The sequence below is a fragment of the Pseudomonas sp. sp1636 genome (assembly GCF_030376615.1).
Classification (GTDB): Bacteria; Pseudomonadota; Gammaproteobacteria; order Pseudomonadales; family Pseudomonadaceae; genus Aquipseudomonas.
This window is the reverse complement of sequence record NZ_JARRAB010000018.1, coordinates 1-109,046: the sequence shown is the minus strand read 5'-3', so window position 1 is coordinate 109,046 and position 109,046 is coordinate 1. Positions and strand designations below refer to the sequence as shown.

The following is a 109,046-nucleotide window of genomic DNA, read 5'->3' as shown; positions in this document are numbered from 1 at the left end:
ACACTTATTTGCCAGTCCGGTGTCAACCGGCACTTTCCCCAAACTACGCGAAGAACCTTTTTTCTGGAAAATAAAAAACCCGGCCGAGGCCGGGTTCTTCTAGCCGCTTAAGACCCGTTACTGGACTTGAGCTTCTACTTGAGCTTCAACACGGCGGTTGATGGCACGACCCGAGTCAGTGGCGTTATCGGCAACCGGTTGAGTTTCGCCGTAACCAGCGGCATTTACGCGCTGACCTTCAACACCGTACTGGTTGACCAGGACTTCACGCACAGCGCTAGCGCGCTTTTCGGACAGCTTCTGGTTGTAGCTATCAGTACCGACGGAGTCAGTGTGACCTTCGACAGTGGTGCTGGTCTGCGGGTACTGCTTCATGAAATCAGCCAGGTTTTTGATATCGCCGTAGCTTCCTTCTTTGACTTGAGCCTTGTCGAAGTCGAATTTCACGTCCAGTTCAACGCGCACGACTTGGGCTGGCTCTTCAACCGGGGTCGGCTCAGGCATTGGCTCTGGAGCGGCTTGTGCAACCTGGGCAACCGGCTTGCTGCCACCACCGAAGTTCATGCCAACGCCGACGCTTGGAGCCCACTCGGTGTCGCCCTGGTCGATGTTGTACTGAGCTTCGACGCCAGCACGGGCATAGAGGTTCTCGGTGATGAAGTACTTGGCACCGCCGCCGATGTTGGCAAAGGTGGAGCCGTTACGACCGCCGCGACCGGTTTGACCGATGCTCTGATCCGAGAAGCCTGCCGAGACGTAAGGACGCAGCGCGTCGCCTGCATTGTTGAAGTGGTACAGAGCATCGAGGGCGGTATTCGAGCCCTTGATGTTACGACCGTCTTCGCCACGAGCGTTATGCACTTCGTCGTAGCCCAGACGCAATTCAACGTCATCGGTCAGGTAGTAACCGATGCTGCCACCGAACAGATTGCCGTTGTTCTTGAAGTCACGAGCGCTGTCGAAGATTTCCTTCTTGGCAAAACCCTCCACTTCAACCGCGCCTTGACCCTGCGCCAGCGCGCTGAGGGAAGAACCAGCGAGCATCGAGCCGATGACAACGCCTAAAGTGTTTTTAAATTTCATCCGTAAATCCCCATCATTGGTGGCCAGTAAGTTGTCTGACAAACAAGACAACCAAGGAGCGATTCTAACAGAATTGCTCCGAGCCTTAGAGGCTCTCTATATAATTAAGTTTCAAGATTGCCTGAAAATTTTTCGCGCAACCGGTCGAGCGCACGCTTATAACGCATTTTCGTGGCGCTCAGGCCCATGTGCATGATGTCGGCAATCTCTTGAAACTCCAGCTCGGCGACAAAACGCAGTACCAGAATTTCTCGATCGATGGGGTTGACATGCACCAACCATCGATCCAGCCCACCACGCTCCTCAACTTTAGGCATCTTTTCGTCAGACGCCTCCTCCAATGGATCCAAACTTAATGCATCCATCAAACGGCGCTTGCGCCGTTCTTTTCGGTATTGGGTAATACATTCGTTATAGGTAATGCTGTATAGCCAAGTTTTAAACTTCGATTTGCCTTCGAAGTTCTTCAAGCCATAAAGAACTTTGAGCATAACCTCTTGACACACATCATCCGCATCACGTTCGCTTCCCAAATAGCGCGCGCACACATTGAATAATGTGCGTTGGTAACGACGCATCAGCTCTTCGTAAGCACGCGTGACGTGAAACAGCTCGCCATGCGCACGCGCCACCAGCTCTTCATCCGAGAGTTCGCGGGGGTCATAGCGCAAGGGCATCGGTTGGGCTTTATTCAAAACGAGTCAGACCGACAGTCGGGACGGGGGCTGCCAAGGCCTGACTCATCAGGCCGTTGGGTTGGCGGCATACATTAGCAGGATTGGCGCGTCAGCGACTGCTCACCCGTTGTTCGAGCAGGGTGCGATTTGCCACCGAGACCAATTCGCCGGCATCGGTTAGCAGGATGGTCTTGACCGTGCCTATTTCCTCGATCTGTCCTTCGACCTCGCCGATCTGCACTTGTTGCCCAACCTGGTACAACTCGCGCACATAGATTCCGGCCAGAATCTGCCCGGCGATGTCCCGGCTACCCAAGCCCAGCGCCAGTGCGGCAGCCAGTCCCACCGAAATCAACACGATGGCGATGACGTTGTTCAGCAGGTCGGTCTTGACCTCCAGCTGGCCGATAGCCACCGAGATACTGATGATGATCACCAACCCCTGGGCGATACGGGCCAGGCCATGGGCATAATCCAGGCCTACGCCCTCGGCGGCACCGCGCACCACGCCGCTGACCAATTGCGCCAGCAGTACCCCGGCGACCAGCACCAGTGCGGCACCAAATACTTTGGGCAGATAGGACGCCAGCACATCGAGCGTGGCCGAGACCCGCTCCAGACCCAGCGATTCCGCCGCCGAGACGAGAAAAATCAGCAGCACGAACCAGTAGATGATCTTGCCGATCAAGGTCGAAACCGGCACCTGGATGCCGGCGCGGCTCAACAGTTTGGTCAGCCCGGTTCCCGCCATCAGACGATCCAGACCGATCTTGCCGAGCAGCTTCGACAGCAAGGTGTCGAGCAGCTTGGCCACGACAAAGCCGAGCAGCACCAGGATCAAGGCCACGAACAGGTTCGGGATAAAAACGGCGACCTTGGTCCAGAGCGCAGTCATCGCGGCTATCAGGCTTTGAGTCCAGGGATCGAGTTCCATTTCAGTCAGCCTTATTAGTAGAAGCGGAATTAGTAGACGCGTTAGAGTCGCGACGGGTGACCGGCGCGACATGAGCCGAGCCGCTATTCAGGGCGATCATCAACGCTCCCAGCCAATGGCCCATGAGCGCGAACAGATCGCCGGCGCCGACTTGGCGGTTGGCGGTCTTCAATACGCGGTGCAGACAGGCATCGTCGTCATGGTCGGACGCGCCGGACTTGAGCATGTCGCGCAGGGATTCTTCAAAGGGATCGTGCATGACGCACCTCACTGGACGTCTCGGCTAGACGAGACCAACTCGGGGCAAGTCACATCAGGCCCAGCGTAAGCGGCGTAGCAACCACCACTGGCCAAGAGCGACCACCAGCATGATCAAGCAGGCGATGAGGAAGCCGTAGGGGTTCTCCGCGCCAGGAATGCCGCCGACATTGATGCCCAGCAGACCGGTGAGGAAACTCATCGGCAAGAAAACCCCGGTAATGATGGCGAAGCGGTACATGATGCGGTTCATGCGCTGATCCATGCGGCGATTTTCCGCTTCCAGCAGCAGGCTGACCCGTTCGCGACTGAGTTCCAATTCTTCCAGGTAGCGGGTCAGACGATTGTGCAGCTCGTTCCAGTAGCCCGGCTCATCGGCGAGGAACCCGAACTGCTGCTTGCGCGCCAGCTGCGCGTAGATCTCACTCTGCGGCGCGAGAAAACGGCGCAGGCTGGCAGCGCGCCGTCGCACTTGCAGCAACTGGGCATGATCCGGCACCGCGTGCTCATCGGCATCAACCCGCTCTTCCTGCTCGTCGACCCGCTCGGATAAGTCGGCAACCAACGCGTCGACCTTGTCGGTCAAGTAACCCGCCAGGGTCAGGATCAGTTCTGACGAAGTTTTCGGCCCCCGTCCAGCGGCGAGGTCGGCGATCAGATCCTCGGTCGCACGCAGCGAGCGCAGGCGCAGGGAAATGATCCGCCGGGCATCCGCGAAGATACGCACCGACACCATGTCCTCCGGCTCCGCACCCGGATTGAGATTGATCCCGCGGAGAAACAGCAGCAACGCGTCATCGGGCTGCGTCAGCAGACGCGGCCGGGTGTTCTCCTCCAGCAGCAAATTGCAGGCGAACTCGCTCAGGCCGCTTTCGTGGCGCAGCCAGTGCTGGGTCTGCGGATGACTGCGATCCCAGTGCAACCACAGACTTTCCTGCTCGAGCAGTTCTAGGCCGCTCAGCTGCCCCTGGGCGATCGAGCGCGCACCGCCGGCGCCATCCAGGACAAACGCATGCACCAGCCCCCACTGCGTACTGTCGTCCTCGCGCATTGCTATCCCCGGGTTCCTGGCACTGTTTACTCCGGCATCTTCAGCGCAGTAGGCGCGATGATGATGCCGTTGTTGTCGGCATACAGATACTCGCCGGGACGGAAGGTCACACCGCCGAAGGTCACGGCTACATTGCGGTCGCCGATACCGCGCTTGTCGGTTTTCATCGGATGACTGGCCAACGCCTGTACTCCGAGGTTGGTCTGTGCCAGAACGTCGACATCGCGTACGCAGCCATAGATCACCAGGCCTTCCCAACCATTCTTCGCCGCTTTTTCCGCGAGCATGTCGCCGAGCAGGGCGCGGCGCATGGAGGCACCGCCGTCGACCACCATCACCTTGCCCTTACCGGGTTGTTCGACCAGCTCCTTGACCAGCGAATTGTCTTCGAAGCACTTGATGGTGACGATTTCGCCGCCAAAGGAATCGCGTCCGCCAAAATTGCTGAACATCGGCTCGACGACCTGAACCAGTTCCGGGTAGGCGTCACACAAATCAGGCGTGATGTAATGCATGGGAAAGCTCCTGGTTAACTAGACATTGAAAAATCAGTTTTCGCCGCTCGATGCCGGCACGATCAGCGCTGCAGGTCACCGAAAGCGGCATAAGGCCCACGCAAGGGAGACTCAGCGCCCGCCCACTGGACAGTTCGAACTCAAAGCCGCGACCCGCGCAACGCAACAGCTGGCCTATGCCGGTGACGTTGTGCAAGGCGCTCCCGGCTGCAGGCAACGGTTCTCCAGAACCAGCGCACACCCCTCGACCACCATAGCAGCAGGTTGCGGCCCTGCACCTGAAAAGCCTGACGAGCCCCTCACGCCACTTTAATGATCGCTCCAGAACAACGAACATCGCACGGCCGCCAAGTGCAGAAAATGACCGAGCACACGTCTATCGCACATATTAGCGGGATCAATGCCCTGGCGGAACGCCCTCCCCCCGCTCAAGCACGGTTCTTTCGACTGCACTGGCGATATCCTGGGCCTTGCCCAGCCAGCGCGCTACCAGCGGCCACACCTCGCGTTGCGCCTCGTTGCTGACCAGCATCTGCACATGGTCGAAATCGCTGGCGAAGCCGTTTGCCTTGCTCAGACAGAGAAATTCGCTGACGGGCGAGCCAAACTGCTCGAGCAACTTGCGGCACGCCCATGGCGGATCCTGCCGGTCACCCGCTGCGGCCACCGCCAACAGCGGTACCCGCACCTCGGCCAAACCGGCCCACCAATCGCGCTCGGCATCGCCAAAGCGGCCAAACAGGCCATGCCAACGCAGGCCCTCCAGGGCCAGGCCAATCGGCTCGTCCTCCGGCCCGCGCTTGAGCCGGCTGCCGGACAATACGGAAAAGCGCTTGAGCAACAAGCGCCCGCCCCACTCCACCGGCGGCACTTTCAGCGGCCAGTAGGTGCGACTGATCTGGCTGCCGAACAACGCCGCCGACGCCACCCGGTTCTGATCAAGATAATGCCCACCAAGCGCACCGGCCAGGGTGATCCCACCCAGCGAATGCCCCAGCCAGTGAGCCGGTTGCCGGTTCTGCTCGAAGACGAAGTCGGCAATCGCCGGCAAGTCGTAGCGCACGTAGTCACTGACGCGATTGTGCCGGTACGCCTTGTTGCGCGGCGACAACCCATGCCCGCGCATTTCGGCGATCCACACGTCGAAGCCGGCACGCGCCAGGTAAGGGCCAAGACCGATGCCCTTGGGCGAATACCAAAAACGCCGATTGGAGAAACTGCCGGGCAACAAGATCAGCGGCACGCCCCGCGCCCCGTGATGATCCGCCATGCCTAGCCGGGTCAGCGCCAGCTCGACCGTATAATCCGGGCTGTTGCCGGGTTTGAGGCGATAGACATCCTCGCTCAGATCGCCACGAAACTCCGCGCCGATCAAGGCGACGGGGAAAAGCTCACTGCTGCTTTGCATCTTTTGCGCTCTGGTACAAAGAGTTGCTGGGGACAATTTTTCACGCCGCTCTACGGTGACGGCTACGGATGACAGCCATAAAAAATTGCCGGGAGCAATTTTTCACATCGCAAGCGACGGCCCGAAGGGTGGTCGCCAGGGATGGCAGGCCACAAAAACGCCAGGAGCATTTTTGCGCGCAAGCCCCGGAGGGGGTGAGGCACATGGATGTGCTGAACACAAAAATGCCGGGAGCATTTTTGCGCGCAAGCCCCGAAGGGGTGAAGCACATGGATGTGCTAAACACAAAAAAGGGCAGGATCAACCTGCCCTTGCATCAAAAGGTCAACCCTAAATCAGGCTGGCTGAGCTTCCGCCAGGAAGAACCAGGTGTCCAATACCGAATCGGGGTTCAGCGACACGCTTTCGATGCCTTGCTCCATCAGCCAGCGGGCCAAGTCCGGGTGATCGGACGGACCCTGGCCACAGATGCCGATGTACTTGCCGGCCTTGTTGCAGGCCTGAATGGCATTGGACAACAGCTTCTTGACCGCCGGATTACGCTCATCGAACAGGTGCGCAACGATACCGGAATCGCGATCCAGGCCCAGGGTCAGCTGGGTCAGGTCGTTGGAACCGATCGAGAAACCGTCGAAGAACTCGAGGAACTCCTCGGCCAGAATCGCGTTGGACGGCAGTTCGCACATCATGATGATGCGCAGCCCGTTCTCGCCGCGCTTGAGGCCATTGCTGGCCAGCAGATCGACCACCTGACTGGCTTCGCCGAGGGTGCGCACGAAAGGCACCATGATCTCGACGTTGGTCAGGCCCATCTCGTTGCGCACCTTCTTCATCGCCCGGCATTCCAGCTCGAAGCAATCGCGGAAGGACTCGCTGATGTAGCGCGAGGCGCCACGGAAGCCGAGCATCGGGTTCTCTTCTTCCGGCTCGTAGAGCTTGCCGCCGATCAGGTTGGCGTATTCGTTGGACTTGAAGTCGGACAGACGCACGATGACCTTCTTCGGCCAGAACGCCGCGGCCAGGGTGCTGATGCCCTCGACCAGCTTCTCGACGTAGAAATTGACAGGGTCGGCATAACCGGCGATGCGTTTCTCGACGCTGTCCTTAATTTCCGGCGGCAAGCCGGCGAAATTCAGCAGCGCCTTGGGGTGCACGCCGATCATCCGGTTGATGATGAATTCCAGGCGAGCCAGGCCCACCCCGGCATTCGGCAGCTGGGCGAAGTCGAAGGCGCGATCCGGGTTGCCGACGTTCATCATGATCTTGAACGGCAGATCGGGCATGGCGTCGACCGAGTTCTTGCGGATGTCGAAGCCCAGCTCGCCCTCGAAGATGAAACCGGTGTCGCCCTCGGCGCAGGACACGGTGACGCCCTGGCCGTCTTTCAGTACGTGGGTGGCATTGCCGCAACCGACCACCGCCGGGATCCCCAGCTCGCGAGCGATAATCGCCGCGTGGCAAGTGCGTCCGCCACGGTTGGTGACGATGGCGCTGGCGCGCTTCATGACCGGCTCCCAGTCCGGATCGGTCATGTCGGAAACCAGTACGTCGCCGGCCTGCACCTTGTCCATCTCGGCGATGTCGTTGATCACCCGCACCTTGCCGGCGCCGATTTTCTGGCCGATGGCGCGCCCCTCGACCAGCACGGTGCCGGTTTCCTTGAGCAGGTAACGTTCCATCACATTGATATTGGAGCGGCTTTTCACCGTCTCGGGACGGGCCTGGACGATATACAGCTTGCCGTCATCGCCGTCTTTGGCCCACTCGATGTCCATCGGCCGGCCGTAGTGCTTCTCGATGATCATGGCCTGCTTGGCCAGTTCGCTGACCTCGGCATCGGTCAGACAGAAGCGTGCGCGCTCGGCCCGCTCGACATCGACCACCTTGACCGACTTGCCGGCCTTGGCTTCGTCGCCGTAGATCATCTTGATCGCCTTGCTGCCCAGATTACGCCGCAGGATCGCCGGGCGCCCGGCCTCGAGGGTCTGCTTGTGCACGTAGAACTCGTCGGGGTTGACCGCTCCCTGCACCACGGTTTCGCCGAGGCCATAGGCACCGGTGATGAACACCACATCGCGAAAGCCCGACTCGGTATCCAGGGTGAACATCACCCCGGCGGTGCCGGTTTCCGAACGCACCATGCGCTGCACGCCGGCAGACAGGGCCACCAGTTTGTGGTCGAAGCCTTGGTGTACGCGGTAGGAGATGGCGCGGTCGTTGAACAACGAGGCGAACACCTCCTTGGCCGCGCGGATCACGTTGTCGACGCCGCGGATGTTCAGGAAGGTTTCCTGCTGGCCGGCGAAGGAGGCGTCCGGCAGGTCTTCGGCGGTGGCCGAGGAACGCACGGCGACGGCCATATGCTCGTTGCCGTCGGCCATGGCGGCGAAGGCGGTGCGAATCTGCGCATCGAGTTCGGGCGGGAAAGGCGCGTCCATCACCCACTGGCGGATCTGCGCACCGGTCTTGGCCAGGGCATTGACATCGTCGACGTCGAGGGCATCCAGCGCCGCATGGATCTGCGCATTCAGGCCGCTCTGCTCGAGAAAGTCGCGGTAGGCCTGAGCGGTAGTGGCGAAACCACCGGGCACCGAGACACCGGCACCGGCAAGGTTGCTGATCATCTCGCCCAGGGAGGCGTTCTTGCCCCCTACGTGCTCAACATCGTGATTGCCGAGCTTATCGAGGGAAACTACGTACTCTACCAAGGTGATCTCTCCACTAAGGTGTTGGAAAAGCTCAAGGGGCTGGGGGAAGCTCGGCGGAGCATGTCCGCACGATTGTGGCCTGGCCCTGGAAAATAAGTAACAATGCCGACCAGTTCGGGCCTGCAGAAGCGGGCCTATGATAGCCAAGAATCGTCCTCAGCTTAAGGCCCATGGCGCAAATGAAACGAACCGCTTTCTTCATCTCCGACGGCACCGGCATCACGGCCGAAGCTTTGGGCCAGAGCCTGTTGGCACAGTTCGAAACCACCGCATTCACCAAACTCACGCGACCGTACATCGATAGCGTGGAAAAAGCGCGCGCAATGGTACAACAAATCAATGCCGCTGCCGAGAAAGACGGCGTCCGACCGATCATCTTCGACACCATCGTCAACCAGGAAATCCGCGACATCCTGGCCCAATCCGACGGTTTCATGATCGATATTTTCTCAACCTTCCTCGCCCCCTTGGAACAAGAGCTGAGCTCGCATTCGTCCTACTCGGTGGGCAAATCCCACTCCATCGGGCACAACTCCAACTACATGGAGCGGATCGAGGCGGTCAACTTCGCCCTGGACAACGACGACGGCGCCCGCACCCATTACTACGACACGGCCGACCTGATCCTGGTCGGCGTCTCGCGCTGCGGCAAAACCCCCACCTGCCTGTATATGGCCATGCAATACGGCATCCGCGCCGCCAACTACCCGCTGACCGAAGACGACATGGAGCGCTTGCAACTCCCGGCTGCGCTGAAGCAGTACAAGGACAAGCTGTTCGGCCTGACCATCGACCCGGATCGCCTTACCGCCATTCGCCATGAACGCAAGCCCAACAGCCGCTACGCCAGCTACGCCCAGTGCGAATTCGAGGTACGCGAGGTGGAAAACCTGTTCCGTCGCGAGAACATCAACTTCATCAACTCCACGCATTTTTCCGTGGAAGAAATCTCCGCCAAGATCCTGGTGGAAAAAGGCGTCGAGCGCCGCCTGCAGTAGGACGCATGACAACCCATCGTGTCCGGCGATGGGTTGTCACCCGCATCACTCGACCCGTTCCGGATGCCGACCGCTCAAATCATCCACATATCCATGAAGCGCTGCACCGGCGTGGCCTCCAGTGCTGCCTGATCCTTGCACAGGGCGAAAATCTGCGCGCTGCGCTGAGTGGTGAAGCGGGTCGCCAGGCTGGCCTTGAACTTGTCCTCCAGCAGCGGGATGCCCTCGGCGCGACGACGACGGTGTCCGAGCGGATACTCGACCGCGACCTGCGAGGTCGCTGAACCATCCTTGAAGAACACCTGGATAGCGTTGGCAATCGAACGCTTGTCGGCTTCCAGGTACTCGCGGCTATAGCGCTCGTCCTCGACGACTTCCATTTTCTCGCGAAGCTCGTCGATGATCGGATTGGCGGCATGAAAATCATCTTCGTAGTGCTCGGCCACCAGGTTACCGAACACCAGCGGCACGGCGGTCATGTACTGGATGCAGTGGTCGCGGTCGGCCGGATTGGCCAAGGGGCCAACCTTGGAGATGATGCGGATCGCCGACTCGTGGGTGGTGATGACGATCCTGGCGATCTCGTGCAGGCGATCCTTGACCTGCGGGTGCAGAACCACCGCCGCTTCGCAGGCGGTCTGCGCGTGGAACTCGGCCGGGAAACTGATTTTGAACAGCACCTGTTCCATCACGTAACTGCCGAAACCCTGCGGGAAGCTGAACTGGCGCGCCTCGAGCGGCTTCAGCGCCAGATCCTTGTTGGTGTGGCTGAACAGCACGTCGTAGAACCCCCACTGCGACGCGCTGAGCGCGCCGGGGATGCCCATCTCGCCGCGCATGGCGATGTCGGCCAGGCGCACACCACGGCTGCTGGCGTCGCCCGCCGCCCAGGACTTGCGCGAACCGGCGTTCGGTGCGTGACGGTAGGTGCGCAGCGCCTGGCCGTCGACGAAGACATGGGAAATAGCCGACAACAGCTGCTCGCGGCTGGCGCCCATCAGCTTGGCGGTAACTGCGCAGGAGGCCAGCTTGACCAACAGCACATGATCCAGGCCGACCCGATTGAAGGAGTTGTCCAGGGCAAACACGCCCTGGATCTCGTGGGCCATGATCATCGCGTCCAATACCGCACGCATGTTCAGCTGCGTTTCGCCCCGGACCACGCGCTGCTGCGACAGGTGATCGGCCACCGCGAGGATGGCGCCGAGGTTGTCGGACGGATGCCCCCACTCGGCGGCCAGCCAGGTGTCGTTGTAGTCCAGCCAACGCACCAGGCAGCCGATGTCCCAGGCGGCCTTGAGCGGATCCAGGCGCAGACTGGTGCCCGGTACGCGCGCCCCGTTCGGCACCGACGTGCCCTCGACGATCGGGCCGAGGTGCTTGGTGCATTCGGGAAAACGCAGCGCCAGCAAACCGCAACCGAGGCTGTCCATCAGGCAGTTGCGCGCGGTATCCAGAGCCTCGGCGGACTCAACCTTGTAGGTCAAGACATAATCGGCGACATCCTGGATCACCTGGTCGTAGTCGGGGCGTTCACTCAGATCAAAGGTGACTGTCATCTTCGTGCCTCCTCCTGCTGCGGAGTGGAGAGAAGTCCAGACCTTCTGTCGATGCTTCCAGCCCCTTCTCTCGCTTAGGCGGATCGCCCCAGCAGGCGGGGCGATTCAGGTTTCACAGGCAGTGTCCCTTAAAATGCATCGCCAGGCACGCGCACCCAGCCCTCCATCAACACCCGGGCACTGCGGCTCATAATCGCCTTGGTCACCGCCCATTCGCCGTTAACCTGGACGGCTTCTGCGCCAACCTGCAGGGTGCCGGAGGGGTGACCGAAGCGCACCGCGCTGCGCGCACCGCCGCCCGCGGCGAGGTTCACCAGGGTGCCGGGAATGGCCGCGGCAGTGCCGATGGCCACCGCGCAGGTGCCCATCATGGCGTGGTGCAGCTTGCCCATCGACAGCGCGCGCACCAACAGGTCGACCTCACCAGCCTCGATCTGCTTGCCACTGGAAGCCTTGTAGCTCTTCGGTTTGGCCACAAAGGCGATCTTGGGCGTGTGCTGACGGGTAAGCGCCTCCTCAGCGGTTTTGATCAGCCCCATGCGCAACGCACCAGCCACGCGGATGGCCTCGAAGCGCGCCAGTTGCGCAGGATCGCCATTGATCTCCTCGCGCAGCTCGGTGCCCTGGTAACCGATGTCCTCGGCGTTGACGAATACGGTCGGGATACCGGCACTGATCATGGTCGCCTTAAGGGTGCCGAAGCCTGGAACCTCCAGATCGTCGACCAACTGGCCAGTGGGGAACATCGAGCCGCCCTCCTCGCCGTCATCGGACGGATCGAGGAACTCCAGCACGATTTCTGCGGCCGGGAAGGTCACGCCGTCCAGCTCGAAATCGCCGGTTTCCTGTACCTGGCCATGGGTGACCGGCACGTGGGCGATGATGGTTTTCTGAATATTGGCCTGCCAGATGCGCACCACGCACACGCCGTTGTCCGGAATGCGCGCCGGATCGACCAAGCCCGCATGCAGGGCGAAAGCACCAGCGGCGGTGGACAGGTTGCCGCAATTGCCGCTCCAGTCGACGAAGGCTTTGTCGATGGACACCTGGCCGTACAGGTAATCCACATCGTGATTGGGCTGGCTGCTTTTCGACAGGATTACGCATTTGCTGGTGCTGGACGTAGCGCCACCCATGCCGTCGATATGCGCGGCATAAGGGTCGGGACTGCCGATCACGCGCATAAACAGCCTGTCCCGGGCCTCACCCGGCACCTGGCAACTTTGCGGCAGGTCTTGTAAGCGAAAGAACACGCCTTTACTGGTACCGCCACGAATATAGGTAGCGGGAACTTTGATCTGGGCTGCATGAGCCATGAAGCATCCTCCTGAAAGAAGACCGGGGCGTTGCCGCCCCGGTGGTACGTCAGCCCTTGGTGGATTCAAGGAAGTCCTGGGCGAAGCGCTGCAGCACGCCGCCGGCTTCGTAGATCAGCACTTCTTCGTCGCTGTCCAGACGGCAGGTCATCGGCACTTCGACGCGTTCGCCATTGCGGCGATTGATGACCAGCGTCAGCGTGGCACGCGGGGTTCGCTCACCGATCACGTCATAGCTCTCCGTGCCGTCGATGCCCAGGGTCAGGCGCGTGGTGCCCGATTTGAACTCCAGCGGCAGCACGCCCATGCCGACCAGGTTGGTGCGGTGGATGCGCTCGAAGCCTTCTGCGGCGATTACCTCGACACCGGCCAGGCGCACGCCCTTGGCGGCCCAGTCACGCGAGCTGCCCTGACCGTAGTCGGCACCGGCGACGATGATCAGGTTCTGCTTGCGCTGCATGTAGGTTTCGATAGCCTCCCACATGCGCATCACCTGGCCTTCTGGCTCAACGCGAGCCAGCGAACCCTTCTTGACCCGACCATCGACCACCGCCATCTCGTTGACCAACTGCGGGTTGGCGAAGGTGGCGCGCTGCGCAGTCAAGTGGTCGCCGCGGTGGGTGGCGTAGGAGTTGAAGTCCTCCTCCGGCAAGCCCATTTTGTGCAGGTAGGCACCGGCTGCCGAATCCAGCAGGATGGCGTTGGACGGCGACAGATGGTCGGTGGTGATGTTGTCCGGTAGCACCGCCAACGGCAGCATGCCCTTGAGCGTGCGCTCACCGGCCAATGCACCTTCCCAGTACGGCGGACGGCGAATATAGGTGCTCATCGGGCGCCAGTCGTACAGCGGGCTCTCGGCTTCGGTCACGGTGCCCAGATCGAACATCGGGATGTAAACCTGGCGGAACTGTTCCGGCTTGACGCTGGAAGCGACGATGGCGTCGATCTCCTCGTCGCTCGGCCACAGATCCTTGAGCGTCACCGGGTCACCGTTCCGGTCATGGCCCAGCACGTCCTGCTCGATGTCGAAGCGCATGGTACCGGCGATGGCATACGCCACCACCAGCGGCGGCGAAGCGAGGAAAGCCTGCTTGGCATAGGGGTGGATACGGCCGTCGAAGTTGCGGTTGCCGGACAACACAGCGGTGGCGTACAGGTCGCGGTCGATGATTTCCTGTTGGATCACCGGATCCAGCGCGCCGGACATACCGTTGCAGGTGGTGCAGGCGTAGCCGACGATGCCGAAGCCGAGCTGCTCCAACTCGGCCAGCAGGCCGGCCTCCTCCAGATACAATTTGGCAACCTTGGAACCCGGCGCGAACGAGGTCTTGACCCAGGGCTTGCGCAGCAGACCCAGTGCGTTGGCCTTCTTCGCCAGCAGGCCGGCCGCCACCACGTTGCGCGGGTTGGAGGTGTTGGTGCAGCTGGTAATGGCGGCGATGATCACCGCGCCGTCGGGCATCAGGCCTTCTGCCTCTTCAGCTTTGCCGGCTTGCAGCTTGGCTTCGTCGGCAATACCGCGCTCGTGCAGTGCCGAAGTCGGCAGACGCTTATGCGGGTTGGACGGACCGGCCATGTTGCGCACCACGGTGGACAGGTCGAAGCTCAGCACCCGCTCGTATTCGGCGGCCACCAGGGCATCGGCCCACAGACCGGTGGTCTTGGCGTACTGCTCGACCAGCGCCACCTGCTCCGGCTCGCGACCGGTGAGCTTGAGGTAGTCGATGGTTTGCCGGTCGATGTAGAACATCGAGGCGGTGGCGCCGTATTCCGGGCACATGTTGGAGATGGTCGCGCGGTCGCCGATGGTCAGGCTGTTGGCGCCCTCGCCGAAGAACTCGACCCAGGCGCCGACCACGCGCTGCTGGCGCAGAAACTCGGTCAGGGCCAGGACGATATCGGTGGCGGTGATGCCGGGCTGGCGCTTGCCGGTCAGCTCGACGCCGACGATGTCGGGCAGGCGCATCATCGAGGCGCGGCCGAGCATCACGGTTTCCGCTTCCAGGCCACCGACGCCGATGGCGATCACGCCCAAGGCATCCACGTGCGGGGTGTGGCTGTCGGTGCCGACGCAGGTATCCGGGAAGGCCACGCCGCCACGCGCCTGGATCACCGGGCTCATTTTCTCCAGGTTGATCTGGTGCATGATGCCGTTGCCGGCCGGAATCACGTCGACGTTCTTGAACGCGGTCTTGGTCCACTCGATAAAGTGGAAACGGTCTTCGTTGCGCCGGTCTTCGATGGCGCGGTTCTTGGCGAAGGCATCCGGATCGAAACCCGGCGCTTCCACGGCCAGCGAGTGGTCGACGATCAGCTGGGTCGGCACCACCGGGTTGACCTTGGCCGGGTCGCCGCCTTGCTCGGCGATGGCATCACGCAGCCCGGCCAGGTCAACCAGCGCGGTCTGACCGAGAATGTCGTGGCACACCACGCGGGCCGGGTACCAAGGGAAGTCGAGGTCACGCTTGCGCTCGATCAGCTGCTTAAGCGAAGCGGTCAACAGCGCCGGATCACAACGGCGTACCAGTTGCTCGGCCAGTACTCGGGAGACGTACGGCAGCTTGGCGTAGGCGCCAGGGGCGATGGCATCCACCGCCTCGCGGGTATCGAAGTAGTCCAGCTGGGTGCCGGGCAGCGGCTTACGATGTTGGCTGTTCATCATGCTGTTCATGGTCATGGGCGCTCCGCGAGCGGCACGAAGGCCAGGTCTTCCGGGCCCACGTAGTTGGCGCTCGGGCGAATGATCTTGCCGTCGATACGCTGTTCGATGACGTGGCTCGACCAGCCGGAGGTGCGGGCGATGACGAACAGCGGAGTGAACATGGCGGTGGGCACGCCCATCATGTGGTAGCTCACGGCGCTGAACCAATCGAGGTTGGGGAACATCTTCTTGATGTCCCACATGGTCGACTCCAGACGCTCGGCGATGTCGAACATCTTAGTGTTGCCCTGCTCGGTGCTGAGTTCGCGGGCCACTTCCTTGATTACCTTGTTGCGCGGATCGCTGACGGTGTAGACCGGATGACCGAAGCCGATCACCACTTCCTTCTTCTCGACCCGAGCGCGGATATCGGCCTCGGCCTCCTCCGGATTGTCGTAGCGCTTCTGGATCTCGAAGGCCACTTCGTTGGCGCCGCCGTGCTTGGGCCCGCGCAGCGCGCCGATGCCCGCGGCAATCGCGGAAAACATGTCGGAGCCGGTGCCGGCCACCACGCGCGAGGCAAAGGTGGACGCATTGAACTCGTGCTCGGCGTAGAGAATCAGCGAGCAGTGCATGGCGCGTACCCAGCTGTCGCGCGGCTTCTCGCCGTGCAGCAGGTGGAGGAAGTGGCCGCCGATGGAGTCGTCGTCGGTGTCCACCTCGATGCGCTTGCCGTTGTGGCTGAAGTGGTACCAGTACAGCAGCATGGAGCCCAGCGAGGCCATCAGCTTGTCGGCAATGTCGCGGGCGCCCGGGTGGTTGTGGTCGTCCTTCTCGGGCGACAGGCAACCCAGCACGGAGACCCCGGTGCGCATCACGTCCATCGGGTGGGCGGACGGCGGCAGCTGTTCCAGGGCGGTCTTCAGCGCCGCGGGCAGGCCGCGCAGCGCCTTCAGTTTGGCCTTGTAGCCGGCCAGTTCGGCCACATTGGGCAGCTTGCCATGCACCAGCAGGTGAGCGATCTCTTCAAACTCACAGCTGTTGGCGAAGTCGAGAATGTCATAACCGCGGTAGTGCAGGTCGTTGCCCGTGCGGCCGACGGTGCACAGCGCAGTGTTGCCGGCAGTGGTGCCACTCAGGGCCACCGACTTCTTCGGCTTGAAGCCCGGGGTGCTGGTTTCTGGGGTAGCGCTCATCGGGTCTGTCTCCTCATGCAATCCGGTTCGGTAATGCTTGTTGTTTTGCGCAGGCCTCGCCGGCCTGGGCGGCGTTACTTCTTCTGGGCGAACAATGCGTCGAGATGCTGCTCGAAGGCGTGGTAGTTGATGCGATCGTAGAGCTCCATGCGGGTCTGCATGGTGTCGATCACGTTCTTCTGGCTGCCGTCGCGGCGCAGCGCGGTGTAGACGTTCTCGGCCGCCTTGTTCATGGCGCGGAAGGCCGACAGCGGGTAGAGCACCAGGGACACGTCGACACTGGCCAGCTCTTCGGTGGTGTACAGCGGAGTGGCACCAAATTCGGTGATGTTGGCCAGGATCGGCGCCTTGATCCGATCGGCGAAGGTCTTGTACATCGCCAGTTCGGTGATCGCCTCGGGGAAGATCATGTCGGCGCCGGCCTCGATGCAGGCCTCGGCACGATCCAGCGCGGAGTTCAGGCCTTCGACGGCCAGGGCATCGGTACGCGCCATGATCACGAAGCTGTCGTCAGTGCGCGCATCCACCGCCGCTTTGATCCGGTCGACCATCTCCTGCAGGGTGACGATCTCCTTGTTGGGCCGATGACCGCAGCGCTTGGCGCCGACCTGGTCTTCGATATGAATCGCCGCGGCGCCGAATTTGATCATCGACTTGACCGTACGCGCCACGTTGAACGCCGAACTGCCGAAGCCGGTATCGACATCCACCAGCAGCGGCAGGTCGCACACATCGGTGATCCGGCGCACGTCGGTCAGCACATCGTCCAGCCCGGTGATGCCCAGATCCGGCAAACCCAGGGAACCCGCCGCCACACCGCCACCGGACAGGTAGATGGCCTTGAACCCGGCACGCTGGGCCAACAAGGCATGGTTGGCGTTGATCGCGCCTACCACCTGCAGGGGATGTTCTTCGGCAACGGCATCGCGGAAGCGCTGGCCGGGACTGCGCGGAATTGAAAGCTGGCTCATGACTCACCTCTGGGTTTGGCTGTCTTGGTTGGCACGCCCTGCCCCATGTTCATGGTGTAGTGGCGCTCGATATTGCGTTTAGATGCGCCGATGTGACGGCGCATAAGCAATTCAGCGAGTTCGCCATCGCGTTCGGCAATGGCATCGAGAATGCGGTGGTGCTCGGCAAAGGCCTGGCGCGGCCGGTTCGGCGTGACCGAGAACTGCAGGCGATACATGCGCACCAGCTGATACAACTCACCGCAGAGCATCTGCACTAAGGTGCGGTTGCCGCTGCCCTGGATGATCCGGTAGTGGAAATCGAAATCTCCCTCCTGCTGGTAGTAGCCGACGCCCGCCTTGAAGGCCGCATCCTGCTCATGCAGGTCGAGCACCCGGCGCAGGTCGTCGATTTCCGCCTGGCTCATACGCTCGGCGGCCAGGCGACAGGCCATGCCCTCCAGCGATTCGCGAATTTCATACAACTCGATCAGCTCGGCATGATCGAGCGACACCACCCGCGCCCCCACATGGGGCACGCGCACCAACAGACGCTGGCCCTCCAGGCGGTGAATCGCCTCGCGCAACGGCCCGCGGCTGATGCCATAGGTACGCGCCAGCTCCGGCTCGGAGATCTTGCTGCCAGGAGCAATCTCACCCTTGACGATAGCTGCTTGGATGCGGCGGAACACGTGCTCGGATAAGGTTTCCGAGTCATCTTGAACAATACGGGGCAACTCAAGGGTATCGGACATATTGTCGACACATCCTGCTAGATTTGCCTAAAAAGTACTCCTGCAAAGCAATTATGTCAAACAATCAGCCGATACTGTCGACAGTTTTCCCGATAACAAAAAGTTCTGATCGCCCATCTCTTCTTGCGTAAACGCCTATAAGCGTCTGTCGCAGCAGCAAAAACCCCGTGATAGAATGCCGGCACTTGCGCCTGGCCGAGCTTTGCCGCCATGCCCGCCAGAGTTCAACCCAGGCGTAGCGGCTCTACCGCCTCGCCCGCAGTCTTGTTATCCGACGACCGCGCTATAACCAATAGGACTTATGAGACTCAAGCCCTTCGCCCTGCTGATTTGCCTGCTGCTACCTGGTCTGGGGCTCGCCGCTGCAGAAAAGGCCGTGTACGGCCTGAATGAATACGCAATGCTGTTCAACCTCGGCCTGCAAGTACCGGCCAAACTGGATACTGGCGCCAAGACCGCATCCTTGAGCGCGCGCGACATCAAGCGTTTCAAGCGTGAGGGTGAGTCCTGGGTGAGCTTCTACCTGGCTATTGACGATGCCCACGCCCATCCGATCGAGCGTCCGCTGGCGCGAATCAGCAAGATCAAACGCCGCGCAGGCGACTATGATCCCGAGGAAGAAAAAACTTATACCGCACGTCCGGTAATCGAATTGGATGTCTGCATGGGCCAAGCCTTGCGCACGATCGAAGTGAACTTGACCGACCGCAGCGCCTTCCAATACCCGTTATTGATCGGCTCCGAAGCGCTCAAACGCTTCAGCGCACTGGTCGATCCAAGCCAAAAATACGCAGCAGGGAAACCTGCCTGCCTCCCTGACACACACATTGGCGCCACCCCTAATGAGTAATACCCATGCGCTCTCTTAACCTGCATCTGAAAATCCTGATCACGCTGTTGGTTGGCTTGGGCATTCTGATTACGGCCTACCAGATCTTCATTCTCGGCATTCCATTGACCGAAGACGAGACCGACGACCTGTGGAATATCGACGCCAGGGTCGAGTTCCAGGCCAGCCCGCGTGAGCCGGTCAAGCTGCAGATGTTCGTGCCGCCCCTGCACCAGGACTATGTCAGCCTCAACGAGAGCTTCATCTCCAACAACTACGGCGTGAGCATCAACCGCGCCGACGGCAATCGCAAAGTCACCTGGTCCGCCCGGCGCGCCAGCGGCAAGCAAACCCTGTACTACCGCCTGGTATTGACCAAGCGCTACAGCGGCGAACAGACCAAGGCCAAGGGCCCCATTTTCCGCGACAGCATCCCGGTAGAAGGCGCCGAGAAAATTGCCGCCGACGCCCTGCTCGCACCGATCCGGCAACACTCGGCAGACGTCGAAACCTTTATTAGCGAGACCATCAAACGGGTCAACAACGTCAATGACGACAACATCAAGCTGTTGTTGGGCGGCGATGCCTCGACGCCGAATAAAGCCAACGCCATCGAGCTGTTGCTGTCCATTGCCCACGTACCGATGGAGCGTGTGCACACGGTTCGCCTGACTGCCGATGCGCCGCAAAGCCCGGAGCTGTGGCTACGCAGCTTCAATGGCGAAAAATGGCTGTACTTCAGCCCGGAGACGGGCCAACAAGGCTTGCCGAGCGACCGCCTGATCTGGTGGATCGGCGACGACAACCTGGTCAGCCTCGAAGGCGGCAAACAAGCGCAAGTCAGCTTCAGCCTGAGCAACAGCGAAATGAACGCTATTCGTCTGGCCAAACTGACCGACGAAAATACCGACGCCGACTTCCTCGAATACTCGCTGTATGGCCTGCCACTGCAGACCCAGCAAACCTTCATGATCATGGTGATGATCCCGATTGGCGTGCTGGTGATTCTGATCCTGCGCAACCTCGGCGGCTTGCAGACCCTCGGCACCTTTACCCCCGTGTTGATCGCCCTGGCCTTCCGCGAAACCCAGCTGGGCTTCGGCATCATCCTGTTCACGGTGATCACGGCCCTGGGCCTGTCGCTGCGCTCTTATCTCGAGCATTTGAAACTGCAGATGCTGCCACGCCTGTCGGTGGTACTGACCTTCGTGGTGGTGCTGATCGCGGTGATCAGCCTGTTCAGCCACAAGCTCGGACTGGAGCGCGGCTTGTCGGTGGCCCTGTTCCCGATGGTGATCCTGACCATGACCATCGAGCGCCTGTCGATCACCTGGGAAGAGCGCGGCGGCGGCCATGCCTTCAAGGTCGCCATCGGCACCCTGGTAGCCGCGACGCTGGCGCACTTGTTGATGAGCATTCCAGAACTGAGCTACTTCGTCTTCACCTTCCCGGCGGTGCTGATGATCATGGTGGGTTTCATGCTGGCGATGGGTCGCTACCGCGGCTACCGCCTGACCGAACTCTTCCGCTTCAAAGCCTTCCTGAAGGATTAGGAACCTGCCCTGCTGATTAATCATGGCTGCGCCATAGGCCATTTTTTCGCAGGGCAAGGCAGGAGGAGAGAAGATTGGTCATTCCAAAAGAACGACGACTAACGCAGCCATGCGGAAAAATGGCCATGTCCCTTCGGGTTGCGTCGCAAAACACGCCATGCGGTGTTGTGGGACTTGACAAGGGATCACCATTGCCTGCGTCCCACGCCTTGCCTGGCGTGTTTTGCGACAGCAACGCAGCCATGATTAATCTGCAGGGCAGGTTCTAAAATGCTAGGTCTCTGGAAAACATGGAAGGCCCTTGAAGCCAAAGGCATCATGGGCATCAACAGACGCAATGCGGACTACGTGCTGAAGTACAACAAGCGCAATCTCTACCCGATTGTCGATGACAAGATCATCACCAAGGAACGCGCCATCGCAGCCGGCATCGATGTGCCGGAGATGTATGGCGTGATCGAGACCGAAAAGGGCATCGACAAACTGCGCGAAATCATTGGCGAGCGGCCGGACTTCGTGATCAAACCGGCCCAGGGCGCTGGCGGTGACGGCATCCTGGTGATCGCCGACCGCTTCGAAGACAAGTACAGAACCGTCTCCGGGAAAATCATCAGCCATGAAGAAATCGAACACCAGATTTCCAGCATCCTCACCGGGCTGTACTCCCTGGGCGGCCACCGCGACCGCGCCCTGATCGAATACCGCGTCACCCCCGACCCCATCTTCAAGAGCATCAGCTACGAGGGTGTACCGGATATCCGCATCATCGTGCTGATGGGCTACCCGGTGATGGCCATGCTGCGCTTGCCGACCCGCCAGTCCGGCGGCAAGGCCAACCTGCACCAGGGTGCCATCGGCGTAGGCGTCGACCTGGCCACCGGCGTGACCCTGCGCGGCACCTGGCTGAACAACAAGATCCGCAAACACCCGGACACCACCAATTCGGTGGACGGCGTCCAGCTGCCTAACTGGGACGGCTTCATGAAGCTTGCCGCTGGCTGCCATGAACTGTGCGGCCTTGGCTATATCGGCGTGGACATGGTGCTCGACCAGGAGAAAGGCCCGCTGATTCTCGAGCTCAACGCGCGCCCCGGCCTGAACATCCAAATCGCCAACGACTGCGGCCTCACCCACCGCACCCATGCAGTGGAAGCGCGCCTGGCCGAACTGGCGAAAAAAGGCATCACGGAGACCCCGGAGGAACGCGTACGTTTCGCCCAAGGGCTGTTTGGCCACGCCCCCCAAGCACAGGCCTGAACTGTCTCGCCACAGTTCCCCAGACAGACGACCAGCCGAATGGCCAGAAAGCCCGAAAATGATTCGGGCTTTCTGGTCGCGGCCCCCTTCATCGCCGCGTGCATGCCCATGGACAGGATCGCCAATCGACCTCCAGGTAACGCCCAGACGGAAGCCCTAGGATGAATGCTTCCGGCGTTCTACAATCGCCTGCCGCGCGCCTCTGAAAGCCTCGCATGCCTACTTGCCTTGTACACGCCCTGCCCTACCGTGCCGACCCGGCCATCTACTTCAGCGCCGTCTGTCGCGCCCCTGGGGCAGTGCTGTTGGATGCTGGCCGCCCGGCCGCCCAACGCGGACGCTATGACCTGATCAGCGCCTGGCCAACGGCAATCCTGACACCCATGCCTGACGAACCGGCCCACGACTTTCTCCAGCGCCTGCGTGCAAGCCTGGCGGCGCTGGGCGAAGCCAAAGCCCCCGAGGACTGCCCGCTGCCCTTCGTCGGCGGCCTGATTGGCTACCTGGGCTATGACTTCGGCCGTCGCCTGGAAAGCCTGCCCGAACAGGCAATCGACGACCTCGGCCTGGCCGATGCGCAACTCGGCCTGTATGCCTGGGCCTTGATCACCGACCATCAGCTGGGAACCAGCCAGTTGATGTTTCATCCCGCGCTGGCCAAGCAACAACAGCGGCGCTTGATCGAGCTGTTCGAGGCGACGCCAGCGCCCGCGCCCGCGCCGTTCAGCCTGACCGAGACGTTCCGGGCGGATATCGATGAAAGCGGCTATCGCCATGCCATCGAACGCATCCAGGCGTATATCCAGGCCGGCGACTGCTACCAGGTAAACTTCGCCCAGCGCTTTCGCACCCGCTACCGGGGCGATCCTTGGACGGCTTACTGCGCCTTGCGCGCCGCCTGCCCGACGCCCTTCGCCGGTTACCTGGCGCTGGCGGATAACGGCGCGATCATCAGCCTGTCGCCCGAACGCTTCCTGCGCGTCAGCCAAGGGCATGTGGAAACCCGCCCGATCAAGGGCACCCGGCCACGCGATTGCGATCCCGAGCAGGATGCCGCGCAAGCCGCAATCTTATTGGCCAGCCTGAAGGATCGTGCCGAGAACCTGATGATCGTCGATCTGCTGCGCAACGACCTCGGCCGCAGTTGCACAATCGGCTCGGTGCGCGTGCCGGAGCTGTTCGCCCTGGAGAGCTACCCCAACGTGCACCACTTGGTCAGCGCGGTGACGGGTGAACTGGCACAGGACAAAGATGCCCTGGATCTGATTGCCGGCAGTTTTCCCGGCGGTTCGATAACCGGCGCGCCGAAAATTCGTGCCATGCAGATCATCGACGAACTGGAACCGACACGCCGCGCGCTCTATTGCGGCTCGTTGCTCTATCTGGACGTGCGCGGCGAGCTGGACAGCTCGATTGCCATCCGCAGCCTGCTGGCCAAGGACGGGCAGATCAGTTGCTGGGGCGGCGGCGGGATAGTCGCCGACTCCAGCTGGCAGGCGGAATACCAGGAGTCCATCACCAAGGTGAAAGTCTTGCTGGAAACGCTGGAACAGTTCTGCGCCCCTGGTAACAAACCTGCCTGAACTCATCGCGCAACTACAAGCCTTGATAGGCACGGGATCAGCCTGCCGCCACCGCGAACCAGGCAGCGCCCATGCTGGGCGCATATAAAAAAACGCGGCCGAAGCCGCGTTGCGAGTGGGATTTGCTGCCGTAAAAGTCAGGCCACTGCAGCCTGCTGCAAATCTCGCCCTAGGGCATATCGCAGGAAAACCCGGCGCACGGGAGCACGCACGCCGAGGTACCGCAGGTGAATCAGAAGAAGCCCAACGGGTTGATGTCGTAGCTGATCAACAGGTTCTTGGTCTGCTGGTAGTGGTCGAGCATCATCTTGTGGGTCTCGCGGCCGACGCCGGACTTCTTGTAGCCGCCGAAGGCGGCGTGCGCCGGGTACAGGTGGTAGCAGTTGGTCCACACGCGACCGGCCTTGATCGCCCGGCCCATGCGGTAGGCGCGGTTGATGTCGCGGGTCCACAGGCCGGCACCCAGGCCGAACTCGGTGTCGTTGGCAATCGCCAGGGCTTCGGCTTCGTCCTTGAAGGTGGTGATGCCCACCACCGGGCCGAAGATCTCTTCCTGGAACACGCGCATCTGGTTGTTGCCCTTGAGCAGGGTCGGCTGGATGTAGTAGCCGCTGGCCAGGTCGCCTTGCAGGCGCTCGGCGGCGCCGCCGGTGAGCAGTTCGGCGCCTTCCTCCTGGGCGATCTGCAGGTAGCTCAAGATCTTGTCGTACTGCTGCTCGGAGGCCTGGGCGCCGACCATGGTCTCGGTGTCCAGCGGGTTGCCACGCTTGATCACCTGGATCTTCTTCATCACTTCGACCATGAAGGCGTCGTAGATCGACTCCTGCACCAGCGCCCGCGACGGGCAGGTGCACACCTCGCCCTGGTTGAAGAACGCCAGCACCAGACCTTCGGCGGCTTTTTCGATAAAGGCCGGCTCGGCGTTCATGATGTCTTCGAAGAAGATGTTCGGCGACTTGCCGCCCAGCTCCACGGTCGAGGGAATGATGTTCTCGGCGGCGCACTTGAGGATGTGCGAACCCACCGGAGTGGAGCCGGTGAAGGCGATCTTGGCGATGCGCTTGCTGGTGGCCAGGGCCTCACCGGCTTCGCGGCCGAAACCCTGCACCACGTTGAGCACGCCCGGCGGCAGCAGGTCGCCGATCAGCTCCATCAGCACGCTGATCGACAGCGGCGTCTGCTCGGCCGGCTTGAGCACGATGCAGTTGCCGGCGGCCAGGGCCGGCGCCAGTTTCCAGGCGGCCATCAGCAGCGGGAAGTTCCACGGAATGATCTGCCCGACCACGCCCAGCGGCTCGTGGAAGTGATAGGCGGCGGTGTGTTCGTCGATCTCGGCGGCGCTGCCTTCCTGGGCGCGGATGCAACCGGCGTAGTAACGGAAGTGGTCGGCGGCCAGCGGCACGTCGGCGTTGAGGGTTTCGCGCACGGCCTTGCCGTTGTCCCAGGTTTCGGCCACGGCCAGCAGTTCGAGGTTCTGTTCAATACGATCGGCGATTTTCAGCAGCACCAGCGCGCGGTTCTGCACCGAGGTCTTGCCCCAGGCATCGGCGGCGGCATGGGCGGCGTCGAGGGCGCGCTCGATGTCTTCGCTGCCGGAGCGGGGGAATTCGCCGATCACCGAGGCATCCACCGGGCTGGTGTTGGTGAAGTACTGGCCATTGACCGGGGCAACGAATTCGCCACCGATAAAGTTGCCGTAGCGCGGCTTGAGGTTGATAACTGCGCCTGGAGTGCCGGGTTTAGCGTAAATCATGATGATGACCTCTGTTGTTTTGTCGGAGCCTGCCCCGGGGAACGTGGAACAGGTCATGGTTCGATATTAGGAAGCTGCCGACTCGGCCGGTATGCACCCATGGCACAGAACCTCTCGTCATTTGGTAGTAGATGCGCAGGTTGTCTATGCCGGGCGTTTGCTCACCCGACTGGCGCTGCCGCCGGACGATTCAGCGTAGCTGTTTGTACGACTGCCTGCCGGCGACATCTGCGTTATCGCCGCGGGCTGGCCTGCCCTGGGGGCATCCGACATGCATGTCGGCAACGATCAATTCAAAGAACCAACACAAAACATGCCGCTGAAATTAGAAGGCAAAAGGCATTTACCTTATCGGCCAATAGCGCGCCGATTCTTGATCGAGATCAACAACCAGGCAGTCTATTTTAATTATTTAAATCACGCCGCCAACTTACGACCAACTACCCAGCCAACCGACTCCAAAGTCTTATTAATATTCTCCAGCACTTGCCTGTAGCCTCGATTTGCACCACCGCGAAACATTGAACTTACCCATAACAGGAGATAGGCCATGCAGTGGATCGATCCGGACTTTTGCGACCTGCGTCTGGGCTTCGAAGTCACCGCGTACGTTTACGTGCGCTAAGCCGTTAACCCGACGGAGCGCCTGAGAAGGCGCCCCGCCGCACCCGCCGCGAGGCAGCCCCATGACAACTGCGCCGATAGACCCGGCAGACTGCTTCGAAATCCGCCCGCCGTTCATGTTCCGCTGGGAACAGTCGCAGCAAGCCCATGTTCTTCTGTATCCGGAAGGCATCGTCAAATTGAATAAAACCGGCGGCGACATTCTCAACTGCTGCGATGGCAAGACTAACGTAGCCGAATTGATCGAAAAACTTGGCGCACTGTATGAAGTAGCCGACGCGGATGTGATTCGCAATGGCGTCTTGCGCTTCCTGGAGGTGTCCCGTGGCAAAGGCTGGATCCGAATTAAGACTTGATGGCAATGGCAACCCGGTCTGGTTGTTGTTGGAATTAACCTACCAGTGCCCGTTGCAGTGCGTGTTCTGCAGCAACCCGCGCAACTTTGCCGACTACCGGCGCGATGAGTTGAGCACGGCCGAATGGATCGACGTGATGCGCCAGGCCCGCGAACTCGGCGCCATGCAGATCGGTTTTTCCGGCGGCGAACCGACGCTGCGCAAGGATCTGGAAATCCTGGTGGCCGAGGCCGACCGCCTGGGCTACTACACCAACCTGATCACCTCCGGCATCGGCCTCACCGAAGCCCGCCTGCAGGCACTCAAGGACGCCGGCCTGCGGCATATCCAGCTCGGCTTCCAGTCCACCGACCGAGCCACCGCGCAACAACTGGCCGGCGTCGATTGCCTGGAGCGCAAGCTCGGCATGGCCCGGGCGATCAAGGCGCAGGGCTTCCCCATGGTGCTCAACGTACCCATCACCCGGCAGAACATCGGCCAGATTCCGCAGATCATCGAATTCGCCGTCGAACTCGGGGTGGAATACATGGAGCTGGCCAACGTGCAGTACTACAACTGGGCGCTGCTCAATCGCGAGCAACTGATGCCGACTCGCGAGGAGCTGTTGCGCGCCGAAGCCCAGGTGCAAGAGGCTCGCGAGCGGTTGGGCGAGCGGCTGACCATCTTCTTCGTCATCCCCGACTATTACGAAGGCCGCCCCAAGGCCTGCATGAACGGCTGGGGCGCCATCCACCTGACCATCGCGCCCAACGGCAACGTGCTGCCCTGCTCCCAGGCCAGCAGTTTCAAGGATCTGGAGTTCCCCAACGTGCGCCAGCAACCCCTGGGCGAGATCTGGCACGACTCGCCGGTGTTCAACCTGTACCGCGGCGATGCCTGGATGCCGCAGCCGTGCCGCAGCTGCGACGAAAAAGAGAAGGACTTCGGCGGTTGCCGCTGCCAGGCGCTGCTGCTCACCGGCTCCGGCGACAACACCGATCCGGCGTGCAGCAAGTCGCCGCATCACCACCTGATCAAGCAGGCGGTGGCACTGGCGCAGCAGCCGCCACAGCCGACGGGCACGCTGATTGCGCGCCACGCCAGCCAGGGGGTGAACCTTGAAACTACCCCATGACTCCTTCGCCGGCACCCTAGGTGCCGGCTTCGCGCTGACCCTGGGCTGCTACCTGCTGCTCAGGTTCTGGCTGGTCGTCTAGGAGTTAACCATGAGCGTCATCGATCTGCTGGCCCGCTACGCCCACCTGCTGTTCGCCCTGGTCTGGGTCGGCCACAACTACGCCAACTTCATCCAGAACCCCAGGTTCGTGGCGCTACAGAACGGCATCGACACCGCCACCCTCAATCGCGACCTGGAAAGCCGCATGAAGCGCGAACACGGGATCTTCCGCTACGCCTCGCTGGTGGTCTGGATCTCCGGCATGCTGATGCTCTGGCAGCGTGGCTGGCTGGCGGACGCCCTGCTGCTGCAAGGCTCATTGGCGGTGATCGGCCTGGGTGCCTGGATCGGCACGCTGATGTTGCTCAACCTGTGGTTGGTGCTCTGGCCGCACCAGAAAAAGCTCCTGGGTTTCGTCCCCGCCAGCCTGGAGGAACGGGTGCGCTGCTCGCGGATTACCTTCCTCTCCTCGCGCAGCAACACCATCCTCTCCATCCCCTTGCTGTTCCTGATGGCGGCTGGCGGTCATGGCCTGCAACTTTTCTCCTGAGCACGCGCCCGCAGCCGGCCGCGACGAGCACTACAACTTCGCCGCCGGGCCGGCGATGCTGCCGCCGGCGCTGCTCGCGCAAATTCAGGACGAACTGCCCGACTGGCGCGGCAGCGGCCTGTCCCTGCTGGAACACTCGTTCACCGGCGCCCCCTTCAAACAGTTGATGCAGGAAGTCGAGCAAGACCTGCGCGAACTGCTGACGATCCCCTCGAACTACCACGTATTGTTCATGCACGGCGGCGCTTGCTGCCAGTTCGGCTTGCTGCCGATGAACCTGCTCGCTCCCGGCCAGTCGGCCGATTACCTGGAAAGCGGCTATTGGGCGGCCAAGGCGATCGCCGAGGCCCGTCGCCATGCGCCGGTGAATATAGTCGCCAGCGGCCAGCGCGACAGCTTCACCGCGCTTCCCGAACCCAGCGAGTGGCGCCTGGATCCGCGCGCCGGCTACTGCCACATCACCAGCAACGAGACGGCCAACGGCCTACAGCTCCAGCATTTTCCCGAACTCTCGGTGCCGTTGGTGGCCGACATGAGTTCGGACTTGCTCACCCGTCCGTTGCCGCTCGAGCGCTTCGGCCTGATCTACGCCAGCGCCCAGAAGAATCTTGGCATCGCCGGCCTGTGCCTGCTGATCGTGCGCGACGATCTGCTCAAAGCGCCGCGCGCCGGATTGCCGTCGCCGTTCAGCTATGCCCTGCAGGCCGAACAGCAGAGTCGCCTGTGCACCCCGCCGAGCTTCGCGCTCTATTGCGCCGCCTTGATGCTGCGCTGGATTCGCCAGCAGGGCGGACTCGCGGCCATGGCCAGCGCCAGCCGGCGCAAGAGCGAAAAGCTGTACCGCTGCATCGACGCCAGCGATCTTTATCAGTGCCCCCAGCGGCCGTCGGATCGGTCGGCGATCAATGTCTGTTTTCAACTGCGCGACAACCGTTTGCTGACGAGCTTTCTCCAGCAGGCCGCACAAGCCGGCCTGCTCAACCTGCCGGGTCACGCGGCCATCGGCGGGATCCGCGTCAGTCTGTATAACGCCATGCCGCAGGCAGGGGTCGACCGGCTGGTGGCATTCATGCACCGCTTCGAATGCCGGCATGGCTGATGCCTTGCGCCGCGACAGCCATGACCTGGCCCTGCGCCTAGCCTGCCTCACCGCCCGCGGCCCGACGCCCGCCCCCATCGAACGGCCGGTCAGGGCGATGGGCCTGCGGTTCCCCTCGCCCCTGGGCATCGCCGCCGGCTTCGACCGCCATGGCCGCCTCGGACGGTGCGCCGGGGCACTCGGTTTCGGCTGCAACGAAATCGGCAGTATCGATCTCGCCACAACCTCGGAGCTGGCGTTTCCGCCCCAACAAGCAGGATCGGCGCGGCTCGGACTCAATCTGAACATCGACCCCGCTTGCTCCCTGGCGGCGCTCTGCAGCGGTCTGAACCGCGCCTGGCCACTGGCCGACTACCTGATGCTCAACCTGATCAACCCGGCCAGCGCAGCCTTGCTCGACGAAGAACAGCGCCCGCTACTGCGCCAGATCCTGGCCGGCTTACGCGCGCAGCAACGCCTGCTCGACCAGCAGGGTCGCCGCGTGCCGCTAGCGGTCAAGCTGCGCTGCCTGGCCGGTCAGGTACCGCTGGCACTGGCGGAGCTGTTGCTCGAGTTGGGCTATGACGGCCTGCTCGCCGCCCATGATCCCGGCCCACCGGCGACCGCCCAGCGTTATCGCGCCTGGCAGAACGCCACCCAGCAGGAACAGGCCTGCGCGCAGATCGAGCAGCTACGGCGACTGTGCGGCGGGCAACTGGCGCTGCTGTCGGTCGGCGGCATCCAGAGCGCCGAACACCTCGACGCCCGGCTCGCTGCCGGCGCCGAGCTGGTGCAGGTGCACAGCGTCCTGCTGCATGGCGGCCCCTGGCAGGCGCCGCACCTGCTCGCCGGCTGAAAGTCGCAGTCGTCGGGTGGATGACGCTCTACCCATCCACCAACAAATACCGATGGTGGATGAAAAAGGCGCCATCCAGCCTACCCCGCTGTTGTAGCCCGGATGCAATCCGGGAGCGGTTTGTGAGACGCCAGAAAGCACAAGGCCGGCTAAAGAGCCGGCCTTGTGCTTCAGAGGTGACCGATCAGCGCTTGGCGACCAGATCCTTCGGCAGTTTGAAGGTCCAGAGCATGCCGCCCTGGTTGAAGTTCTTCACCCGTTTGGCCACTTCGCCGCCCCACAGCGGCACCGCGCCGCCCCAGCCGGACAGTACGGAGACATATTGTTCGCCGTCCATTTCCCAGGTGACCGGCGAGCCGAGCACGCCGGAACCGGTCTGGAATTCCCAGACATTCTCGCCGGTCTTGGCGTTGAAGGCCTTGAGGAAGCCCTCAGGCGTACCGGTGAACACCAGATTGCCCTTGGTGGTCATCACCCCGCCCCACAGTGGCGCATAGTTCTTCTGGCGCCAGACTTCCTTGCCGGTTTTCGGGTCGATGGCGCGCAATACGCCGATGTAATCCTCGTTCAGCGGACGGATGGTGAAGCCGGCGCCGAGGTAGGCCGCGCCTTTCTTGTAGGCGATGTCCTCGTTCCAGATGTCCATACCCCACTCGTTGGACGGCACGTAGAACAGCCCGGTGTCCTGGCTGTAGGCCATCGGCATCCAGTTCTTCGCACCGAGGAAGGCCGGTGCGGAGAATACGCTCTTGCCTTTCTCTGCCGCGCTCGGCGAGCCCGGACGGTTGTCGTCGATGTAGATCGGCCGGCCGTTCTTGTCCAGCCCCTTGGCCCAGGTGATTTTGTCGACGAAGGGGAAGCCGCGGATGAACTTGCCGTTGGTGCGGTCGAGCACGTAGAAGAAGCCGTTACGGTCGGCAGTGGCCGCGGCCTGGACGGTCTTGCCGCCGTCCTGGTAGTTGAAGGACACCAGCTCGTTGACCCCGTCGAAGTCCCAGCCGTCGTGCGGGGTGGTCTGGAAGTGCCACTGAATGCTGCCGTCGTCCGGGTTCAGCGCCAGGCGCGAGGACGAAAAGAGGTTGTCGCCAGGACGCAGGTGCGAGTTCCAGGGTGCCGGGTTACCGGTACCGAACAGCAACAGGTTGGTTTCCGGATCGTAATAGCCGCCCAGCCAGGGCGCCGCGCCGCCGGTCTTCCACAGGTCGCCCGGCCAGGTCTTGCCGGCTTCGCCGCCGGAGATGCCGTTCTCGATCTTCTTGCCGTCCTTGTAGACGTAGCCCATGTGGCCTTCCACGGTCGGCCGGGTCCACAGCAGCGCGCCGTTCTTCGGGTCGTAGGCTTCGATCTTGCCCACCACGCCGAATTCGCCACCGGAAACCCCGGTGATCAGCTTGCCATTGATCACCAGCGGTGCGGCGGTGATCGAGTAACCGGCCTTGTGGTCGGCGACGCTCTTGCGCCACACCACTTTGCCGGTGTCCTTGTTCAAGGCCACCAGCTTGGCATCCAGGGTGCCGAAGATCACCAGGTCGCCGTACAACGCCACGCCACGGTTGATCACGTCGCAGCACGGACGGATGTCATCCGGCAGGCGCGCATCGTATTGCCAGAGTTCCTTGCCGGTGCGCGCATCCACGGCGAAAACCCGCGAGTAGGAGGCGGTGACGTACATCACGCCGTCCTTGATCATCGGCTGGGCCTGCTGGCCGCGTTGCTTCTCACCACCGAAAGACATCGCCCAGACCGGACGCAGATCCTTGATATTGTCGGTATTGAGAATATCCAGGGTGCTGTAACGCTGACCTTGCAAGCCCATGCCGTTGGTCACGATCTGGTTGGTGGATTTCACATCGTCCAGGATTTCCTGGTCGGTGACCGCCCAAGCCGAGACAGCGGGCATGAGCATGGCGGCACACAGTGCACTCAGCACGAAAGGCTTGCGTAGACCGGAGTGTTTCATTGCGGTTACCTCTGCGGGTTAATTGTTATCCCCGGGAAATTTTCCCGGTCTGCAGTTAATTCTTCGCCGCAGGGCCTCACACAACAATTGCACGCAGTACCGATTTCACTACTCCCTTGGTAGCAATACTCGCCTACCGTCCGGCCATTAGCATCGCTGCAGCGGTGCCCGCCAGCACAACCTTCCAGCCGGGAGCGATCCCTTTCCGGCGCGCCGATCTTGTTGTCGGCAACCCAGCGTTCGCAACCGCAGCGCTACAACCGCCGCAAACACTCGCTTACCCGACTTAAGTGCCGCCCCGGCCACCTGAAAAGAGCATACCCAGCACGCCCCCTAGCGTTTAGAAAGTGACACCCCCACGCAAGGAGAAAGCCCCATGGGCCGCGTCATCGCATTGTGCTGTCTGTTACTCAACTGCCTGGGCAACAGCCTGCTGGCCGAACCGATCAAAATTGGCCTCAGCTACCCACGCACCGGCAATTACAAGGCCGAAGGCCTGGAGTTGCATCGCGGCGCCTTGATGGCGGTGGCGGCCATCAACAGCAGCGGCGGCCTGCTCGGACGCCCCGTGCAGCTGCTGACACGCAACAGTGCCTCGCGCGCGCAGACCGCGCGGGGCAATATCGAGCGCCTCGCCCGTCAGGGCGCACAGATGGTCTTCGGCGGCGCCACCAGCGAAGAGGCGATCGCCGCCGGCAAACGCGCCCGGGAACTCGGCCTGCTGTACTTCGCCACGCTCAGCTATGCCAACGAAGTGACGGGGCGCGAGGGCCATCGCTACCTGTTTCGCGAGTCCAACAGCGCCTTGATGAGCGCCCGCGTACTCGGCGAATACCTCGGCTGGCACATGCCGCGCCAGCGCTACCACTACATCATCGTCGACGACACCTGGGGCCGCAGCATTGAGAGCGAACTGCGCGCCACCACCGGCAGCCAGGATCGTGCCCGCCACGGGCGCAGCGCCCTGCCCTCACCGGTCGCCTTGCGGCGGCATTATCTGGAGGCTCTGAACAAGGCCGCCGCCAGCGATGCCGAGATTCTGGTGCTGGCGTTACTCGGTGAAGACCTGCTGCATGGCATACGTCTGGCGCACAGCCTGGGTCTGCATAAACGCATGCAGATCATCGTCCCGCACCTGAGCAAGAGCCTCGTGCAACAGGCCGGCCCCAAAGTCATGCAAGGGGTGATCGGCACCGAGTCCTGGACCTGGCAAGTGCCTGCCCAGGAGGACAACCCGGCTGGGCAAGCGTTCGTCGACGACTACATTGGCCTGCATCGTGAATACCCCGACAGCGCCGCGGCCTCGGCCTACGGCATCGTCCAGCAATGGGCCGATGCCGTGCGCCGCAGCGCGAGCCTGAATAGCGAGAAGTTGATCCGCGCCCTTGAGGATCACCGCTACAGCCTGCTCAAAGGCCCACAGCAATGGCGCGCCTTCGATCACCAGAATGTGCAGAGTATCTATGCCGTCAGGGTCAAGAGCCGCGAGCAGATCATGCAGGATCCGTTCAAACAGGATTACTTCGAGATCATCCACCAGATGTCCGGCGAGGCCGCCGCACCGAGCCACGACGACTGGCAGCAGGAGCGCGGGGAAGAACTGGTGCTGCACTAGCAGGACGGAAATCCATCGCCGTGTTGCCGGCGGGAGCATTTGATACGCCTGGCTGGACGCGGCGCCTGTTGCCCGGGCAAGACTCCGGGCTGTTCCAGGCCTTGCGGGACAGACCGTCGGCGAGGCTGGCCCGCGTCGTCAGGATCCAGGCTCGTACCGCCAGTAGCAGGACTCAGAGGCTGTGAAAAAGCCGAAGGCCGTCGCGAGGGCGACAGCCGGCGAGCGAAACAAGGCGCGCGGCGCGCGGTATCAGGGCGCCAGCTTGATCTCGCTGATCTGCACCAGCGGCCGGCTGTCGGTGAAGTGCGCCAAGTCGGCCATGATCCGCTCGGCATGGGGCGCAAAGCTCTTGCGGAAGCTCTCCAGGCTGTCGAAATACAGGTGAGCCATGGCGACGAAGGGCGCCGGGCTGTTCGGCTCGGCGCTGGCCACCCCCTGATCCACGGCGATGGCCTTGCAGGCATCGCCCAAGCACTTGCGCACGATGTCCAGATGCTGGGTGCAATAGTAGCCGAAGTCGAAACGCACACCGGGAGCGTTGGGATAGAGCACGCTGACTTTGATCATGATGGTTGTCCTTGTGGTGATAGACCCGTGCGCGGGGAGATCCGCTCCTACAGGATGGCGCAGATTCCCGCCGGTGGTATTAAAGCGCCGCCTTGCACTCGTTGCCGTTGTTGTCACGCCGCCATGGCTCGACCTCTCCCTGACCTCCAGGCTCAGGGCCGGGTTTTCGCTGACCGCCGGGAACAGCTCAGGACGTGCCATAACCTGACCGGCGGCGTCGCGCCGCTCGGCCTGGCTAGTCGGCCTCCTGGTACAACCCCGGCAGCTCGTAGCGCAGGCCATAGTGGCCATAGAGTTGCTTGAGCTCGCCGGCGAGGATCAGCTCCTCGAGCTGTTCCTCCAGGGCATAGGCCAACTGGCGGTTGCTCTGGTGCACCGCCATGCCGATGTCCCAGACCTGTTTGCCCAGCTTCGGGTAGGCATTCTCCGCCAGCGCCAGATTGCTGTCCGCCGCCTGCCTGAGCTGCCAGTCGATCTCGCCGCGCAAGGCCATCACCGCGTCCACTTCGCCTTTTTTCATCCCGGCAAAGGCGGCCTGGGGATTGCTGAAGTGATGGGTCTTGCCACTGAGCATGCCGTCGAACACCGACGACAGGTAAAAGGACGGCACGCTGTCGACCTCGACGCCAATCGGGTGCTGCTGGAACACCGCCACACTGGGCACGGCCTTGAGCCGGCGCCGGTCGTAGGCCACCTGCCAGCGTTCGCGCTGGTAAGGGCCGAACATCACCACCAGATCGTTGGCCAGCTCGCCGAACTCGTTGCTCATGTAGGCGAAATCGCGGTCGTAGGGCACCCGCAGCATCACGTCGGCGAGCACCTCGGGACGCAGGTAATGGCCGCGCCAGATGTAGTCGCGCAGGTCGTCGTCGAGCTTCTCCCCTGGCGGCGCCCAAATCAGTTCCAGCTTGAGGCCCAAGCCATTGGCCAGAGCCTGGGCTAACTCATAATCGACCCCGCGCGGTTGCCCATCCTGCTGAAAGCTGTAAGGCGGAAAATCCTCATAGAGGGCCACCTTGAGCACACCGGACTCGATGATCGAGTCATAGCTGCGCACCGGCGCCTGGGCCTGGGCCGGCGTGGCCAGCAGCCCCAGCATGCTCAACAACACGCTCAACAGCAGGCCGATCAGGCGCATGGCCGTCACTCCTCGATCGCCACGCTCTCCAGGTAGCTGCGCACGGCCCACAGCGCTTCCTGGCTGAGGTAGTCGGCCATCTTCGGCATGTACACCCGGCCGTCACGCACCGCGCCGTTGATCACCCGCTCCTTGTACCACTCATCACCCAGGGCGCCGACTTCGAGCAGACGCAGATCCGGGGCGATGCCGCCGGACTTGGCTTCCAGGCCGTGGCAGGCCGCGCAGTTCTGATTGTAGGCCGAGGCGCCGATCTCGATCGCCTTGGCATTGCCCCGATAGGGGTTCTCTTCCAGCCACTCTTCGCCCAACGGTTCCAATCCTTCGGTCTTGACATCCTGCGGCACCACATCGCCGTGCGCCCAGAGAGTGGCCGAGAAAGCCATTAGCAGTAGGGCAGCGCCGGTTTTTTGTTTGATTTTCATGATCCAGACCTCTTCGAATACACGCAGGACAGACTTAATGGAGCTTGCTTGTAGCCATCTTAGAAAGACCTTGACAAGCATCGAATGCTGCTTTAGTGGCTCGTGCCTAGTCCCTTGGTAGTAGGGCTTGTTGCGGCCGATAGACAGGGCTTTCGCAGCAAGGCCAAGTCATAGGCGGTTTGGGCATTTTTCCCGGTGCGAGCGGGAGCTTTTCCGTTTCGGCGAAACGGGCGTGGTTCCACTATCGCTACGCCAGGTCGCTCACCGGCGGCCTTACCTCCACCCCAATGGGAACCACAACCATGACAATAAAACCGTTACCCAGCACGCCACACCCCATGGCCCTTGCCATCCACAGCCTGCTGCTGGTCGGCGGCCTGGCCCTGAGCGGCAGCGCGCTGGCCAAGAACGTCACCTGGGACGACATCGCCAACGACCACCTGACCACCAGCAACGTGCTGCAATACGGCATGGGCACCAACGCCCAGCGCTGGAGCCCGCTGGCCCAGGTCAATGCCGACAACGTATTCAAGTTGACCCCGGCCTGGTCGTTCTCTTTCGGCGACGAGAAACAACGCGGCCAGGAATCCCAAGCCATCATCCACGACGGGGTGATCTACGTTACCGGCTCCTACTCGCGGGTGTTCGCCCTCGACGCCAAGACCGGCAAACGCCTGTGGACTTACAACCATCGCCTGCCGGACAACATTCGTCCGTGCTGCGACGTGGTCAACCGCGGCGCCGCCATCTACGGCGACAAGGTCTACTTCGGCACCCTCGACGCCCGCGTCGTCGCGCTGAACAAGGACACCGGAAAAGTGGTGTGGAACAAGAAATTCGGCGACCACGCCTCTGGCTACACCATGACCGGCGCACCGACCCTGGTGAAGGATCAGAAAAGCGGCAAGACCCTGCTGATCCACGGCAGCTCCGGCGACGAGTTCGGCGTGGTCGGCAAGCTGTTCGCCCGCGACCCGGATACCGGCGAGGAAGTCTGGATGCGCCCCTTCATCGAAGGCCACATGGGCCGCCTGCACGGCAAGGACAGCAGCCCGACCGGCGACGTCAAGGCGCCGTCCTGGCCGGACGACAAAAACTCGCCGACCGGCAAGAAAGCCGCCTGGAGCCAGGGCGGTGGCGCGCCCTGGCAGAGCGCCAGCTTCGACGCCGAGACCAACACCATCATCGTCGGCGCCGGCAACCCGGCCCCCTGGAACGGCTGGGCGCGCACCGCCGACGGCGGCAACCCCAAGGATTATGACAGCCTGTACACCTCGGGCCAGGTCGGTGTAGACCCCAGCACCGGCGAGGTGAAGTGGTTCTATCAACACACGCCGAACGACGCCTGGGACTTCTCCGGCAACAACGAACTGGTGCTGTTCGACTACAAGGACAAGGCCGGCAAAACGGTCAAGGCCACGGCCCACGCCGACCGTAACGGCTTCTTCTATGTGGTCGACCGCAACAACGGCAAGCTGCAGAACGCCTTCCCCTTCGTCGACAAAATCACCTGGGCCAGCCACATCGACCTGAAGACCGGCCGCCCGGTGGAAAATGAGGGTCAGCGTCCGCCCAAGCCGGAGCCGGGCGAAACCCGCGGCAAGTCGGTGGAGGTCTCGCCGCCGTTTCTCGGCGGCAAGAACTGGAGTCCGATGGCCTACAGCCAGGACACCGGCCTGTTCTATGTACCGGCCAACCACTGGAAAGAGGATTACTGGGCCGAGGAGCCGCACTACAAGGCCGGTTCCGCCTACCTGGGCATGGGCTTCCGGATCAAGCGCCTGTATGACGATCACGTCGGTATCCTGCGGGCGATGAACCCCACCACCGGCAAGGTGGTGTGGCAGCACAAGGAGAAACTGCCACTGTGGGCGGGCGTCCTGGCGACCAAGGGCAACCTGGTGTTCACCGGCACCGGCGACGGCTTCTTCAAGGCCTTCGACGCGACGAACGGCAAGGAGCTGTGGAAATTCCAGACCGGCACCGGGGTGATCTCCCCGCCCATCACCTGGGAACAGGACGGCGAGCAGTACATCGGCGTAACCACCGGTTATGGCGGTGCAGTCCCCCTGTGGGGCGGCGACATGGCCGAGCTGACCAAGCCGGTCGCCCAGGGCGGCTCGTTCTGGGTGTTCAAGCTGCCAAGCTGGGATAACAAGACCGCGCAACGCTGACCCGCAAGCCCTGGCAACGCCGGGGCTTTCGCCATACCCAGCGCCAGCCTCCGGTTGGCGCTCATGCTTGAGGCCATGCCATGAACTACCTGCCCCTGCTTCTACCCACCCTACTGCTGATCCTGGGCACTGAACTGGTTAACGCCGATGACATTCGGACGATCAACGACTGTCGCATCGAAGCCGACAGCCAATGCCCCAACGCCGACCTGCGCCATGCCGACCTGAGCAACCAGGACATGCGCCGAATGAACCTGGCCGGCGCCGATTTACGCGGCGCCAACCTGCGCCACGCCCGTCTCGATCTGGCCAATCTGGAGAAAGCCAACCTGCGAGGCGCCAACCTCACCCGCGCCAGCCTGCAACAAAGCAACCTGCGCCTGGCCGACTTCAGCGACAGCACCCTGGTCGCCATCCAGGGCTGGGGCCTGTTCGCCCAGGCCGCGCAATTCGGGAATGCCGACCTGCGCGCCGCCAACCTGGAATTCGCTCGCCTGTCCGGTGCCAAGCTGCACAACGTCAAGCTGCAAGCGGCCAACCTGGAGATGACCTGGCTGAGCAAAGCCGACCTCAAGGGCGCCTCGCTCAACGACGCCAACCTGCAGGAAGTGAAGCTGTCAGGCGCCAACCTGGAAAATGCCGACCTGAGCGGCAGCCGCACCCACTATGGCAACTTCCAGGGGGCGAATATGCAGGGCTGCAAAGCGTGCCCGCAGGGCTGGGATTGAATTACTCGCGCGGCGCGGTTTCCGCCGCGAACAATCGAAAGCACGGCAACGCTTCGCGGCTGAGGCGCAACACCGCCCGGCCGCTCCTACCCTAAGCCCGCAATACCCGTGCCGCCCAGGCAAACTCAGGCGCTCTCCATCCCCAGCCGCAGCACCCCGGTATCGATGGCCAGGTGCACCAGCTCGGCTTGCGAGCCGACCTGCAGTTTGTTCTTCAACAGGGTCATGTAGTTGGATACCGTCTTGCCGCTGATACACAGCTTTTCCGCAATCATGCGCATGGGCATGCCTTTGGCCAGCATCACGAAAATCTCGAACTCGCGATGGGTCATGTCGCGCAGGCGTGGGTCGGCGCTGCCCTGATGCACCGGGTTGCAGGCCAGGTGGGTGGCCAGCGGCTGCTCGATATAGGCATGCCCGGCCAGGGTTCGCTTGACGGCCTCGACCAATACTTCCGGCGGCGAAGTCTTGGTCAGATAGCCGATCGCCCCGGCGTCCAGCGCCTGACGCACCAGCGGCAATTCGTCATGCATGCTGAAAAACAACACGCGCAGTTGCGGCAGACGCTGACGCAGGCGTCGGGTGGTTTCCAGACCGCTGATACCCGGCAGGCCGATGTCCATGATCACCAGATGGGGGATCTCTTCCTGCACCCGTTGCAGGGCCTGCTCGCCGTCGCACGCCTCGCGCACCAGCACATCCGGCAGCAGAGCACGCAGCAGGCTGGCATAGCCCTGGCGCACCACCGCGTGATCGTCGACCAGCAGGATTTTCATCGCTCGCGTCCCTCCAGCAGCATATTCAGGCACAGCGCCCAGCCCGCACCGGGTCGACTGTGCAGGCGCAAGATACCGCCGAGACAGCGCGCCCGCTCGCCGATCGAGCGCAGACCGATGCCCGCGCGCTGCGGCAGCTGTGCGCCATTACCGTTGTCGCGCACCAGCAAACGCAAACGGCCACCCCGGTATTGCAGACGCACCCGCACCTCACTGGCCTGGGCATGCCGCGCCACGTTGGTCAGGGCTTCCTGCACCAGGCGATACAGATGGGCCTTGCTCGGCAATGGCAGTTGCGGCAGATCATTGCCGAGCAATAGCCGACAACGCACGCCCTGGGTGGCTTGCCAATCCTCGACCAACTGCTGCAGCGCCTCGCCCAACTCGAGACATTCCAGTACCACCGGATAGAGATCGCGGATCAGCGCACGAAAACCATCCTGCAACTGCTGGCAGTTGTCTTCCAGGCACTGCGCGGTGCTCCTTACCGCTTCAGGCCGATCGGCCACGGCACGCAGCAGGCAGGCCTGGGCACGGATGCCGCTGAGGTATTGCCCCAGGTCGTCGTGCAGGGTTTGCCCCAGACGGGTGCGCTCACGCTCTTGCAGTGCCAGTAGAGCCTGGGTCAGCTCGGCGTTATCGGTCTGCACCTGCTGCAAGGTGGTGGCCATCGCGTTGAAATGTCCGGCCAGTAGCCGGGCCTCGGGCAGGCCATGGCTTTGCAGGCGCGCACCGAGCTGCCCCTGGCCCACCCGCTGCAGGCCGCCGAGCAGTTCATCCAACACCCTCAGGCCACGGCGCACCGCCCAGCGAATGGTCAGCAGGCTCAACGCCAGCGCCAGGGCGCTGAGAATCAATAGTTGCAGCAGGGAATCCCAGACTTCGTCGAGTTCGTCCGTGGGATCGACGGCGATCCGCAGCCGCCGGCCATCGTCCAGCTGCACCAGCAGCGGCGGCTTTGGGGCACTGAACAAGTGCATGCCCAGCCAGCCATCCCAACCGCTGTACCCGCCAGCGAGCGCCTCCTGGCCTGGCGCAAGCCATTGCACGCGGACATGGCGCAAGCTGTCGGTCAGCCCCCGTTGCACGCTCGCGGGGTCGCGCAGCGCCGCCTCGTGCAGGTAGTCGACCACGGCTTCGGCGGCCTGCATTTCACGCTGTACGTCGTAGCCGGCCTGGCGCAACAGCAGCGCCAGACCGGCCGCAGTCACCAGAACGAAGAACAATGTCACCAACAGGTTGATCCGGCGTAGCGCCGACATGGCTTACTTGACCACGAAGTAGCCGAGCATGCCCTTGCCTTCCAGGCCCTTGGCGTAGAAACGGAATTTGCCGGGTTTGATCGGCACGAAGAAGATTTCCGCCTCGCCGGCATCCTCGAACTCGAGTTCGGTGAGGGTGATCGCCTTGATCTCCACGCCACCGGCTTCGACCTTGCGCAGGAAGATCGAGGTGGCGAATTCCGGCGCCTGGAGTGCGTATTCCTTCTGCCCGCTGGCGATGATTTTCAACTGGTAGGCCTTGCCGGTTTCCAGTTGGTATTCGCGCTGCGACATGGCGTAGTCGCTTTCCTCGTTACCCAGGCGCAGGTCGGGCAGCGCCTCGGTGCGGCGGGTCAGGTCACCCGCCGCCTGAACCCGATCGAAACCGATCAGGCTGACGATCAGCAACAGCGGCAAAAGCAAGGTCTTGAACAGAGGCACGGCGCTCACCAATTCTTGTTATGGGTGTATGCGCCCAATCCTAGTGGGCGCCGCTACAGGCGGATTTACTACCTTGGTACGGCCCGCCTGGTACTTTGGGCATATTCCCCCGGCGAGTCGCTGTTCCTATGCTGACAGCACCTACCCTGGAGTTGCCCATGCGCCGGATCAGTCGTCATCTCTTGCTCTGCGTCGCCGTCACCCTCGGTTATCCGCTCATGAGCCTGGCCGCAAGCCCGCCGCCCGAACTGCAGGTGCGCATCGCCTACCTGGCCTACACCCCGGCAACCGGGCCGCTGCTGTCCAATGTGATTGGCGAACCCGAAGACGCCGGCCTGCGCGGCGCCGAGCTGGCGATCACTGACAGCAACAGCACCGGGCGCTTTCTCAAGCACGCCTATCGCCTCGACGTCGCCGCGCATGACGACAGCGCGAGTCTGCTCGAGGCCGCCGGCGCCCTGCATCGACAGGGCGTGCGCCTGTTTGTGGTCAATGCGCCGACGGCAACCCTGCGCCAGCTCAGCCAGGCGCTGAGCGACAGCCTGCTGATCAATGCCGGCAGCGCCGACGACAGCCTGCGCCAGAGCGCATGCCTGAATAATGTGCTGCACACCCTGCCGAGCCGGGCGATGCTCGCCGATGCCCTGGCGCAGTTCCTAACCCTGCGCAAATGGCAACGCTGGCTGTTGATCACCGGGCCGACCGAGGACGATCAGGCTTATGCCGCGGCCCTGCGCCGTGCGGCCAAGCGCTTCGGCCACAGCCTGGTCGCGGAGAAGGCCTGGAGTTTCGACAACGACCAACGCCGCAGCGCCCAGGCGGAGATGCCGCTGTTCACCCAGACCGAGGAATACGACGTGGTGCTGGTGGCCGACGAGCGCGGCGACTTCGGCGAGTACCTGCCCTACCAGACCTGGTACCCGCGCCCCGTCGCCGGCACCCAGGGCCTGACCCCCACCGGCTGGCACAAGACCATCGAAACCTACGGCGCCGCGCAATTGCAGAAGCGTTTCGAGGCCCACGCCGGGCGCTGGATGAACGACCGCGACTTCGCCGCCTGGATCGGCGTGCGCAGCATCGCCAGCGCGGTGAGCAAGCTGCGCCAGGCCGACGCCAATGCGATCCGCAACCTGGCCCTGAGCGATCAGTTGCCGCTGGACGGCTTCAAGGGCCGCAAATTGAGTTTCCGCAGCTGGAACGGCCAGTTGCGCCAACCGATTGCCCTGGTGCATCCGCGCGCCCTGGTCAGCACCTCGCCGCAGGAAGGTTTCCTCCATCCCAACAGCGAACTGGACAGCCTCGGCTACGACCAGCCCGAGGTCAGCTGCACGCTGACCGCCAACTAAAGAATAAGAGGAACATGCCCATGCGTATTGCCCTGCTCGCCGCGAGCATCAGCCTGGCCCTGACCAGCACCGCTGGCCTGGCCGCCACCGCCTACGTCTCCAACGAGAAGGACGACAGCATCAGCGTGATCGACCTGGACAGCCTGCAAGTCACCGACACCCTGGCGGTCGGCCAGCGTCCGCGCGGCCTGCTGCTGTCGAGCGACAACCAACTGCTGTACATCTGCGCCAGCGACTCGGATCGGGTTCAGGTGATGGATCTGGCCACCCGCCAGATCGTCAAGGAGCTGCCCTCCGGTGCCGACCCCGAGCAGTTCGCCCTGCACCCCAACGATCGCTGGCTGTATATCTCCAACGAGGACGATGCCCTGGTCACCGTGGTCGATAGCCACAGCGACGAGGTGCTGGCACAGATCGATGTCGGCGTCGAACCCGAGGGCATGGCCGTCAGCCCGGACGGCAAGTGGGCGGTCAACACCAGCGAAACCACCAACATGCTGCACTGGATCGACACCAGCACCCAGCAGCTGGTGGACAACACCCTGGTCGACCAACGCCCGCGGCATGTCGAGTTCGACCCGGAGGGCAAGCGCCTGTGGGCTTCGGCGGAAATCGGCGGCACGGTCAGCGTGATCGACGTCGCCAGCCGGCAGATCGAGAAGGTGCTGACCTTCCAGATCAAGGGCGTGCACCCGGACAAGGTGCAGCCGGTCGGGGTCAAGCTCAGCGCCGACGGCAAGCTGGCCTTCGTCGCCCTGGGCCCGGCCAACCACGTGGCCGTGGTCGACGCCAAGACCTACGCAGTGCTCGACTACCTACTGGTCGGCCGACGCGTCTGGCACCTGGCCTTCACCCCGGATCAGAGCCAACTGCTGACCACCAACGGCGTCAGCGGCGACGTCTCGGTGATCGACATGAAAACCCTCAAGGTGAGCAAGTCGATCAAGGTTGGCCGCTATCCCTGGGGCGTGGTGGTCACCCCATGAACGCCCTCGAGGTGAGCGCGGTCAACTTCGCCTATGGTGCGCGCCAAGCCTTGCAGGGCATCGGTTTCAGCGTCGCGCCCGGCAGTTTCGCCGCGCTGCTGGGGCCCAACGGCGCCGGCAAATCCACCCTGATCGCCCTGCTCACCCGGCTCTACGATTTGCAGCAGGGCGATATCCAGGTGATGGGCCGCAGCCTGCGCCAGCAGCCGCGTCAAGCCCTGCGTCAACTCGGCGTGGTGTTCCAGCAAAGCACCCTGGATCTGGATCTGAGCGTCGAGCAGAACCTGCGTTACCACGCCGCCCTGCATGGCCTGAGCAAACCGCTGGCCAGCGCGCGCATCGACGAGGAACTGGCGCGCCAACAACTCAGCGAGCGCCGTCACGACAAGGTTCGCGACCTCAACGGCGGCCACCGGCGCCGGGTGGAGATCGCCCGCGCCCTGCTGCACCGGCCGCGCCTGCTGCTGCTCGACGAGGCCAGCGCCGGCCTCGACCCGGCCAGCCGCCTGGCGCTCAACCAGCATGTGCGCCAGCTCTGCCGCGACGACGACCTGGCCGTGCTCTGGACCACCCACCTGCTCGATGAAGTGCATGCAAGCGACGACCTGCTGATCCTCAACCGCGGCCGCCTGGTCGCCCAGGGCCTGGCCAGCCAGATCGGCGCCGACGACGCCAGCCTGGCCGCCACCTTCGCCCGCCTGACCGCCAGCGAGGCACGGGTATGAACGCTTTATGGCCAATGCCCAGCGCCACACATCCACGGCTATGGCGCAATCGCGTAGGAGCGGCCCATGGCCGCGATCCACTCGAGCATTCGACACCCATTCGCGGGCATGGCCCGCTCCTACGGACACCTCGCAACGCGGCAGCGGTCTCGACTGCGTCGCTCTTTCATTGCTCATACCAGGAGCCGCAGCCATGAACGCCTACTGGTACTGCCTGCAAGGCATAGTGCAACGCGAATGGCTGCGTTTCGTCCTGCAGCGTTCGCGCTTCTTCAGCGCCCTGGTGCGCCCGCTGCTGTGGCTGCTGGTGTTCGCCGCCGGCTTTCGCGCGGCCCTGGGCATCGCCATCATCGCCCCCTACGACACCTACATCACCTACGAAACCTACATAGTGCCGGGGCTGGCCTGCATGATCCTGCTGTTCAACGGCATGCAGGGCTCGCTGTCGATGGTCTACGACCGCGAGATGGGCAGCATGCGCGTGCTGCTCACCAGCCCGTTGCCGCGCGCCTTCCTGCTCGCCAGCAAGCTGCTGGCGATCGCCCTGATCTCGTTGTTGCAGGTGTATGCCTTCCTCGCCATCGCCTGGCTGTACGGCGTGCAACCACCGCTCTGGGGCCTGCTCAGCGCCCTGCCCGCGCTGCTGCTGGTGGCGCTGCTGCTCAGCGCCCTGGGCCTGCTGCTATCCAACGGCATTCGCCAGTTGGAGAACTTCGCCGGGGTGATGAATTTCGTCATCTTCCCGCTGTTCTTCCTCTCCTCCGCGCTCTATCCGCTGTGGAAGATGCGCGAGGCCAGCGAGTGGCTGTACTGGCTGTGTGCGCTCAATCCCTTCACCCATGCGGTGGAGTTGGTGCGCTTCGCCCTCTACCAGCGCCTGAGCCTCAACGCCCTGCTGATCTGCCTGGGCCTGACCGCGCTGTTCGCCGTGCTCGCGGTGCTCAGCTTCAACCCGCAACACGCCGCCCTGCGCCGAGCCAACTAAGCCTCTGCTCGCGGCTGAGTCCGCTTCTCAAACCATCGCGCGGGCGCCATCAGCCGCCATCGGCGCCCGGGAAAACGGCCGCTGGCCATCAGCTCTCTGCTACTTTGGTAGCGCTTTTGCTCTCCAATGTAGAATTTCCAAAGCAGGGGTATTGCCCTGTAATACGCACACAAAAAGAACCGAGACTTAAGGCGATGAAATCCTCCCTAGCCCTATCAACGGGTCTTTCACTGATCGCAAGCCGGTTGTTGGCAGGCCTCGCCCCCCTGGCCGTGCAACGGCTCCTGCCCGAGCAAGCCGAGCCCCAACTGTGCGACGCCTACCGGCGCCGGTGGCTGCACGGCCCGTTCATCGAGGCTCAAGCGCACACCAAGCGGCCCGACAGGCGGCGGAACCGGCCAATCTCGACGACGGCGAGTTGAGCCGCGCAACCACCTGTAACTGGCCAGCCATGGCGACAAAGGCGGATCACTGGCGTTTAACAGGCCGCCCCCGATTCCACACAACCGTTCGTCCTGGCGTAACCGTGTAAAATTCCCCTACGACTACAGCCACACCATAATCAAAACAATGAGGTGAAAGGCCATGTACAAGATTCTGATTGCCGACGACCATCCACTGTTTCGCGAAGCCATCCATAACGTCATCAGCGACGGCTTCCCCGGCAGCGAGATCATGGAAACCGCGGATCTCGACAGCGCCTTGGCGCTGACCCTGGAACGCGACGACCTCGACCTGATTCTGCTCGACCTGAACATGCCCGGCATGCACGGCCTGAACGGTTTGATCAACCTGCGCAACGAAGCGCCGACGATTCCGGTGGTAATCGTCTCCGCCGAGCAGGACAAGCAGGTCGTCCTGCAGGCCATCACCTACGGCGCAGTGGGTTTCATCACCAAATCTTCGCCGCGCGCACAGATGACCGACGCCATCCAGCAGATCCTCAACGGCAATGTCTACCTGCCGCCGGACATCATCCGCACCCAAGGCAACACCTCGCGGCGCAGCCACCCGGAAAACCCGAGCATCTCCGCCGAACTGCTACAGGCCCTGACCCGCAAGCAACTGTTGGTGCTGGAACGGATGACCAAGGGCGAGTCGAACAAACAGATCGCCTACAGCCTGGATATCGCCGAAACCACGGTCAAAGCCCACGTCTCGGCGATCCTGCGCAAACTCAATGTGCACAACCGGGTGCAGGCAATTCTTTCGGCCGGCGATATCGACTTCGCCGCCTATTTGCGCCGCTGAACCGGAGAATGGATGAGGCGCGCGCAACTCCATCGGCGATATATGCCGTATAGCGGTGCAGCGCCCAAGATCGTTCGATGGCTATCGCGGCGCTCAACGCCATCCTACGCCCGCCCGGCCACCCTCAATTTGCTCCCGCATCCAGCAGATGGCTCATCGCCGTCTTCAGCTTCATCGGCCGTACCGGTTTGTGCATCAGGGTGTGGCCGAGTTCGCGCATCTGCTGCTTGAGTTCGTTGCTGTAGTTGGCGGTGATCATCAACGCCGGTAGCGGCGTGCTGCGCCGCGAGTTGATCAGGGCCACCGCGTCGACACCGTTATGGCCGTCGTCGAGGTGATAGTCGGCGATCAGCAGGTCGGCGTCGGCGTGGTAGTTGTCGACCTGGCGCGCCAGGTCTTCTTCGGAGAGCGCGGTGACCACCTGACAGCCCCAGGCTTCCAGCAAGGTGCGCATGCCAGCGCAGATCGCCGCGTCGTTATCCAGCACCCAGATGCGCGAGCCGCTGAGGCGTTCGAGCAGCAGATCCGGGGTGTCGTGGATCACCCGCGCCCGCGGCGCGCGGGTGGTCAGCGGCACTTCGATGGCGAACATCGAGCCCTTGCCCAGTTGCGAGGCCACACGAATGCGGTGGCCAAGCATGCGCGCAATCTTGTCGACGATGGCCAGGCCCAGACCGAGGCCGCGGTCCTGTTTGCGGTGGGTCACGTCGCCGCGTTTGAACTCCTGGAAGATCTCGCCGAGTTTGTCTGCGGCGATGCCGATGCCGCTGTCCCACACCTCGATCGACAGGCTCTGCCGACGCCGCCGACAACCGAGCAGGATGCGTCCGTTATTGGTGTAGCGGATGGCGTTGCTGAGCAGGTTGCGCAGGATCCGTGCGAGCAGCTGGATATCGCTGCGCACCAAGGCCGAACTGGGGATGAAGTCCAGGCGCAGGCCTTCGCTGCCGGCGATCTGGTGGTATTCGGCGGCGAGGTTTTCCAGCAGTTCGCTGACGGCGAACGGGGCGATATCCGGTTTGATCACCCCGGCATCCAATTTGGAAATATCCACCAGGGTGCCGAGCAGGCTTTCCACATCCTCCAGGGAGTTGCTGACGTTTCGCACCAAGGCGGCGCTATCGGCCAGCTCGCGCTTTTCCAGCAGCGCGCTGGTAAACAGGCGGGCGGCGTTCAAGGGTTGCAGCAGGTCGTGGCTGACCGCGGCGAGAAACTTGGTCTTCGACAGGTTGGCCTGCTCGGCCTCGCCCTTGGCTTCGCGCAGGCGCGCCTCCATCTGCGTGCGCTCGTCAATCTCGCGGCGCAGCTGCTCGTTGAGCGTGGTCAGCTCGGCCGTGCGCTCGCGCACCCGCTGCTCCAGATGCTGGTAGGCCTGGTGCAGCGCCTCGGCGGTGCGTCGGCGCTCGGTGATGTCGCGGATCAGCACGAAGATGCCGACCACTTCGCCGCTGGCCTGGCGATTGGGCACATAGGAGCGCAGCATGTAGCGCTCCTGGCCGCTGTGATTGGTTTCGGCCACCTCGAAGGTCACGCTCTCGCCGGACAGCGCCCGCTCGATATAGGGCTCCAGGCGCCGGCAATGTTCTTCGCTGTGCACCGCCCGCAGGCTCTGGCCGAGCATGGCGCCACGCGGCCAGCAATACCATTCCTCATACACCTTGTTGGTGAATTCGTAGACCAGGTCGGCATTCAGGTAGGCGATCAGCGCCGGCACATGGTCGGTAATCAGGCGAATCCAGCGCTCGCTCTCGCTCAGCGCCTTGGCCTGCAGGTAGCGCTCGGTGATGTCGGTGAAGGTGTTGACGAAGCCGCCGGTGGGCAGTGGATGGGTGCGAACCTCGAGCATGCGCCCGTCGAACAGATGCAGTTCCAGCTCCGTGATGGGCTTGCCATTGGCGTCGCGGCTAGCGGGGGTGAGCAGGGCCAGTTCGCTGTCGGCCATCACCTCGGCAAAGGGCCGGTGGGCGTTGATCGGTGCCAGACCGCAGAGATCGAGAAAACGGTGGTTCCACAGTTCCAACTGGCCCTCGGCATTGACCATGGCCATGCCTTGCGAGAGGTTGTCGACGGCGCGCTGCAGCAGCCGTGACTTCTGCGCCAGGGCCTGTTCGCGGCGCAGGGTTTCGTTGAGTTTGACCTCGGTGATGTCGGTGTAGAGGATCACCAACCCGCCTTCGCGGGTCGGCCGCTCGCTGACCTGTACCCAACGCCCGTCGCGCAGGCGGTAGAGCATGTGCTCGTCGCGGTTACCGCGCTGCTCCTCGATCACCAGGCCGGTGCTCTTGCTCAGGCGCTTGATTTCCGCCAGCCGGGTGCCGGCGTTGATGCGCGCGCGGCTGTGCGCCCAGAACGACTTGAAGCGGCTGTTGAACAGCACGATGCGTTGCTCGCTGTCGAACAGCACAAACCCGTCGGAGATACTCTCGATGGCGTCGATCAGGTGCTGATGAGCGGTTTCCGCACGCAGGCGCGCATCGCTGAGTAACTGGTTGCTGGATTTCAGCTCGGCCATCGCCTGGTTCAGCGCATCGGTGCGCTCGCGCACCTGTTCGGCGAGCACCACCGAGTGCTGGAAGGCCGCGTAGGCATCGTCGCCGCGCGAGTGCACCGACTCGACCCGCTCGATCAGCGCGCCGTTGATCCGCTTGAGCTTGTGGTTTTCCCTTTCCAGCGCTTGACAGCGGGCCTGCAGCTCGGCGACATCCGCCTCAACCGGGGCGGCCAATGGCGACTCCGGTGAAGGTCTGGTTGATGTGCATACCATTGAACTGCTCCCCGTAGGTATTGAAACCTATCACTGGCTGGCTGCGCAGAAAGGCCGAGACCGACTCGACACCGTCCTCGTTCTCGATTTCCAGACGGCGCAGAAAACAGTCGCAACCAATGGTTAACAACAAGGAACCGAGGCGCTCGCGCAGCCCTGCGAACACCCCTTCTAGGTTGGGCAGCAATGGCCCGGGTTGCATGGCGGTCAGCACGATGCCGTTTTCCACGGCGCAGTAGAAACTCAGGCTGAGGTCTTCGTTGACCCGCTGGATCGAGCGCACGTAGTACTGTTCGCTGATGCGCACGGCCAGCGGATTGGCGGCGAACACCCGATGATCCAGCGCCTCCAGCGGCACGCCGATCAATTCGGCATATTCCAGCGCAGCCGGCGCGGCGTTGAGCTCATAAACCCGGCGGCTGGCGCTGTCGGCGCGGGTGACCACCAGCTTGTCGCTGCACGGCTGGATGTGGTGGGTGCTGAACACCTCGAAGTCCAGCCAGGTATTGAACAGCACCACCACCGCCGCGCCGGTGTGGAACTGGCCGCCGTAGTAGACGTGGGTATGGGTCAGGTGGTTGTCGTCGCCGGCCGAGCCGCCGAAATGCGGGATGCTGCCCAAGGCCGCGCTGAGTGCGCCGAGCACCACCTCTTCGCGGCTGGACAGCCCGTCGAGCAGGGTCAGGGCGAAGCTGTGGCCCTTGATCGAGGCCAGCTCGTTGGTGCGGCAGTCCTTGACCAGGCGTTCGACCAACTGTTGCGCGTCGATCAGGCTGAAGCGCTCCATCTCGTCGATCAGGCCGCTGGCGATGGAGAAGCTGCGGTGATCGAAACCCACCGCGCTGACGCAACCGCGACCATAGCCCAGCGGGGTGATCTCGCCGGCCGTGGTGCAACCGACCAGGTTGATGCCGCCGAAATGCTGCCCCAACGCCTCGCCCAACCCCTGCAAGTCGTATTCGGCGGAACAGAAGAACAGCACGAAACCCAGGTGCGGGTGGATCAGTTGCCGCGCCAGCTCCTGCGCCACCAGTTCGACATCGATGGCGCAGGACATGGCGGTAACAACGCCGTCAGTCATTTCCTGTTGCATAGCCTGCCTTGCAAATAAGCCCATATGTCTTGGGCCATTCTACGAAGCCCGCCGGGCGCGCCCCATGCCACTTGAGTAGCGCCGGACTACTCCCTAAGTAGCGGGCCATCCCGGCGCACGGGTGCAGGGAAGTCGTTCGACAGTCAAGTCATCGCAGGCGTGACGATCACGTCGCCCACGTTCGCTGCCTTCGTAGGAGCGGGCCATGCCCGCGAACCGCTGCAAGCGGTGTCCGGAAAAATCGTCCGACAGATAGTCCATCGCGGGCATGGCCCGCTCCTACGGACGGAGGACGCCTCATGCCCGCGAACGATGCTCGGTCCGCGCTCTAGATACAACGCCTTAGAATGACCGGCAGCACCAAGAACAACGCGGTCACGATCAGCAGGATCAGCAACAGTTCCAGGCTGTAGATGAGCACGCACACCTCCACAAAAAAGCCGGGCAGGGTCTCCCCTGCCCGGCTCGTCCCCAGGTCTTACCAGTTCAGTACGGCACCGACGGCGAAGGTGTCGGTGTCCTCGTTGAGGCCGCTGCCTGCAGCCGCGTCGATCTGATACTGGTTGTACTCGGCGACCAGCTTGAGGTTGTCGTTGATGGTGCGGAAGTAGGCGACGCCGCGGGTCTCGTAGTCGGCGGCAGTGCCCAGGCCGTTACCGTCGTCCTCGGTCTTGCCGTAGGACAGCGCCACGCGGTTTTTACCGAAGGTGTAGGAGCCTTGCAGCAGGTAGCCCTCGCTGTCGATCTCGCGCAGGGTCGGCTCGCCGGCGTTGTTGGTGAAGAACGGGTTGATGCCCTCGGCCTGGAAGCCGGAAGCGGTGACCGAGAAGCCGGCCATCTTGGCCTGCACGCCGTAGCCGACGCCCTGGGAAGTCACGTCGTCGACACTGTTGTCGGTATTCTGCGAGGTCTGGTGGGCACCGTTGAGCCAGGAGTAGATGGTCGCACCGCCGAGGTCGAACTGGTAACTGATCTCCGACTCGAAGCGCGGTTCTTCCTGGTAGGCGCGGCCGACCGCGCTGTCGTCGTTGGTGTCCACCGGATCCATGATGCCGACCGCGAAACGCAGGCCCTCGGCCAGGTTGTTGTTGCGGTAGGTGATCTGCGAGGTCGGGAATGGGTACGGGTAGCCGCTGCCGATGTTGCCGAAGGACACACCGGTGCCGTCGACCAGGCCGAGGGTGTCGCTGACGTTGCCGTAACCGGCCAGCAGTTCGTCGAGGAAGATGTTGGAACGGGAGAACAGGCCGAAGTCCTTACCCACCAACACCTCGCCCCACTCCGGGCTGGCCACGGTGCCGTAAAACTGGCGCACGTCGATGGCGGTGGCGGTGCCGTTGGTCTCGCTGTCGTTGATCGTCACCCAGAAGGATGAGCGGCCGCCGACCTTAAGGCCGTCGATCTGCTTGCCGAAGTTGAAGCCGATCCAGTTGGGCAGAAAGCCCATCTTCACCCGCGCCTGGCGCCGGTCGTTGAGCTCGCCCTCGCGATCCACATCGCTGTTGACGTAAAAGGCGTTGATATAGCCGTCGGTGGAGAAGGTGGTGTCGTCCTTGTCATACAGGACGATTTCCGCAGCCGCTTGTTGGGCGGTGGCCAGCGCGACGGCGGCAGTCAGAGCCAGAGGCAGGAATCGGGTGGTGGCGATTTTGTTGTTGTTGTGCATAACGCTCTCCGCGTGAAGGGACGACCGTCTGTCAGTCGGTTCGGAGGCGATTATCGAAAAGCAGCGCCACCAGCCATACGCTGCTATGGCGCTGGTTGGCTACTGCTTTGGCCGGGCTCAGCGGTGCGCCCGATAAGACGTAAGACTTGACCGCCCCAGGGAGCAAGCCAAAGGTCGTAGGCCTTTATTGCGAGGCGCACACAGCCTGACGTGCGAGCGACGGCAAGCCTGAGGCGGAGAAGATTAAGGAGGAAAAGGAGGCAGTAGCGCCGCCGATCAGCCCAGCGCCGACCAGCCCGCTGCCGGTTTGGCGGCATTGGCCAGGACTCGCCAACTGCCTTGAGCCTGGCGAAGTTGCCGGTGCGCGCCCAACAACTGCGCACGCTTGAGCGCCGCCAAGGCCTCTACCACGGCCCTCTCATGCGACTCTGGCAAACCGGCCAGGTGCGCCTGCCAGTGCTGCTCGGCAAGCTCCTGCGGGCTGCTCGTCCGGGCCAGCGCCTGGCGGCGTAGTTCGACGGCACTCTGCGCCAGGATCCGATCATCCAGTGCCGCCAGGCGCTCGCCTTGCACCCGCAGAAACGCCTCGATATGTCCGAGGATTTCATCCGCCGATGCCTGCGGGGATTGCACGACGAACAGAATGCCGCGCTGCGCCTGCACCTGGCGGAATCCGCACAACACCGCATAGCCCAGTTGCAGCTCGCTGCGCAGACGCTGGAAGAAAGCCCCCTGGCAGAGTTGCGCGAGCAGTCGCCAAGCGGCCTCGGTGGCGGCATCCGTGGCCGGCAACGGGCAAAACAGCAGCAATGCCGTATCACTGCAGTCGATCGCCGCGTCTTGCCAGTAACGCCCGGCAGCCCCGACTGCCGGCGGCTCGGGCGTATGCAGCGCCGCCACCGAGCGGAACAATCGCTCGATCCCGGCCTGCCCGGACGCCGCTATGCCCACGCCCAAGCCTTCGAAGCACGCCTGCCGGTAACACTCATGCAGGCGCTGCGGGGTCAGTACTGCGCACTCGCCCCTAGGCGGCATGAATAATTCGGGCAAGCGACGGAGCAACTGGCGAAAGGGCATCTCGGCTTGCACCTGAATCGCAGCTTGACGGGCCTCGCGCAGCCCTTGCTGCCAGGCCGCAGGCGCAGGGTTGAGCAGCGCCACCAGCGCCGACTGCAATACCTGGGGCAACAACCCGGCAGGCCCCTGCAGCGACAATTGCCAGCCATCGTCCTGGGCGCTCAATTGCAGGGCGACCCCAACCTCCGCCGCATTGGCCTCGATCATGCGCAACGCCGCCCGCAGCAGCGCCAGCAACCCGACAGGTTCAAGCTGTTCGGCCAAGCGGCAGCGCCAATAGAGCACGCCTTGCCCAGCAGCGGCTGGCGCTGGCAACCAGCGCACGCGAGCCGCGATAGCGAGGGCAGGCACTGTGCAAGGAACAGCCGCGAGAAACGGGTTGGCTGGCGGCAACTGCCACTGCCAGCGGCGCGGCACGGCTGTCTGCGGCTGCTCGCGGCGCATCTGCAAGGCAAAGCCCGCGGCGGGCCAGGCCGGCATGGGCAGGGTGCTGCCGAACAGCCGGATCAAACGCCGGGCATCCTGCATCTGCCGCAACAACGCCGCCACAGCGGTTCGCCCTGCACCGCTCACCCCAGCGCACGGGTTCCAGCCTGCTGCCAGGCAGTCCTGCCAATGCAGGGCCAAGGCCAGCGGCGGCAAACTGTGCAGGCGACATCCCTTAATCGCCTGATAGCGCTCGCACAAAGCCTCGCCCCCGGCGGCACCCGCCAAGAACCCCAGCCAGTCCAGCACCGCGGCCACAACTGTTGCATGGGCTGCCGATGCTTCATCAACCCCAGCAAAGCTCAACAGCAGCATGGCCTGTTCGGCATGGCGATACACCACCCGAACCTGCAAGCCTTGGCACAGGCCCGCCTCCCGCAAGCCGGCGAGCAAGCCCCCCGAGGCTTCAGAACCCAGCCAGGTCTGCAGAAAATCCAGCGCTTCATCCAAGCCAAGCGGCGCCCACTCGAGGGCAAACCCCAACTGCAAGGCTGGCGCACCGCCGGGCAGGGTCATGCGCAACTGCTGCGCCCTCAGCGGCAATAACGGCGCCGGGGGCGACTGCCGCTGCCGGGCCTGGCCCGGCAACGCTGCGCCGTAATCCCGGGCCAGTTCATATAACTCATCGGGCGACTGCGGGCCGAGCAACAGCAAGGACAATTGCCCCGCCTGGTAGAAACGCCGGTGAAACGCCCGCAGCGCCTGCTGGAACGCTGCCTGCTCGACGGCCAGGGTGTCACGGTTACCGGCCTGAAACGCCGCAAAACGATGCCCCGCCGGCAACGTCTGGCCGAGCGCCACCGCGACCAGGGTGGCGCAATCCTGGCCGCGGGCGAGAAACTCGGCATGCACCACCTCGCGCTCGCGCAACTGCGCCGCCTCATCCAGCAGCGGATTGGCCAGCATGTCGAGCAAGCGGGCCAAGGCCTCAGCGAGCCGATTCGCCGGCACCTCGCAAAAATAATCGGTGTGGCGCGCCTGGGTCGAAGCATTGACCTGCCCGCCGCAGGCCTGCACGAAGGCCATCAGACTCTGCTCGACGGCATAGCCGCTGCTGCCGAGAAACAGCAGGTGCTCGAGAAAATGCGCCATGCCGGGGTAAGCATCCGGCTCGTCATGGCTGCCCGCGGCAACCCGCACACTGATCGCCGCCTTGGCCGTGCCCGGCAGGCTGAGCGTGGCCAACTGCAAGCCATTGGCCAACTGCCGGGACTCGGGCTGGACAATACCGGCAAACGGGGTGTTACAGACGGCAGACATAGCGGGTTCGGCTCTGGCAGATTGCGGCATTTCAGCATCGAACAGCAGATGACGGAAGGGCAATAGTGCTTTGGCAGCAACGCTAACCACACAAAGTCCAACCTGACGGCCTGGCAAACTCAACGCTTGCCCACGTCGCCAGACACCGCACCGGCCTCAAGGAGGCCAGGGCTGCGGTTTGCCACGCGCCGGCTCGGCAAACGGGCGTTCCCGATAAATTCGCTGCCCCGTTATCTGTGCGGCGCTGTGGCGTCTAAACCAGCCAGCCCGCGCACCTTCATCAACTCGGTGATGATCGGCACCGGGCCGAGCAGGTGCTCGCGCATGAAGCGGCTGGCCCGTTCGGCATCGCGCGCCAGGATCGCCTCGACCAGCAGCGCATGTTCCTCCCGCTTGGCCAGCAACGCCTGTTCGGAGAACACCGTGTGCTGCAGCCAGAGGTGACGATAGCGCTCGGCCTGATCGAACAGGTAGGCACGCACCTGCAGCAGGTGCGGCGAACCGCAGCCCGCCACGATGGCCTCGTGGAAGGCCTTGTGCCGGGCGTCCCAGAGGCTGAGCATTTCCTCGGCGTTGCGCACCTCGACGACCTTGGCCAGGGTGTGCGCGCGGGCGAGAATCTCCGCTTCCCAGCTGTCGTCGCCGCGCTCGATCGCCAGGGTCAAGAGCATGGCCTCGAGGTTGGCGCGGGCGTCGTAAATATCCGCCAGCTCGCCCAGCGACATGGCCGCGACCCGGTAGCCGCGCTGGCTGATCGCCACGACCAGACGCTCCGCCACCAGCTGTGACAAGGCCTCGCGCAAGGGGCCGACGCCCAGCCCGTAGCGCTCCTTCAAACCGCTCATCAGCAGCTTCTCGCCGGGTTTGAACACCCCGCGAATGATGTCCCGCTTGAGCACGTCATAGCCACGCACGGCGAAGTTTTCCCGAAAAACTGGTGCTTCCATCTGAACAGCCCCTTTGGCATACGCCGCCATCATACCGAATCAACCGACAAGAGCTGCTTGCCTCTGCAAGCCGCGCTTTTATTGACACATTTTAAAAATGTCGATATTTTCAGCCTTGATCGACATTAAGTCGTCCGCACCGCCGCACTCCCCGCCCAGGAGAATCGTCATGAGCAGTTTTGTTCCCGTCAAAGATCTTGTTGTCCCGCTGCCGCAGGAACTCAAGGGTTTCAGCCTCGGCCCGAGCCAGTACTCGCCGCGCCTGCTGCAACTGACCTTCAGCCACGCCACGGTCGCGGCGTTTCTCGCGGCCATGGCCGACTGGCCGGTGCAGGCCCTGGAGTACAAATCGTTCCTGCGTTTCCGCGCGGCCAAGCTGCTCGACGAGCTGTGCGCAGGCACCCTGCAGCCGGTGTTGATCAACACCCTGGTCGATCGCGCCAGCGGTGGCTTGCTGATCACCCCGCACGGCCTGAATAGCGTGGAACAGGCCGACGACATGGTGAAACTGGCCACCGCCGTGGCCCATCTGTTCGGCCGTTCCAACTACGACGCCATGAGCGGCCAGTACTACGCGCGCTTCGTGGTGGAGAACGTCGACCGTTCCGACAGCTACCTGCGCCAGCCGCACCGGGTGATGGAGCTGCACACCGACGGCACCTTCGTCGAGCAGGACACCGATTACGTGCTGATGATGAAGATCGACGAGCAGCACATGGAAGGCGGCAATTCCCTGCTGCTGCACCTGGACGACTGGGAGCAGCTGCCGGTCTTCAACAGCCACCCGCTGGCGCGGCGCGACATGCGCTGGAGCGCGCCGCCGAGCAAGAAGGTCGACAAGGACGTGTTCCATGCGGTGTTCGACACCGACAACCAGGGCCGGCCGATCATCAGCTACATCGATCAGTTCGTGCAGCCGCGCAACTTCGAGGAAGGCAACTGGCTGACCGATCTGTGCGAATCGCTGGAAACCAGCCAGCACAAGCTGTCGGTTCCGGTGCCGGTGGGCAGCTTCCTGCTGATCAACAACCACTTCTGGCTGCACGGCCGCGACCGCTTCACCGCCCACCCCGGCCTGCGCCGCGAATTGATGCGCCAGCGCGGCTACTTCACCCACGCCAAGGTGCTGCGCAACCCGCGCCAGTGAATCGGTGCCCGGCACCCCGCTGTTCTGTCGGGAGCCGGCCGGCCGCAAGGCCGGCGCGCTCGCACACCCACCCCAAGATCGCAGGCAACGGCATGTACGATTTCATCATCATCGGCGGCGGCATCATCGGCATGTCCACCGCCATGCAGCTGATCCAGGCCTACCCCGACAGCCGCATGCTGCTGCTGGAGAAGGAAACGGCACCGGCCATGCACCAGACCGGGCATAACAGCGGCGTGATCCACGCCGGCGTGTATTACACGCCGGGCAGCCTGAAATCCAGGTTCTGCCTGGAAGGCAATCGCGCGACCAAGGCCTTCTGCGACCGGCAGGGCATCCGCTACGACAGCTGCGGCAAGCTGCTGGTGGCGACCAACGAGCTGGAAATGCAGCGCATGCAGGCGCTGTGGCAACGCACCGCGGCCAATGGCCTGGAGCGGCACTGGCTGAGCGCCGGCGAATTGCGCGAGCGTGAACCGAACATCAGCGGCATCGGCGGCATATTCGTGCCCTCCAGCGGCATCGTCGACTACGCCGAAGTCACCGCCGCCATGGCCCGCGAATTCCAGCAGCGCGGCGGCGAAATCCGCTATGCCTGCGAAGTCGTCGGCCTGCAGGAGCGCCCCACGGAAATGTTGGTGCAGACCGCGACCGGCGACTTCAGCTGCCGCCTGATGATCACCTGCTCGGGGCTGATGGCCGACCGCATGGTGCGCCTGCTCGGGCTCGACCCGGGCTTCAGCATCTGCCCCTTCCGCGGCGAATACTATCGCCTGCCGGAACGGCACAACCGCATCGTCAACCACCTGATCTACCCGATCCCGGATCCGTCGATGCCGTTCCTCGGCGTGCACCTGACCCGCATGATCGACGGCAGCGTCACCGTCGGCCCGAACGCGGTACTGGCGCTCAAGCGCGAAGGCTACCGCAAGCGCGATTTCTCCCTGGCCGACAGCCTGGCCATGCTCGGCGACCCGGGCATCCGCAAGGTGCTGCGCGACAACCTGCGCCCCGGCCTGAGCGAGATGAAGAACTCGCTGTTCAAGCGCGGCTATCTGCAGCAAGTGCGCAAGTACTGCCCCAGCCTCGGCGTCAAGGATCTGCAGCCCTACCCGGCCGGGGTGCGCGCCCAGGCGGTGTCGAGGGACGGCAAGCTGATCGAGGACTTCCTGTTCCGCAACACCCGGCGCAGCGTCAACGTCTGCAACGCCCCGTCGCCGGCGGCGACCTCGGCGCTGCCGATCGGCGCCTACATCATCGAACAGGTCGATGCGCAACTGCTGGCCCTGCCGGGCCTCAACAAGACCCGGCAAGAGCCGGCGGCACACGCCTAGATCGGCAGTACGCCAGGAGCGAAAAAGCAATGCACCCAGCGACAAGCCAGGCGCCCCTGCCGCCACGTAGCCTGTGGCTCATGCGCCTGCCCACGGGCACTCACAAGAATAACCAAACCACTTGATCGCCAGGCCAGCCGCGCCTGGCCACTCACCTCGAGAGCGTGCCATGAACCAGCCAGTTTCCTCGTTGCCGGAAAAAGACATCCAGTACCAACTGCACCCCTACACCAATGCCCGCCTGCACCAGGAAGTCGGCCCGCTGATCATCGAGCGCGGCGAAGGCATCTACGTGTATGACGACCAGGGCAAGGGTTATATCGAGGCCATGTCCGGGCTGTGGAGCGCGGCGCTGGGCTTCAGCAACCAGCGCCTGATCGCCGCCGCCGAGCAGCAACTGCGCAGCCTGCCGTTCTACCACCTGTTCAGCCACAAGTCGCACCGGCCGAGCATCGAGCTGGCCGAGAAGCTGATCGAGATGGCGCCGGTGCCGATGAGCAAGGTGTTCTTCACCAACTCCGGCTCCGAAGCCAACGACACCGTGGTGAAGATGGTCTGGTACCTGAACAATGCTCGCGGCTTGCCGGCCAAGAAGAAGTTCATCAGCCGGGTCAACGGCTACCACGGCATCACCCTGGCCAGCGCCAGCCTGACCGGCCTACCCGGCAACCAGCGCGGCTTCGACCTGCCGCTGCCGGGCTTCCTGCATGTCGGCTGCCCGCACCACTACCGCTGCGCCCAGCCCGGCGAGAGCGAGGAGCAGTTCGCCGACCGCCTGGCCGCCGAACTGGAGCAGAAGATTCTCGCCGAAGGCGCGGAAACCATCGCCGCCTTCATCGGCGAACCGCTGATGGGTGCCGGCGGTGTGATAGTGCCGCCGCGCACCTATTGGGAAAAAATTCAGAAGGTCTGCCGCAAGTACGACATCCTGGTGATCGCCGACGAAGTCATCTGCGGTTTCGGCCGCACCGGGCAGATGTTCGGCAGCCAGACCTTCGCCATCCAGCCGGACATCATGGTGCTGTCCAAGCAGCTGTCGTCCTCTTACCAGCCAATCGCCGCGATCCTGATCAACGAACAGGTATTCGAAGGCATCGCCGACCAGAGCCAGAGCCTCGGCACCCTCGGCCACGGTTTCACCGGCAGCGGCCATCCGGTGGCCACCGCGGTGGCCCTGGAGAACCTCAAGATCATCGAGGAAGAGTGCCTGGTCGAGCACGCCGCGCAGATGGGCCAGCTTCTGCAGGCCGGCCTGCAGCAGTTTGCCGACCACCCGCTGGTCGGCGAAGTCCGCGGCTGTGGCCTGATCGCCGCGGTCGAACTGGTCGCCGATCGCGCCAGCAAGGCGCCGTACCAGAGCCTCGGCACCCTCGGCCGGCACATGGCCGCCCGGGCCCAGGAGCACGGCATGATCACCCGCGCCATGGGCGATGCCGTGGCCTTCTGCCCGCCATTGATCGTCAGCGAAGCGGAGATCGGCCTGATCCTGCAGCGCTTCGCCAGGGCCCTCGACGACACCAGCCAATGGATCCGCTGAACCCGGGCAGGCCGCTGGCCTGCCCATCGAAACGACTACAACAATAAACCGCAGCCACCGACTACCGGAGCCCGCCATGCAACTGAAAAACGCCCACCTGTTCCGCCAGCAAGCCTATATCGACGGGGCATGGCTCGACGCCGACAGCGGCCAGACCATCGCCGTGAATAACCCGGCCAGCGGCGAGATCATCGGCTCGGTGCCGAAGATGGGCCGCGCGGAAACCCGCCGCGCCATCGAGGCCGCCGAGCGCGCCCTGCCGGCCTGGAGCGCGCTGACCGCCAAGGAACGGGCGAGCAAGCTGCGCCGCTGGTTCGAGCTGATGATGGAAAACCAGGACGACCTCGGCCGCCTGATGACCATCGAACAGGGCAAGCCGCTGAGCGAAGCCAAGGGCGAAATCGCCTACGCCGCCTCCTTCCTCGAGTGGTTCGCCGAAGAAGCCAAACGCGTCTATGGCGACACCATTCCCGGCCACCAGCCGGACAAGCGCATCATCGTGCTCAAGCAACCGATAGGCGTCACCGCGGCGATCACCCCGTGGAACTTCCCCTCGGCGATGATCACCCGCAAGGCCGGCCCGGCCCTGGCCGCCGGCTGCACCATGGTGCTCAAGCCGGCGTCGCAGACCCCCTACTCGGCCCTGGCCCTGGCCGCCCTCGCGGAAAAGGCCGGGATTCCGCCCGGCGTGTTCAGCGTGGTCACCGGCTCGGCCTCCGAAGTCGGCGGCGAGTTGACCGGCAACCCGATCGTGCGCAAGCTGACCTTCACCGGCTCCACCGAGATCGGTCGCCAACTGATGGCCGAATGCGCCCAGGACATCAAGAAGGTGTCCCTGGAGCTGGGCGGCAACGCGCCCTTCATCGTGTTCGACGACGCCGACCTGGATGCCGCCGTGGAAGGCGCGCTGATCTCCAAGTACCGCAACAACGGCCAGACCTGCGTGTGCGCCAACCGCCTGTATATCCAGAACGGCGTGTACGACGCCTTCGTCGACAAGCTGAAAGCCGCCGTGGCCAAGCTGAAGATCGGTAACGGTCTGGACGACGGCACCACCACCGGCCCGCTGATCGACGCCAAGGCCATGGCCAAGGTCCAGGAACACATCGCCGACGCCCTCGGCAAAGGCGCCAGGCTGGTGGCCGGCGGCAAGCCGCACAGCCTCGGCGGCAGCTTCTTCGAGCCGACCATCCTGGTCGACGTGCCGAAGCATGCCGCCGTGGCCAAGGAAGAGACCTTCGGCCCGCTGGCGCCGCTGTTCCGCTTCGCGGACGAGGCCGAGGTGATCGCCATGGCCAACGACACCGAGTTCGGCCTGGCCTCCTACTTCTACGCCCGCGACCTCGGCCGGGTGTTCCGCGTGGCCGAGGCCCTGGAGTACGGCATGGTCGGCATCAACACCGGGGTGATCTCCACCGAAGTGGCACCGTTCGGCGGGGTCAAGGCCTCCGGCCTGGGCCGCGAGGGCTCCAAGTACGGCATCGAGGACTACCTGGAGCTGAAGTACCTGTGCCTGGGTATCTGAGCTGAGCTTGGCCACGGCTTCACCCGCGATGCTGCTCACTTGACCAGGTGAGCAGCATTTTTTTGTAGCCGGATGCAATCCGGGGAAATCTGGCGTCCGACCAATCGCTCCCGGATTGCATCCGGGTTACGCGCCTGCCGGAGGCGTGACTCGCGGCGCCACAGCCAGTTCACTGGATGACAAAAGACAGGGCCGTCAGCAGCAATTCTTTATCCGCCCGCCTCCCTACCATCATGACTCCACCCCCTCGTACAACAACAAGAGAAGAGTCATGGCCGGAAAAATCAAGAAGCACGGCGCCAGCACCGACTGCGCCCTCGTGGCGGTTCCCGACAATCAACGCATGGGCAGAGGTTCGCTGACCATGGCCTGGTGGGCCATCTGCAGCGCCATGTTCTGGCTGGTGGTGTCCGCCACCCTGGCAATGAGTTTCGGCACGCTGAATGCCATCATCGGCCTGCTGCTGTCCGTCGTCACCTATGCGGCCATCAACGGCGTCATCGCCCGCTATGCGATCAAGACCGGGCTGTCGGTCGCGCTGTTCTCCCGCGTGCTGTTCGGCCGCACCGGCGCGGCGCTGGCCACCCTGATCTTCTTCGCCACCGCGATCTACTACAGCGTGTTCGAAGGCTCGGTGATCGCCATCGCCATCCACAACTATGTATCCGGCCTGACACTCAATCAGGCATATCTGCTAGTGGTGCTGTACAGCGTGCCGCTGGTATTCGGCAGCGTGCAAAACTGGCTGGACAAGTTCAACGGCGTGCTGCTGCCGCTCTACCTGCTCGGCCTGATCGCCGTGGTGGCGATGGCGGTCGGCGAATACGGCTACAGCTCCGCCTGGCTGGAAATGGGGCCCGAGAGCGGGCCGGCGAGCAATGGCTGGTGGGACTGTTTCAGCTACTTCATGGGCGTCTGGATTCTCATGATGTACACCTGGGACTACGCCCGCTTCGGCCGCCAGGAAGACGCCGGCTACCACGCCAGCTTCAACTTCGGCCTGCCGTTCTACATCTTCACCTTCCTGATCAACGGCCTGGTCGGCATCTTTCTCGCCGCGACCATCCCCACCCAGGGCGGTCTATCGGAAGTCTCGGTGGTGCTCGCCATCGTCGAGCTGATGGGCATCTGGGGACTGCTGTTCGTCTGGGTCAGCCAGACCCGCATCAACACCGCCAACTTCTTCATGGCGGCCAGCAATATGCACGCCTTCTTCGGCCGCTTTGGCCTGGCCGGCGTGCCTTACATGGTCTGGGCCGTGGTGGTCGGCATGCTGGTGTACGCCCTGATGCGGCTCAACGTGTTCAGCTACATCCTGCAAGCCCTGGCCTACCAGAGCATCTTCGTGGTGGCTTGGGTGGCAATCGCTTTGGCGCATATTTTTTCGCCGAAGTACTCGCAGTTGTTCGAGGGCAAGGTCGAGTTCGCCCTCGAGCGAGTCAACGCCTTCAACCCGTGCGGCTTGACCGCCTGGTTCTTCGCCGCAGGCCTGGGGATAGTGCTGCTGAACTTCGGCGGCGCAACGCTGGCGACCTTCTCGGCACCGCTGACCTTTGTCAGCGCGTTCGCCAGCTACTGGCTGCTGCTGGGCAGCGCCAAACGCAGCTGGTTTGTCCGCGCCAGCTGCACCTGAAACCATCTGCAGCTACCCACTCGATCCAGCACAAGCCACGGCACTGCCGCGGCTTGGTGCTGCGCTACTGAAAACAAGACTAATAATGCAAAAGAGCCAATCCATGAGCCTGATCAACCTGCACTCACTACCCACACTGACATTACTGCCGTTGCTGGCATCGCTCGCGCTACCCGCCGGCGCGGTCGCGATCAACGACCACCTCGACCTCGGCGGTGCGGTGCGCGCGCGCATCGACTACGACCCCGACCGCGACATCGAGAAGCTCGGCTTCGATACCGCCTTCCTCACCGCCAGCTACAACTCCGACAGCTGGATAGGCGCGGCCAAATACCGTTTCTACGGCAAGGCCTACCCATTTGATTACACCGACAAGATCGGCGACATCTCCTTCGCCGAATATGCCTGGATCGGCTACAAGTTCGACGAATCCCGTCAGGTTCAGCTGGGCCTGAACAAGATCCCCTTCGGCCTGCTGCCTTATGCCGGCAGTACCTTCTTCGAGACCCTGGGCAGCGTCATAGGCCTGGAAGACATTGCCAACCTGGGAGTCAAATACCTCCAGCAGCAGGGCGACTGGAACCTCCAGCTCGGCTACTACCTGCGCCCCGCCGATCAGGGCGAGGGCACCAGCCGCGGCGGGCGAACCTATGCCACCAGCGTCGCCACCGCCGACGACTACGTAGTCGATGGCAGCGACAACCACGAGCGCGACATAGTGGTCGGGCGCCTGGCGCGCAACCTCGAGCTCGGCGCCTGGCAGTCGGAGATCGGCGCCTCGGCACTGACCTCGACGCTGCAGAACCAGGACAGCCGCGACAGCGGCCGCCGCAACGCCCTGGCCGTGCACTACCTGGGCAAGAACGGCCCCTGGGGCGTGCAACTGCAAGCCGCCCGCCAGGACATGAGCCCGCAGAACCCAGGCAGCGACGAGCTGGTCAGCTTCGGCAGCTTCGACGGCACCTTCAACGTCGCGGCCAAGGGCGATCTGTATGTCGCCGACCTCAGCTACGCCATCGCCGGCAGCTTCGGCTGGTTCTCCGGGGTCAAGGTCTATGGCAACTACAGCCTGTTCGACAAGGACGAGTCCAGCTTCGAGGACTCCCAGCGTTTCATCCTCGGCACCTCGTTCTCACTGAAAGACCTGTGGATCGCCGTCGAATGGCTGCACGGCAAGCACGACCCCTACATCGGCGGCGGTAGCTACACCCAGAGCCTCGGCGCCGGCGGCAGCGAGCGCTGGGAGAACCAGCTGTACGCCAATATCGGTTACTACTTTTGAGCCGATAAGCCGGCAACACTGCCCTTCACGCTCCTGTTTTGGCCAGCCTAGCGCTGGCCTTTTTTATGTTTCCCGAGCTGACGCCTGGTCTCAGGATCCAGCCCGCCAGGCTTGCTGCACCAGTGCACTCCAGGCCAATAAACGGTGCACCCGGCGACAAGCCAGCCGCCATATCCGCGCGTAATTTGAGTGACGTGGGCAAGACATCCGTCACGGCCCCCCGGATAAAAACAAGATTCCTGGTGACCCATGAACACAGTAGATCCGATCACCCTGGCAGTCGTGCGCGGCGCGCTCGAAACCGCCCAGCGAGAAATGACCCTGACGCTGGAGAAGACCAGCCGCTCCAGCGTGTTCAACCTCGCCCATGACTACTCCAACGCCCTCTTCGACCACTTGCCGGAAATGATTCTGCAAGGGCAGGACATCCCGATTCATCTGGGCTCGCTGATTCCCGCGATGAAATGCGTGGCCGGTTTCTTCGGCGATGAGATTGCCGAAGGCGACGTCATCTACCACAACGACCCGGCCTACATGGGCAGCCATATCCTCGATTGTTGCATGTACAAACCGGTGTTCTACCAGGGCGAACTGGTGTTCTGGGCGGTCTGCAAGGGCCACCTGACCGACATCGGCGGCCCGGTGCCGGCCGGCTACAACCCGGACGCCATGGAAATCTACGCCGAGGGCCTGCGCATCCCGCCGGTCAAGTTGTGGGCCCAGGGCCAGCGCCGGGAAGACGTGATCAACCTGCTGCTGACCAACATGCGCGCCCGCGCCTACCAGGAAGGCGATCTGAATGCCCAGTACGGTGCCTGCAGCGTGGGCGAACGCCACCTGATCGAACTGCTCGACCGCTACGGCGTCGACCAGGTGCGCGCCTGCATCACCGAGCTGAAGGATATGGCCGACCGCCACATGCGCGCCCTGCTGCGTGAAGTGCCAGACGGTTTCTATAGCGGCACCGCCATTCTCGAAGACTCCGGTCATGGCCTGGGCGAACTGTCGATCACCGCCCAGGTGGAAATTCGCGGCGACCAGGCCCACGTACTGATCGAGAGCCCGCCGCAGGTGCCTTACTTCATCAACTCCTACGCGGGCAACTCGATCTCCGGGGTCTACCTCGGCCTGATGATGTTCGCCCAGGTGCCACCGCCCTACAACGAAGGCCTGTATCGCTGCGTCAGCGTCGACCTCGGCCCGCCCGGCACCCTGTGCAACGCCCAGGAGCCGGCGCCGCACGTCAACAGCACCACCACACCGATGGAAACCCTGGCCGACGCCGTACGCCTGGCCCTGGAGCAGGCCGCACCGGAGCGGGTGACCGCCTCCTGGGGGCATGCCAGCGGGATCAATATCGCCGGCCGCGACCCACGCAGCAACAACGACGAATACGTGACCATGGTGCTGGCCTCGATCATCTCCGGCGCCGGCGCCAACCAGGCCATGGACGGCTGGCCGGCCTGCGGCCCGCTGTGTTGCTTCGGCGCACTGATGTCCGGCGATATCGAGCTGCTGGAGTACTCCTATCCGGTGCTGATCCATCGCTACAGCCTGATGGCCGACAGCGGTGGCGCCGGCGAATTCCGCGGTGGTTCCGGCACCCGCCTGGAGCTCGAACCGCTCGAGCACGCCATGACCGTGATCGGTTTCGGCGAGGGTCGGCAGCTGCCCACCGCCGGTGCGGCAGGGGCGAAGAACGTGCTGCTCGAACCCAAGCTCGGCCGCCTGATCCATCGGCATGCCGACGGCGAGGAAACCCACTACATCCAGAACACCATGCTCACCGCGCAGCCGGGCGAACGGGTGATCAACGTCAATCCGGGCGGTGGCGGTTATGGCAACCCACTGCGTCGGCCGCTGGCCGCGGTGCAGGCCGATGTGCGCAACGGCCTGGTCTCGCTCGAAGGCGCGCGCCTGGAATACGGCGTGGTGATCGACGGCAACGGCCAGCTCGATGAAGCCGCCACCCACGCCAACCGCGCCGCGCACTAAGCACCGCCCCATTGAGCAATGCAGAGGATTCGAGCATGAGCAAACAACAATATCGCCTGGGCATCGATGCCGGCGGCACCTTCACCGACTTCATCCTCGCCGACCACCAGGGCAATGTGCAGCTGTTCAAGGCGCCATCCACCCCGCATGACGGCACCCTGGCGATCCGCAACGGCCTGGCGCAGATTGCCGATGCCATCGGCCGCACCCCGGCCGAGATCATTGCCGACTGCGACCTGTGCATCAACGGCACCACAGTGGCGCTCAACGCGCTGATCGAGAAGACCGGGGTCAAGGTTGGCCTGCTGTGCACCGACGGCCATGAAGACAGCCTGGAAATCCGCCTCGGTCACAAGGAAGACGGCCATCGCTACGACGCCACCTACCCGCCGGCGTATATGCTGGTGCCGCGCCACCTGCGCCGCCCGATTGGCGGGCGGATACTCAGCGATGGCAGCCAATACAGCCCGCTGGACGAGGCGGCGATTCATGCCGCCATCGACTACTTCCGCGAACAACAGGTGCAGGCGGTGGCGATCTCCTTCGTCTGGTCGGTGCGCAACCCCAGTCACGAACAGCGCGCCATGCAACTGGTGCGCGCCGCCCTGCCGGACGTGTTCGTCTGCAGCGGCCACCAGGTGTTCCCGCAGATTCGCGAATACACCCGCACCTCCACCACCGTGGTCAACGCCTACCTGAGCCCGGTGATGGGTCGCTATATCGAACGCATCGACGCCCTGTTCGAGGAACTCGGCGCGCAGCAACCGACCCGCTACTTCCAGTCCAACGGCGGCCTGGCGCCCGGCGCGGTGATGCGCGAGCGGGCGGTCAATGCGATCAACTCCGGCCCGGCCTCCGCGCCGCAAGCCGGTCTGTGCGTGGCCCAGCCCTTCGGCATCGACAACGTGATCACCGTCGACATGGGTGGCACCTCGTTCGACATCACCCTAAGCAAGGGCGGACGCACCAATTTCAGCAAGGACAGCGACTTCCTGCGCTACCGCATCGGCGTACCGATGATCCAGGTGGAAACCCTCGGCGCCGGCGGCGGCTCCATCGCCCACCTCGACGACTTCGGCATGCTCCAAGTCGGTCCGCGCAGCGCCGGCGCCACCCCCGGCCCGGTGTGCTACGGCAAGGGCGGCGTGGAGCCGACCGTGACCGACGCCAACCTGGCGCTCGGTTATCTGGCCGACGGCGCCCTGCTCGGCGGCAGCATCCGCCTCAACCGCCAGGCTGCGATCGAGGCGATCCGCAGCAAGATCGCCGAACCGCTGGGCATAAGCGTCGAGCGCGCGGCCATCGGTATCATCACCCTGGTTAACCTGAACATGGTCAGCGGCATCCGCCGGGTATCGGTGGAGCGCGGCTATGACCCGCGCGATTTCGCCCTGATCGGCGCCGGTGGAGCGGCGGGCATGCACGTGATGCGCCTGGCCGAGGAGATCGGCAGCCAGGTGGTGCTGATCCCCAAGGTCGCTTCCGGCTTATGCGCCTTCGGCCAGATTCTCTCGGACATCCGCTACGACCAGTTGACCACCCTGCCGATGCGCCTGGATGATGCGCACGTCGACCTCGAACGACTTAACCTGGCCCTGCACCAACTGCGCGAACGCGGCATGGCCAACCTGCGCGACGACGGTTTCAGCGCCGGCAACCGGGTCGACTGCCAGTACAACCTGGAAATTCGCTACCTCGGGCAGATCCACGAGTGCAACGTCGAGCTGAGCTGCGAGCGACTCGACCGCAGCAGCCTGGCGGCGCTGCGCGAAGCCTTCCACCGGCGGCACAAGGCGCTGTTCTCCTACAGCGAGCCGGACAGCCCGGTCGAGCTGGTCAACCTCGAATGCTCGGTGATCGCCCGCCTACAACGACCGCCCATGCCGGAGCTGGTCATCCCCGACGCGCCCGCCAAGGCCAAACCGGTCGGCCACCGACCGATGCTGTTCAACGCCCAGGACGACTGGCAGGACACCCCGGTGTACAACGGCGACCGGCTGCAGGCCGGGCAGACCATCCAGGGCCCCTGCGTGATCGAGGAAGCGACCACCAACATAGTGGTGCCGCCGGGCTGGCAGGCCACCCTGGCGCCTTCGGCCACCTACCGACTGACGCCTGGTGATTGACCCCCCGTAAACATTGGCAAATGATGGCAAATCAACGGCGCCGACGGTTTACTGATCGGCGCCGTCCTCACAACAATAAAAATGAGGATCGGCCATGGCACAGCAACTCTCCACCCGCTATTGGCCCGATGGTGAGCGCCAACCGCGCTGGGCCGAGGCCATCGGCAGCACCTATTTCCCCCTGTCGCTGGAATTCGCCCCCAACGCCAGTTTCAGCGGCAGCCTGCAGATCTGGGAAACCAACAGCACCTCCCTGACCTTGTCGCGCCTACGCTCCAGCCAGCTCGGCTACTCGCGCAGCAAGGCCCAGGTCAGCGAGGATCGCGAAGCTTGCTACCTGGTCACGGTGCCGCGCCGTGCCGAGGTGCATTTCGAGCAGGACGGCCGCGAACTGCACTGCCAGCCAGGCGGCTTCATCTTCGAGCGCGGCGATGCGCCCTACCGCTTCCACTACGCCAGCGACAACGATCTCTGGGTATTCAAGCTGCCCGAGCGTGCCCTGCATGGCCAACTGCGCGGCGCCGAGCGCTATACGCGCTTCTGCTTCGATGCCAAGCGCAGCCTCGGGCGGATCTTCGTCGACCAGTTGGCCATGTGCGCCGCGCGCTTCGACGAGTGCGACCAGGCCGCCCGCCACATGCTGCTGGAGCAAGCCCTTTCGACCCTGCTGATGGCCCTGCGCCAGGACGAACGGGTGCTCAACAGCGAAAGCTCGAACCTGGCCGCCTTGCACCTGCAGCGCATCGAGCACTATGTCGAACAACACCTGTGCTCGTCCGAACTGACCCCGCAGCAGGTCGCCGCCGCCTGCGGCCTGTCGGTGCGCTATGTGCACAAGCTGTTTACCAGCACCCCCTACAGCCTCGGCGAGTGGATTCGTGTGCAGCGCCTGGAAGCCATCAACCGGCGCCTGCACGACCCGCACTGCCACCTGTCGATTGGCGAACTGGCGCTGCACTGGGGCTTCAGCGACCAGGCCCAGTTCACCCGCAGCTTTCGCCAGCACTTCGGCTGCACCGCCAGCGAGATCCGCGCCGGCTTACCCAACAACAGGTAGTGCGCTCCCGGCGCGAAGCAGCACTGGTGATTGGGCTGCTCCCCAAGCACCACGGGAGCGGAGTAAATAGCCCCTCAAAGGGACAAGTAGCGGAGCCGCCTGCAGGCGGCCGTCGTCATATGCCAAATTTGAGCGGGTCATAGTGCCCATCTTCCTTTTCCCGGTTTCGGGTGTAGGCACGCAGCATCTCTATCCAGCCTTACAATCGAGACGAAATGCCCCTCGATCATTTCCTCGACCGTCACGCCCTTGCGATTTGCTTTATTTCGTTTACTACCTGTAGCAACGCACCTGTTGCAGCCGATGCGCTTTTGACCCACGTACCGGAATTTCATTGACCTTATTTCGAACGCCGAACTTGTTGTTGCCTTTCGCTTTTCAGACTGTCGGGCCGGGTCAACATAGTGTCGGCACCCAGGTCGATAATGCGTCGGCGGCAACAGGTCTGAGCTTTGGTTACCCACGCTCACCAAGAATGAATAGTACGTCTCACTTGATAATTATCATTCTCATTCAAAATATATGGTGCATATACTCGAATTCTTTGGATCCAAACGATCAGGATCCACATGCCCTCAACGTGGAATGCCAAGTGACATCGACCAGTGCCACCCGCTTCAAGCGTCTCATACTACTGACAATGCTCGTGTTGTCCTTTGGGCCATGGCTGCCGACGCTGGCAGATGCGCAATCCATCGGCCGGTCACGACTGGTACTGGCAGGTCCGCCAGCCTCGGTTTCGTATCCGCTGATACATATGCTGGAAAGCGGATCCCTGAACGACCTGGCGCAAAACATCGAGTTCGTGCTCTGGACCAACCCGGATCAGTTGCGCGCATTGGTGGTCGGCAAGCAGGCCGACTTTATCGCCGCCCCAACCAATGTAGCAGCCAACCTGTACAACCGAGGTGCCGACATCACCCTGCTCAACGTGTCCGGCTGGGGATCATTGTGGATGGTGTCACGTAATCCGAATATGAAAACACTGGCCGATTTCAAGGGTCAGGAGGTGGCCATCCCCTTCCGCGCCGATATGCCGGATATCGTATTCAGCTTTCTCGTCGACCGGCAGGGGCTGGATCCGAGCAAGGATTTCCGCCTGCGCTACACCTCGACACCGCTGGATGCCTTGCAACTCCTGATCATGCGTCAGGTCGATCATGCCTTGCTGGCCGAGCCCGCAGTCTCCATGGCACTACGCAAGACCCGCTCCTTTCCAGTATCGTTGGTCGCGCCAGAACTGTTCCGCAGCGTCAACCTGCAGGAACAGTGGGGCAGCCTGCACAACAGCGAAGCCCGCATTCCCCAGGCCGGGTTGGCGGCGTTAGGCGCAGCCCGCATCGATTCGCACATGACTCAGCGTCTCGAAGAAGCCTACACACAGTCCAGCGATTGGTGCTTCGAGCACCCCCGGAAGTGCGGCGAGATGGTCGCCCGCCATATCGGCCTGCTCAGCCCCGAAGCCGTCACCGATTCCCTCCAGGTCTTGTCCCGTCATCACTCGAGTGCGATCCAGGCCCGCCCTGAGCTGGAAGCATTCTTCCGGCTCCTGCTCGAGCGTCAGCCTGCCAGCGTTGGCGGTAAACTTCCAGATGCCGGCTTTTATGGCGGCGCAGCCAACTAAATGCGCCTCCTATTGAAAATGGCGTTCTTGAAAATGGCGTTCTTGAAAGTGGCGTTCTTGAAAGTGGCGTTCGATAGCTTGCTGTCTACGCTGAACTATCTATGGAGTGGCTGGGGAGCCCTGGCAAGCCTGCTGCTTTTCTGCGCAACATGGGAGCTCGCGGCGCAGGGCTATGGCGCCCTGGTGCTGCCGGGCCCGCTGGCAACGCTGGTGCAACTTTCGCTCATGTTCGAAGATGGCATTGCCCTTGCGCAATTGGGCATTTCCGCCCGTCGCACCTTCTATGGGCTAAGCGCCGCCCTGCTCGCCGGCAGTTTTCTGGGATTGCTAGCCGGTCGCTCGCTCACTGCGGCCATGCTTTCACGACCATTGGTCACACTGCTGCTGGGCATGCCACCGATCGCCTGGCTGGTGCTGGCCATGCTCTGGTTCGGCATGGGTGATGCGACCCCCGTATTCACGGTATTCATCGCCTGCTTCCCCATCGCATTCGCCGCCGCCATGCAAGGCGCACGCACGCTGGACAATCAACTGCTGAAGGTCGCGCGAGCCTACCGGCTGCCCAGAGGCATGCTCCTTACCGACCTGTACGTTCCCCATGTCGCCTCTTACCTGTTCCCGGCGTGGGTCACGGCGCTCGGAACCTCGTGGAAGGTAGTGGTGATGGCCGAACTACTGAGCACTACGGATGGCGTCGGCGCGGCCCTGGCGGTTTCCCGCGCACAACTGGATACAGCCACCTCACTCGCCTGGATTCTCGCGGTGCTGGCACTGTTGCTGGGCACCGAATACCTGCTCCTCGAGCCACTCAAGCGGCGGGTCGAACGTTGGCGCACGGTGGAGGAAAAATGAACGCCCTGCACATTCGCCATCTCTATCACCGATATGGTCCGACCGAGGTCCTGGCCGATGTCGGGCTCGACCTCTACGCAGGCGAAACCCTGGCCTTGATCGGCCCCTCCGGGTGCGGCAAGAGCACGTTATTGCAAGTGATCGCCGGCTTGATCGGACCCTCGGAAATCGTCATGCAATGCGACTTCCGCGGGATAAGCTGCGTGTTCCAGCAGCCCAGTCTGATGCCCTGGATGACCGCCAGGGACAATATTGCCCTCGGCCTCAAGGCCCTCGGCGTCCCCAAGGCTGCTCGCCGCAAGCAGGTGGCGAATTTTGCTGCCCGCCTTGGGCTGACAGAGAGCGATCTGCTCAAGTACCCACATGAACTTTCGGGCGGCATGCAAAGCAGAGTTTCCCTTGGCCGCGCCCTGGTGCTATCGCCCGATCTGCTGTTGCTCGACGAACCCTTCTCATCACTCGACGTCGGCTTAAAGCTGGAGCTTTATGCCCTGCTCCGCGAACAGCTCATGCAACGTGGCAGCGCGGTTCTGCTGATCACCCACGACCTCATGGAAGCCGTGCGTCTGGCGGATCGCGTCCTGCTGATGGTGCCCAACCCCGGGCGTCTGGTACATGAGTTCGTCTTGGGCCTGCCGCAGAACCAACGCACGGAGGCCTGGATATACAAGACAACTGGCGAGCTCATGGAAACCCGGGAAATGCGTATCGGTTTCGGCCTGGGCCAGGGGACTCTGGCGCCTATTGTCACCCGCCATGGGGCGCACGCAGGCTGCCAGCTATGAACCGACTTTTGCCTCTACTGATGTGTGGCTTCCGCCCGTTTTTCCTGCTGACCGCCGCTAGCGCCACACTCTTCATGCTGGTCTGGCTGTTATTGCTGAATGGCTGGTGGTCGGCCTGGAACCCTGCAGGTGGCATTATTCTTTGGCACGCTCATGAGCTGACCTTCGGCTTCATCGCAGCGGCCACTGCGGGCTTCGCCCTGACCGCAGTTCCGGAGTTCACCCGAACAGCCGGAATCGGCGGCAAGGTGCTGCTTGCCCTTCTCTGGCTATGGTTACTGGCCCGCCTGTTCTACCTGCTGTCATCGTTTTGGCCTCCAGCTCTCGGACTCTGGCCCGCCGCTCTCTGCAACCTGGTCTTCTGGCTGCTTCTGCTGCGCCTGATCGCTCCGCCGCTATGGAAGGATCCGGGCCGCCAACACCTGAGCTTCGTCTGGGTCATAACCTGCCTGGGCTTGCTGCAACTGGGATTCTTCATCGCACAACTCACCGCAGCCGATGCGCTGCCCTGGATCCGAGCAGCAATAGGCGTCGTGATGATACTGATCGTGATCGCCACCAGCCGCATCTCCATGAGCGTGGTCAACGGACGTATCGAAGAGGGGCGTCCCGGCGGGCTCGCACCGACGGACAGCTACTTGGCTCGTCCGCCACGCCGCTATCTGGCGATCTTGTGCATCGCCATCTGCAGTGCGAGCGAGTTCGCCCTGGGCCATCACAGTGTCACCGGCTGGGTTGCTCTGGCCGCCGCTGCCGCCATGTTCAATCTACTTAACGACTGGCATGTGGGCCGAGCACTCTTCAGTCGCTGGGCCTTGATGCTCTACGCCAGCTACTGGCTGATCGCACTGGGTTACGCCGGCATGGGCGCAGCCTGGCTAGGTGCACCGTTCAGTCCGTCGGTTGGGCGGCACCTGCTGACCAGCGGGGCCGCTACCCTGGCCATTTTCACCGTCATGGCCTTGGTCGCCCGTATTCATGCCGGGCTCTGGCTGGACAGGCGACCCTGGCTTCCGCTTTGCGCCACTTTGTTGGTTATCGCCTCCCTGCTCCGGGCGCTAGCGGGTCTGCCCCTGGCGGCAAATGCAGCCATGCCGATCCTGAGCCTGGCCGGCCTACTGTGGGCGCTTTGCTTTGCCGCATACCTCTACTACACCTGGACCACCCTCACCGGCCCACGCGAAGATGGCCTGGAAGACTGCTCCGGTCCTCAGGCGAGAAATGACGACGGTTGCTGAAAAGGCTTGCTCAATTGTTCCCCAAAGCCTGTCTGGCGTAGTTGCAGCAGTCAAATAAACTGCTGCCCAGATGTGTTGTAGACTCTCCGCGCTCAAAGCCGATTTCCGGTGCAGGCAACTCGACGGAATGGCAAAGCCCTTCGATATCCAGCAATACCAATTCCTGGCTCCGTCCCCCTACAAGGCCCGCACGGCGAAAGGCGCTCAACTGGCGCGAGAAGGTTTCCGGAGTGATGTTCAACTGGCGTGCCAGCACGCCGTGACTGGCCGGCAGCGTCAACCAGGCACTGCGCTGCTGGATGTACAGATCCATCAGATAAACCACCAGGCGCTGGGCGGAATTGCCTATGGTCAGCAGATCGATACGGTTAAGCGACTGGGATATCCGTACGGCCATGCCTTCCAGCATGGCGATACTGAAGTCCGGCGAGGCCCGGCACAGCTCCAGCAAACGCTCCCGGGGCAATCGATAAACAGTGGAGTCAACGCTGGCCTGCGCCGACAGTGGATAACAACAAGGCTCGACAAACATGACGGTTTCCGCCAGGAGATCGCCGGCCAGCATGCTGCGAAAGATCTTATGATCGCCCTTATAGCTGGGCCGATACAGCACCACGCTGCCCTCTTCGACGAGGAAAAAATAAGCCGCTTTGTCACCCATGTGAAACAGATGTTGACCGCTTTCCAGCTTGACCAACGAGACGCCTTCGAGAAGGAACTGCAGCCCTTCTATGCCAACCTTGGAAAACACCGGTGAGCGGGTAAGCAAGTGGATCAGACCTTTCGCCTTCATGGCACATTCATCGCGCACGATAAGCGAGAGGGCGTGTGCGGCTCCGCCCAGGGCAGCCGCTGCCGCCGAAGCAGGCCATCAGCCAACCCATCACCCTCGTGCAACTCTCCAGTTAATGAGAAACATTATCAAAAAACAATGCTACTCCATTTCCTAGCGTTTTGAAGCTGATAATTGTCATGACAGCCTTGCGAGCTCGTGAAAAAACTCTCGTCTACTGCGGCCGCCTCCAAACGCCCGCTACGGCGCTCGATTTTTTCACAAGCCCTGAGATCCTCTGCTCAACCCCACTGCCCCGCCAGCACCGTCCATGCGCTCGGCCGGCACCTCAGAAGTCCCGGCGCAGCATCAGGCTCAACTCCGTCTGCTTGAAGCCGAACGCCCAGTCCAGATTGCTGTGGTTGATGCTGTGGCGCAGGCGCAGCTCGGGGCTGATGCCGGCAATCGACCAGCCCTTGGCGCCCATGCCGAGGATGTAGACCTGCTGGCGGTCTTCGCGACGCGCCCCCAGGAAGCCGTCATAGGCCTCGTTCTTCGCCTCGCGGTAGATCGCCAGGGCATTGACGAATAACCCGGCACTGCCGGCGAAGGCATGGTAATAGCCCGCCCGTAGCGCCCATTCGCGGCTACTGGCCACGTCCTCTGCATAGCGTTTACGCGTCAGGTCGAGGCCGGCGTACAGGCTGCCCTGGCTGCTCGGGGCAAAGCTCGCCGACAGCCCCCACCGGTACTGCTCATAGTCGGCGCCCAGGCGTTCGCCACGGTCGCTGTAGCGATAACGTTTGGCTTCCAGGCTGCTGCCCAGCTGCCAGCGCTGATCGAGGGCGCGACTGCCCTCCAGCTGCAGGCCGTGGGCCAGGTATTCGCCATGGCCGTTGCGGTAGAAGTGTTCGAGGGTCGGGCTCAGCGCCAGGCTGTTGCGCGCATCCAGGTACTGGTAACCCAGCTGCAACATCGCCAGGTTGTTGCTGTAATCCTGCAGGCTGGCCGTGCTGCTGGGGTTTTCCCGCTGGTAGAAGGTGCCATAGCTGAGCGGGCGGATCTGCAGGTTATGGTTGCCGCCCAGGTTGATCCTCCGCTGCAATGACAGCTCGTAATTGACCAGCTCGGAGCCGATGGCTTCCGGCATCTGTCGCTCGAACAGGCAGAATCCGGCGAGCTGGCTCAGGCAGCTGTAGTGGCCGTTGCCCTGGTTGATGTTGTCGTTGTAGCCCCAGCCCAGCGCCGCGCTGCCGTGCCAGTCGGCACGGATGTCCATGGCCTGCTGGTATTGCTCGGTCAGCAGCTGCACCTCGGGCGGCAGGCCGGCGTCCAGCGCCCTGGCAAAACTCGCCTGGGCGCGCGACTCCTGGTAATCCTCGAACAACAGGCGCGACAGCTCCAGGAGGATGCGCGCATCCCAGGGCTCCTGCTCGCTGGCCTGTTGCATGCGCTGCAGGGCCAGCGGGTAATCACCCTGGAAGCGCGCCAACAGGCTGTCCGCCATATTCGCCAGCGCCGGGCGGTGGCCTGGCAGTGCCCGGTAACGGTCGACAAACTCCGGCAACTGGGTCCATTGCTGGGTGTTGATGGCCACGTAGATGGCCGGTGTCAGCGCCTCCAGGGTGCTTGGCACCTCATAGCGCTGGCCCTCGTACAGCAGGGTGCCGGGCGGCGGCGCCAGCTCGCCTTCGGCTTGGGTTTTCTGTTCGATGCTGCGCCGGGTTTGGTCCTGCAAGAAGCGCGTATCGTCGTCATCGGCCCAGGCGCCGGGCACGACAAGACCCGCCAGGTACAGCAGCCAGGCGGCTGTGCGGCGACAAGACATAAGCAATTTCCACAATCAATGTGCGTGCACTAGAATGAAGGCCGGCGAACCGGCCTCCACAGGTACCCCTGCCAAGCGCTACCGAACGAGACTCCCTCCGGCAACGCCCTGTTTGACGCTCTTCACTGGTTGCCGCCAGTGGAGAGTGTTCAAACTTTAAGGAGTGATGGTGCCGCCGACCTTGCTGCCGCCGAAGGCGACGTCATCGGCAACGCCAGCACCCGCCTTGTGGATACCGGCCAGGGCTTGTGCGCTGTTATAGAAGCGGCCGTTGATATCTTCACTGCTACCACTACCACGGGTGAAACGACCGTCGGTGTGGATAGTCGTGTTCGCAAAACTCAGGGTATCGGTTCCGCGGCTGATAGACCCGGTCAAGCTATTTGTACCCGAACCGTAGTTGGCCGTCAGCGTACCCTTGTACAGGCTCGGGCTGGCCGGCAAGCCGCCGGCCAGCGTAGCCCCGGAAGCATCCGTGCCGGTTTGGTTAATGCCGATTACGTTGTACTGCACATTGGTCATGCCGGGGGTCTGGGCCACTGCATTGTCACCCACATACCACACGGTGCGGCTGGCGCTGGTCATGTTCAGGTTGGTGCTATTGTTCGGCGGGGTGCCGGCAGCACGCGGTGCCCACTCGCCAAAGTACACGCCACTGCCCACCGCCAGGGGCGCGCCGCTGGTATTGGCCACCTGGCCGATCACCAGGCCGCCAAACTGCGGAGCCAGGGAGATCTGGGTGATCTGCCGCACGCTATTGATGGCAAATTGGGCTGCGCCGTTGCTGGCGGAGGCCTTCCACACCTGGGCGATATTGATCGGCAAGGGGAACATGCCGACATCAGCTGGCTTCATAATGGTGCCATTGCCACGCGCGGCAATCGCCGCGTTCGAGCCCTTGATCGGGCCGCCGGCCAGGTCGATATAGCTGCTCGCGCCATTCAATGCCACGCCGGAATTGCCACCCCCGAACATACTGTGGTTCGACGCGCCAACCTTTACACCCGCGATATTGGAGGTGCCCCCTTGTACATTCGGAGAAGCCGCCAATGCCGCGCCGCTACCCACCATCGCCATAACAGCCAGGGCTAATGTTGATTTCTTCATCTTTACATCCTCTTTATTGAGATTGAACAACCGCGCGTTTTTTCCAAAAAAACGCGTAAAAAAACCATATCTGCGTTATGCGTCGGGCCGCTGTAGGCGCGGACTTATCCGCGAAATTCGCGGCTAAAGCCGCTCCTACGGCGTGACGTGAACGTGGCAACAGTTAACGGGTACATGGCCTAAAAACACTAGAAATTGGCGGTCAGCCCGGCGGTGAGGGTGCGCCCAGGGCCGGGCAGCAGGGTCTTGGCCATGGGGTCCAGGTAGTACTCGTCGGTCAGGTTGGTGACGCCCAGGTTGACCGCCAGTTGCTTATTCACCTGGTAATTGGCGTAGAGGTCATGCAGCAGCACCGAGCGCCAGTAGAAGCCATCCTGGCTGCCGTTCCTGAACCAGGCATCCCGCGCCAGGCCATTGAGCGCCGCGACGCTCACTTGCGAGCCCAGCAGGTCGTCCAATTGGCTGTTTTCCGCGCCGGCGTGGTACACGCTGCGCCAGCCCAGCTCCAGCTGTTCATTGAACAGGCGGGTGCCCAGCGCCAGGTCAATGGAATACTCGGGCTGCAGGCTGTTGCCGCTGTAGGTGCCGGGGAAGCCGCCGGTCATGCAGGTGGGAATGCGGTTGTAAAAGGGGTCCAGGCCTGAGGCGTAGTCCTTGTCGCACAGCTCCTGCTCCAGCCGGTAGGTGGCGCCCAGGCTGCCAAACAGCCGGCCGCTGTCGAAGCGCGACTGTAGCTCCACACCGCTGGTTTTCTTCTGGTCGAACTGGATGCTGTCGAGATACAGGCCGCGATCGATAAAGTTCTCGATCTCGGTGTTGTAGTAACTCAGCCGCGCATCGGCAAAGCCCAGGCTGGGGAAGAACTGGGTGAGGTCGTGGGCATAGCCCACCTCCCAGTTGCTGTTGCGCTCCGGCTCGCTGGCGCCCAGCGCCAGGGTACCTACGGTGCCGGCGCCATCGATAATGGCGCTGGAGGTCAGCTCGTTGATGCTGGGGAAGCGGGTGGTCTGCGCATAGCGCACAAAAGCCGTGCCAAAGGGCGTAAGGCGTGCGGTGGCGCTCAGCACCGGGCTCAGGGCATGGCCTGATTGCTCTTCCGGTATTTCCCAAGCATTGCCTGCATGAATTTCTTCATAAACCTCCGTGCCATAAAGACCCGCAGACTTTACTCTTAGATCCGCCGCACCAGTACCCTGGACATCCTCTACTGTTTCATAGAGCTTACTGACATCGAACTCACCATTTACAAATGGATTTTTCGACGAGTCCATCTTCCCATCTTTAATTGGCACAATAACTTCGTTTATCCAATAAGAAAAAGTCTTCCCATGTTGCGAAATGTTAGTTCCATGCCTTACATCAACTGTTCGCCCGGCACGCCATGCATCACTTGCATCTCTGGCATCTTCCCAAGCATCCTTCAAGGCTTGATACTCTGGAGGCTTTACACCAGTGGCGAGATAGTCTGTCATCACGGGCCAGTACAGATCCGCTGCACGCTGCTGTTGATCACCTATAACCTTCCCCTCTGCATATTCCTCATTTGTCAATAATTCCTCCCACTCCAGCTTCACACCAGTTTGGCGCTGCGTCGCCTTATGAAACTCGCTTTGCTGGCGACGCAACTTGGCCGTGCCGATGTCCTTGCCGGTGTATTGCAAATAACGGGTGCCGGCGGTAACGGTGAGCCAGTCGGTGGCCTCCCAGCTCAGGTTCATCATCGCCGAGTATTCCTGGCGCTCGCCGGAGCGCGGGCCAAGGCGATCGGTTCCCGTATTCAGAAAGACGCCATCCGGCAGCAGGCCGTTGGTGTCGCGCGTGCTCTGCTGCACCCGTTCATCCAGCGTCTCCTGCTGGTAACTGCCGCCCAGGGTCAGTTGCAGGTTGCTGGAGAGGAGCATCTGGTTGCTGACGTCGAAGCCGGTGCGGTCATGGTTGGTCCACTGCCGGCCCAGGGGCTTGATGGTGCCGTCATGCTCCGGTTGCGGGAACAAATGGGCGTTCTCATCCCACCACTGTTGCCCCATAAACTGTATCGCGTTCGTTTTTCCCCAGTCCCAGTCCTTGAGCGCCTCCTTTTCCTCGGCCGTCAGCTCCAGCCCCCACGGCGAGATACCGGTCTGGTAGCGCATGCCCTTGGCCTTGGTCTGCCACAGGCTGGTCTCCAGGTCCAGCCAGGGGGAACCTTGGGGCTTTAGGTCGTAACTCAGCTTGTAACTGTCCAGGCGCAGTTCCGAGCGCGGATCTTCCGTGACAAAACCACGCATGTTCGCCCAATCCAGATCCGGCTGGGCTTGTTCCGCGCCCTCGCGGTAGGCATACATCAGCAGCGAACGCCCCGGCGTGGTTTCGCCGAAGGTCGTATCGGTGCGCATAAACTGCAGCCCCAGTTTTTGTTCGTTGGGCAGGTACCAGTTGTTCTTCACCAGGGTGGTGTCGGTGTCACTGGAGGTGTTGAACACCTCGCTACCCGCCGTATACACCTTGGTCAGGTTGGGGACGTAGACGTCGGTGCTGCTTCTATCCCAGGCATCGTGGCCCGCATAGCGGCTGGCATTGTGTTCCCCGGCATAGTAGTTGCCCGACGTCCGCTCGCTGCGCGACAGCAGAATATCGGCCACCTCATTGCGCCCGGCGATACTCAGCGTTTCCGAGTGGTCGTCGAAATTGAAAACCTGCCCATCGCTCTCGCTGCGGGCCGGCGGCGTGCTGAGGTTGACGCCCTCCAGCTCCACCCGCTCCGCGCCAGGAAAGGTGCGATAGTCCTGGCCAAACGCCGAGGTGGCATCGAAGCGCGGCGCGCTGGTATTGCTTGAGGTTTTCAGGTTGCTTTCAATCCCCCAGCTATCGCCTTCGGGGATGATGTCGCTGGCTTCGATGGTGCGGATATTCACCGCCCCGCCCACGCCGCTCTTGATGCCCCGGCTCAGGGACGGGCCTTTTTCCACCTCGATGCTGCGAAACAGCGCCGGGTCGACATAGCTACGGTTGCCCGAACCAAAGAAATGCAGCCAGACGTTGGTGGACTGCTCGGTGCCGTCGATGGTCAGCGGCGTGCGCCCTTCGCCGGTGATGCCGCGGATGTTCGGGGTAATCGACTGGCTGCTGCGGGTGTCCATGCTGTAGACGCCGTTCATGCCCTTGAACACATCGCCTGGGTTGCTCACCTGGAAGCGCTGCAGCTCCTCGCGCCCCTTGTAAACGCTGGTGACGTTCTCCTGGTAGACCTTGGCGTGGCCCTCGGCGTCTTTATCTTGTTTGCCCGTAACGATGGTCGGTGCCAGCTCGACCCGCCCCTTGTTGGCAGCCTTTTCTTTCTCGGGCTCCTGTTCAACCGGCGCCACTGTCTGGGCCAGCACCAGCGGGCTTAGCACACACAGACTCGATATCAAAAGTGCCAGCTTCTTTGGCGTAAACGGCATTGCAACTCCCCCCTCAAGAAACTCCAACTGAGCGGGATCATCCCCTGGCTAACAGCTGAATAAGAATCATTATTCTTAAGCAGGCAGACGCAGAAGACCTATGACAATTGTCAAAACGTGAGAAAAACGGGATCACAAGGAGGAATATGAGGGGGGCGCTCCACTACGACCTCACTGCTCCGAAAAGAGGCCATCAAGCGGTTGAAAAACCGTCAAGGCGAACGGGTTTCGTACTCATCAAGGTAGCGCTCGATAATCTTCTTGAGCGGCACAGCCTTACGTGATGCTCTATCGAGAGCGCCAAGCTGCGCCAGCTCGGCCTCCCGCCGGCCATCCAGGCACGGGCTACCTGTTTTTCGTCGAACGATTGGCTTTCTTGGTAGACTATTACCCCCTTTTCGCCGCAACCGAATCTGGGCCGTATACTTGACCTGCCCGCTTTTGTTCAAGCGCCTAGTGATCGTTCCCTCCCCGTTCACCTCCAGTGCTAAGTGTTAGCAGCAAGCTTGCGAAAACAGGCAAAAACAAGCTTTATCGGCCACCAACCGACCTGAATCGATGCCCCCAGAATACGCCACAAAGCCAGAAACTACGCAGCCTACAGTGTCCCGCCGCTTCTCCGTGGCGCCGATGATGGATTGGACCGATAGGCACTGCCGTTTTTTTCTGCGCCAGTTATCACGGCATACGCTGCTCTACACCGAGATGGTCACCACCGGTGCGTTGCTGCATGGCGATAGCGCGCGGTTCCTGCGCCACAGCGAGGCGGAATACCCGTTGGCCCTGCAATTGGGTGGTAGCGTGCCGGCGGAACTGGCGGCCTGCGCCAAGCTGGCCGAGGACGCCGGCTACGACGAGGTCAACCTGAACGTCGGCTGCCCCAGCGACCGGGTGCAGAACAATATGATCGGCGCCTGCCTGATGGGCCACCCGCAACTGGTGGCCGAATGCGTCCAGGCCATGCGCGAGGCGGTAAGCATTCCGGTGACGGTCAAACACCGCATCGGCATCAATGGCCGCGACAGCTACGCCGAGCTCTGCGATTTCGTCGGTCAGGTGCGCGATGGCGGCTGCCAGAGTTTTACCGTGCATGCGCGCATCGCCATTCTCGAAGGCCTTTCGCCCAAGGAAAACCGCGAAGTACCACCGCTGCGCTATGACCTGGCCGCACAGCTCAAGCAGGACTTCCCGGCGCTGGAGATCATCCTCAACGGCGGCATCAAGACCCTGCAAGAATGCCAGATGCACCTGCAGACCTTCGACGGGGTGATGCTCGGCCGCGAGGCGTACCACAACCCCTACCTGCTGACCCAGGTCGATCAGCAGCTGTTTGGCTCGACTGCAGCGGCGCTCAGCCGCTTCGAAGCGATGCAAGCGATGCGCGGCTACATCGCCGCGCACCTGGCCGAGGGCGGCAACATGCACCACATCACCCGCCACATGCTCGGCCTGGCTCAGGGTTTCAACGGCGCCCGGCGCTTCCGTCAGCTGTTGTCGGTGGACATTCACAAGACCGCCGAGCCCCTGGCGCTGTTCGATCAGGCGGCGCAATTGCTGCAAGGGCGCTGACTCGGGTAAGGTCAGCGCATCAGTAACGACAAGGCAGTGCCATGACTTCCAAGCTGGATCGACTCAAACAGTTCACCACCGTGGTCGCCGATACCGGAGACCTCGACGCCATCGCCCGCATGCAACCGGTCGACGCCACCACCAACCCGTCACTGCTGCTTAAAGCCGCCGCCATGCCGCGCTACGCGCAGCTGCTGAAAAATGCCGTCGACGCCAGTCAGGGCGACCTGGGTCTGGCCTGCGACCGCTTCGGCGTGGCGGTCGGTCAGGAAATCCTCAAGATCATTCCGGGGCGTATTTCCACCGAAGTCGATGCACGTCTGTCCTTCGATACCCAGGCCACCCTGCGCCGCGCCGAACGCCTGATCGACCTCTATGAGCAGGCCGGCATCGGCCGTGAGCGGGTACTGATCAAGATCGCCTCGACCTGGGAAGGCATCCGCGCCGCCGAGCAGCTGGAAAAATCCGGCATCCAGTGCAACCTCACCTTGCTGTTCTCCTTCGCCCAGGCCCAGGCCTGCGCCGATGCCGGAGTGTTCCTGATCTCGCCGTTCGTGGGCAGAATCTACGACTGGTACAAGAAGGCCGAAGGGCGTGACTTCGTCGGTGCAGAGGATCCGGGCGTGCAGTCGGTGACGCGCATCTACAACTACTACAAGGCCAATAATTACGCGACCGTGGTGATGGGCGCGAGCTTCCGCAATCTCGGTCAGATCGAACAGCTGGCCGGCTGCGACCGCCTGACCATCAGCCCGGAACTGTTGCAGCAACTGGCCGATGAGCAACAACCGCTGGCGCGCCTGCTCAGCCCGGGCAAGGCGGCCGAGGCAAAGCAAAACCTCAACGAAAGCCAGTTCCGCTGGGCAATGAACGAGGACGCCATGGCCACGGAAAAGCTTGCCGAAGGGATCCGCCTATTCGCCCGCGACCAGGAGAAACTGGAAAAATTGCTCGCCGCCAGCGCCTGAATGCAGTGCGGGACGCCGATTTGCATCGAGCGCCCCGCACTTGTCCAACACCGCGATCTAGCCGCGATGCTCTAGCGCATTGACCAGATCATGGAAGGCTTCGCGGTTGGAGTCATTCAGCCCCATCAGAATCCGGTGCGCCTCCAGCACCTTTTCGCGCACCACTTCTTCCGATTGATCCTGCGACGGCAGGTCATCCAGGCACTCCGGGCACGGCACCGGAGTATCGACGATGTTGAACACCTGATCGAAGCCCATCGACTGCAACAGCCGCGTGATATCGGGATGGGTGGTCACCACGGTAGGCAACAGACCGATCTTCTGCCGCGAGAGAATCGACAGCTTGGCCAGCAAGCCCAGGGTGGTGCTGTCGATGCTGCGGGTCTCGGTCAGGTCGATGACGATGGCGGAGAAATTCAGCGCGGTAAAAATTTTTTCGATGGTGGAGTCCAGCGCCGAACACAGGGTCAGGCGCACTTCACCGACAAACTTCAGGACAAAGGTACCGTCTTGTTCGGCGAACTGGATTCTACCGGGGCTTATACCAGGATTCATGCAAGGTTCCTGCTTAACACCAGCAAGGCAATATCATCCGGCATATCCGCCAGATTGGCCAGCCCAAACACCTGACGCAAACCATCCAGGGTTCCACCTGCCGAGCTAACCAAACGGGGCAGTGCGAGCTCTTTCTCCTGCAAGGTATCGCCTGGCAGCAAGTCGAGAATACCGTCGGATAGCAGCGTCAGGCTGAACGACTCAGGCAACGTCAGCACATGATCGGTGTATTCGGCCTCATCGAACAAGCCAACGGGTAAACCACGGCCATTCAGGTAATGCGCTTCACCCTCGCTGTACAGCACTGGCAGCGGCAGATGACCACCGATACTGTAAGTCAGTTGGCCCTGCTGCTCATCGATGACCCCGCCCAACATGGTCACATGCTTGCCCAGCTTGCAATTGATCAAGCCACGGTTGATATGACCGAGGACTTCCGAAGGTTTGAACTCGGGAAAACTGCCATTGCGCCGCAGTTCATAGAGCAAGCGGGTGGTCATGAACTTCAGCAGCACGGTGACGAACGCCGAAGAGGCACCATGCCCGGACACATCCGCAAGGTAAAAGGCGATGCGGCGCTCATCGACGCGGAAGTAGTCGACGAAATCCCCGGACAAATACAGCGACGGAATGATCTGGTGGGCGAACTGCAGACCATCGGCCTTCCAGGGCGTGACCGGCAACATGTTCATCTGCACTTGTCGACCGGCGTTCTGGTCTTCCTGCAACAGATGCAGGCTGGCTTGCAGTTCGCGGTTGGCGGCCTCCAGTTGTTCCCGATAGCGCTGGTTCTCCAGGCGCAGATGCGCGCGATCCAGCGCACGGCGCACCGAATGCTCGAGTACCGCGAGGTCTTCCAGAGGTTTGATCAGGTAATCGGCGGCGCCCAGGCGCAGGGCTTCGACCGCGTCACTCATCACGCCGGCACCCGACACCACGATCACTGGGGTTTGCGTCTGCAGCTGGCTGATCCGGCGGATCAGCTCGAGACCATCGACCTGCGGCATGCGCAGGTCGCAGATCACCACATCCGGCTGTTCGCGCTGGAACACATCGAAGCCTTCCAGGCCATTACAGGCTTGCAGAACGGTGAAGCCGCTGTCTTCCAAGTAGGCCGCGAGACTCGCACGCACCACTTCGTCGTCATCGATAATCAGCAGCGTGGCACTGGTTTTGTGCATTGGGTATCCAGGCAAACTGCGCCGGGGCAAGGCTAGGCGTAAGCACCAGGCCATCGGCCTGCGCGCGCGTACTCGGTTCGTCTCAAGGCGCTGACGGTACTCCCATACGCACCTCGATTCAAGCATGCGCGAATCATCGCTACGCGACTTTACACCTCAAATCGGCGGAGGTTATAAGGGCCGCAGGAGAACCCTACAACAGAGAGGATAGCGCCCATGAGCCAAAGTGATCACGCTTACAGTGAAAAACGCGATTACATCCGTATGCGACTGGAAGCACCAGTCACCCTGCAGCATGCCGGAAAGGAAATTCCTGCACTGTGCCTCGACCTGTCAAGTACCGGTATGCAGCTCGAAGTCGAGTGCGCGCTGAAGATGGGCGACAAGATCAAGGTGCATATCGCCTCCGACCATAACCAGCTCAAAGGATTGGTTGCCGAAGCCGAGGTGGTGCGCGTCAGCGACTTGGACAATGGCCGTCAAACCCTGGGCCTGGCGATTCTGTCGATGAATTGAAACCCGCAGGGCTTGCCACCCACAGGCGGCCCGAGATGGCCGCCGGGTGGGTGAAGAACGCGACTAGAAGTCGTCCTCGACCTCCCCGTCACGTACCTTGAACTCGCGGTTCTGCAAGTAGGCATTGCGGACGAAGATGTACTTGTCGCCGCTGATCATCCGCTCAGCCGACAACAGACTGGCGCGGGTATCGATGACTTCCACGCCGCGCGTGAGGTTACGGCTCGGCACATGGCCCATATATCGGTACGGCTGGAGCAGGCTGTCCGGCGCTTTGCTGACGGTATCGCGCACCGTGCTGGGGCCGAGCAGCGGCAGCACCACGTAGGGCCCACTGCCCAGGCCCCAGACACCGAAGGTCTGGCCGAAGTCTTCGTCGTTGCGCTGCAATCCCATCTGCTTGGCCACATCGAAGAAGCCCAGTAGGCCAAAGGTGGTGTTGAAGATCAGCCGACCGGTGTCCACCCCGGCATCGTGCAGCTTGCCTTGCAGCACGTTGTTGGCCAGGTTGCCGACATCGCCGATATTGCCAAAGACGTTATGCACGCCGTCTTCGAGGAACTGCGGGGTTACCGCCTGATAGCCCTGCGCCAAAGGTTTGAGCGCATAGGTATCAAGGGTGTCGTTGAAGCGAAAGATCGCTCGATTGAAGCCTTCCCACGGGTCTTCTTCAGCGGCTTGAGCCAGCGACGGAAGCAGCACCAGGCTGGTACAGGCAAACAATCGGCCCAGACGAACGATCCAGCTCGCACCGAGTACAGGCATTAGGGTCTCCTTGAGAAAATCTGTAGGCTGGCCCCAGGACAGCCATCGCAGCGCAGTATAGAGCCTGACGCTGAAATAGGCAGCAGAGCAGGCCAGCGGCATGCAGGAAAAGTGCTTACGCGATAGTGCTCACACCCTCGTCAGGCAAAGCACGGGCAAGCCAACTGATCAAGCAGCGAGCCCCGCCACGCGGCCTGACCGCCCTTGATGGTAGTTGTCACAACAGCTTCATCTCCGCGTCATGAGCCGCCTGCAAGCTGGATCCGATAACTTCAAGGATGACTTGCATGCTCGCCAACCCACCCGCCTTCAGTGCGCTGCTTTTCGGTTTGTCCGGTTGTTTGGTGGACTTTGGTGCACGCACATTGCCCACGGCCATGCAGCGCCTGTATCCAGGGCAACGCGCCGAACAGCTCAACGCGGCGCATAGCGCCCTGGAACAACGACTTGGCCGGCCGCCCAGCGCTGGCGAGCGACAGGCCTTGGATCAGGCCTTGAGTGAAGCAGCCTGCGAGCACGCAGAAGCCACCCCTGGAGCCCTGGTGCAATTGCAACAACTGCATCAACAGAATGTGCCCTGCGCCTGGCTCGATGAATTGCCGCGCGATGCCAGCAGCACCCTGGCCACCCCACTGCCCCATTGGCTAGCCGCGGCCCCGGGCAGAGTCGGCCGCCCCTGGCCCGCGCCAGACGCCTGCTGGCAGGCGCTGATGGACTTGCAGGTCGCCCAACTCGACGGTTGCGTGCTGATCAGTGGCGAGCCGCGCCTGCTCCAGGCCGGCCTCAACGCCGGACTGTGGACCATCGGCCTGGCGGCCTGCGGCTCACTCTGTGGCCAGACACCGGCAGACTGGCAAACCCTTGCCGCAGCAGAGCGCGACCAGTTGCGTACCCAGGCGACCTTGACCCTGTATCGCCTCGGCGTGCACGCGGTAATCGATCAACTGACCGAGCTGGATCCCTGCCTGGCCGACCTCGGCTTACGCCGGCAAAAAGGGGAAAAACCCTAACCGCTCCCCGTGCTGCGCGCCAAGCAGCAGTGGCTGGCAAGCCGCCGAGGCCCAAGCCCATGAGCCGAACTGGCAATAGCCCTTCCCCAGCCGCTGAAGATTTGATCCCGAACAAGCAAAGCGGCGTCGCTTGGATTACCCTTGCAAGCATGCAAGTATCTTCGCGAGTGCGCGCGATCAATGTTTTGCCTATCCAAAAGGGAGAGTTTTATGCCTGCAAACCGTCTGCAGCAACAACTGGAAGAGCTGCGTGATCAGTTGGCGCAGGATCTGCCGCTCACTGAAGAAGAACGGGCATCGCTATTTGTCCTGACCCAAGAAATCGAACTCCAGCTAGCCCGCCAAGCGGCAGCCGCACCGGATGCCACCCTGATCGATGGCGTCAACCTGGCCGTGGAACGCTTCGAAGCCAGTCATCCGACCCTCGCCGGCACCTTGCGCAACATCGTGCAGAGCCTGGCCAACATGGGGATCTAAGCGACAGCTGCAAGCTGCCCTGATGCGTTAAACCGCTTATTCGACGCTTGCCAGCTTGCCGCCCCTCCCCGCTTACTGCCGCACCAAGCGCCGGTTGTCCGGCGTTATTGCCGCCGTGCTGCGATAAGGATTGATGTCCAACCCGCCGCGGCGCACGTAACGGGCATAAACCGTCAGGTACTCGGGATTGAGCAGGCGTTGCAGGTCGAGAAAGATCCGTTCCACGCATTGCTCATGAAAATCCGCGTGCTGACGAAAGCTCACCAGATAGGCCAGCAGGCTGGCATGATCCAGCGCCGCGCCGCGGTACTGCACCACCACGCTGCCCCAATCCGGCTGACCGGTAACCGGGCAATTGGACTTCAGCAGGTGGCTGTGCAGGCTTTCTTCGACGATGCGATCCGCCAGGCAGTGCAGCAACTCCGGCTGCGGCTGCGCGTAGTTGCTGATGACCACCTCCAGCTCATCGATGCACTGTCCCGGCAGCGTCGCCACACCTTCAGCCGTCACCTCGGCCAAGCTGCGTACGCGAACCCCCACCGCCTTACCGGCGGCCGCTGACAAATCCCGCTGCAGCAGCGCGCGCAATTCGCCCCGATCATTGAATACCGTCTGGTTCAGCGAGTTGAGGTACAGCTTGAAGGATTTCGATTCGATGATATTCGGCGAATCCGCCGGTATGGCGAACTCGCCAATGGCCACCACCGGCTTACCGGAAGGCAACAACCAGGACAGCTCGAAGCAGTTCCAGAAATCCACGCCCTGGTACGGCAGCGTCTCGGCGCTCAGGCCCAGCTCGGCCCACTTCGGCGCACGGGGAATCGGGAACAGCAGAGACGGCGTATAGGTGGCGATGTATTCGCTGGCTTTACCCAGTGGCGAATCTTCGGCGGCGGGATGCATGGCAAAAACCTGATTAGTCGAAAGAAACGGTGCGTAAGCGCGTAGCCGGCGTCAGACCAGCTCGGCCACGACTGCAGCCAAGGCCTGTGCGGGATCGTTGGCCTGGCTGATCGGTCGACCGATCACCAAATAGTCGGAACCGGCGTCCAGCGCCTGACGTGGGGTGAGGATGCGCCGTTGGTCGTCCTGGGCACTCCCGGCCGGACGAATCCCCGGGGTCACCAGTTGCAGCTGCGGATAGCTGGTTTTCAGCACCTGGGCTTCCTGGGCGGAACAGACCAAACCATCCAACCCGGCCTGCCCGGCCAAGCCGGCCAGACGCAGCACCTGTGTCTGCGGCTCGATATCCAGGCCGATGCCGGCCAGGTCTGCACGTTCCATGCTGGTCAGCACGGTCACGCCGATCAACAGCGGCTTGGCGCCGTTCAGCTTATCCAGGGTTTCACGGCAGGCCGCCAGCATGCGCAGGCCGCCGGAACAGTGCACGTTGACCATCCACACGCCCATCTCGGCCGCGGCCTTGACCGCCATCGCCGTGGTGTTGGGGATGTCGTGGAATTTCAGGTCGAGGAACACCTCAAAGCCCTTGGCGCCCAGCGCCGCGACAATCTCCGGACCGCAGCGGGTGAACAGCTCCTTGCCCACCTTGACCCGGCACAGCTTGGGATCGAGCCGATCGGCCAGCGCCAACGCGGCATCACGGGTCGGGAAATCCAAGGCAACGATGATCGGCGTCTGGCAAACGGACATGGACAGGCTCTCAAGCAAGGAAAATTCGCCGCGCATTGTAACGGAACAACGGCCCGCTTGCCGATCCGGCGATCAGTCAGGCCACCGCGGGCCAACTGTAGTCACGCCAAATAGCCACGCAAACGCGCCGCACTGGCGCGGGGGCAGTTCAGCTGCACATGCTCGAGCCCCAGCCAACCGGCCAACGCCTGCAGCTGCCGCGCCAATGCCGCCAGGCCTTCCTCGTCCAGCCCCGCCGCCTCCTCATGCACGGCGTGCACCGCCAAGCGCTGCTGCGCACGCTCGGCGCGCAAGTCGAGCCGTGCCGCCAGGCGCTCGTGGTGCAAGAACGGCAATACGTAGTAGCCGTACACCCGCTTGTGCTGGGGCGTATAGATTTCCAGGCGGTAGCGAAAGTCGAACAGTCGCTCGGTGCGCGCGCGCTCCCAGATCAGCGAGTCGAACGGCGACAGCAAGGCGCTGGCCCTGACCCTGCGCGGAATCTTCGGCTCATCCAGACAATAAGCCTGCTGCGCCCAACCCTGCACGCGAACCGCCTGCAGTTGACCATTCTCGAGCAGCTCCGCCAGGCGCACCCGGCTGTCGCGGGCATCCAGGCGATAGTAGTCGCGCAGATCTTTTTCCGTGGCCACACCCAGCGCTTGCGCCGCGCGCAACAGTAACTGGCGCTGTGCCTGGGCGACTTCCAGCTCCGGTTGCCCAAGTAGCGCGACCGGCAGCACGCGCTCCGGCAAATCATACAAACGCTCGAAGCCACGACGCCCGGCGACGGTCACCTCGCCGGCGGCGAACAACCATTCCAGTGCATGTTTTTCCGCACTCCAGCCCCACCAGGCACCGCTGCGCGCCTCAGCCTGACCGAGGCTGCCGGCGCCCAGCGCACCTCGCTCGCGGACGGTTTGCAGCACCTGGGCAATCAACGGCCGCTGCTCGCGAGCAAACTGCGCGAGCTGCTTGTAGATGCCCTCGCCGTTGCGCGCACGCTGCATGCGCCAGCGCAGCAGCGGATACAGCGACAGGGGCAGCAGAGAGGCCTCATGCCCCCAATACTCGAACAGACTGCGGCGCCGCCCCTGACTCCAGGCGGCCTGCTCCAGCAGCCGTTGCTCGTAAGCACCGAGACGGGAAAACAGCGGCAAATAGTGCGAACGCACCAGGGCATTGACCGAGTCGATTTGCAGCACCCCGAGACGCTCGACCAACCCGGTGACATGGGCCAGCTTGACGCTGCGCGGGCGACGCCCGGTAAAGCCCTGGGCGACCAGCGCCAGACGGCGGGCTTCGCGCAGGGACAGGCTCAGGGTCACCGGATCGCGACCCGCACGGATCGACCAATCAGTCGTTGCTCGTTCGACACTCAGGAATTCTCGATGGTTGAAAGTCAGGCAATCATAGCCTGACGTGCGTCGAGCGCATGACTTGGGCCGTGCCGCCCGCCAGCAAACCCTCTATGCCAGCCTCGCCAACCTGCAGATCGACAGTGATCAGGCTGGGCGACGGCGCAGGCATCAACCAGCCCTGCTCGATCAACAATCGCGAGGCGGTCAGCCCCAGGCGATCGCGCAGGAAACAGGCCAAGGGGCCGGCGGCCATGCCGGTGGCGGCCTCTTCCTCGATGCCGTAGCGCGGGGCGAACATCCTCGCCCCCGCATCGCGCCCAGCGACCCGCACCTGGCGGGAAAACACATAGAAGCCAATCAAGTCGAGCTGCTCGCTGAGCCGTTCGAGCAAGGCCTGATCCGGCTTCAGCCCGGCCACTGCAGCCTCGTCGCGCAACGGCACGATCAGGAAGCCATTGCCGGTATTGACCACGCTCGGCAACACCGCGGGCATCAGTTGCTGCGCATCGATGCGCAACGCGGCCAGCACCTCCTGAAACAACGCCAAGTCAGCGTCGATATCGCGGTAGCGCGGTGCGAGCTGCTGCATAAACGCCATCTCCCCGGCGATCAGGATATCGCGATTGCCATCGATGGTTTCTTTCGAGGTCCAGCCTTCGCCCACCCGGCCCAATTGCCGAAGCAGGCTGAACGTGGCGATGGTGGCATGACCACAATGGGCAATCTGCCGCGACGGGGTGAAGAACTCCAACTTGAAGGCTGCCTTCTCGGAACTCGACACGAAGGCCGTTTCCGACAGCCCCAGCGCCGCGGCGATTGCCAGTTTCTGCGACTGCTCCAGATTATCCGCATCCAACACCACGCCTGCCGGATTGCCACCTGCCTCGCCGTCCACGAAGGCATTCACTAGCTGTACGTCAATCTGCATGGGCGTGTCCTTGAATGGGCAAACACAGGGGTTTATTTGGCCAGGGGATCGTCCCAGAAGGGCCGCTCGCTCTCGGGCAGGACATCCGCACGACTCAGGCCCATGTCCTTGAGCGCCTCATCACTGAGACTCGCCAGTTGCCGGCGCTGCTCGGCCAGTTCATACCAGCGCTTGAGCTGGCGCCATACCTTGCGGGCCAAAGCCCCAAGATTTACACCATGCTGTGGCAGCACGCTTACGATTGCATAACCTTTTTGACCTTTCATCTCGTCGCCCTCCTGTGGGGTTGGCGACAGTCTCGCGCCGGGCTTATGATCAATCCAACGAATGTTTCTTATGTCTTGCATCTCGGAGATTGATGAATGGCCAACTACCCGAGCATCGACAGCGAACTGCTGCGCACCTTCGTCGCGATTGCCGATCACGGCGGTTTTACTCGCGCCGCGGAGACGGTCAACCGCACCCAGTCGGCGGTGAGCATGCAGATGAAGCGCCTGGAGGAAGACGTGATGCAGCGCCCGCTGTTTCAGCGCGATGGCCGCCAGCTCAGCCTGACCGCCGAGGGCCAGGTGCTGCTGGGCTATGCGCGGCGCATCCTCAAGCTGCATGGCGAGGTGATGACCACCCTGCGCGAGCCGCATATGGTCGGCTCGGTGCGCATCGGCACCCCGGATGACTACGTGATGCGTTTCATGCCGGGGATTCTGTCGCGCTTCGCCCAGGCCTACCCGCTGGTTCAGGTGGAGCTGCACTGCGAGCCGTCGTTCAATCTATTGCAACGCCAAGACCTCGACCTGACCATCGTCACCCGCGAACCGGGCACCGAAATCGGTCAGCTGCTGCGTCAGGAGCGCATCGTCTGGGCCGAGGCCAATGGTTTCAGCCCCCATGAGCAAGAGCCACTGCCCCTGGCCATGTTCAACTCGCAATGCTTCTGCCGTGCCTGGGCCTGCAATGCCCTGGATGCCATGGAGCGCGAGTACCGCATCGCCTACACCAGCCCGAGTCTGTCGGCGATCATGGCAGTGGTCAGCGCCGGCCTGGCAATTACCGCGCAGCTGCAAAGCCTGATCAGCCCGGACATGCGCATCATCGGCGCGGCCGAAGGATTGCCCGCCATGCCGGCGGCCAGCATCGTGTTGCTGCGCAATAGCCATAGCCAGTCGCCGGTGACCGAGACGCTGGCCGAGCACATAGTCGAAGGCTTTAAACTTTAAGCCCGAGCAGCACCGCGCAGAGCAACAGGAAGCCGGCGAACAAAGCCCGCAACAAGCGCTCCGGCAAGGCATGGGCGAGCTTGACGCCCCAACTGATGCTGAGCAGCCCACCCAGCGCCAAGGGCACTGCCAGCGCCCAATCGACGTGGCCATGCACGGCGTAAGTCGCCAGGGTCACCCCGGTGCTCGGCGCCGCCAGAGCCAATGACAGGCCCTGGGCGACCACCTGGGTCGTACCGAACACACTGGTCAACACCGGCGTGGCGAGCACCGCGCCGCCGACACCGAACAGCCCACCGAGCAGACCCGCACCGCTGCCCAGCAGCGCCAACCAGGGCCAGGGGTAGCGCAACTCGCTGCTGCCAGCCGCGGGCCGGAAGTACAACCGCGAGAAATTGTAGAGCGCCAGCATCAGCAGAAAACCGACGAAGGCCAGGCGCATGCGCTCGGCATCCAGCGTCACCGCCCAGCCCGAGCCGAGCACGGCGCACAGGAAACTGCTGAGTGCCAGGGTCAACGCGTGGCGCAGGTCGATGCGATTGCGTTGGTGGTAGCGCCACAGGGCCAGCAGTACATTGGGCACCACCATGACCAGGGCCGTGCCCTGCGCCAACGGCTGATCGAGGCCGAACAACACGCCCAGGGCCGGAATCGCAATCAAGCCACCGCCGATGCCAAACAGCCCGCCGAGTGTGCCGAGCAAGGTTCCCAGGATTAAATTCAGCGCAAAGTCGCTCAGGCTCATCGCAGGCTCCATCAAGATGCCAAGCATGCTAGCCAGTCGCAGCTAGTATGGAAACGCACAGCCACGCACAATGGCTGTGCAATCAACGCATAGCCGAGCCGCCATGAACCCCGATGCCCTCACCGACCAACTCAGCCTGTTTCTCGACGTGCTGGAAACCGCGAGCTTCTCCGCCGCCGCCCGCCGTCACCCGCTCACCCCTTCCGCAGTCGCCCGGCGCATCGACGCGCTGGAGCGTTCGCTCGGCAGCCAGCTATTCAGCCGCAGCACCCACGCCATCCGGGTCACCCCTGCCGGCCTGGCGTTTGCCGAACGAGCCAAGCGCGTACTAAACGAATTGCACCTGGCCCGCGCCGAAGCCGTATCGCTGAGCAGCGCACCGGAAGGCTTGATTCGCATCGATGCGCCAGCGCCCTTTGGCCGCCGCCACCTGGCACCGGCGATTGCCGAGTTTCTCCTGGCCTATCCGGGACTGGATGTGCAATTGCGCCTGATCGACAGTTTCGTCGACCTGCAGGGCGCGCACCTGGGCGAGGTCGATCTGGTGCTGCGCATCGGCCCGCTGGCCGATACCCGTCTGGTGGCCACGGCCCTGTCGCCACTGGTGCGGATCGCCTGCGCCAGCCCGGCCTACCTGGCCCAGCACGGCGTACCCCGCTCGCCCAGCGAACTGACCGAACACCACGGCCTGGACTGGGGGAGCCTGGCGCCGCCCTATGCCTGGCGCTTCGAGCAGGCCGGCAAGCTCAACATCTATCGCCCGAAGCGCTTACGGATGACGACTAACAATGCCGAAACCCTGCTGTTCAGCGCCCTCGCCGGCCTCGGCATCGCCCATTTGCCGACCTGGCTGATCAGCGACTACCTACTGCGCGGCGAACTCGTGCCGCTGTTCTGCGAACACGGCCTGCCGGCGCCGGAACCCAGCGGTATCTATGCCTTGCGCCTGGAACGCGACAGCGGGTCGCGCAGTCGTCTGCTGCTGGAGTTTCTCAAGGCACGCTTCGGCCCGGTGCCGCCCTGGGATCTGGCCCTGCAGAGCGGCTTAGCAGGCCGCAGCTGAGCAGCAAACTGCAGACAGAAAAAAGCCCGGCGCCAAGGCCAGGCTTTTCTGCTCGCGGGTAAAGCCGGTGTTTAGACTGGAGCTTTGGCGCGCGACTTGTACTCGCCGGTGCGGGTATCGATTTCGATCCAGTCGTCGATTTCGCAGAAATCGGCAACCTTGACTTCGGTACCGTTGCTCAGCTTGGCCGGCTTCATCACCTTGCCCGAGGTATCGCCGCGAGCGGAACCTTCGGTGTAGGTGATTTGGCGGACGATGGTGGTCGGCAGGTCGACCGAAACCACTTTGCCTTCGAAGAACACGGCTTCGCAGACGTCGGTCATGCCGTCGACGATGAACGGCATGACGCTTTCGAGGTCGTCTTTGTTCAGTTCGTACTGGTTGAACTCTTCGTCCATAAAGACGTAGTTCGGCTCGCTGTAGTACGAATAGGTCACTGCGACGCGATCGAGGATCACCGGCTCGAGCTTGTCGTCGGCCTTGTACACGGTCTCGGTCGAGGAACCGGTCAACAGGTTGCGCAGCTTCATTTTGACGATAGCGCTGTTACGACCGGACTTGGTGAATTCGGCTTTCTGGATAAGCCAAGGCTGGCCGTCGATCAGGGCCACACTGTTGGGCTTCATTTCTTGTGCGGTTTTCATACTAATATCCGGATTTGGATGGAGATACGGAAATCTAGGCCGCGTATCATAGCCAATTTAGGTAAAACTCTACCAGTGCCTCGGCAAGATCGGTCTGCGAGGCCTGCTCTAGAGACCACGCCTCGGCATGCTCGGCCAGCTCCGGCCACGCCTGCTGCAGCGCCAGCCAGCTTTCCCCCACGCCTTCACCGTGGTTCCACGCCTGCCACAGAGCAGTCAGCGTAGCGCCGGCGGCGGGCGACAAGCCTTGTGTATAGAGTGCGAGAAAGGCCTCGAGCTTTTCCAGGTGCACGTTCTCTTGCTGCTCATAGATATGCCAGAGCAACGGTCGCCCGGCCCACTGCGCACGAACGAAAGAGTCCTCACCGCGCACCGCATTGAAGTCGCAACTCCAGAGCAGGCGGTCGTAATCATCCTGAGTGACGAACGGCAGCACCTGAACCGTCAAGGCTCCCCGCACTTCCAAGGAGCCCACCGTCAAACTCCTCACGCCCAACCAAGCCTGCACATCACCGAGTACCCGGCCTTCGGGCACCAGCATGTGAGTCGGCTGGCAACCTGCCGCCAACACGTCCAACCAACTGGCCAGGCCGCAGTTCTCGTAGGCAAACAGTGAGATCAATCGGGCATTCGCCAGCGGCGCAACCCCCAACCGCTGCAGGAACGCCTGCCGAGCGGCGGGATCCTGCTGAAAGTTGCGACGCCGCTCGAGCAAGCCGGCTTCGCGCAGCAGGCCACCCGTTTCCGGGCGAAACCCCGGAAAAAAGAAGAACTTCTGCAAGCCGGTGGACTGCATCGAGGGCAGGCCGTGGCAACCACCGACCCAGTCCTCGGCGCTCAAATACTCCAGGTTCAACCACAACGATGGCCGTGCGCGCCGGGCCATGGCCGCCACATATGCCGTGGGTAACTCGCAGGCGAAGGCCTCGATCACCACATCCGCCGCCTCGACGGGCAACCAGGGTGCCGGCCATTGACGAACATCCACGCCTTGCAAGGATTGTTGCGCGACCCGCACATCGGCTGCCGGACACAAGCGGGCAAAGGCCAGCAGATCATCCACCCACAGGCGCACCGCAGCATCGTGCTCGGCGACCAGCTGCCGGGCCAGGCGCCAGGTCACGCCAATGTCGCCGTAATTGTCGACGACGCTACAGAAGATGTCCCAGGTTGGGCGCATGTGGCACTCCGACAGAAGATGGACAGAGCATAAACGCGGATAGCGCGGTCGAACGCCAGGCCGAGAAATACCGACACTCTCACCTGTACCAGCCTATCAAGGCCTGGATCTAACCTTTATAGCCGCCAGCAGGCATGCAGGCGGCTTACTACTCCAGCTGCCGGCAGCGTACTCGATAGCGCCATCGCTGAATTTACAGGCTGCCTTTCTGAGCGGGCTTGTTATACAGATCGACTGGCACTGTAGCGTTTGACGGCATTGTGCGACTGCCTGCGCTTACCTCCTCGCCTTGATTGCCTGACGCGCCCTGGGCCTGCACCTCGGGAGATTTAACCGAGACATTCCAACTCGCTTCCTGCCCGGCTTGCGCTGCAGCCTGAGGGCCATCGCCAAATACCGGCTTACCGGCAAAATGCAATCCGCTCATCACCTGGGCAATGTCATAGCCACCGGGCCCGGCAAATACGCTAGCCAGCCCCCAGATAGCGGCTGCACCGACACCCAGTACAAGCCATAGCCGCCCGCCCCGCTTCTTGCTGCGCAGGTGTTGCGGGGCGTCATCTCTATCTACTCTCATCAACGTCCTCAACGCATTAGCCACAGATTGAAAGCCTAGTTTTCCGCCACCCAATATTGTGAAAAGTCAGCCGTTGGTTATCAGGGCAGCCCAACTCATCGCGCTCGATCCAAAACCGCTTCGATACTTTATCCACACGAGCAAAAGCCAGAAAGCAAAAAACCCTGAAATCTTGTTAGAAATCAGGGTTTTAGCAAATCGAAAGTGGCGGTGAAGGTGGGATTCGAACCCACGATACGATTTCTCGTATACACACTTTCCAGGCGTGCTCCTTCAACCGCTCGGACACTTCACCGGATCTCGACTGACACGGGGCGTCTGTCGAGGCGCGCTAATCTAGCCGAACCGTTCACTAAAGGCAAAAGTTTTTTTCAGAAGATTCATGCGCTTATGCCGAATGCTCGGTATCTGTCCGGCAAACCTGGCAAGCTCCTCGAAACAGGGCCGGCCGCATGAGGAATAAAACACAACAATCACGCCTTACTGGATTTGGCAGCACGCGCTGCTCGCCAACTACATCAGCCGGGCATCACCAGCACAGCAACCGATAGCCAGCTCGTCGCCGTTTCCATCCAATCCTTAGTCGCACCAAGGCAGCGCATGGGCATGGCGCCAATCGCCCATTTCGATCAGGCGGATAGGCGGTGAGCGCCCGGCACAGCTGACTCACCAGTCAGTCGCGGCGCTTTACCTGGGCGGTGCAGGTGGGTAACTTCTGTGCCACTTCAGTACAAGGAACCCGCCATGAGCGACCTGATCAGCTACCAATTCGACGACGGCATTGCCACCCTGACCCTGTGCAACGGCAAGGTGAACGCCATCTCACCGGACGTGATCGCCGCCTTCAATGCCGCACTGGATCGTGCCGAGCAAGACAAGGCCATTGTCATCATCACCGGCCAGCCGGGCATTCTGTCCGGCGGCTACGACTTGAAGGTGATGACCTCCGGCCCGCAAAACGCGATCAATCTGGTTGCCAGCGGTTCGACCCTGGCCCGGCGCATGCTGGCCCACCCCTTCCCGATCATCGTCGCCTGCCCTGGCCATGCCGTGGCCAAGGGCGCCTTTATTCTGCTTTCGGCCGACTACCGCATCGGCGTCGAGGGTTCTTTCAGTATTGGCCTGAACGAAGTGCAGATCGGCATGACCATGCACCACGTCGGCATCGAACTGGCCCGCGATCGCCTGCGCAAATCGGCATTCCATCGGTCGGTAATCAATGGCGAGATGTTCGACCCGCAAGGCGCGGTGGATGCCGGCTTCCTCGATAAGGTGGTAGCTGTCGAGCAACTGCTGGCCAGCGCTCAGGCGGTCGCTCGGCAGATGAAGAAGATCAACATGACCGCGCACAAGAACACCAAGCTGAAAGTACGCAAAACCCTGCTGGAAACCCTCGACCAGGCTATCGAACTGGACAAGCAACAACTGATCTGAGTACGCACCTGAAATTAAAAAGCCCGGTTTGAATCTGCCGGGCTTTTGTACCGCGCCACCTGCAAGGCAGCGCGTTTGAACCATGCTGCTTAGTTGCTGGCGCTGCGGTGCAGCCCGGCGGCGTCCTCGTCTACGTCCAGATCGTTCGCATCATGCACGCGACCGGCATGCTCGTCATTATCCAGGTCATTGGCATCGTGCATGCCCTTTACATGCTCGTCTTCATCGGCATCATCATTGTCGTCGTGCACACGACCGACATGTTCGTCATCATCGTCATGCATGGCTCCCATGTGGTCATCGTCGTCATGCTCGGCATCGCGCCCGGAGTTGGCGCTGCCAGGCCCGCTATTATCGCTGCGACCACTGTTGGCGCTGCCTGAACCGCTGTTGCCGTGATCGCCATCGCGGTCGCCGCCATGGCCACCGCCCTCTCCACCGCGGCCACTACCGCCGTGTCCACCACCATCGCCGCCATGGCCGCCATGGCCGCCATGGCCGCCACCTTCTCCGCCGCGGCCGCTACCGCCATGACCACCACCACCATCGCCACCATCGCCGCCGCCACCATCGCCTTTGGCATAGACAGTGGAAACCCAGGAGGCACTGATGGGAGCCAACGCCAGCGAAGCAAACATCAATGCACATATCGAAGCGGCAAGAAAATTCTTCTTCTTGATTAACATGAGAAAACTCCTGTTTGAAGAACGAATGCATCTGATCCACTGAAACAGAACCGCAGTCCTGCTTAGCCTTGGAACCGACTCTGTTGCAAAAGTTTTCCTGCCCGGCCCCCGCAAACGACCAGTGGCAGGCCTTCGCCAGCCAAGCACCCGGCGCTACCGCCGGCCGCGCTCGTGCGAGCGGGCCGTCAACGCGAATTGCCGTGCAAAGTGCACCCCCGTACACTGCGCGCCTTTTCTTATGGCAGGCGTACTCAATGCTTTTTCTTCTGCGCATGCTGGCGATGGGCGTGCACTTTGTCTTCGCTGGTTTTTTCGGCCTGCTGCTCGGCCTCTGCCGCCCGTTCAATCCGGATAACAGCCGCCTCTGCGCACGCCTCTACAGCCTGCCGGCGCTGTGGTTGCTGCGCTTGCAGCTGAAGACCGAGGTTCAGCCGTTGCTCGATCGCCAGCGCACGTGCGTGATCGTCGCTAACCATCAGTCCAACTACGACCTCTACGTGCTTGGCCGCGTGGTGCCCAAGCGTACCGTCAGCATCGGCAAGAAAAGTCTGAAATGGGTGCCTTTATTCGGGCAGCTCTACTGGCTGGCCGGTAACGTGCTGCTCGACCGCGGCAACGCCATAAGCGCCAAACGGGCGATGCTCACCACCACCGATACCCTCAAGCACCGGGACACTTCGATCTGGGTCTTCCCTGAAGGCACACGCAACCTCGGTGGCGAGTTGCTGCCGTTCAAGAAAGGCGCATTCCAGATGGCGATTGCCGCTGGCGTGCCGATCATCCCGGTGTGTGTCAGCAATTACGCGAAACACATCCGTCTGAACCGCTGGAACAGCGGCAGCATCATGATTCGCTCGCTGCCGGCGATGGCCACTGCGGGGCTGACCCAGGCTGATCTGCCGCAGCTAATCGAAACCTGCCGCACGCAGATGCAGCAATGCATCGCGGCGATGGATCAGCAGCTCAGCGCTGCACAATAAGCAAAAAGCCCGACCTGCATGGCCGGGCTTTTTGCTTGGCTATGTCCCCGTTACGTGGCGCATGACGCACCCTACGCGGGTCAATCGCGACAGCCTGGCTCAGCCGTCGAGGCCGGCACGGCCATGGGCGACGAAACGCATCATCCACTCGGCCACCGTATGCCCCTGGTGCTCATGCTGCAGGCTGTCGACTCCCTTGCGATACGCCTCTTCGCCAATGTGCTGCTGGCGAATTTCCAACAGTTCCTTGGAGTAGTCGTGGATGAACTCGGGATGGCCCTGAAAGCACAGCACCTGATCGTCGATGCAGTAGGCGGCGATCGGACAGAAATCGCTGGAAGCCAGTAGCGTGGCGTTTTCCGGTAGCTGGGTGACTTGATCCTGATGGCTGATCAACAGGGTCAGCTCCTCCAGTATAGGTTTCATCCAGGCCGGCTGATGAGCCAGGCGGTAACGATGAGTGCCCACGCCCCAGCCCTGCTCGGCGCGCTCGGCCTTGCCGCCGAGCAACAGCGCCAGTAGTTGATGGCCGAAGCAGATGCCGAGCAGCTTGTCGCCATGGGCATAGCGATTCAGTAGGTAGGTCTTGAGGGTTTCGATCCAGGGATCGCTGCCGAACGAATCGGCCTTGCTACCGGTGACCAGGTAGGCGTCGTAGTGCTCGCTGTCTGGCGGGTAGCGGCCTTCCATCACGTTGTACACGGTGAACTCGGCCGCAATCGGCTGGCGGGCGAAGAGCTGCTCGAACATACGGCCATAGCCCTGATACTGATCAACCAGTTCGGGGCGAAGAATGTCAGTTTCCAGAATGCAAATCTGCAACGGCATGGGGCGATTACCTGAAACGCGAGTGATGGTTGATACGCGACTCAAGCCTGCCTGTGCCCCGGCGGCAAGGCAAGAGAAGGCGTCGCCAACAAGGCACAAAAGCGACCGATTGCCCATCTGCGTTTGTATCAGCGCACTCAGTGGTCACCATGACGTCCAGTCACTGCAGCCGATGGTGCCGCGCGAGCATGCCCCGCCCCTCGGGCATCGCCCACCATCGCAAAAGGACACCCGGCATGCGCTGCGAGTCAGAGCTGATCGTCCATTTGCCCGATGGGGCCCTGACCGCCCTGAGGATACCGCACCAGTAGGCCATGCAACGGCTGATAGGCGGTTACCCGGCGGGCTGAGCTGCGCTTGACAGCCCGCCGGGTAGTCGACAACGGCACCTTACCCCAGCATCAGACCAGTTTTTGACTCCGCTAGAGCAACAAGTCAGCCACGTCGGGGGTCGCTTGCGCGGCCTACAGATCATTTCAGGGTTAGAAGTTCTCGTTTTTCGCGGCTTTTTCCAGCAACAAGGCCGGCGGCAGGAAGCGTTCACCGTATTGCTCGGCCAGGTACTGGGCGCGGGCAACGAAATCGCGGATGCCGTACTGGTTGATGAATTGCAACGCCCCACCGGTCCAGGCGGCGAAGCCGATGCCGAAGATCGAGCCGATGTTGGCATCCGCCACCGACGTGAGCACTCCCTCTTCCACGCAGCGTACGGTCTCGATGGCCTGAATGAACAGGATGCGGTCGCGCACGTCTTTCTGCGAGAGCTGTGCGTCAGGCTTTTCGAAACGCACCTTGAGTTGCGGCCATAGGTGCTTCTTGCCGCCTGCCGGGGAGCCGGCCTCCGGATACTCGTAGAAACCCGCACCGGCCGCTTTGCCCGGACGCTGGTATTCATTGAGCATCAGATCGATGACGGCGAAGGCCGGATGCGGCGCTATGGTCTTGCCCTCTGCGGCCAGATCCTTGAGGGTCTGCTGGCGAATATGGTTCATCAGACTGAGCGACACTTCATCGCTGATCGCCAGCGGGCCAACCGGCATACCGGCCTTGCGCGCCTCGTTTTCGATCATCGCCGCCGCCACGCCCTCGCCGAGCATGGCGATGCCTTCATTGGTGAAGGTGCCGAATACCCGCGAGGTGAAGAAGCCGCGACTGTCGTTGACCACGATCGGGGTCTTGTTGATCTGCATGACGTAATCGAAGCCACGCGCCAGAGTTTCCTCGCTGGTACGCTCGCCCTTGATGATCTCCACCAACGGCATCTTGTCCACTGGGCTGAAGAAATGCAGGCCGATGAACCTGTCCTGCTTCTGCACCGCGGTGGCCAGGCCGGTGATCGGCAGGGTCGAGGTGTTGGACGCGATCAGTACATCGTCCAACGCGACACGCTCGGCGGCGGCAGTGACATTAGCCTTGAGGTCGCGATCCTCGAATACCGCTTCGATGATCAGATCGCAGCCGGCGAAGTCGGCGTCCTTGTCGGTGGCCTTGATCCGCGTCAGGATGCTGTCGCGCTTATCGGCACTCATCTGGCCACGGCCGACCTTCTTCTCCAGCAATTTGGCCGAATAGTTCTTGCCCTTCTCGGCCGCTTCGACAGACACATCCTTGAGCACCACGTCGATACCGGCCATTGCCGACACATAAGCAATGCCCGCGCCCATCATGCCGGCACCGAGGACACCGATCTTCTTCGTCACGTAGGGCGCGAATCCCTGCGGCCGCGAGCCGCCGGCGTTGATTTCATTGAGCTGGAACCAGAAGGTGCCGATCATGTTCTTCGCCACTTGTCCGGTGGCCAGCTCGGTGAAATAGCGTGCCTCGATAATCTGCGCGGTGTCGAAATCGACTTGGGCGCCCTCGACCGCCGCACACATGATCTTCTCCGGCGCGGGGAAGCAGCCTTTGGTCTTGTCGCGCAGCACACTCGGGGCGATGGCCAGCATCTGCGCCACGTTGGGGCTCGCCGGTGTGCCGCCAGGAATCTTGTAACCGTTGACGTCCCAGGGCTGCACGGCATTCGGGTTGGCGAGCACCCAGGCTCGCGCCCTGGCCAGCAACTCATCCTTGTCGGATGCCAGCTCGTGGATCAGACCCGCTTTGAGCGCCGCATCCGGGCGCACCTTCTTGCCTTCGAGCAGATACGGCAGAGCCTTTTCCAGGCCAAGCAGACGCACCATGCGCACCACCCCACCGCCGCCCGGTAGCAGGCCTAGGGTCACTTCCGGCAGGCCGAGTTGCACGCTGGAACTGTCCAGGGCGATGCGGTGATGACACGCCAGGCAGATTTCCCAACCGCCACCCAGGGCCGCACCATTGATCGCCGCCACTACCGGTTTGCCCAGAGTTTCCAGGCGGCGCAGCTGGCCTTTGATATTCAGGATCATCTGGTAGAACGGCGCGGCGTCGGCTTTGCTGACCTCGATCAGCTCGTTGAGGTCGCCGCCGGCAAAGAAGGTCTTCTTCGCCGAGGTGACTATCACTCCGACAATGCCGTCCTTCTCGGCTTCCAGGCGGTCAACGGTTTTACCCATGGCCTCGCGGTACTGCGCGTTCATGGTATTGGCACTCTGGCCGGGCATATCGATGGTCAGCACAACGATATTGTCCTGGCCTTTTTCGTAACGGATGGCGTCTGTCATGTTGTTTTTCATCCCCTTAAATGGGGGAGCTGTTCAGAAGCGGCGCGAGCGAAGATCAGGCAAGGCGGCAATCGTTTGGGAAGCGGAGTTTACGGCTGTAAATGAGCATTCCCGGGCGATTTCCAACGCAGCATGGTCGAACGCAGTGGCCTCTGAAAGCTCCTTAGATACGTTCGATGATGGTGGCGATACCCATGCCGCCGCCCACGCAGAGAGTGGCCAGACCGTAACGCAGCTGGCGCTTCTCCAGCTCGTCGAGCAGGGTGCCGAGAATCGCGCAGCCGGTAGCGCCCAACGGGTGGCCCATGGCGATGGAACCGCCGTTGACATTGACCTTGTCTTCGCTGACGCCCATGTCCTTCATGAATTTCATGACCACCGAGGCAAAGGCTTCGTTAACCTCAAACAGATCGATATCGCTGACGGTCAAGCCGGCCTTGGCCAACGCCTTGCGCGTAGCCGGTGCCGGGCCGGTGAGCATGATGGTCGGGTCGGTACTGGTCACCGCAGTGGCGACGATGCGCGCCCGCGGCCTGAGGCTCAGTTCCTGGCCCTTGGCGGCGGAGCCGATCAGCATCAAGGCCGCGCCGTCGACGATCCCCGAACTGTTACCCGGGGTATGCACGTGATTGATCTGCTCGACATGGCTGTAGATACGTAGCGCAGTGCTGTCGAAACCCATCTGGCCCATCGCCTCGAAACTCGGCTTGAGCTTGCCGAGACCCTCGAGGGTGCTGTCGGCGCGAATGAATTCATCATGATCGAGCAGCACGATGCCATTCTGGTCAGCCACAGGAACCAGTGTGTTTATGAACGAGCCATCGGCGCGGGCGCGGGCGGCTTTTTGCTGCGAGCGCAAGGCATAGGCGTCGACATCCTCGCGGCTGAAGCCCTCCAGAGTGGCAATCAGGTCGGCACCGATGCCCTGGGGAGTGAAGTGGGTGTGCATATTGGTTTGCGGATCCATCACCCAGGCGCCGCCATCGGAGCCCATGGGCACGCGTGACATCGACTCGACACCGCCGACCACCACCAAATCCTCGAAACCGGAGCGCACTTTCATCGCTCCAAGGTTCACTGCTTCCAGGCCCGAGGCGCAGAAACGGTTGAGCTGCACGCCGGAGACGCTGACGTCCCAGTCCGCAACCATGGCTGCGGTCTTGGCAATGTCGGCGCCCTGGTCACCCACGGGGGTTACACAACCGAGGACGATGTCATCGACCTGGCTGGTATCCAGGTGGTTGCGCACTTGCAGGGCGCTGAGCAGGCCAGCAACCAGGTTGACCGGTTTGACGCTATACAGTGCGCCGTCTTTCTTGCCTTTGCCGCGGGGCGTGCGCACCGCATCGAAAATGAATGCTTCGGTCATGGCGTCCTCAGACCTCCAAATGGAGGGTATGGGTGGTGGCGCATCGTTAACAATCTGTCGGATTTGACCCTGTCCTACTGCGGACGGTTGCGTCCGGCAGGTTGCCATCTGACCCCGTCAGGTTGCGCCTGTTTTTAGTGACTGCGCTACCTTACCCCCAGATGATCCAGGCTCAATGACCGAAGTGCTCAGGCACATTGACCGCTCTGCTCAGACGAACGGTCAGCTACTGGCGTTATGCAGGCACATGCCAAGCTAATGGCTCTGGTTCAAGGGTTGCTCAGGCTCTTTACCGCAGCGGGCATAACTCAATGTTCCAAACCCGCAATGGCTAGCAACCAAGTCATCTAAGCGACCTGCGACATGCCCCCTAGAGTTACCACGAACACAACGAAATCAAGATGCAAGGGTAGGAGTCGCCGCCGGGTTTTGCCGGGGCGGTTTTTTAGTCCACGCGCAGGCGTGACGCTGCAGCCCGACAGGCCTTGAGAGCGGGCATTCGACGCCACACCAACAAAAACAAAAGGCAGATGGCCATGTTCAAACAACCCAAAGTCCGGCAGGCGAGCCTGATCGTATTCGCCACAACCTTGATCCTGATCCTTCCCAACCTGACCCGCCTGGTCGGCTGAACGCTCGCCGGTTCTGTGGCTGCGTGCCGCACTGAAAGCGCTGAACGCAGCACAGAACGGGAGCACCTGGCTGCCACCGGTCAACCACTTGCAAAGCCTGCCGGCCAACGTCAGCGCTTGCTCGCAGGCATTTTCAATTATGCTAAGGCCTCGCCGATATTTCCCCGAGGAGTTCTGCATGCGTGTCTTGACTGCCGTTCTGGCGCTATTGCTCAGCCTGCCGCTTAGCGCAGATGAAATCTCGCCACAAAGTGCTGTTGCTGCACTGCAAACACCTGGCACGGTGCTGATCGATGTGCGCAGTGCAGAAGAGTTTGCCGCCGGTGCCCTGCCCGGTGCCAACCGCATCGGTCATGAGCAGATCGCTGCGCAGATTGCCTCCGTGGCCCCCGACAAAAACACGCTCATTGTGCTCTATTGCCGCAGCGGCAGACGCTCGGCAATCGCCCAGGCAAGCTTGGCGCAACTGGGTTATCGCAACCTGATCAACGCTGGCGGCTACGCCCAGCTGAAACTGGCCCTGACGCAACAGAACTGAGCCGGCGTGTATTCCCGGTTGCGTTGCTGGCTTTGAGTAGCGGCGCGGAAAGGCGAATCTGGAACAGCGCCGAATGACTCGCCCCCAGGCACAGCCATATAGGCCAACGCCAGCTTCAACCAATGCGGACAGAAGCCTTTGCTCACCTGATTGAGCGCAGTTATTTTGCTCGGCATGCATAGAGCACCTACGCCGGCCTCTGCTACTGGGCGAGAATCCCGCGGGTAGCGGCAAGCAGGAGTTCGGGAGTACAGCGGCGACTAGTGCCGATAAAGCGATGGAGAAAGAAGATAAGCGCATCGACCCGCCTGGGCCGGTCGATGCTCATTGCAGGAACGGGATATCTATCAGGGGTGCAAACCTTTGACCTCCTGTGTCACCCCCCAACCATCCAGTTTGCCGCCAAGCGGGGCCACGACGGACTCCAGGTCATGCTCGAAATCGCCAATGCCGTGGTAGGTCGCATACATCACTTTGCTCACTTGCAGGTGCCAGGCGCCGTCATCGCGCTCGGTTACCAAAGCATGCAAGGACTCGCCTCGAAAGTTCCGGGTCGCCATGCGCGCCCGCTCCTCATCCGGGAAAATGGCGTAGAACTCAATGGGATGGAAGCTGGTGAAGTCGAAACCACCTTCTTTCATCCGCCGTAAAACTCCGCTACTGACATCATCGTGCAAGGCTGTGCTCATGAAATGATCTCCTCAGCGATGGAAGGATTTACTGCTTTCCCATTGCAACCGCCACAACTGCGGCGATGTTGCGGCACCTGTAAGCATGCCGCCCGAGATTCAAGCAAGAAGCTGCTTGACGTGTCATAAGCCAGACCTGAAGACAGGGCTGGTCGACGATGCGCTATTCGGAACGAATGGCGCGAAACTGTCGTCTGCAGAGTAGCGCGAAGCAGGAAGATTTGCAGGCCCAAAAGACAACTTGTGAAAAAACCGGCGACCAGTTACCGGGTGGAATAGATGCGCAAGCAGATGACGAAATCGACGCTACTGGGCGGCTCAGACCAACAATGCCCCACGTCGCTGCGTTCCGACCGTCTTTCCGAATGGCCGCGGAGCGGGCAGCCGGATGAGCATCGACTGAGAGCCAAAACGGCATGGAATCTGTGGCATGTCGGTATTTACCGCTGCCTGGGCAGCGTGGCACCGTTCGAAGCGACAAACCAGTCGCATGATGCGCGAGCCTTCGTCGGCAAGGGTTGATCTGGCCTTGGGGCCTGCGCCAGTGCCTTGGTGGTCTGCCGCCAGGCCTTTTGCCTATTTGCGGGAAAGCGTGCTGTAGCATAAGGCATCGGCATGCCCCTTGATGCCATCGAGACTGATGATACCGAGCATGAGCAACTTCATCTTGCCCGCCAGTTCCAGCACCTGGAGGAAGACACCCGCCAGCTCGTCAAGCCGGCTAGGCAACCTCTGCAGATGCCGAGATTATCCGCGAATAAAACAACAAAATCCGACAGGCTGTTAGCCGCGACAGCGCCGCGTTGGTCAAATAAAGCACAACCAGAACTGGTAATATCACACCTTATCGGAGCGGTGCTTTCAGCCGCGTATATTAGAGAGCCAACCAGTGGAACTATTCAAAGAGTTTATTTTCGAAGCTGCCCACCGGCTTCCTCATGTACCTGAAGGGCATAAATGTGGGCGGCTGCATGGCCATTCTTTTCGTGTTGCCGTCTACATCGAAGGCGAAGTCGACCCTTACACCGGCTGGATCCGCGATTTTTCTGAGATCAAAGCGATCTTCAAGCCACTGTACGAACGGCTCGACCATAACTACCTGAACGAAATTCCTGGCCTAGAAAACCCCACCAGCGAAGTCATCGCCACCTGGATCTGGCAGCAACTCAAACCTCTTCTACCTGAGTTATCCCGTATCCGCATCCACGAAACCTGCACCAGTGGCTGCGAATACCGTGGAGACTGATAAAGCTATAACGACCCAAAGCCAGCTTCGGGGTAATGCCAGTCAGTTAAGCTGACTGGCATTTTTCGTTCGGGTCGGATACTTCCAAGGTTTTGGCTTCACCGTCCGAAGATAAGCGCGATCCTCGCGCCGATACGCCAGGATGTAATGGCTCGTCATCGCTTGGAAGTCGGCCAGGTGCGCAGGACTGTTTCCTGGACTGCTCAGGGAGACCCGGCGGTTTCACTCAGTTCCTGCAACCGCCGCGGCCGCCTCCCCCTATTCAAGAAGTGCAGGATCGCCCAGATATAGGCGGTGAAGCTCAGCTCGCTGGGCTGTATACCTGGGCAGTGGCGGTTGATAGCGCAGCAGCGCTGGAGCCCAACAGTAGCCCTACAGCTCCCGCTCGACCATGGTAAGGGGTCTTGCTGTGTAGCGTATATGGGCCGACACGCTCGCCACTTTCGATCGTAACCGTCCGGTCAGCACCCACTCCTGACGGCCATCTCAATCAGCCAAGATAGTGTCCACCATTTTTTTGTGGACACTATCTTGGCTACAACCGCCCCCGCCCGCCGAACAGGCCGACGCCCCAACTTCCCACGTGAATTCAAACGCAAGGTCGTTGAGGCCAGCTTCCAGCCTGGTGCTTCCGTGTCGTTGATCGCTCGCGAGCATAACGTCAATGCCAACTTGGTGTTTCGCTGGCGGCACCAGTATCAGGAGGGGGCCTTCGGCCCGGTTAATCACAGTGCAACGTTTTTGCCTGTCCAGATGATCGAGTCGTCGATGAATCTCTCGCAAGCCGCTCAGCCTCTGCTCGAGTTTCATTCCGAGCTGGTTGTAGAAGTGGGTAAAGCCACGCTACGCATCACTGGCACGCCTGAACCGCAGACGATGCAACTCGTCTTGCAGCAGTTACTGCGATGATTGCCCCGCCCGCTGGAACCCGCATCTAGATCGCCGCCGGCGTCACGGACATGCGCCGTGGCTTCGATGGGTTGGCGGCGTTGGTACAGACTCGGCTGAAAGCCGCCCCCTTCTCGGGTCAGATC

At 62.4% G+C, this 109,046-nt stretch carries 94 protein-coding genes, 1 tRNA gene and 2 pseudogenes; 46 read left to right on the top strand and 51 right to left on the bottom strand.

Annotated elements, in window-relative coordinates; all coding sequences use genetic code 11:
• Nucleotides 1-117: 117 nt before the first annotated feature.
• The 8 genes from P8H27_RS17125 to ppsA all read right to left on the bottom strand — a co-directional run bounded on the left by P8H27_RS17125 (nt 118) and on the right by ppsA (nt 8,634).
• On the bottom strand, nt 118-1,083 hold the full coding sequence (locus tag P8H27_RS17125; RefSeq protein ID WP_289638847.1) for an OmpA family protein: 966 nt from the start codon (nt 1,081-1,083) through the stop codon (nt 118-120).
• A 104-nt stretch (nt 1,084-1,187) separates the two neighbouring features.
• A complete protein-coding gene (sigX, locus tag P8H27_RS17120) occupies nt 1,188-1,778 on the bottom strand; it encodes an RNA polymerase sigma factor SigX (protein ID WP_289638845.1) in 591 nt (196 codons plus the stop codon).
• A gap of 91 nt (nt 1,779-1,869) precedes the next feature.
• Nucleotides 1,870-2,694, bottom strand: coding sequence for a mechanosensitive ion channel domain-containing protein (locus tag P8H27_RS17115; RefSeq protein ID WP_289638843.1), 825 nt, complete (start codon nt 2,692-2,694; stop codon nt 1,870-1,872).
• 1 nt (nt 2,695) lies between these two features.
• Nucleotides 2,696-2,953, bottom strand: a complete 258-nt coding sequence (locus P8H27_RS17110) for a CrfX protein (RefSeq protein ID WP_289638841.1) — start codon at nt 2,951-2,953, stop codon at nt 2,696-2,698.
• Nucleotides 2,954-3,007: 54 nt separating this feature from the next.
• Nucleotides 3,008-4,003 carry a zinc transporter ZntB gene (locus P8H27_RS17105; protein WP_289638840.1) on the bottom strand — a complete coding sequence of 332 codons (996 nt, stop codon included), beginning with the start codon at nt 4,001-4,003 and terminating at the stop codon, nt 3,008-3,010.
• A 26-nt stretch (nt 4,004-4,029) separates the two neighbouring features.
• The gene (gene rraA / locus P8H27_RS17100) at nt 4,030-4,518 is read right to left on the bottom strand and encodes a ribonuclease E activity regulator RraA (RefSeq protein WP_289638839.1); all 489 of its coding nucleotides are present in this window, start codon (nt 4,516-4,518) and stop codon (nt 4,030-4,032) included.
• Nucleotides 4,519-4,915: 397 nt separating this feature from the next.
• Nucleotides 4,916-5,926 (bottom strand): alpha/beta fold hydrolase, encoded by a 1,011-nt coding sequence (locus P8H27_RS17095; protein WP_289638838.1) that lies wholly within the window; start codon nt 5,924-5,926, stop codon nt 4,916-4,918.
• Between the two features lie 335 nt (nt 5,927-6,261).
• On the bottom strand, nt 6,262-8,634 hold the full coding sequence (ppsA, locus tag P8H27_RS17090) for a phosphoenolpyruvate synthase (RefSeq protein WP_289638836.1): 2,373 nt from the start codon (nt 8,632-8,634) through the stop codon (nt 6,262-6,264).
• A 179-nt stretch (nt 8,635-8,813) separates the two neighbouring features.
• Here ppsA and P8H27_RS17085 point away from each other — a divergent pair, with 179 nt between their 5' ends.
• Nucleotides 8,814-9,632 (top strand): pyruvate, water dikinase regulatory protein, encoded by an 819-nt coding sequence (locus tag P8H27_RS17085; protein WP_289638835.1) that lies wholly within the window; start codon nt 8,814-8,816, stop codon nt 9,630-9,632.
• Between the two features lie 74 nt (nt 9,633-9,706).
• Here P8H27_RS17085 and prpD read toward each other — a convergent pair whose 3' ends face one another.
• From prpD to P8H27_RS17055, 6 genes are all read right to left on the bottom strand, one after another.
• Nucleotides 9,707-11,191 (bottom strand): 2-methylcitrate dehydratase, encoded by a 1,485-nt coding sequence (gene prpD / locus P8H27_RS17080; RefSeq protein ID WP_289638834.1) that lies wholly within the window; start codon nt 11,189-11,191, stop codon nt 9,707-9,709.
• 128 nt (nt 11,192-11,319) lie between these two features.
• Nucleotides 11,320-12,507, bottom strand: a complete 1,188-nt coding sequence (gene prpF, locus P8H27_RS17075; RefSeq protein ID WP_289638833.1) for a 2-methylaconitate cis-trans isomerase PrpF — start codon at nt 12,505-12,507, stop codon at nt 11,320-11,322.
• Nucleotides 12,508-12,556: 49 nt separating this feature from the next.
• Entirely contained in the window at nt 12,557-15,166 is a 2,610-nt protein-coding gene (acnD, locus tag P8H27_RS17070; RefSeq protein WP_289638855.1) for a Fe/S-dependent 2-methylisocitrate dehydratase AcnD, read from the bottom strand.
• 14 nt (nt 15,167-15,180) lie between these two features.
• Nucleotides 15,181-16,344, bottom strand: a complete 1,164-nt coding sequence (gene prpC / locus P8H27_RS17065) for a 2-methylcitrate synthase (protein ID WP_289638832.1) — start codon at nt 16,342-16,344, stop codon at nt 15,181-15,183.
• Between the two features lie 74 nt (nt 16,345-16,418).
• Nucleotides 16,419-17,315 carry a methylisocitrate lyase gene (gene prpB / locus P8H27_RS17060; protein ID WP_289638831.1) on the bottom strand — a complete coding sequence of 299 codons (897 nt, stop codon included), beginning with the start codon at nt 17,313-17,315 and terminating at the stop codon, nt 16,419-16,421.
• On the bottom strand, nt 17,312-18,049 hold the full coding sequence (locus P8H27_RS17055; protein WP_289638830.1) for a GntR family transcriptional regulator: 738 nt from the start codon (nt 18,047-18,049) through the stop codon (nt 17,312-17,314). The genes prpB and P8H27_RS17055 overlap by 4 nt, the downstream gene beginning before the upstream one ends.
• A 301-nt stretch (nt 18,050-18,350) precedes the next feature.
• On the opposite strand from P8H27_RS17055, the gene P8H27_RS17050 reads away from it, so the two are divergent.
• From P8H27_RS17050 to pabB, 4 genes are all read left to right on the top strand, one after another.
• Nucleotides 18,351-18,899 carry an ATP-dependent zinc protease gene (locus P8H27_RS17050; protein ID WP_289638828.1) on the top strand — a complete coding sequence of 183 codons (549 nt, stop codon included), beginning with the start codon at nt 18,351-18,353 and terminating at the stop codon, nt 18,897-18,899.
• A 5-nt stretch (nt 18,900-18,904) separates the two neighbouring features.
• Nucleotides 18,905-20,431, top strand: a complete 1,527-nt coding sequence (locus P8H27_RS17045; protein ID WP_289638827.1) for an inactive transglutaminase family protein — start codon at nt 18,905-18,907, stop codon at nt 20,429-20,431.
• A 270-nt stretch (nt 20,432-20,701) separates the two neighbouring features.
• Nucleotides 20,702-21,688 (top strand): alpha-L-glutamate ligase-like protein, encoded by a 987-nt coding sequence (locus P8H27_RS17040; RefSeq protein WP_289638826.1) that lies wholly within the window; start codon nt 20,702-20,704, stop codon nt 21,686-21,688.
• Nucleotides 21,689-21,903: 215 nt separating this feature from the next.
• A complete protein-coding gene (pabB, locus tag P8H27_RS17035; protein ID WP_289638824.1) occupies nt 21,904-23,271 on the top strand; it encodes an aminodeoxychorismate synthase component I in 1,368 nt (455 codons plus the stop codon).
• A 232-nt stretch (nt 23,272-23,503) separates the two neighbouring features.
• Here pabB and P8H27_RS17030 read toward each other — a convergent pair whose 3' ends face one another.
• Nucleotides 23,504-25,024 (bottom strand): aldehyde dehydrogenase family protein, encoded by a 1,521-nt coding sequence (locus P8H27_RS17030; RefSeq protein WP_289638823.1) that lies wholly within the window; start codon nt 25,022-25,024, stop codon nt 23,504-23,506.
• Nucleotides 25,025-25,574: 550 nt separating this feature from the next.
• Between P8H27_RS17030 and pqqA the strand changes: the two genes are divergently transcribed.
• The 6 genes from pqqA to P8H27_RS17005 all read left to right on the top strand — a co-directional run bounded on the left by pqqA (nt 25,575) and on the right by P8H27_RS17005 (nt 29,644).
• The gene (gene pqqA, locus P8H27_RS20780) at nt 25,575-25,649 is read left to right on the top strand and encodes a pyrroloquinoline quinone precursor peptide PqqA (protein WP_003282509.1); all 75 of its coding nucleotides are present in this window, start codon (nt 25,575-25,577) and stop codon (nt 25,647-25,649) included.
• A 61-nt stretch (nt 25,650-25,710) separates the two neighbouring features.
• Nucleotides 25,711-26,004 carry a pyrroloquinoline quinone biosynthesis peptide chaperone PqqD gene (gene pqqD, locus P8H27_RS17025; protein ID WP_289638822.1) on the top strand — a complete coding sequence of 98 codons (294 nt, stop codon included), beginning with the start codon at nt 25,711-25,713 and terminating at the stop codon, nt 26,002-26,004.
• Nucleotides 25,973-27,118, top strand: coding sequence for a pyrroloquinoline quinone biosynthesis protein PqqE (gene pqqE, locus P8H27_RS17020; RefSeq protein ID WP_289638821.1), 1,146 nt, complete (start codon nt 25,973-25,975; stop codon nt 27,116-27,118). Before pqqD ends, pqqE begins: the two co-directional genes overlap by 32 nt.
• A 91-nt stretch (nt 27,119-27,209) precedes the next feature.
• Nucleotides 27,210-27,710, top strand: a complete 501-nt coding sequence (locus P8H27_RS17015) for a urate hydroxylase PuuD (RefSeq protein ID WP_289638820.1) — start codon at nt 27,210-27,212, stop codon at nt 27,708-27,710.
• Nucleotides 27,688-28,809, top strand: coding sequence for a 3-phosphoserine/phosphohydroxythreonine transaminase (gene serC, locus P8H27_RS17010; protein WP_289638819.1), 1,122 nt, complete (start codon nt 27,688-27,690; stop codon nt 28,807-28,809). Before P8H27_RS17015 ends, serC begins: the two co-directional genes overlap by 23 nt.
• Nucleotides 28,802-29,644, top strand: coding sequence for a phosphoserine aminotransferase (locus P8H27_RS17005; RefSeq protein WP_289638818.1), 843 nt, complete (start codon nt 28,802-28,804; stop codon nt 29,642-29,644). Before serC ends, P8H27_RS17005 begins: the two co-directional genes overlap by 8 nt.
• Before the next feature lie 184 nt (nt 29,645-29,828).
• Here the strand turns inward: P8H27_RS17005 and P8H27_RS17000 are convergent, their stop codons facing one another.
• The gene (locus P8H27_RS17000; protein WP_289638817.1) at nt 29,829-31,604 is read right to left on the bottom strand and encodes a methanol/ethanol family PQQ-dependent dehydrogenase; all 1,776 of its coding nucleotides are present in this window, start codon (nt 31,602-31,604) and stop codon (nt 29,829-29,831) included.
• Between the two features lie 376 nt (nt 31,605-31,980).
• Here P8H27_RS17000 and P8H27_RS16995 point away from each other — a divergent pair, with 376 nt between their 5' ends.
• On the top strand, nt 31,981-33,219 hold the full coding sequence (locus tag P8H27_RS16995) for an ABC transporter substrate-binding protein (protein ID WP_289638816.1): 1,239 nt from the start codon (nt 31,981-31,983) through the stop codon (nt 33,217-33,219).
• 249 nt (nt 33,220-33,468) lie between these two features.
• Here P8H27_RS16995 and P8H27_RS16990 read toward each other — a convergent pair whose 3' ends face one another.
• The 4 genes and pseudogenes from P8H27_RS16990 to pedF form a co-directional block, all read right to left on the bottom strand.
• On the bottom strand, nt 33,469-33,786 hold the full coding sequence (locus P8H27_RS16990; RefSeq protein WP_289638815.1) for an EthD family reductase: 318 nt from the start codon (nt 33,784-33,786) through the stop codon (nt 33,469-33,471).
• A 79-nt stretch (nt 33,787-33,865) separates the two neighbouring features.
• Nucleotides 33,866-34,023: pseudogene (locus tag P8H27_RS20775) on the bottom strand (quinoprotein dehydrogenase-associated SoxYZ-like carrier); the annotation flags it as partial.
• Nucleotides 34,022-34,924, bottom strand: coding sequence for a substrate-binding periplasmic protein (locus P8H27_RS16985; protein WP_374761365.1), 903 nt, complete (start codon nt 34,922-34,924; stop codon nt 34,022-34,024). The pseudogene P8H27_RS20775 and the gene P8H27_RS16985, both read right to left, overlap by 2 nt.
• Before the next feature lie 5 nt (nt 34,925-34,929).
• The gene (gene pedF, locus P8H27_RS16980) at nt 34,930-35,349 is read right to left on the bottom strand and encodes a cytochrome c-550 PedF (protein ID WP_289638814.1); all 420 of its coding nucleotides are present in this window, start codon (nt 35,347-35,349) and stop codon (nt 34,930-34,932) included.
• Nucleotides 35,350-35,687: 338 nt separating this feature from the next.
• Between pedF and exaA the strand changes: the two genes are divergently transcribed.
• Both exaA and P8H27_RS16970 read left to right on the top strand, forming a co-directional pair.
• Nucleotides 35,688-37,523 (top strand): quinoprotein ethanol dehydrogenase, encoded by a 1,836-nt coding sequence (gene exaA / locus P8H27_RS16975; protein WP_289638853.1) that lies wholly within the window; start codon nt 35,688-35,690, stop codon nt 37,521-37,523.
• Between the two features lie 80 nt (nt 37,524-37,603).
• A complete protein-coding gene (locus P8H27_RS16970; protein WP_289638813.1) occupies nt 37,604-38,251 on the top strand; it encodes a pentapeptide repeat-containing protein in 648 nt (215 codons plus the stop codon).
• 125 nt (nt 38,252-38,376) lie between these two features.
• Here P8H27_RS16970 and P8H27_RS16965 read toward each other — a convergent pair whose 3' ends face one another.
• The 3 genes from P8H27_RS16965 to P8H27_RS16955 are packed head-to-tail and all read right to left on the bottom strand — an operon-like array spanning nt 38,377 to nt 40,730.
• Nucleotides 38,377-39,027 (bottom strand): response regulator transcription factor, encoded by a 651-nt coding sequence (locus tag P8H27_RS16965; RefSeq protein ID WP_289638812.1) that lies wholly within the window; start codon nt 39,025-39,027, stop codon nt 38,377-38,379.
• Nucleotides 39,024-40,289 carry a histidine kinase gene (locus P8H27_RS16960; RefSeq protein ID WP_289638811.1) on the bottom strand — a complete coding sequence of 422 codons (1,266 nt, stop codon included), beginning with the start codon at nt 40,287-40,289 and terminating at the stop codon, nt 39,024-39,026. The genes P8H27_RS16965 and P8H27_RS16960 overlap by 4 nt, the downstream gene beginning before the upstream one ends.
• Before the next feature lie 3 nt (nt 40,290-40,292).
• Nucleotides 40,293-40,730 (bottom strand): copper-binding protein, encoded by a 438-nt coding sequence (locus tag P8H27_RS16955; protein WP_289638852.1) that lies wholly within the window; start codon nt 40,728-40,730, stop codon nt 40,293-40,295.
• A 218-nt stretch (nt 40,731-40,948) separates the two neighbouring features.
• Between P8H27_RS16955 and P8H27_RS16950 the strand changes: the two genes are divergently transcribed.
• The 5 genes from P8H27_RS16950 (at nt 40,949) to P8H27_RS16930 (ending at nt 46,023) form a co-directional block, all read left to right on the top strand.
• Complete coding sequence (locus P8H27_RS16950) at nt 40,949-42,076, top strand: ABC transporter substrate-binding protein (RefSeq protein ID WP_289638851.1); 1,128 nt, start codon at nt 40,949-40,951, stop codon at nt 42,074-42,076.
• Between the two features lie 20 nt (nt 42,077-42,096).
• On the top strand, nt 42,097-43,062 hold the full coding sequence (locus tag P8H27_RS16945) for a YVTN family beta-propeller repeat protein (protein ID WP_289638810.1): 966 nt from the start codon (nt 42,097-42,099) through the stop codon (nt 43,060-43,062).
• The gene (locus P8H27_RS16940) at nt 43,059-43,787 is read left to right on the top strand and encodes an ABC transporter ATP-binding protein (RefSeq protein WP_289638809.1); all 729 of its coding nucleotides are present in this window, start codon (nt 43,059-43,061) and stop codon (nt 43,785-43,787) included. Before P8H27_RS16945 ends, P8H27_RS16940 begins: the two co-directional genes overlap by 4 nt.
• 193 nt (nt 43,788-43,980) lie before the next feature.
• On the top strand, nt 43,981-44,772 hold the full coding sequence (locus P8H27_RS16935; protein WP_289638808.1) for an ABC transporter permease: 792 nt from the start codon (nt 43,981-43,983) through the stop codon (nt 44,770-44,772).
• Nucleotides 44,773-45,357: 585 nt separating this feature from the next.
• A complete protein-coding gene (locus P8H27_RS16930; protein WP_289638807.1) occupies nt 45,358-46,023 on the top strand; it encodes a response regulator transcription factor in 666 nt (221 codons plus the stop codon).
• A 124-nt stretch (nt 46,024-46,147) separates the two neighbouring features.
• Here P8H27_RS16930 and nahK read toward each other — a convergent pair whose 3' ends face one another.
• The 5 genes from nahK to csiR form a co-directional block, all read right to left on the bottom strand.
• A complete protein-coding gene (gene nahK / locus P8H27_RS16925; RefSeq protein WP_289638806.1) occupies nt 46,148-48,787 on the bottom strand; it encodes a hybrid sensor histidine kinase/response regulator NahK/ErcS' in 2,640 nt (879 codons plus the stop codon).
• Complete coding sequence (gene nosP / locus P8H27_RS16920; protein WP_289638805.1) at nt 48,732-49,880, bottom strand: nitric oxide-sensing protein NosP; 1,149 nt, start codon at nt 49,878-49,880, stop codon at nt 48,732-48,734. The genes nahK and nosP overlap by 56 nt, the downstream gene beginning before the upstream one ends.
• A 478-nt stretch (nt 49,881-50,358) precedes the next feature.
• A complete protein-coding gene (locus P8H27_RS16915) occupies nt 50,359-51,546 on the bottom strand; it encodes a porin (protein WP_289638804.1) in 1,188 nt (395 codons plus the stop codon).
• Between the two features lie 276 nt (nt 51,547-51,822).
• Nucleotides 51,823-54,369 carry a pyrroloquinoline quinone biosynthesis protein PqqF gene (pqqF, locus tag P8H27_RS16910; protein WP_289638803.1) on the bottom strand — a complete coding sequence of 849 codons (2,547 nt, stop codon included), beginning with the start codon at nt 54,367-54,369 and terminating at the stop codon, nt 51,823-51,825.
• 230 nt (nt 54,370-54,599) lie between these two features.
• Nucleotides 54,600-55,316: a DNA-binding transcriptional regulator CsiR gene (gene csiR / locus P8H27_RS16905; protein WP_289638802.1), complete on the bottom strand. Its 717-nt coding sequence runs from the start codon at nt 55,314-55,316 to the stop codon at nt 54,600-54,602.
• A gap of 169 nt (nt 55,317-55,485) precedes the next feature.
• Here csiR and glaH point away from each other — a divergent pair, with 169 nt between their 5' ends.
• The 10 genes from glaH (at nt 55,486) to P8H27_RS16855 (ending at nt 70,576) form a co-directional block, all read left to right on the top strand.
• Nucleotides 55,486-56,463: a glutarate dioxygenase GlaH gene (glaH, locus tag P8H27_RS16900; protein WP_289638801.1), complete on the top strand. Its 978-nt coding sequence runs from the start codon at nt 55,486-55,488 to the stop codon at nt 56,461-56,463.
• 92 nt (nt 56,464-56,555) lie between these two features.
• Entirely contained in the window at nt 56,556-57,797 is a 1,242-nt protein-coding gene (gene lhgO, locus P8H27_RS16895) for an L-2-hydroxyglutarate oxidase (RefSeq protein WP_289638800.1), read from the top strand.
• 169 nt (nt 57,798-57,966) lie between these two features.
• Complete coding sequence (locus P8H27_RS16890) at nt 57,967-59,334, top strand: aspartate aminotransferase family protein (RefSeq protein ID WP_289638799.1); 1,368 nt, start codon at nt 57,967-57,969, stop codon at nt 59,332-59,334.
• A 76-nt stretch (nt 59,335-59,410) separates the two neighbouring features.
• Nucleotides 59,411-60,859 (top strand): NADP-dependent succinate-semialdehyde dehydrogenase, encoded by a 1,449-nt coding sequence (gene gabD / locus P8H27_RS16885; protein ID WP_289638798.1) that lies wholly within the window; start codon nt 59,411-59,413, stop codon nt 60,857-60,859.
• Between the two features lie 271 nt (nt 60,860-61,130).
• Nucleotides 61,131-62,492, top strand: a complete 1,362-nt coding sequence (locus P8H27_RS16880; protein ID WP_289638797.1) for a cytosine permease — start codon at nt 61,131-61,133, stop codon at nt 62,490-62,492.
• Between the two features lie 103 nt (nt 62,493-62,595).
• Complete coding sequence (locus tag P8H27_RS16875; protein WP_289638796.1) at nt 62,596-63,774, top strand: porin; 1,179 nt, start codon at nt 62,596-62,598, stop codon at nt 63,772-63,774.
• A 249-nt stretch (nt 63,775-64,023) separates the two neighbouring features.
• On the top strand, nt 64,024-65,769 hold the full coding sequence (locus tag P8H27_RS16870; RefSeq protein ID WP_289638795.1) for a hydantoinase B/oxoprolinase family protein: 1,746 nt from the start codon (nt 64,024-64,026) through the stop codon (nt 65,767-65,769).
• Nucleotides 65,770-65,804: 35 nt separating this feature from the next.
• The gene (locus P8H27_RS16865; RefSeq protein WP_289638794.1) at nt 65,805-67,895 is read left to right on the top strand and encodes a hydantoinase/oxoprolinase family protein; all 2,091 of its coding nucleotides are present in this window, start codon (nt 65,805-65,807) and stop codon (nt 67,893-67,895) included.
• Nucleotides 67,896-67,989: 94 nt separating this feature from the next.
• Nucleotides 67,990-68,952, top strand: a complete 963-nt coding sequence (locus P8H27_RS16860) for a helix-turn-helix domain-containing protein (RefSeq protein WP_289638793.1) — start codon at nt 67,990-67,992, stop codon at nt 68,950-68,952.
• Between the two features lie 640 nt (nt 68,953-69,592).
• A complete protein-coding gene (locus P8H27_RS16855) occupies nt 69,593-70,576 on the top strand; it encodes an ABC transporter substrate-binding protein (RefSeq protein WP_374761368.1) in 984 nt (327 codons plus the stop codon).
• Here the strand turns inward: P8H27_RS16855 and P8H27_RS20770 are convergent.
• A pseudogene (locus P8H27_RS20770) lies at nt 70,573-70,626 on the bottom strand (hypothetical protein); the annotation flags it as partial. The gene P8H27_RS16855 and the pseudogene P8H27_RS20770 sit on opposite strands and share 4 nt — an antisense overlap.
• Here P8H27_RS20770 and P8H27_RS16850 point away from each other — a divergent pair.
• Genes P8H27_RS16850 through P8H27_RS16840 form a run of 3 tightly spaced genes read left to right on the top strand, consistent with a single transcriptional unit; the run spans nt 70,610 to nt 73,451 of the window.
• Nucleotides 70,610-71,428, top strand: coding sequence for an ABC transporter permease (locus tag P8H27_RS16850; RefSeq protein ID WP_374761367.1), 819 nt, complete (start codon nt 70,610-70,612; stop codon nt 71,426-71,428). The pseudogene P8H27_RS20770 and the gene P8H27_RS16850 overlap by 17 nt on opposite strands.
• Entirely contained in the window at nt 71,425-72,213 is a 789-nt protein-coding gene (locus P8H27_RS16845) for an ABC transporter ATP-binding protein (RefSeq protein WP_289638789.1), read from the top strand. Before P8H27_RS16850 ends, P8H27_RS16845 begins: the two co-directional genes overlap by 4 nt.
• Nucleotides 72,210-73,451, top strand: a complete 1,242-nt coding sequence (locus P8H27_RS16840) for an NnrS family protein (RefSeq protein WP_289638788.1) — start codon at nt 72,210-72,212, stop codon at nt 73,449-73,451. Before P8H27_RS16845 ends, P8H27_RS16840 begins: the two co-directional genes overlap by 4 nt.
• A gap of 10 nt (nt 73,452-73,461) precedes the next feature.
• On the opposite strand, the gene P8H27_RS16835 is transcribed toward P8H27_RS16840, so the two are convergent.
• The 4 genes from P8H27_RS16835 to P8H27_RS16820 form a co-directional block, all read right to left on the bottom strand.
• On the bottom strand, nt 73,462-74,244 hold the full coding sequence (locus tag P8H27_RS16835) for a Crp/Fnr family transcriptional regulator (protein ID WP_289638787.1): 783 nt from the start codon (nt 74,242-74,244) through the stop codon (nt 73,462-73,464).
• Nucleotides 74,245-74,572: 328 nt separating this feature from the next.
• Nucleotides 74,573-76,051: a surface lipoprotein assembly modifier gene (locus tag P8H27_RS16830; RefSeq protein ID WP_289638786.1), complete on the bottom strand. Its 1,479-nt coding sequence runs from the start codon at nt 76,049-76,051 to the stop codon at nt 74,573-74,575.
• Between the two features lie 156 nt (nt 76,052-76,207).
• Complete coding sequence (locus P8H27_RS16825; protein WP_289638784.1) at nt 76,208-77,188, bottom strand: hypothetical protein; 981 nt, start codon at nt 77,186-77,188, stop codon at nt 76,208-76,210.
• A 158-nt stretch (nt 77,189-77,346) separates the two neighbouring features.
• The gene (locus P8H27_RS16820; protein WP_289638783.1) at nt 77,347-80,607 is read right to left on the bottom strand and encodes a TonB-dependent receptor domain-containing protein; all 3,261 of its coding nucleotides are present in this window, start codon (nt 80,605-80,607) and stop codon (nt 77,347-77,349) included.
• A 531-nt stretch (nt 80,608-81,138) separates the two neighbouring features.
• Here P8H27_RS16820 and dusA point away from each other — a divergent pair.
• Entirely contained in the window at nt 81,139-82,149 is a 1,011-nt protein-coding gene (dusA, locus tag P8H27_RS16815) for a tRNA dihydrouridine(20/20a) synthase DusA (protein ID WP_289638782.1), read from the top strand.
• A gap of 41 nt (nt 82,150-82,190) precedes the next feature.
• Nucleotides 82,191-83,117, top strand: coding sequence for a transaldolase (tal, locus tag P8H27_RS16810; protein WP_289638781.1), 927 nt, complete (start codon nt 82,191-82,193; stop codon nt 83,115-83,117).
• A 57-nt stretch (nt 83,118-83,174) separates the two neighbouring features.
• On the opposite strand, the gene rssC is transcribed toward tal, so the two are convergent.
• Complete coding sequence (gene rssC, locus P8H27_RS16805) at nt 83,175-83,660, bottom strand: anti-sigma factor antagonist RssC (RefSeq protein ID WP_289638850.1); 486 nt, start codon at nt 83,658-83,660, stop codon at nt 83,175-83,177.
• An 8-nt stretch (nt 83,661-83,668) separates the two neighbouring features.
• The gene (rssB, locus tag P8H27_RS16800) at nt 83,669-84,853 is read right to left on the bottom strand and encodes a two-component system response regulator RssB (protein ID WP_289638780.1); all 1,185 of its coding nucleotides are present in this window, start codon (nt 84,851-84,853) and stop codon (nt 83,669-83,671) included.
• Nucleotides 84,854-85,069: 216 nt separating this feature from the next.
• Here rssB and P8H27_RS16795 point away from each other — a divergent pair, with 216 nt between their 5' ends.
• Entirely contained in the window at nt 85,070-85,369 is a 300-nt protein-coding gene (locus tag P8H27_RS16795) for a PilZ domain-containing protein (protein ID WP_289638779.1), read from the top strand.
• Nucleotides 85,370-85,432: 63 nt separating this feature from the next.
• Here the strand turns inward: P8H27_RS16795 and P8H27_RS16790 are convergent, their stop codons facing one another.
• On the bottom strand, nt 85,433-86,134 hold the full coding sequence (locus P8H27_RS16790) for a VacJ family lipoprotein (protein WP_289638778.1): 702 nt from the start codon (nt 86,132-86,134) through the stop codon (nt 85,433-85,435).
• 287 nt (nt 86,135-86,421) lie between these two features.
• Here P8H27_RS16790 and P8H27_RS16785 point away from each other — a divergent pair, with 287 nt between their 5' ends.
• Nucleotides 86,422-87,144 carry an HAD family phosphatase gene (locus P8H27_RS16785; protein ID WP_289638776.1) on the top strand — a complete coding sequence of 241 codons (723 nt, stop codon included), beginning with the start codon at nt 86,422-86,424 and terminating at the stop codon, nt 87,142-87,144.
• A gap of 210 nt (nt 87,145-87,354) precedes the next feature.
• Entirely contained in the window at nt 87,355-87,621 is a 267-nt protein-coding gene (locus tag P8H27_RS16780) for a DUF4404 family protein (protein WP_289638775.1), read from the top strand.
• A 72-nt stretch (nt 87,622-87,693) separates the two neighbouring features.
• Here P8H27_RS16780 and queF read toward each other — a convergent pair whose 3' ends face one another.
• From queF to P8H27_RS16755, 5 genes are all read right to left on the bottom strand, one after another.
• Entirely contained in the window at nt 87,694-88,524 is an 831-nt protein-coding gene (gene queF / locus P8H27_RS16775; protein WP_289638774.1) for an NADPH-dependent 7-cyano-7-deazaguanine reductase QueF, read from the bottom strand.
• Nucleotides 88,525-88,575: 51 nt separating this feature from the next.
• The gene (gene pyrF / locus P8H27_RS16770) at nt 88,576-89,274 is read right to left on the bottom strand and encodes an orotidine-5'-phosphate decarboxylase (RefSeq protein ID WP_289638773.1); all 699 of its coding nucleotides are present in this window, start codon (nt 89,272-89,274) and stop codon (nt 88,576-88,578) included.
• Nucleotides 89,275-89,375: 101 nt separating this feature from the next.
• Nucleotides 89,376-90,581 carry a winged helix-turn-helix domain-containing protein gene (locus P8H27_RS16765; RefSeq protein WP_289638772.1) on the bottom strand — a complete coding sequence of 402 codons (1,206 nt, stop codon included), beginning with the start codon at nt 90,579-90,581 and terminating at the stop codon, nt 89,376-89,378.
• Nucleotides 90,582-90,663: 82 nt separating this feature from the next.
• Nucleotides 90,664-91,542 (bottom strand): PhzF family phenazine biosynthesis protein, encoded by an 879-nt coding sequence (locus P8H27_RS16760; protein WP_289638771.1) that lies wholly within the window; start codon nt 91,540-91,542, stop codon nt 90,664-90,666.
• A 32-nt stretch (nt 91,543-91,574) separates the two neighbouring features.
• Nucleotides 91,575-91,808, bottom strand: a complete 234-nt coding sequence (locus P8H27_RS16755) for a DUF1127 domain-containing protein (RefSeq protein WP_289638770.1) — start codon at nt 91,806-91,808, stop codon at nt 91,575-91,577.
• A gap of 96 nt (nt 91,809-91,904) precedes the next feature.
• Between P8H27_RS16755 and P8H27_RS16750 the strand changes: the two genes are divergently transcribed.
• A complete protein-coding gene (locus tag P8H27_RS16750) occupies nt 91,905-92,759 on the top strand; it encodes a LysR substrate-binding domain-containing protein (RefSeq protein WP_289638769.1) in 855 nt (284 codons plus the stop codon).
• On the opposite strand, the gene P8H27_RS16745 is transcribed toward P8H27_RS16750, so the two are convergent.
• The gene (locus tag P8H27_RS16745; protein WP_289638768.1) at nt 92,749-93,504 is read right to left on the bottom strand and encodes a sulfite exporter TauE/SafE family protein; all 756 of its coding nucleotides are present in this window, start codon (nt 93,502-93,504) and stop codon (nt 92,749-92,751) included. The genes P8H27_RS16750 and P8H27_RS16745 overlap by 11 nt on opposite strands.
• Before the next feature lie 103 nt (nt 93,505-93,607).
• On the opposite strand from P8H27_RS16745, the gene P8H27_RS16740 reads away from it, so the two are divergent.
• Complete coding sequence (locus P8H27_RS16740; protein WP_289638766.1) at nt 93,608-94,567, top strand: LysR family transcriptional regulator; 960 nt, start codon at nt 93,608-93,610, stop codon at nt 94,565-94,567.
• Between the two features lie 71 nt (nt 94,568-94,638).
• Here the strand turns inward: P8H27_RS16740 and efp are convergent, their stop codons facing one another.
• From efp to P8H27_RS16725, 3 genes are all read right to left on the bottom strand, one after another.
• Nucleotides 94,639-95,211 (bottom strand): elongation factor P, encoded by a 573-nt coding sequence (gene efp, locus P8H27_RS16735; protein ID WP_025167549.1) that lies wholly within the window; start codon nt 95,209-95,211, stop codon nt 94,639-94,641.
• Between the two features lie 46 nt (nt 95,212-95,257).
• Nucleotides 95,258-96,391: an elongation factor P maturation arginine rhamnosyltransferase EarP gene (gene earP / locus P8H27_RS16730; protein ID WP_289638765.1), complete on the bottom strand. Its 1,134-nt coding sequence runs from the start codon at nt 96,389-96,391 to the stop codon at nt 95,258-95,260.
• Between the two features lie 782 nt (nt 96,392-97,173).
• Nucleotides 97,174-97,263, bottom strand: a tRNA-Ser gene (locus tag P8H27_RS16725).
• Nucleotides 97,264-97,712: 449 nt separating this feature from the next.
• Here P8H27_RS16725 and P8H27_RS16720 point away from each other — a divergent pair.
• Nucleotides 97,713-98,402, top strand: coding sequence for a crotonase/enoyl-CoA hydratase family protein (locus P8H27_RS16720; protein WP_289638764.1), 690 nt, complete (start codon nt 97,713-97,715; stop codon nt 98,400-98,402).
• A gap of 89 nt (nt 98,403-98,491) precedes the next feature.
• Here P8H27_RS16720 and P8H27_RS16715 read toward each other — a convergent pair whose 3' ends face one another.
• A complete protein-coding gene (locus tag P8H27_RS16715) occupies nt 98,492-99,088 on the bottom strand; it encodes a hypothetical protein (protein ID WP_289638763.1) in 597 nt (198 codons plus the stop codon).
• A 254-nt stretch (nt 99,089-99,342) separates the two neighbouring features.
• On the opposite strand from P8H27_RS16715, the gene P8H27_RS16710 reads away from it, so the two are divergent.
• Nucleotides 99,343-100,068: a 1-acylglycerol-3-phosphate O-acyltransferase gene (locus tag P8H27_RS16710; RefSeq protein ID WP_289638762.1), complete on the top strand. Its 726-nt coding sequence runs from the start codon at nt 99,343-99,345 to the stop codon at nt 100,066-100,068.
• Nucleotides 100,069-100,167: 99 nt separating this feature from the next.
• Here the strand turns inward: P8H27_RS16710 and P8H27_RS16705 are convergent, their stop codons facing one another.
• The 3 genes from P8H27_RS16705 to P8H27_RS16695 all read right to left on the bottom strand — a co-directional run bounded on the left by P8H27_RS16705 (nt 100,168) and on the right by P8H27_RS16695 (nt 104,907).
• Nucleotides 100,168-100,896 carry an amidotransferase gene (locus P8H27_RS16705; RefSeq protein ID WP_289638761.1) on the bottom strand — a complete coding sequence of 243 codons (729 nt, stop codon included), beginning with the start codon at nt 100,894-100,896 and terminating at the stop codon, nt 100,168-100,170.
• A gap of 482 nt (nt 100,897-101,378) precedes the next feature.
• Entirely contained in the window at nt 101,379-103,538 is a 2,160-nt protein-coding gene (locus tag P8H27_RS16700; RefSeq protein WP_289638759.1) for a 3-hydroxyacyl-CoA dehydrogenase NAD-binding domain-containing protein, read from the bottom strand.
• Between the two features lie 163 nt (nt 103,539-103,701).
• Complete coding sequence (locus tag P8H27_RS16695; protein ID WP_289638758.1) at nt 103,702-104,907, bottom strand: acetyl-CoA C-acetyltransferase; 1,206 nt, start codon at nt 104,905-104,907, stop codon at nt 103,702-103,704.
• 720 nt (nt 104,908-105,627) lie between these two features.
• Between P8H27_RS16695 and P8H27_RS16690 the strand changes: the two genes are divergently transcribed.
• A complete protein-coding gene (locus P8H27_RS16690) occupies nt 105,628-106,077 on the top strand; it encodes a rhodanese-like domain-containing protein (RefSeq protein ID WP_374761364.1) in 450 nt (149 codons plus the stop codon).
• A gap of 347 nt (nt 106,078-106,424) precedes the next feature.
• On the opposite strand, the gene P8H27_RS16685 is transcribed toward P8H27_RS16690, so the two are convergent.
• Nucleotides 106,425-106,766 (bottom strand): ribonuclease E inhibitor RraB, encoded by a 342-nt coding sequence (locus P8H27_RS16685; protein WP_289638757.1) that lies wholly within the window; start codon nt 106,764-106,766, stop codon nt 106,425-106,427.
• Nucleotides 106,767-107,045: 279 nt separating this feature from the next.
• Between P8H27_RS16685 and P8H27_RS16680 the strand changes: the two genes are divergently transcribed.
• A complete protein-coding gene (locus tag P8H27_RS16680) occupies nt 107,046-107,288 on the top strand; it encodes a hypothetical protein (protein ID WP_289638756.1) in 243 nt (80 codons plus the stop codon).
• Nucleotides 107,289-107,342: 54 nt separating this feature from the next.
• Here P8H27_RS16680 and P8H27_RS16675 read toward each other — a convergent pair whose 3' ends face one another.
• Nucleotides 107,343-107,495, bottom strand: coding sequence for a hypothetical protein (locus P8H27_RS16675; RefSeq protein ID WP_289638755.1), 153 nt, complete (start codon nt 107,493-107,495; stop codon nt 107,343-107,345).
• 160 nt (nt 107,496-107,655) lie between these two features.
• On the opposite strand from P8H27_RS16675, the gene queD reads away from it, so the two are divergent.
• The 3 genes from queD to tnpB form a co-directional block, all read left to right on the top strand.
• On the top strand, nt 107,656-108,012 hold the full coding sequence (gene queD, locus P8H27_RS16670; protein WP_289638754.1) for a 6-carboxytetrahydropterin synthase QueD: 357 nt from the start codon (nt 107,656-107,658) through the stop codon (nt 108,010-108,012).
• Between the two features lie 531 nt (nt 108,013-108,543).
• Entirely contained in the window at nt 108,544-108,921 is a 378-nt protein-coding gene (locus tag P8H27_RS20765) for a transposase (protein WP_374761363.1), read from the top strand.
• 29 nt (nt 108,922-108,950) lie between these two features.
• A partial coding sequence (gene tnpB / locus P8H27_RS20760; RefSeq protein ID WP_374761366.1) for an IS66 family insertion sequence element accessory protein TnpB occupies nt 108,951-109,046 on the top strand: 96 nt, incomplete at its 3' end.

Excerpts from the sequence above, each read along its gene's own strand:
- rraA (WP_289638839.1), bottom strand. The coding sequence starts at position 4,518 with ATGCATTACATCACGCCTGATTTGTGTGACGCCTACCCGGAACTGGTT.
- P8H27_RS16950 (WP_289638851.1), top strand. The coding sequence starts at position 40,949 with ATGAGCCTGGCCGCAAGCCCGCCGCCCGAACTGCAGGTGCGCATCGCC.
- efp (WP_025167549.1), bottom strand. The coding sequence starts at position 95,211 with ATGAAAACCGCACAAGAAATGAAGCCCAACAGTGTGGCCCTGATCGAC.
- gabD (WP_289638798.1), top strand. The coding sequence starts at position 59,411 with ATGCAACTGAAAAACGCCCACCTGTTCCGCCAGCAAGCCTATATCGAC.
- dusA (WP_289638782.1), top strand. The coding sequence starts at position 81,139 with ATGCCCCCAGAATACGCCACAAAGCCAGAAACTACGCAGCCTACAGTG.
- P8H27_RS17040 (WP_289638826.1), top strand. The coding sequence starts at position 20,702 with ATGCTAGGTCTCTGGAAAACATGGAAGGCCCTTGAAGCCAAAGGCATC.
- pyrF (WP_289638773.1), bottom strand. The coding sequence starts at position 89,274 with ATGTCCGTTTGCCAGACGCCGATCATCGTTGCCTTGGATTTCCCGACC.
- P8H27_RS16850 (WP_374761367.1), top strand. The coding sequence starts at position 70,610 with ATGGCGTTCTTGAAAGTGGCGTTCTTGAAAGTGGCGTTCGATAGCTTG.
- P8H27_RS16790 (WP_289638778.1), bottom strand. The coding sequence starts at position 86,134 with ATGCCTGTACTCGGTGCGAGCTGGATCGTTCGTCTGGGCCGATTGTTT.
- P8H27_RS16985 (WP_374761365.1), bottom strand. The coding sequence starts at position 34,924 with ATGCGCCTGATCGGCCTGCTGTTGAGCGTGTTGTTGAGCATGCTGGGG.
- tal (WP_289638781.1), top strand. The coding sequence starts at position 82,191 with ATGACTTCCAAGCTGGATCGACTCAAACAGTTCACCACCGTGGTCGCC.
- P8H27_RS16835 (WP_289638787.1), bottom strand. The coding sequence starts at position 74,244 with ATGAAGGCGAAAGGTCTGATCCACTTGCTTACCCGCTCACCGGTGTTT.
- P8H27_RS16700 (WP_289638759.1), bottom strand. The coding sequence starts at position 103,538 with ATGACAGACGCCATCCGTTACGAAAAAGGCCAGGACAATATCGTTGTG.
- P8H27_RS16710 (WP_289638762.1), top strand. The coding sequence starts at position 99,343 with ATGCTTTTTCTTCTGCGCATGCTGGCGATGGGCGTGCACTTTGTCTTC.
- nosP (WP_289638805.1), bottom strand. The coding sequence starts at position 49,880 with ATGCAACAGGAAATGACTGACGGCGTTGTTACCGCCATGTCCTGCGCC.
- exaA (WP_289638853.1), top strand. The coding sequence starts at position 35,688 with ATGGCCCTTGCCATCCACAGCCTGCTGCTGGTCGGCGGCCTGGCCCTG.
- P8H27_RS16715 (WP_289638763.1), bottom strand. The coding sequence starts at position 99,088 with ATGTTAATCAAGAAGAAGAATTTTCTTGCCGCTTCGATATGTGCATTG.
- P8H27_RS16830 (WP_289638786.1), bottom strand. The coding sequence starts at position 76,051 with ATGTCTTGTCGCCGCACAGCCGCCTGGCTGCTGTACCTGGCGGGTCTT.
- P8H27_RS16915 (WP_289638804.1), bottom strand. The coding sequence starts at position 51,546 with ATGCACAACAACAACAAAATCGCCACCACCCGATTCCTGCCTCTGGCT.
- pqqF (WP_289638803.1), bottom strand. The coding sequence starts at position 54,369 with ATGTCTGCCGTCTGTAACACCCCGTTTGCCGGTATTGTCCAGCCCGAG.
- nahK (WP_289638806.1), bottom strand. The coding sequence starts at position 48,787 with ATGGTATGCACATCAACCAGACCTTCACCGGAGTCGCCATTGGCCGCC.
- lhgO (WP_289638800.1), top strand. The coding sequence starts at position 56,556 with ATGTACGATTTCATCATCATCGGCGGCGGCATCATCGGCATGTCCACC.
- P8H27_RS16945 (WP_289638810.1), top strand. The coding sequence starts at position 42,097 with ATGCGTATTGCCCTGCTCGCCGCGAGCATCAGCCTGGCCCTGACCAGC.
- P8H27_RS16995 (WP_289638816.1), top strand. The coding sequence starts at position 31,981 with ATGGGCCGCGTCATCGCATTGTGCTGTCTGTTACTCAACTGCCTGGGC.
- P8H27_RS16705 (WP_289638761.1), bottom strand. The coding sequence starts at position 100,896 with ATGCCGTTGCAGATTTGCATTCTGGAAACTGACATTCTTCGCCCCGAA.
- P8H27_RS17105 (WP_289638840.1), bottom strand. The coding sequence starts at position 4,003 with ATGCGCGAGGACGACAGTACGCAGTGGGGGCTGGTGCATGCGTTTGTC.
- P8H27_RS17045 (WP_289638827.1), top strand. The coding sequence starts at position 18,905 with ATGCGCTCTCTTAACCTGCATCTGAAAATCCTGATCACGCTGTTGGTT.
- P8H27_RS16990 (WP_289638815.1), bottom strand. The coding sequence starts at position 33,786 with ATGATCAAAGTCAGCGTGCTCTATCCCAACGCTCCCGGTGTGCGTTTC.
- P8H27_RS16760 (WP_289638771.1), bottom strand. The coding sequence starts at position 91,542 with ATGCAGATTGACGTACAGCTAGTGAATGCCTTCGTGGACGGCGAGGCA.
- P8H27_RS16960 (WP_289638811.1), bottom strand. The coding sequence starts at position 40,289 with ATGTCGGCGCTACGCCGGATCAACCTGTTGGTGACATTGTTCTTCGTT.
- P8H27_RS17005 (WP_289638818.1), top strand. The coding sequence starts at position 28,802 with ATGGCTGATGCCTTGCGCCGCGACAGCCATGACCTGGCCCTGCGCCTA.
- P8H27_RS16940 (WP_289638809.1), top strand. The coding sequence starts at position 43,059 with ATGAACGCCCTCGAGGTGAGCGCGGTCAACTTCGCCTATGGTGCGCGC.
- P8H27_RS16865 (WP_289638794.1), top strand. The coding sequence starts at position 65,805 with ATGAGCAAACAACAATATCGCCTGGGCATCGATGCCGGCGGCACCTTC.
- acnD (WP_289638855.1), bottom strand. The coding sequence starts at position 15,166 with ATGAACAGCCAACATCGTAAGCCGCTGCCCGGCACCCAGCTGGACTAC.
- csiR (WP_289638802.1), bottom strand. The coding sequence starts at position 55,316 with ATGGAAGCACCAGTTTTTCGGGAAAACTTCGCCGTGCGTGGCTATGAC.
- P8H27_RS16930 (WP_289638807.1), top strand. The coding sequence starts at position 45,358 with ATGTACAAGATTCTGATTGCCGACGACCATCCACTGTTTCGCGAAGCC.
- P8H27_RS17000 (WP_289638817.1), bottom strand. The coding sequence starts at position 31,604 with ATGAAACACTCCGGTCTACGCAAGCCTTTCGTGCTGAGTGCACTGTGT.
- P8H27_RS16745 (WP_289638768.1), bottom strand. The coding sequence starts at position 93,504 with ATGAGCCTGAGCGACTTTGCGCTGAATTTAATCCTGGGAACCTTGCTC.
- prpF (WP_289638833.1), bottom strand. The coding sequence starts at position 12,507 with ATGGCTCATGCAGCCCAGATCAAAGTTCCCGCTACCTATATTCGTGGC.
- P8H27_RS17015 (WP_289638820.1), top strand. The coding sequence starts at position 27,210 with ATGAGCGTCATCGATCTGCTGGCCCGCTACGCCCACCTGCTGTTCGCC.
- queF (WP_289638774.1), bottom strand. The coding sequence starts at position 88,524 with ATGCATCCCGCCGCCGAAGATTCGCCACTGGGTAAAGCCAGCGAATAC.
- P8H27_RS17085 (WP_289638835.1), top strand. The coding sequence starts at position 8,814 with ATGAAACGAACCGCTTTCTTCATCTCCGACGGCACCGGCATCACGGCC.
- P8H27_RS16780 (WP_289638775.1), top strand. The coding sequence starts at position 87,355 with ATGCCTGCAAACCGTCTGCAGCAACAACTGGAAGAGCTGCGTGATCAG.
- prpB (WP_289638831.1), bottom strand. The coding sequence starts at position 17,315 with ATGAGCCAGCTTTCAATTCCGCGCAGTCCCGGCCAGCGCTTCCGCGAT.
- P8H27_RS17110 (WP_289638841.1), bottom strand. The coding sequence starts at position 2,953 with ATGCACGATCCCTTTGAAGAATCCCTGCGCGACATGCTCAAGTCCGGC.
- glaH (WP_289638801.1), top strand. The coding sequence starts at position 55,486 with ATGAGCAGTTTTGTTCCCGTCAAAGATCTTGTTGTCCCGCTGCCGCAG.
- serC (WP_289638819.1), top strand. The coding sequence starts at position 27,688 with ATGGCCTGCAACTTTTCTCCTGAGCACGCGCCCGCAGCCGGCCGCGAC.
- P8H27_RS17050 (WP_289638828.1), top strand. The coding sequence starts at position 18,351 with ATGAGACTCAAGCCCTTCGCCCTGCTGATTTGCCTGCTGCTACCTGGT.
- P8H27_RS16970 (WP_289638813.1), top strand. The coding sequence starts at position 37,604 with ATGAACTACCTGCCCCTGCTTCTACCCACCCTACTGCTGATCCTGGGC.
- P8H27_RS16720 (WP_289638764.1), top strand. The coding sequence starts at position 97,713 with ATGAGCGACCTGATCAGCTACCAATTCGACGACGGCATTGCCACCCTG.
- P8H27_RS16855 (WP_374761368.1), top strand. The coding sequence starts at position 69,593 with ATGCTCGTGTTGTCCTTTGGGCCATGGCTGCCGACGCTGGCAGATGCG.
- P8H27_RS16890 (WP_289638799.1), top strand. The coding sequence starts at position 57,967 with ATGAACCAGCCAGTTTCCTCGTTGCCGGAAAAAGACATCCAGTACCAA.
- P8H27_RS16840 (WP_289638788.1), top strand. The coding sequence starts at position 72,210 with ATGAACCGACTTTTGCCTCTACTGATGTGTGGCTTCCGCCCGTTTTTC.
- P8H27_RS17115 (WP_289638843.1), bottom strand. The coding sequence starts at position 2,694 with ATGGAACTCGATCCCTGGACTCAAAGCCTGATAGCCGCGATGACTGCG.
- pabB (WP_289638824.1), top strand. The coding sequence starts at position 21,904 with ATGCCTACTTGCCTTGTACACGCCCTGCCCTACCGTGCCGACCCGGCC.
- P8H27_RS17125 (WP_289638847.1), bottom strand. The coding sequence starts at position 1,083 with ATGAAATTTAAAAACACTTTAGGCGTTGTCATCGGCTCGATGCTCGCT.
- P8H27_RS16875 (WP_289638796.1), top strand. The coding sequence starts at position 62,596 with ATGAGCCTGATCAACCTGCACTCACTACCCACACTGACATTACTGCCG.
- pqqD (WP_289638822.1), top strand. The coding sequence starts at position 25,711 with ATGACAACTGCGCCGATAGACCCGGCAGACTGCTTCGAAATCCGCCCG.
- P8H27_RS16750 (WP_289638769.1), top strand. The coding sequence starts at position 91,905 with ATGGCCAACTACCCGAGCATCGACAGCGAACTGCTGCGCACCTTCGTC.
- P8H27_RS16880 (WP_289638797.1), top strand. The coding sequence starts at position 61,131 with ATGGCCGGAAAAATCAAGAAGCACGGCGCCAGCACCGACTGCGCCCTC.
- P8H27_RS17095 (WP_289638838.1), bottom strand. The coding sequence starts at position 5,926 with ATGCAAAGCAGCAGTGAGCTTTTCCCCGTCGCCTTGATCGGCGCGGAG.
- P8H27_RS16935 (WP_289638808.1), top strand. The coding sequence starts at position 43,981 with ATGAACGCCTACTGGTACTGCCTGCAAGGCATAGTGCAACGCGAATGG.
- P8H27_RS16870 (WP_289638795.1), top strand. The coding sequence starts at position 64,024 with ATGAACACAGTAGATCCGATCACCCTGGCAGTCGTGCGCGGCGCGCTC.
- prpD (WP_289638834.1), bottom strand. The coding sequence starts at position 11,191 with ATGACAGTCACCTTTGATCTGAGTGAACGCCCCGACTACGACCAGGTG.
- P8H27_RS16860 (WP_289638793.1), top strand. The coding sequence starts at position 67,990 with ATGGCACAGCAACTCTCCACCCGCTATTGGCCCGATGGTGAGCGCCAA.
- earP (WP_289638765.1), bottom strand. The coding sequence starts at position 96,391 with ATGCGCCCAACCTGGGACATCTTCTGTAGCGTCGTCGACAATTACGGC.
- P8H27_RS16740 (WP_289638766.1), top strand. The coding sequence starts at position 93,608 with ATGAACCCCGATGCCCTCACCGACCAACTCAGCCTGTTTCTCGACGTG.
- P8H27_RS16795 (WP_289638779.1), top strand. The coding sequence starts at position 85,070 with ATGAGCCAAAGTGATCACGCTTACAGTGAAAAACGCGATTACATCCGT.
- P8H27_RS17055 (WP_289638830.1), bottom strand. The coding sequence starts at position 18,049 with ATGTCCGATACCCTTGAGTTGCCCCGTATTGTTCAAGATGACTCGGAA.
- P8H27_RS16680 (WP_289638756.1), top strand. The coding sequence starts at position 107,046 with ATGCGCAAGCAGATGACGAAATCGACGCTACTGGGCGGCTCAGACCAA.
- P8H27_RS16695 (WP_289638758.1), bottom strand. The coding sequence starts at position 104,907 with ATGACCGAAGCATTCATTTTCGATGCGGTGCGCACGCCCCGCGGCAAA.
- pedF (WP_289638814.1), bottom strand. The coding sequence starts at position 35,349 with ATGAAAATCAAACAAAAAACCGGCGCTGCCCTACTGCTAATGGCTTTC.
- rssB (WP_289638780.1), bottom strand. The coding sequence starts at position 84,853 with ATGCACAAAACCAGTGCCACGCTGCTGATTATCGATGACGACGAAGTG.
- P8H27_RS17030 (WP_289638823.1), bottom strand. The coding sequence starts at position 25,024 with ATGATTTACGCTAAACCCGGCACTCCAGGCGCAGTTATCAACCTCAAG.
- P8H27_RS16845 (WP_289638789.1), top strand. The coding sequence starts at position 71,425 with ATGAACGCCCTGCACATTCGCCATCTCTATCACCGATATGGTCCGACC.
- P8H27_RS16785 (WP_289638776.1), top strand. The coding sequence starts at position 86,422 with ATGCTCGCCAACCCACCCGCCTTCAGTGCGCTGCTTTTCGGTTTGTCC.
- P8H27_RS16685 (WP_289638757.1), bottom strand. The coding sequence starts at position 106,766 with ATGAGCACAGCCTTGCACGATGATGTCAGTAGCGGAGTTTTACGGCGG.
- P8H27_RS16965 (WP_289638812.1), bottom strand. The coding sequence starts at position 39,027 with ATGAAAATCCTGCTGGTCGACGATCACGCGGTGGTGCGCCAGGGCTAT.
- P8H27_RS16755 (WP_289638770.1), bottom strand. The coding sequence starts at position 91,808 with ATGAAAGGTCAAAAAGGTTATGCAATCGTAAGCGTGCTGCCACAGCAT.
- prpC (WP_289638832.1), bottom strand. The coding sequence starts at position 16,344 with ATGAGCGCTACCCCAGAAACCAGCACCCCGGGCTTCAAGCCGAAGAAG.